Source organism: Caballeronia sp. GAWG2-1 (genome assembly GCF_023631405.1).
GTDB lineage: Bacteria > Pseudomonadota > Gammaproteobacteria > Burkholderiales > Burkholderiaceae > Caballeronia.
Genome location: NZ_JALQDD010000006.1, coordinates 1 through 115,343 on the forward strand (window position 1 = coordinate 1; position 115,343 = coordinate 115,343).

88 protein-coding genes and 5 pseudogenes (1 of these 93 running past the window's edge) are annotated in these 115,343 nt (G+C 62.3%); 53 read left to right on the plus strand and 40 right to left on the minus strand.

Annotated elements, in window-relative coordinates:
- Positions 1–93: 93 nt before the first annotated feature.
- Together moaC and NCR98_RS33455 are read right to left on the minus strand one after the other, a co-directional pair.
- Positions 94–570: a cyclic pyranopterin monophosphate synthase MoaC gene (gene moaC, locus NCR98_RS02480; protein ID WP_244827139.1), complete on the minus strand. Its 477-nt coding sequence runs from the start codon at positions 568–570 to the stop codon at positions 94–96.
- 346 nt (positions 571–916) lie between these two features.
- Positions 917–1,393, minus strand: a complete 477-nt coding sequence (locus NCR98_RS33455; RefSeq protein WP_350029498.1) for a pentapeptide repeat-containing protein — start codon at positions 1,391–1,393, stop codon at positions 917–919.
- A gap of 116 nt (positions 1,394–1,509) precedes the next feature.
- Between NCR98_RS33455 and NCR98_RS02490 the strand changes: the two are divergent.
- Positions 1,510–4,140: pseudogene (locus NCR98_RS02490) on the plus strand (M48 family metalloprotease); the annotation flags it as partial.
- Positions 4,141–4,219: 79 nt separating this feature from the next.
- On the opposite strand, the gene NCR98_RS02495 reads toward NCR98_RS02490, so the two are convergent.
- From NCR98_RS02495 to NCR98_RS02520, 6 genes are all read right to left on the minus strand, one after another.
- A complete protein-coding gene (locus tag NCR98_RS02495; protein ID WP_250525432.1) occupies positions 4,220–4,816 on the minus strand; it encodes a DUF2946 family protein in 597 nt (198 codons plus the stop codon).
- Positions 4,809–5,891, minus strand: coding sequence for a YheT family hydrolase (locus NCR98_RS02500; protein ID WP_250463311.1), 1,083 nt, complete (start codon positions 5,889–5,891; stop codon positions 4,809–4,811). Before NCR98_RS02500 ends, NCR98_RS02495 begins: the two co-directional genes overlap by 8 nt.
- Before the next feature lie 55 nt (positions 5,892–5,946).
- Positions 5,947–6,390, minus strand: a complete 444-nt coding sequence (locus tag NCR98_RS02505; protein ID WP_250525433.1) for a nuclear transport factor 2 family protein — start codon at positions 6,388–6,390, stop codon at positions 5,947–5,949.
- Positions 6,391–6,570: 180 nt separating this feature from the next.
- On the minus strand, positions 6,571–7,647 hold the full coding sequence (gene waaF, locus NCR98_RS02510; RefSeq protein WP_244827143.1) for a lipopolysaccharide heptosyltransferase II: 1,077 nt from the start codon (positions 7,645–7,647) through the stop codon (positions 6,571–6,573).
- 168 nt (positions 7,648–7,815) lie between these two features.
- Positions 7,816–8,010 (minus strand): zinc-finger domain-containing protein, encoded by a 195-nt coding sequence (locus NCR98_RS02515; protein WP_244827144.1) that lies wholly within the window; start codon positions 8,008–8,010, stop codon positions 7,816–7,818.
- Between the two features lie 78 nt (positions 8,011–8,088).
- Positions 8,089–9,009, minus strand: coding sequence for a branched-chain amino acid transaminase (locus tag NCR98_RS02520; RefSeq protein WP_250525434.1), 921 nt, complete (start codon positions 9,007–9,009; stop codon positions 8,089–8,091).
- Positions 9,010–9,676: 667 nt separating this feature from the next.
- Between NCR98_RS02520 and NCR98_RS02525 the strand changes: the two genes are divergently transcribed.
- The 6 genes from NCR98_RS02525 to NCR98_RS02550 all read left to right on the plus strand — a co-directional run bounded on the left by NCR98_RS02525 (position 9,677) and on the right by NCR98_RS02550 (position 16,734).
- Entirely contained in the window at positions 9,677–10,867 is a 1,191-nt protein-coding gene (locus NCR98_RS02525) for a phosphoglycerate kinase (protein ID WP_250525435.1), read from the plus strand.
- A 343-nt stretch (positions 10,868–11,210) separates the two neighbouring features.
- Positions 11,211–12,719, plus strand: a complete 1,509-nt coding sequence (pyk, locus tag NCR98_RS02530; protein WP_370652122.1) for a pyruvate kinase — start codon at positions 11,211–11,213, stop codon at positions 12,717–12,719.
- A 181-nt stretch (positions 12,720–12,900) separates the two neighbouring features.
- Positions 12,901–13,791 (plus strand): phosphoribosylaminoimidazolesuccinocarboxamide synthase, encoded by an 891-nt coding sequence (locus tag NCR98_RS02535; protein WP_250525436.1) that lies wholly within the window; start codon positions 12,901–12,903, stop codon positions 13,789–13,791.
- Between the two features lie 72 nt (positions 13,792–13,863).
- Positions 13,864–14,385 carry a 5-(carboxyamino)imidazole ribonucleotide mutase gene (purE, locus tag NCR98_RS02540; protein WP_244827148.1) on the plus strand — a complete coding sequence of 174 codons (522 nt, stop codon included), beginning with the start codon at positions 13,864–13,866 and terminating at the stop codon, positions 14,383–14,385.
- A 102-nt stretch (positions 14,386–14,487) separates the two neighbouring features.
- Positions 14,488–15,675 (plus strand): 5-(carboxyamino)imidazole ribonucleotide synthase, encoded by a 1,188-nt coding sequence (locus NCR98_RS02545; protein ID WP_250525437.1) that lies wholly within the window; start codon positions 14,488–14,490, stop codon positions 15,673–15,675.
- A 21-nt stretch (positions 15,676–15,696) separates the two neighbouring features.
- Complete coding sequence (locus tag NCR98_RS02550; RefSeq protein ID WP_250525438.1) at positions 15,697–16,734, plus strand: L-threonylcarbamoyladenylate synthase; 1,038 nt, start codon at positions 15,697–15,699, stop codon at positions 16,732–16,734.
- A 105-nt stretch (positions 16,735–16,839) separates the two neighbouring features.
- Here the strand turns inward: NCR98_RS02550 and NCR98_RS02555 are convergent, their stop codons facing one another.
- Together NCR98_RS02555 and dacB are read right to left on the minus strand one after the other, a co-directional pair.
- Entirely contained in the window at positions 16,840–17,949 is a 1,110-nt protein-coding gene (locus NCR98_RS02555; protein WP_250463320.1) for an SGNH/GDSL hydrolase family protein, read from the minus strand.
- 299 nt (positions 17,950–18,248) lie between these two features.
- Positions 18,249–19,856, minus strand: coding sequence for a D-alanyl-D-alanine carboxypeptidase/D-alanyl-D-alanine endopeptidase (gene dacB, locus NCR98_RS02560; RefSeq protein ID WP_250525631.1), 1,608 nt, complete (start codon positions 19,854–19,856; stop codon positions 18,249–18,251).
- A 284-nt stretch (positions 19,857–20,140) separates the two neighbouring features.
- Here dacB and NCR98_RS02565 point away from each other — a divergent pair, with 284 nt between their 5' ends.
- The 9 genes and pseudogenes from NCR98_RS02565 to NCR98_RS02595 all read left to right on the plus strand — a co-directional run bounded on the left by NCR98_RS02565 (position 20,141) and on the right by NCR98_RS02595 (position 28,392).
- Positions 20,141–20,803, plus strand: coding sequence for a response regulator (locus NCR98_RS02565; protein WP_244827152.1), 663 nt, complete (start codon positions 20,141–20,143; stop codon positions 20,801–20,803).
- Positions 20,803–22,104 carry an ATP-binding protein gene (locus NCR98_RS02570; RefSeq protein WP_250525439.1) on the plus strand — a complete coding sequence of 434 codons (1,302 nt, stop codon included), beginning with the start codon at positions 20,803–20,805 and terminating at the stop codon, positions 22,102–22,104. Before NCR98_RS02565 ends, NCR98_RS02570 begins: the two co-directional genes overlap by 1 nt.
- Positions 22,105–22,963: 859 nt before the next feature.
- Positions 22,964–23,590 (plus strand): annotated as a pseudogene (locus tag NCR98_RS33635) (hypothetical protein); the annotation flags it as partial.
- Between the two features lie 252 nt (positions 23,591–23,842).
- Positions 23,843–23,927 (plus strand): annotated as a pseudogene (locus NCR98_RS33640) (hypothetical protein); the annotation flags it as partial.
- 92 nt (positions 23,928–24,019) lie between these two features.
- Positions 24,020–24,463, plus strand: a pseudogene (locus NCR98_RS33645) (YadA family autotransporter adhesin); the annotation flags it as partial.
- Between the two features lie 190 nt (positions 24,464–24,653).
- Positions 24,654–26,171, plus strand: a complete 1,518-nt coding sequence (locus NCR98_RS02580) for a DegQ family serine endoprotease (RefSeq protein ID WP_250525632.1) — start codon at positions 24,654–24,656, stop codon at positions 26,169–26,171.
- 331 nt (positions 26,172–26,502) lie between these two features.
- Complete coding sequence (locus NCR98_RS02585; RefSeq protein ID WP_250525441.1) at positions 26,503–26,985, plus strand: peptidase associated/transthyretin-like domain-containing protein; 483 nt, start codon at positions 26,503–26,505, stop codon at positions 26,983–26,985.
- A 151-nt stretch (positions 26,986–27,136) separates the two neighbouring features.
- Positions 27,137–27,514: a DUF427 domain-containing protein gene (locus NCR98_RS02590; RefSeq protein WP_250491846.1), complete on the plus strand. Its 378-nt coding sequence runs from the start codon at positions 27,137–27,139 to the stop codon at positions 27,512–27,514.
- Between the two features lie 86 nt (positions 27,515–27,600).
- Entirely contained in the window at positions 27,601–28,392 is a 792-nt protein-coding gene (locus NCR98_RS02595) for an SRPBCC family protein (RefSeq protein WP_250525442.1), read from the plus strand.
- Here the strand turns inward: NCR98_RS02595 and NCR98_RS02600 are convergent.
- On the minus strand, positions 28,339–29,055 hold the full coding sequence (locus NCR98_RS02600; protein WP_250525443.1) for a TetR family transcriptional regulator: 717 nt from the start codon (positions 29,053–29,055) through the stop codon (positions 28,339–28,341). The two genes, NCR98_RS02595 and NCR98_RS02600, sit on opposite strands and share 54 nt — an antisense overlap.
- A 453-nt stretch (positions 29,056–29,508) precedes the next feature.
- On the opposite strand from NCR98_RS02600, the gene NCR98_RS02605 reads away from it, so the two are divergent.
- The 6 genes from NCR98_RS02605 to NCR98_RS02630 all read left to right on the plus strand — a co-directional run bounded on the left by NCR98_RS02605 (position 29,509) and on the right by NCR98_RS02630 (position 42,001).
- Entirely contained in the window at positions 29,509–30,828 is a 1,320-nt protein-coding gene (locus NCR98_RS02605; RefSeq protein ID WP_244827160.1) for an efflux RND transporter periplasmic adaptor subunit, read from the plus strand.
- Between the two features lie 18 nt (positions 30,829–30,846).
- The gene (locus NCR98_RS02610) at positions 30,847–34,035 is read left to right on the plus strand and encodes an efflux RND transporter permease subunit (protein WP_244827161.1); all 3,189 of its coding nucleotides are present in this window, start codon (positions 30,847–30,849) and stop codon (positions 34,033–34,035) included.
- A gap of 1 nt (position 34,036) precedes the next feature.
- Positions 34,037–35,560, plus strand: coding sequence for an efflux transporter outer membrane subunit (locus NCR98_RS02615; protein ID WP_250525444.1), 1,524 nt, complete (start codon positions 34,037–34,039; stop codon positions 35,558–35,560).
- Between the two features lie 515 nt (positions 35,561–36,075).
- Positions 36,076–37,290: an efflux RND transporter periplasmic adaptor subunit gene (locus tag NCR98_RS02620; RefSeq protein WP_250525445.1), complete on the plus strand. Its 1,215-nt coding sequence runs from the start codon at positions 36,076–36,078 to the stop codon at positions 37,288–37,290.
- Between the two features lie 18 nt (positions 37,291–37,308).
- On the plus strand, positions 37,309–40,527 hold the full coding sequence (locus NCR98_RS02625; RefSeq protein ID WP_250525446.1) for an efflux RND transporter permease subunit: 3,219 nt from the start codon (positions 37,309–37,311) through the stop codon (positions 40,525–40,527).
- 1 nt (position 40,528) lies between these two features.
- Positions 40,529–42,001, plus strand: a complete 1,473-nt coding sequence (locus NCR98_RS02630) for an efflux transporter outer membrane subunit (RefSeq protein WP_250525447.1) — start codon at positions 40,529–40,531, stop codon at positions 41,999–42,001.
- Positions 42,002–42,097: 96 nt separating this feature from the next.
- Here the strand turns inward: NCR98_RS02630 and NCR98_RS02635 are convergent, their stop codons facing one another.
- Positions 42,098–43,474, minus strand: a complete 1,377-nt coding sequence (locus tag NCR98_RS02635; protein ID WP_250525448.1) for a nucleobase:cation symporter-2 family protein — start codon at positions 43,472–43,474, stop codon at positions 42,098–42,100.
- Between the two features lie 335 nt (positions 43,475–43,809).
- Here NCR98_RS02635 and NCR98_RS02640 point away from each other — a divergent pair, with 335 nt between their 5' ends.
- From NCR98_RS02640 to fghA, 4 genes are all read left to right on the plus strand, one after another.
- The gene (locus NCR98_RS02640) at positions 43,810–45,222 is read left to right on the plus strand and encodes a xylulokinase (RefSeq protein WP_250525449.1); all 1,413 of its coding nucleotides are present in this window, start codon (positions 43,810–43,812) and stop codon (positions 45,220–45,222) included.
- 176 nt (positions 45,223–45,398) lie between these two features.
- On the plus strand, positions 45,399–46,613 hold the full coding sequence (locus NCR98_RS02645; protein WP_250525450.1) for an AGE family epimerase/isomerase: 1,215 nt from the start codon (positions 45,399–45,401) through the stop codon (positions 46,611–46,613).
- Between the two features lie 32 nt (positions 46,614–46,645).
- Positions 46,646–47,752 (plus strand): S-(hydroxymethyl)glutathione dehydrogenase/class III alcohol dehydrogenase, encoded by a 1,107-nt coding sequence (locus NCR98_RS02650; RefSeq protein WP_244827166.1) that lies wholly within the window; start codon positions 46,646–46,648, stop codon positions 47,750–47,752.
- 14 nt (positions 47,753–47,766) lie between these two features.
- A complete protein-coding gene (fghA, locus tag NCR98_RS02655; protein ID WP_250463361.1) occupies positions 47,767–48,618 on the plus strand; it encodes an S-formylglutathione hydrolase in 852 nt (283 codons plus the stop codon).
- Here the strand turns inward: fghA and NCR98_RS02660 are convergent.
- Positions 48,594–48,872 carry a hypothetical protein gene (locus tag NCR98_RS02660; protein ID WP_250525451.1) on the minus strand — a complete coding sequence of 93 codons (279 nt, stop codon included), beginning with the start codon at positions 48,870–48,872 and terminating at the stop codon, positions 48,594–48,596. The genes fghA and NCR98_RS02660 overlap by 25 nt on opposite strands.
- 397 nt (positions 48,873–49,269) lie before the next feature.
- Between NCR98_RS02660 and NCR98_RS02665 the strand changes: the two genes are divergently transcribed.
- The 9 genes and pseudogenes from NCR98_RS02665 to NCR98_RS02705 all read left to right on the plus strand — a co-directional run.
- Positions 49,270–51,621 carry a type VI secretion system Vgr family protein gene (locus tag NCR98_RS02665; RefSeq protein ID WP_250525452.1) on the plus strand — a complete coding sequence of 784 codons (2,352 nt, stop codon included), beginning with the start codon at positions 49,270–49,272 and terminating at the stop codon, positions 51,619–51,621.
- 3 nt (positions 51,622–51,624) lie between these two features.
- Positions 51,625–53,913 carry a M23 family metallopeptidase gene (locus NCR98_RS02670; RefSeq protein WP_250525453.1) on the plus strand — a complete coding sequence of 763 codons (2,289 nt, stop codon included), beginning with the start codon at positions 51,625–51,627 and terminating at the stop codon, positions 53,911–53,913.
- A gap of 5 nt (positions 53,914–53,918) precedes the next feature.
- Entirely contained in the window at positions 53,919–54,545 is a 627-nt protein-coding gene (locus NCR98_RS02675) for a hypothetical protein (RefSeq protein ID WP_250525454.1), read from the plus strand.
- Positions 54,546–54,774: 229 nt separating this feature from the next.
- Positions 54,775–55,239, plus strand: a complete 465-nt coding sequence (locus tag NCR98_RS02680) for a hypothetical protein (RefSeq protein WP_250525455.1) — start codon at positions 54,775–54,777, stop codon at positions 55,237–55,239.
- 110 nt (positions 55,240–55,349) lie between these two features.
- Complete coding sequence (locus tag NCR98_RS02685) at positions 55,350–55,610, plus strand: PAAR domain-containing protein (protein WP_250463372.1); 261 nt, start codon at positions 55,350–55,352, stop codon at positions 55,608–55,610.
- A 3-nt stretch (positions 55,611–55,613) separates the two neighbouring features.
- Entirely contained in the window at positions 55,614–56,936 is a 1,323-nt protein-coding gene (locus tag NCR98_RS02690; RefSeq protein ID WP_250525456.1) for a KPHS_23130 family T6SS system protein, read from the plus strand.
- Entirely contained in the window at positions 56,893–60,450 is a 3,558-nt protein-coding gene (locus NCR98_RS02695; protein ID WP_250525457.1) for an ImcF-related family protein, read from the plus strand. The genes NCR98_RS02690 and NCR98_RS02695 overlap by 44 nt, the downstream gene beginning before the upstream one ends.
- Positions 60,451–60,464: 14 nt before the next feature.
- Positions 60,465–62,324, plus strand: a complete 1,860-nt coding sequence (gene tssF, locus NCR98_RS02700) for a type VI secretion system baseplate subunit TssF (RefSeq protein ID WP_250525458.1) — start codon at positions 60,465–60,467, stop codon at positions 62,322–62,324.
- Positions 62,288–62,872: pseudogene (locus NCR98_RS02705) on the plus strand (type VI secretion system baseplate subunit TssG); the annotation flags it as partial. The gene tssF and the pseudogene NCR98_RS02705, both read left to right, overlap by 37 nt.
- A 341-nt stretch (positions 62,873–63,213) precedes the next feature.
- Here NCR98_RS02705 and NCR98_RS02710 read toward each other — a convergent pair.
- The 4 genes from NCR98_RS02710 to NCR98_RS02725 form a co-directional block, all read right to left on the minus strand.
- Positions 63,214–63,996, minus strand: coding sequence for a metal ABC transporter permease (locus NCR98_RS02710; RefSeq protein ID WP_244827172.1), 783 nt, complete (start codon positions 63,994–63,996; stop codon positions 63,214–63,216).
- Positions 63,989–64,900, minus strand: a complete 912-nt coding sequence (locus NCR98_RS02715; RefSeq protein WP_250508622.1) for a metal ABC transporter ATP-binding protein — start codon at positions 64,898–64,900, stop codon at positions 63,989–63,991. Before NCR98_RS02715 ends, NCR98_RS02710 begins: the two co-directional genes overlap by 8 nt.
- Positions 64,897–65,778, minus strand: coding sequence for a metal ABC transporter solute-binding protein (locus NCR98_RS02720; RefSeq protein ID WP_250525459.1), 882 nt, complete (start codon positions 65,776–65,778; stop codon positions 64,897–64,899). Before NCR98_RS02720 ends, NCR98_RS02715 begins: the two co-directional genes overlap by 4 nt.
- 76 nt (positions 65,779–65,854) lie before the next feature.
- Complete coding sequence (locus NCR98_RS02725; protein WP_244827174.1) at positions 65,855–66,313, minus strand: Fur family transcriptional regulator; 459 nt, start codon at positions 66,311–66,313, stop codon at positions 65,855–65,857.
- 116 nt (positions 66,314–66,429) lie between these two features.
- Between NCR98_RS02725 and NCR98_RS02730 the strand changes: the two genes are divergently transcribed.
- The 6 genes from NCR98_RS02730 to NCR98_RS02755 all read left to right on the plus strand — a co-directional run bounded on the left by NCR98_RS02730 (position 66,430) and on the right by NCR98_RS02755 (position 72,391).
- Complete coding sequence (locus NCR98_RS02730) at positions 66,430–67,020, plus strand: hypothetical protein (RefSeq protein ID WP_250525460.1); 591 nt, start codon at positions 66,430–66,432, stop codon at positions 67,018–67,020.
- Positions 67,021–67,250: 230 nt separating this feature from the next.
- Positions 67,251–68,612, plus strand: a complete 1,362-nt coding sequence (locus NCR98_RS02735) for an ABC transporter substrate-binding protein (protein WP_244827176.1) — start codon at positions 67,251–67,253, stop codon at positions 68,610–68,612.
- A 74-nt stretch (positions 68,613–68,686) separates the two neighbouring features.
- A complete protein-coding gene (locus NCR98_RS02740; RefSeq protein ID WP_244827177.1) occupies positions 68,687–69,622 on the plus strand; it encodes a carbohydrate ABC transporter permease in 936 nt (311 codons plus the stop codon).
- Entirely contained in the window at positions 69,619–70,470 is an 852-nt protein-coding gene (locus tag NCR98_RS02745) for a carbohydrate ABC transporter permease (protein ID WP_250525461.1), read from the plus strand. Before NCR98_RS02740 ends, NCR98_RS02745 begins: the two co-directional genes overlap by 4 nt.
- Positions 70,471–70,525: 55 nt before the next feature.
- On the plus strand, positions 70,526–71,194 hold the full coding sequence (locus tag NCR98_RS02750) for an HAD family hydrolase (protein ID WP_244827969.1): 669 nt from the start codon (positions 70,526–70,528) through the stop codon (positions 71,192–71,194).
- 48 nt (positions 71,195–71,242) lie between these two features.
- Complete coding sequence (locus tag NCR98_RS02755; protein ID WP_244827179.1) at positions 71,243–72,391, plus strand: ABC transporter ATP-binding protein; 1,149 nt, start codon at positions 71,243–71,245, stop codon at positions 72,389–72,391.
- A 55-nt stretch (positions 72,392–72,446) separates the two neighbouring features.
- On the opposite strand, the gene NCR98_RS02760 is transcribed toward NCR98_RS02755, so the two are convergent.
- From NCR98_RS02760 to dalD, 3 genes are all read right to left on the minus strand, one after another.
- Positions 72,447–73,394: a sugar-binding transcriptional regulator gene (locus NCR98_RS02760; protein WP_250491869.1), complete on the minus strand. Its 948-nt coding sequence runs from the start codon at positions 73,392–73,394 to the stop codon at positions 72,447–72,449.
- 206 nt (positions 73,395–73,600) lie between these two features.
- On the minus strand, positions 73,601–75,082 hold the full coding sequence (gene xylB, locus NCR98_RS02765; RefSeq protein ID WP_250525462.1) for a xylulokinase: 1,482 nt from the start codon (positions 75,080–75,082) through the stop codon (positions 73,601–73,603).
- Positions 75,083–75,190: 108 nt separating this feature from the next.
- Complete coding sequence (dalD, locus tag NCR98_RS02770) at positions 75,191–76,570, minus strand: D-arabinitol 4-dehydrogenase (RefSeq protein ID WP_250525463.1); 1,380 nt, start codon at positions 76,568–76,570, stop codon at positions 75,191–75,193.
- 335 nt (positions 76,571–76,905) lie between these two features.
- On the opposite strand from dalD, the gene NCR98_RS02775 reads away from it, so the two are divergent.
- Positions 76,906–78,453: an FGGY-family carbohydrate kinase gene (locus tag NCR98_RS02775; protein ID WP_250525464.1), complete on the plus strand. Its 1,548-nt coding sequence runs from the start codon at positions 76,906–76,908 to the stop codon at positions 78,451–78,453.
- Here NCR98_RS02775 and NCR98_RS02780 read toward each other — a convergent pair.
- On the minus strand, positions 78,450–79,271 hold the full coding sequence (locus tag NCR98_RS02780) for an EAL domain-containing protein (protein WP_244827185.1): 822 nt from the start codon (positions 79,269–79,271) through the stop codon (positions 78,450–78,452). The two genes, NCR98_RS02775 and NCR98_RS02780, sit on opposite strands and share 4 nt — an antisense overlap.
- Positions 79,272–79,473: 202 nt before the next feature.
- Here NCR98_RS02780 and hmgA point away from each other — a divergent pair, with 202 nt between their 5' ends.
- Genes hmgA through NCR98_RS02795 form a run of 3 tightly spaced genes read left to right on the plus strand, consistent with a single transcriptional unit; the run spans position 79,474 to position 83,443 of the window.
- Complete coding sequence (gene hmgA, locus NCR98_RS02785; protein ID WP_250525465.1) at positions 79,474–80,811, plus strand: homogentisate 1,2-dioxygenase; 1,338 nt, start codon at positions 79,474–79,476, stop codon at positions 80,809–80,811.
- Positions 80,808–82,106: a fumarylacetoacetase gene (gene fahA / locus NCR98_RS02790; RefSeq protein ID WP_250525466.1), complete on the plus strand. Its 1,299-nt coding sequence runs from the start codon at positions 80,808–80,810 to the stop codon at positions 82,104–82,106. Before hmgA ends, fahA begins: the two co-directional genes overlap by 4 nt.
- 2 nt (positions 82,107–82,108) lie before the next feature.
- Positions 82,109–83,443 carry an MFS transporter gene (locus NCR98_RS02795; protein WP_250525467.1) on the plus strand — a complete coding sequence of 445 codons (1,335 nt, stop codon included), beginning with the start codon at positions 82,109–82,111 and terminating at the stop codon, positions 83,441–83,443.
- Positions 83,444–83,644: 201 nt separating this feature from the next.
- Here NCR98_RS02795 and NCR98_RS02800 read toward each other — a convergent pair whose 3' ends face one another.
- Together NCR98_RS02800 and NCR98_RS02805 are read right to left on the minus strand one after the other, a co-directional pair.
- A complete protein-coding gene (locus tag NCR98_RS02800; protein WP_244827188.1) occupies positions 83,645–84,817 on the minus strand; it encodes an MFS transporter in 1,173 nt (390 codons plus the stop codon).
- 52 nt (positions 84,818–84,869) lie between these two features.
- A complete protein-coding gene (locus tag NCR98_RS02805; protein ID WP_250463404.1) occupies positions 84,870–86,042 on the minus strand; it encodes an MFS transporter in 1,173 nt (390 codons plus the stop codon).
- A gap of 313 nt (positions 86,043–86,355) precedes the next feature.
- Here NCR98_RS02805 and NCR98_RS02810 point away from each other — a divergent pair, with 313 nt between their 5' ends.
- Positions 86,356–86,796, plus strand: a complete 441-nt coding sequence (locus NCR98_RS02810) for a hypothetical protein (protein WP_250491877.1) — start codon at positions 86,356–86,358, stop codon at positions 86,794–86,796.
- Between the two features lies 1 nt (position 86,797).
- Here the strand turns inward: NCR98_RS02810 and pdeM are convergent, their stop codons facing one another.
- The 4 genes from pdeM to NCR98_RS02830 are packed head-to-tail and all read right to left on the minus strand — an operon-like array spanning position 86,798 to position 93,017.
- Positions 86,798–87,460, minus strand: a complete 663-nt coding sequence (pdeM, locus tag NCR98_RS02815) for a ligase-associated DNA damage response endonuclease PdeM (protein ID WP_250525468.1) — start codon at positions 87,458–87,460, stop codon at positions 86,798–86,800.
- Between the two features lie 7 nt (positions 87,461–87,467).
- Positions 87,468–90,245 (minus strand): ligase-associated DNA damage response DEXH box helicase, encoded by a 2,778-nt coding sequence (locus tag NCR98_RS02820; RefSeq protein WP_250525469.1) that lies wholly within the window; start codon positions 90,243–90,245, stop codon positions 87,468–87,470.
- Between the two features lie 22 nt (positions 90,246–90,267).
- A complete protein-coding gene (locus NCR98_RS02825) occupies positions 90,268–91,923 on the minus strand; it encodes an ATP-dependent DNA ligase (protein ID WP_250525470.1) in 1,656 nt (551 codons plus the stop codon).
- Entirely contained in the window at positions 91,920–93,017 is a 1,098-nt protein-coding gene (locus NCR98_RS02830) for a ligase-associated DNA damage response exonuclease (RefSeq protein ID WP_250525471.1), read from the minus strand. Before NCR98_RS02830 ends, NCR98_RS02825 begins: the two co-directional genes overlap by 4 nt.
- A 171-nt stretch (positions 93,018–93,188) precedes the next feature.
- Here NCR98_RS02830 and NCR98_RS02835 point away from each other — a divergent pair, with 171 nt between their 5' ends.
- Positions 93,189–93,686 carry a plasmid fertility inhibition factor family protein gene (locus NCR98_RS02835; protein ID WP_244827195.1) on the plus strand — a complete coding sequence of 166 codons (498 nt, stop codon included), beginning with the start codon at positions 93,189–93,191 and terminating at the stop codon, positions 93,684–93,686.
- A 9-nt stretch (positions 93,687–93,695) separates the two neighbouring features.
- Here the strand turns inward: NCR98_RS02835 and NCR98_RS02840 are convergent, their stop codons facing one another.
- Together NCR98_RS02840 and NCR98_RS02845 are read right to left on the minus strand one after the other, a co-directional pair.
- Positions 93,696–94,715 (minus strand): 2-hydroxyacid dehydrogenase, encoded by a 1,020-nt coding sequence (locus NCR98_RS02840; RefSeq protein WP_250463414.1) that lies wholly within the window; start codon positions 94,713–94,715, stop codon positions 93,696–93,698.
- A 62-nt stretch (positions 94,716–94,777) separates the two neighbouring features.
- The gene (locus NCR98_RS02845) at positions 94,778–95,788 is read right to left on the minus strand and encodes a LysR family transcriptional regulator (RefSeq protein ID WP_250491978.1); all 1,011 of its coding nucleotides are present in this window, start codon (positions 95,786–95,788) and stop codon (positions 94,778–94,780) included.
- Positions 95,789–96,268: 480 nt separating this feature from the next.
- Here NCR98_RS02845 and aspT (NCR98_RS02850) point away from each other — a divergent pair, with 480 nt between their 5' ends.
- From aspT (NCR98_RS02850) to NCR98_RS02860, 3 genes are read left to right on the plus strand one after another with little or no spacing between them, the layout of a single operon-like run.
- Positions 96,269–97,951, plus strand: coding sequence for an aspartate-alanine antiporter (gene aspT, locus NCR98_RS02850; protein WP_250508637.1), 1,683 nt, complete (start codon positions 96,269–96,271; stop codon positions 97,949–97,951).
- 13 nt (positions 97,952–97,964) lie between these two features.
- Positions 97,965–99,662, plus strand: a complete 1,698-nt coding sequence (gene aspT, locus NCR98_RS02855) for an aspartate-alanine antiporter (protein WP_250525472.1) — start codon at positions 97,965–97,967, stop codon at positions 99,660–99,662.
- A 57-nt stretch (positions 99,663–99,719) separates the two neighbouring features.
- Entirely contained in the window at positions 99,720–100,565 is an 846-nt protein-coding gene (locus NCR98_RS02860) for an aldo/keto reductase (RefSeq protein ID WP_250525473.1), read from the plus strand.
- Positions 100,566–100,593: 28 nt separating this feature from the next.
- On the opposite strand, the gene NCR98_RS02865 is transcribed toward NCR98_RS02860, so the two are convergent.
- The 10 genes from NCR98_RS02865 to NCR98_RS02910 form a co-directional block, all read right to left on the minus strand.
- On the minus strand, positions 100,594–101,001 hold the full coding sequence (locus tag NCR98_RS02865; RefSeq protein WP_250525474.1) for a hypothetical protein: 408 nt from the start codon (positions 100,999–101,001) through the stop codon (positions 100,594–100,596).
- Positions 101,002–101,077: 76 nt separating this feature from the next.
- On the minus strand, positions 101,078–103,165 hold the full coding sequence (locus tag NCR98_RS02870; protein WP_250463430.1) for an ABC transporter ATP-binding protein: 2,088 nt from the start codon (positions 103,163–103,165) through the stop codon (positions 101,078–101,080).
- Positions 103,162–104,019 carry an ABC transporter permease gene (locus NCR98_RS02875; RefSeq protein ID WP_250463432.1) on the minus strand — a complete coding sequence of 286 codons (858 nt, stop codon included), beginning with the start codon at positions 104,017–104,019 and terminating at the stop codon, positions 103,162–103,164. Before NCR98_RS02875 ends, NCR98_RS02870 begins: the two co-directional genes overlap by 4 nt.
- Positions 104,016–105,047 carry an ABC transporter permease gene (locus NCR98_RS02880; RefSeq protein ID WP_244827203.1) on the minus strand — a complete coding sequence of 344 codons (1,032 nt, stop codon included), beginning with the start codon at positions 105,045–105,047 and terminating at the stop codon, positions 104,016–104,018. Before NCR98_RS02880 ends, NCR98_RS02875 begins: the two co-directional genes overlap by 4 nt.
- 15 nt (positions 105,048–105,062) lie before the next feature.
- Positions 105,063–106,733 carry an ABC transporter substrate-binding protein gene (locus NCR98_RS02885; protein ID WP_250508642.1) on the minus strand — a complete coding sequence of 557 codons (1,671 nt, stop codon included), beginning with the start codon at positions 106,731–106,733 and terminating at the stop codon, positions 105,063–105,065.
- Between the two features lie 115 nt (positions 106,734–106,848).
- Positions 106,849–107,328 carry a cupin domain-containing protein gene (locus NCR98_RS02890; protein WP_244827205.1) on the minus strand — a complete coding sequence of 160 codons (480 nt, stop codon included), beginning with the start codon at positions 107,326–107,328 and terminating at the stop codon, positions 106,849–106,851.
- A 127-nt stretch (positions 107,329–107,455) separates the two neighbouring features.
- Complete coding sequence (gene fusA / locus NCR98_RS02895; protein ID WP_250463444.1) at positions 107,456–109,561, minus strand: elongation factor G; 2,106 nt, start codon at positions 109,559–109,561, stop codon at positions 107,456–107,458.
- A gap of 259 nt (positions 109,562–109,820) precedes the next feature.
- A complete protein-coding gene (locus NCR98_RS02900; protein ID WP_502799716.1) occupies positions 109,821–110,363 on the minus strand; it encodes a DUF192 domain-containing protein in 543 nt (180 codons plus the stop codon).
- 235 nt (positions 110,364–110,598) lie between these two features.
- Entirely contained in the window at positions 110,599–110,802 is a 204-nt protein-coding gene (locus tag NCR98_RS02905) for a hypothetical protein (protein WP_244827208.1), read from the minus strand.
- Positions 110,803–111,160: 358 nt separating this feature from the next.
- Entirely contained in the window at positions 111,161–111,733 is a 573-nt protein-coding gene (locus tag NCR98_RS02910; protein ID WP_244827971.1) for a pseudouridine synthase, read from the minus strand.
- 238 nt (positions 111,734–111,971) lie between these two features.
- Here NCR98_RS02910 and icd point away from each other — a divergent pair, with 238 nt between their 5' ends.
- Positions 111,972–113,228 (plus strand): NADP-dependent isocitrate dehydrogenase, encoded by a 1,257-nt coding sequence (gene icd / locus NCR98_RS02915; RefSeq protein ID WP_250525475.1) that lies wholly within the window; start codon positions 111,972–111,974, stop codon positions 113,226–113,228.
- 160 nt (positions 113,229–113,388) lie between these two features.
- Here icd and NCR98_RS02920 read toward each other — a convergent pair whose 3' ends face one another.
- Positions 113,389–113,595, minus strand: coding sequence for a cold-shock protein (locus NCR98_RS02920; protein ID WP_244827210.1), 207 nt, complete (start codon positions 113,593–113,595; stop codon positions 113,389–113,391).
- A gap of 522 nt (positions 113,596–114,117) precedes the next feature.
- On the opposite strand from NCR98_RS02920, the gene clpS reads away from it, so the two are divergent.
- Both clpS and clpA read left to right on the plus strand, forming a co-directional pair.
- On the plus strand, positions 114,118–114,432 hold the full coding sequence (gene clpS / locus NCR98_RS02925) for an ATP-dependent Clp protease adapter ClpS (RefSeq protein ID WP_244827211.1): 315 nt from the start codon (positions 114,118–114,120) through the stop codon (positions 114,430–114,432).
- Positions 114,429–115,343 carry the start of an ATP-dependent Clp protease ATP-binding subunit ClpA gene (gene clpA / locus NCR98_RS02930; RefSeq protein WP_244827212.1) on the plus strand. Its footprint extends 1,389 nt past the window's final position, so the window shows 915 of its 2,304 coding nt (coding positions 1–915); it begins with the start codon at positions 114,429–114,431; its stop codon lies off the right edge, out of view. Before clpS ends, clpA begins: the two co-directional genes overlap by 4 nt.

The window sequence follows — 115,343 nt, forward strand, 5'->3', positions numbered from 1 at the left end:
CCTGTTTGGAGAGCGTTTTACCAACGCACGCGGGTGACTCCGCTAACCGCCTCGCACACAAAAATGCGGACAGGTTCGCTCCGGGCGCGAGGACTACGTCGCCACCCAATCCCCCGACTTCCCGCCATGCTTCTCCAGCACCTTCACATTGTTGATCGTCATGCCGCGATCCACCGCCTTGCACATGTCGTAGATCGTCAGCAAGCCGATCTGCACGGCGGTGAGCGCTTCCATTTCCACGCCGGTGCGCCCGACCGTTTCCACACGCACTTCGCAGTGCACGCCAGGTAGCGTTTCGTCGATGCTGAAATCCACCGCCACGCGCGTCAGCGCAAGCGGATGACACAGCGGAATCAGGTCGGCCGTGCGCTTCGCGCCCTGAATAGCGGCGATGCGCGCCACGCCCAGCACGTCGCCTTTTTTCGCGCGGCCTTCGCGGATCAGCGCCAGCGTGCCATCGAGCATGGCGATGGAACCGCGCGCGACGGCGATGCGGCGTGTCTCGCCCTTGTCGCCGACATCGACCATGTGCGCCTCGCCTGCGGCATCGAAATGTGTGAGTCCGGACATAGCCTCTCCTTCGAACGGGCGCTCATCATACCAGCGCGATACGGCGTCTTCGGTCCGATTCAATCCACCGCCGAGCGCCGAACACTTGATACGATAAGCCCGTTTTCGTCATCAAGCTGACCGGCGCGCCGACGCCGGTTTCGCGCCATGAATCTGACACGTTCGAGCCGTGCGCTCATTTTCGTGCTGTGCCTGAGTCTCGCCATGCCGCCCTTTGCGTTGGCGCAGGTAGGTGCGTCCGTGGCTCGCGCGGATGATTCGGCAAAGGTGGGCGCGAGGGGCGCTGCAAACGCGACCGCCGCGAACGTGACCGCGACCGCCGCAAACGCGACCGCCGCAAATGCGATTACCGCAAATGCGACCACCGCAAATGCGGCCACCGCAAACGCGATCGCCGCAAACGCGATCGCTGCAAACGCGACCACCGCAAACGCGACCACCGCAAACGCGACCAACGCAAATGCGACCACCGCAAATGCGATCGCCGCAAATGCGATCGCCGCAAACGCGATCGCCGCAAACGCGACCACCGCAAACGCGACCACCGCAATCGCGACCAACGCAAATGCGACCACCGCAAATGCGACCGCCGCAAACGCGACCAACGCAAACGCGACCAACGCAAACGCGACCACCGCAAACGCCGGCACCTCAAACGCGCCCACCGCCACCGCGCCCACCGCAAACGCGCCCACCACAACCGCGCCCACCGCAACCGCGCCCACCGCAAACGCGCCCACCGCCACCGCGCCCACCGCAACCGCGCCCACCACAACCGCGCCCACCACAACCGCGCCCACCACAACCGCAACCGCAACGGCAACTACGCCCAAGGCAACCGCGACCACCACCACCGTCCCCGCCTCACCCCCCGCCAACCTGGCCGACGGCGTCTTCGGCGTCTACGGCGGCGCCGAAAGCCGCTTCGCCAATCGGCCTGGCGAAATGAGCGGCCTGCGTGCGCCCTTGTCCTCGGTGCAGCTTCCCGATCTCGGCGATGGCTCCGACGGCACGCTTTCACCGCAAGCCGAACGCACGCTCGGCGAACGGATGATGCGCGAAGTCCGCGCCGACCCCGACTATCTCGACGACTGGCTGATGCGCGATTACCTCGATTCCATCGCCACCAAGCTCTCCGCCGCCGCCGCGACGCAGTACCTCGGTGGCTATCGGCCGGACTTCGACCTGTTCGCCGTGCGCGATCCGCAAATCAACGCGTTCTCGATGCCCGGCGGTTTCATCGGCGTGAACACGGGGCTGATTTCCGCGACGCAGACCGAGTCGGAACTGGCGTCGGTCATCGGTCATGAGATGGGGCACGTGCTGCAGCGGCACATCGCGCGCATGATCGGCGCGCAGAAAAAGAGCGGCTATGCCGCGCTCGCTGCCATGCTCGCCGGCTTGCTCGCTGGCGTGATGGCGCGCAGCGGCGATCTCGGCATGGGTATCGCGATGGGCGGGCAGGCGTTCGCCGTCGACAATCAGCTCAAATTTTCGCGCGCGGCGGAACACGAAGCGGACCGCGTCGGCTTTCAGATGCTCGCCGCCGCCGGCTACGATCCCTACGCGATGACCGCGTTTTTCGCGCGTCTGGACCGCCTGACGATGTCCGACAACGGCGTGCCGCCTTATGCGCGCACGCATCCGCTGACCGTCGAGCGCATCGCCGATATGGAGGATCGTGCGCGGCGCGTGCCGTATCGCCAGCCGCGTCAGTCGCCCGAATACGCGTTCGTGCGGGCGCGCGCGCGGGTGTTGCAGGTCAATTATGCGAGTGATTATCGCGAGGTCGCGAGCCGGCTGAAGACCGAGATCAGCGATCAGACCGCGCTCAATCCGGCGGCGAACTGGTATGGCGTCGCGCTCGCGCAGTCGCTGCTCGGCGATTACGACGCCGCCAACGATGCGCTCGCGAAGTCGCGCCGTCTGTTCGAAGGCGAGGAGGCGAATGCGGCGGTGGCATCGGCGCAGGCGCGGCAGGAGTTGAAGAGTATCGGCGGCGCGGATGCGGCTAGCGGCGCACGGGGTTTGAAGGCGCAGCGTGGGACGGCATCGTCGGCGAAGGCGGCTGCTTCCGTCGATGCCGGGTTGAATCTCGCTGCCGACGGCGTGAGATCCGCACAGACGAGGCATGCGCCTGCCGTCACCGATGCAAGGACGAATGGCGTCGCGTTATCGGAAGGCATGTCTTCGCTGCTCGGCAGTAGTGCGCACGATGTGCTGAGCTTTTCGGGGAGCGGCAATCGCGCGAGTAATCCGAACAATCCGCTCAACGTAAAGAGCGCGGCCAACACAGGCGGCGCGACGCTGGCGGACGGCGGGAACGGCGGGAACGGCGGGAACGGCTCGAACGGCACGAACGGCACGAACGGCACGAACGGCACGAACGGCACGAACGGCACGAACGGCACGAACGGCACGAACGGCACGAACGGCACGAACGGCACGAACGGCACGAACGGCGGGAACGGCGGGAACGGCGGAAACGGCGGGAACGGCGGGAACGGCGGAAACGGCGGAAACGGCGGGAACGGCGGGAACAATTCGCTCAACGTCAAGAACGCGGTCAGCACAGGCGGCGCGACGCTGGCGAACGGCACGAGCAGCACGAACAACGCAAACAGCGCAAACAACGCAAACAACGCAAACAACGCGAACGGCGCGAACGGCGCGAACGGCGCGAACGGCGCGAACAGCGCGAACAGCGCAAACAGCGCAAACAGCGCGAACGGCGCGAACGGCGCGAACGGCGGGCACGGCACGAACAATTCGCTCAACGTTAAGAATGCGGTCAGCACAGGCGGCGCAACGCTGGCGAACGGCACTAACAGCGCAAACAACACAAACAACCCAAACGCAAAAACCCCGAAAACCGCAAACGTCTCAACCGCAGAGAAAGATTCGTCGAGCCACCAAAACAACCCATCCGAGACGAATCGCGCGGGCGCTACGACAACCACCGACGTGAACAGCACCTCCCGCCGCACGACCGCATCCAACACCCCGACCTCGAAGAACACGATCCCGCTTCCGCCGGTCCACGTCACGAGCACCTCGATCCCGCGCCAGAGCCCACAACTCGCCGCGCCACCGCAGCCGCCAGCGCCCGCAACGTCCCGCAGCACGCCTAGCCTCGACGTGCTAGCCGCTGATATCGCCCGCCGCGCCGGCCGTAACGACGACGCCATCCGCCTCGCGGAAATAGCGCAGAAGCGCTGGCCGGACTCGCACGCGGCGATCGATATCCATCTGCAAGCCTTGCTGTCGGCGCACCGCTACGCCGATGCCCAATCGCTCGCGCGCCAGGAAACGCGCGCCGACCCGTTACGCCCCGACTGGTGGCTCTATCTCGCGCAGGCGAGCGCGGGCCTCAACGACCCGCTGAGCCAGCATCAGGCGATGGCCGAGAAATTCGCGCTCGACGGCGCATGGCCATCCGCGATTCGGCAGCTAAAGGAAGCGCGCGACCTGAAAACCGCGAGTTTCTACGATCTCTCGACGATCTCCGCGCGTCTGCGCGATTTCGAAACGCGCTACAAGGAGGAGCGCGAGGAGGAGAAAAACAGCTGAACGGCGGCGGGCTACGGGTAGCTCTAAGCGAGCGCCCGACCTTGGCCACGACCGTACACGATCCGTGCGCCGATAACCTCTAACCCTGCACGCCAATAGCCCGCGCAGCCGGACTCGCGACAAAGCCAAAACGCGCTCCGACATCCGTCCGTCTGATCGTCTGCAAGGGAAGATCAATGCCGCCGCGCCAATGAAACACGCCACCGTGCTCGGGCGAGGCAGCCTCATCCAGCGAAGCATGATCCGCCAGCACCTCCAGATCATGATCGTGCAAGGCGGCCACGCGAGCCGGCGAGGAAGCATCGGCGAACAACACACCGCCTTCATCGTCGATCCACGCCTGTTCCGGCTCGAACGCCGCGCCCGCCTGATCGGTCAGCTGCAACGAACCATCCGCCGATACATCGAGCCGCACGATCCACGGCGTATAAGCCAACTCCACATACACGCGCTGCGGACCGTTCTGGAAGAACCACTGACCCTCGTCGTCGCGCTCGTAATTGCGGTTGATGAAGCCGATCAGCGCCTCATGCCGGATGGGACCGCCGAGTTCGCCCGCGGCTTGCGCGGCATCGTCGCGCATGCGCCACTGGCCGCGTCGGTCGAGCAGAAGCCAGCCCGTGCAATGCGGCACGTTCGGCCATTTGGCAAGCGCCTGCCTGACGATGTCATCCATGAGCGACGAAGTTCTCCAGATAGCCGAACACACGCTGCGACAACCAGTCGATCCGCCCTGGAAACGGCCCCGTCATGAAGCCGACATGTCCGCCGTGGTTCGGCTGATCGAGCGTGACACGCGACGACACTTCCGCCTGCGACGGCAACGCGAACTCGGGCAGGAAAGGATCGTTACGCGCGTTCAGGATAAGCGCTGGCGCCGCGATGCGGTTCAGATGCGCGCGCGTGGTCGCGGTCGACCAATAGTGGTTGGTATCGCGAAAGCCGTGCAGCGGCGCGGTCACGACGTTGTCGAACTCGTACAGCGTGCGCGCGGCGAGTACGGCGTCGCGGTCGTAAAGGCCGGGAAACTGTCCGAGCTTCGCAAGCGCCTTGCGCTTGAGCGACTTCAAAAAGCTGCGTGTGTAGATCATGCCGAAGCCTTGCGAGATCGCTGCGCCGCCCGCGTGAACATCGAGCGGAGCGGAGATGGCGGCCGCCGCGCTGATGATCGACGAAGCCTCGGCGCCGCGGTCGCACAGCCAGTGCAGCAGCACATTGCCGCCCAGCGAGACGCCCGCCGCCACGATCGGCCCCGCGTGATTGGCGCGCAGGCGTCGCAGAATCCAGTCGACTTCGGCGCTGTCGGCGAGATGGTAAAACCGCGGCAGCAGATTGAGCGCTCCGCTACACGTGCGAAAGTGCGGCACGACGCCGTGCCAGCCGCGCGCTTGAGCGGCGGCCATCATCGTGCGGGCGTAGTGGGAGTCCGAACTGCCTTCGAGGCCGTGAAACAGCACGAAGAGCGGGGCGTCGGCGGGTGCTTCGTCGGCTACCCAGTCGAGATCGATGAAGTCGCCATCCGGCGTGGTCCAGCGTTCGCGCCGGTATTGCACCGCCGGCTTGCGCGCGAAGAGCGCCGGCACGATGGTCTGCGCGTGGCTCGTCGGCAGCCAGCGCGGCGCGTTGTAGAGCCAGTCCGCAACCGGCGCGCCGAGCGTTCGCCCGGCTGCCTGCACGCTTTCCTTAAGCGCCGCTGCGGGCCCCGTATCCACAAATGACGAATCGTGTTTCAACAAAGGATCGCGCTTCATGGCCACTCCCCGACATACGTCTTCTTAGTGCTGCTCTGCAACCGGGCCGCGTTTTTTAGTGCAGCGGCCCCTGACCGTGGCGCATCTTGACCGCGAACTGGCCGGCTGTTTCCATCGGCATCTCGCTCGCGTGAATGTGCGCGATTTTCCATTCGCCGCGTTCGTGGACCATCACGTAAGTCGTGAACACCATGCGCGGCGCCATCGTTCCCGCTGGCTGATGCGCCTCCGCGATCGCATACACGACGGTGCCGAGACTGTCGTACACGCGGATATCGAGCGGCTCGATGGTCACCGCCTGCGCTTCGAACTGCTTGCCGATCCCGGCGCGGATGCTCGGCAGACCATGCAGATGCGTGCCGTCCGCGCAGATGCACGTGGCGAATTCCTCGTCGATCCACAACGACATCACACTGTCGATGCTGGCGTCCGCGACAGCCTGGTAATAAGCGTTGAGGGTGTCGGCTGCGGCTTCGAAGAGGCGGGCGAAACGTGGCATGGCTCGTGGGTCTCAGGCTTTCGTTACGGCGCGCGCCCGTAGTGCCGGACTAGCGCCGCATCGGTCATTGGTCAAAGCATGCCCCCGTTCGGAGGCATTCGCGTGTGAGCGCCCGCACACTTGGGTCGATGCCGTCGGAGAACCGCTAGCGGATGTCGCAGCGGATCAATCTTCGAGATATCAACGATGCGCGAGCAGCATGCCGCGCAAGTCGCCGAAAACCTGTTCGGCGGAAAGTTCGCGAAGGCAGTTCAGATGGCCGAGCGGACACTCGCGGGCAAAGCACGGACTGCATTCAAGATGCAGCCATTGTACCTTTGCGAGATCGGACAAGGGCGGCGTGTGGCGCGGGTCGGTCGAGCCGTACACCGCGACGAGCGGCCGTCGCATGGCCGCCGCGACGTGCATGAGGCCGGAATCGTTGGTGACCACCGCGCTCGCTCGCGCGATCAACGCGCATGCTTCGCCGAGCGATGTCTGGCCGCACAGGTTGCGCACATTCGGTGCGCGGGCGGCGATGGCATCGGCGACGGCGGAATCTTTATTCGATCCCAGCGCGATGATCCGCGCATACGGAAACGACTGCGCGACGAACTGCGCCAGCGACGCAAAATGCTCCGGCGGCCAGCGCTTGGCGGGACCATACTCCGCGCCGGGACAAAACACGACGAGCGGCGTGCGCGTATCGAGATTGAAGCGCGCCGACACGCGCGCGGACTCGTTCGGATCGTTTTCCAGGCGCGGCACGGGCAGCGTTGGCGCGGGATTTTCGATGCCTTCGGGCTGCGGTTGCGCGAACTTGTCGACGAACGGCAGCTTCGCGCCCGGCGCATAAGCGAGCGCGGCGTAGTGCACGGTCATCGGCGGACGCTCGGTCTTTGGCGGATTGGCATGCCGCACGTTGAGCAGACCGTAACGGCTTTCGCCCTTGTAACCGATGCGCAGCCGGATGCCCGCCATCCAGGGCAGCAGCGCGGATTTCGCGGAATTGGGCAGCACGTAGGCGGCGTCGTAGCCGACATCGCGCAGGTCGCTCGCCAGTTGCCAGCGGCGCAGCAGTTGCAGCTTGCCGTGAGCGAGGTCGGTGGCGTAGACGTCGTGGATTTCCGGCATGCGTTCGAGCACGGGCGCGACCCACGAGGGCGCGACGGCATCGATCACGATGCGCGGATGCAGCTTTCTCAACAGCGTGAAAAGCGGCTGCGCCATGAGTGCGTCACCGATCCAGTTCGGTGCTATTACCAGCGCGCGGCGCATCAGTCGTTTTCCGATCTCAAAATATACGCGGCTCGCGGCTTATGGCGAGTCGTCGGTTGATGTGGGTGAGAGGCTTGAGCGCGCAATGTGTGATTGCGATTCGCGCATTGGACGAAGGCCGAAGCGGGCACGAGGCGTGGCTTCGGCCTTCCGTAAGAGGGCGGCTGCTCAATGCCCCTTGATGACTTCGCCGTCTTTCAGCTTGTAGCGCGTGCCGCAATACGGGCAACGCGCTTCGCCGTGCGTGATGTCGATAAACACGCGCGGATGCGTGCTCCAGCGCTGCATCTTCGGATTCGGACAGAACGCGGGCAGGTCCTTGGCCGACAGTTCAACCAGCGGCATTTCCTTCAGGTCGCTCATTGCAATCTCTTTTGAATGACTTTTGTTGCGTGCGGGGACACGGCGGGACGCTTGAAACCTCGCCCGCCGCAGCTTGCATTAAAGCTTGGCGAGCCAGCTTGCGTACTTCTCGTTCTTGCCGCCGACCACGTCGAAGAATGCGCTTTGCAGCTTCTCCGTGACGGGACCGCGCGCGCCCGAGCCAATGGTGCGGTTGTCGAGTTCGCGAATGGGCGTGACTTCGGCGGCGGTGCCGGTGAAGAACGCTTCGTCGCAGGTGTAGACCTCGTCGCGCGTGATGCGCTTTTCGATCACCGGAATGCCGAAGTCGCGCGCCAGCGTGATGACCGTGTCGCGCGTGATGCCGTCGAGGCACGAAGCCAGGTCCGGCGTGTACAGCTTGCCGTTGTTGACGAGGAAGAAGTTCTCGCCGGAGCCTTCGGAGACATAGCCGTCCACGTCGAGCAGAAGGGCTTCGTCGTAGCCGTCGGTGATGGCTTCCTGATTCGCGAGGATGGAGTTCACATACCAGCCGGAGGCCTTGGCGCGCACCATCGACACGTTGACGTGATGGCGCGTGAACGACGAGGTCTTGACGCGAATACCCTTCGCGATGCCGTCTTCGCCCAAATACGCGCCCCACGGCCACGCAGCAATGGCCACGTGAATGGTGTTGCCCTTGGCCGACACGCCGAGCTTTTCCGAGCCGACCCAGATGATCGGGCGGATATAGCAGGATTCAAGCTTGTTCTCGCGCACGACTTCGAGCTGCGCGGCTTCGATGGTGGCCTGGTCGAACGGCACTTCCATCTGAAAGATCTTGGCCGAGTTGAACAGACGCTTGGTGTGTTCCTTCAGGCGGAAAATGGCCGTGCCTTGTGACGTCTTGTATGCGCGCACGCCTTCGAACACGCCCATGCCGTAGTGCAAGGTATGGGTCAGAACGTGGATATTGGCGTCACGCCAGTCGACCAGCTTGCCATCCATCCAGATCTTGCCGTCGCGGTCGGCCATTGACATACGGTTCTCCTAGCTGTCTCGTTCAGTGAATGCGGGGCTTGGCGCCTTAGTTCGGCATGAGTGCGGCGCTGGCCGAAAGGCGGCGAAAGACCGTTATTTTAGCGTGATTTCGCGACGGAACCGATCTCGAAGCGGCTTTCACGACGCTATAATTTCCCTTTCGCCGCCAAGTTGCCGGCAAAGTTTCCTTTCGTCGCGGTATTGCGCGCGGATTACGCGCGGGATCGAAACCAGCGTGGAGCCAGCGCCCGGCGCATCGGTTGGAAGCGGCCAAATACGCGTCATCATGGATTGGCCGCTAAAAGCATCCGGTGCTATCGGTTAAAATGCTGGTCTTTCCTGTTGCATCAAGCGAGGTCGAGAGTGTGTCCGGCAGTCACCGCGCAACGGTTCCCAAGCTCACCGCCTCAACGGAGCGCGCCCGGCATGTGCTTGTACTTGAGCGCCGCCGCCTGTCTGTTCCTTCGATCTCCTGCTTTCCCGGTTCCTCGTATTGCCTGTTTTGCCCGTGCGTTCGGCCCGCTCGCGCGGCCTTCGCCTCCGGCGTGATCCGCGTGTCGTTGCCACGGCTAAATGAAGTCCTCGAAGTCACGCGGCCACCCCACGAACCGGCCGGCACAAGCCGGTCTTCCTCGCCCGAACCGCTTTTTTACCTACGTTGACTCCCATGACGAAAGTATTGCGTTTCACCGACCTCATCTCCGAAGGCAAAGTCTCCGGCAAGCGTGTGTTCATCCGCGCGGATCTGAACGTGCCGCAAGACGATGCCGGCAACATCACCGAAGACACGCGCGTGCGCGCCTCGGTGCCGGCCATCGAGGCCGCGCTCGATGCGGGCGCTGCCGTAATGGTCACGTCCCATCTGGGCCGCCCGACCGAAGGCCAGTTCAAGCCGGAAGACTCGCTCGCGCCCGTCGCGAAGCGTCTGTCCGAATTGCTCGGCCGCGACGTGCCGCTCGTCGCGAACTGGGTCGATGGCGTCGAGGTTCAGCCGGGCAACGTCGTGCTGCTCGAAAATTGCCGCTGCAACAAGGGCGAGAAGAAGAACGACGACGGCCTCGCGCAAAAGCTCGCGAAACTCTGCGACATCTATGTGAACGACGCCTTCGGCACCGCGCATCGCGCGGAAGCAACCACGCACGGCATCGCGAAGTACGCGCCGGTCGCGTGCGCGGGCCCGCTGCTCGCCGCCGAACTCGATGCGCTCGGCAAGGCGCTCGGCAACCCGAAGCGTCCGCTCGTCGCCATCGTCGCCGGGTCGAAGGTTTCGACCAAGCTGACCATTCTGAAGTCGCTGGCGGAGAAGGTGGATCAACTGATCGTCGGCGGCGGTATCGCCAACACGTTCATGCTGGCCTCGGGCCTGAAAATCGGCAAGTCGCTCGCCGAAGCCGATCTCGTCGACGAAGCGAAGGAAATCATCGATCAGGCGCGCACGCGCGGCGCATCCGTGCCTATTCCGAGCGATGTCGTCACCGCGAAGGAATTCGCCGCGACCGCGAAAGCCGAAACCAAGCCCGTCGCGGATGTGTCCGACGACGACCTGATCCTCGATATTGGTCCGGACACCGCGAAGGCGCTCGCCGCGCAACTGGAAACGGCGGGCACGATCGTATGGAACGGCCCCGTCGGCGTGTTCGAGTTCGACCAGTTCGGCAACGGCACGAAGACGCTCGCGCAGGCCATTGCCAGTTCGTCGGCATTCTCAATCGCGGGCGGCGGCGACACGCTCGCGGCCATCGCGAAGTACAACATTCACGACAAGGTGAGCTACATCTCGACCGGCGGCGGCGCGTTCCTCGAATTCCTGGAAGGCAAGACGCTGCCCGCGGTCGAAGTGCTCGAGTCGCGGGCTTAAGGTCTTGACGACCCGAGGAAATCCGGCGAAGGCAGGCAAGAAGGGCGCGCAGGAAGCCGGCGGCGCGCAAAAAGACGGAATCAGAAACGTAGTGGCGGGCGGGGCATCGGGCGACGAGCTCGACGCCGCCGCGCTCGCGGCGCGGGCCATTGCCGAAGCGGCTCAGAACACCGAGCCGTCGTCCGGCGAAGCCCGCGCGCAGAATCAGCAACCGAGGCAGAACGAAGACGCGGCATCGCCGGCACCAACGGCGGCGCCCGTCATCATCGGCGGTTTGCCCGCTCATGCAATCAAGCAAATCGATAAAGCGACGCCGGCACGATCCGGCGCGCGCGCGCAACCGGTGAGCAACACCTCACCGTCGGCGCAACGTGCTCGCAGCGTCACGGGCGGTCCTACAGAGACGAGGAATTCCATGCATCGCGCTACCAAAATTGTTGCCACCATCGGTCCGGCATCGAGCAGTCCCGAGATCCTGCTGCAGATGATGCAAGCGGGGCTCGACGTCGTTCGCTTCAACTTTTCGCACGGCACCGCCGACGATCATCGCCAGCGCGCCGAATGGGTGCGCGAGGCCGCGCGCCAGACGGGCCGCGAAGTCGCCATCATGGCCGACCTGCAAGGCCCGAAAATTCGCGTCGGCAAGTTCGAGAACAACAAGACGATGCTCGTCGCGGGCAACAGTTTCGTGCTCGACGCCAATTGCGAACTCGGCAACAACGAGCGCTGCGGACTCGACTACAAAGACCTGCCGCGCGATTTGCGCGCCGGCGACGTGCTCCTGCTGAACGACGGCCTGATTGTCCTCGACGTCACGCGCGTGATCGGCGAAGAGATTCACACGGTCGTGAAGGTCGGCGGCGAGTTGTCGAACAACAAGGGCATCAACCGGCAGGGCGGCGGACTCACGGCGCCGGCGCTGACCGAGAAGGACATGGAGGACATCAAGACGGCGATGTCGCTCGGCGCGGATTTCGTCGCGGTGTCGTTCCCGAAAAACGCGACGGACATGGAAATGGCGCGTCAACTCGCGAACATCGCGGGCGCGCCTTACGGCATCAAGCCGAAGATGATCGCGAAGATCGAGCGCGCCGAAGCCATTCCGGCGCTGCAAGGCATTCTGGATGCGTCGGACGGCATCATGGTCGCGCGCGGCGATCTCGCGGTGGAGGTGGGCAACGCGGCCGTGCCCGCGCTGCAAAAGCGCATGATCCGCATGGGGCGCGAGTCGAACAAGCTCGTCATCACCGCCACGCAGATGATGGAATCCATGATCCACGCGCCCGTGCCGACCCGCGCGGAAGTGTCGGACGTGGCCAACGCCGTGCTCGACGGCACCGACGCCGTGATGCTTTCCGCCGAAACCGCGGCGGGCAAGTATCCGGTGACGACCATCGAGACGATGGCCGCCATTTGCGTCGAAGCCGAGAAGTCGGAAGAGTCGCAACTAGACCGCGATTTCCTCGACCGCACGTTCACGCGCATCGACCAGTCCATCGCCATGGGCGCGCTGTTCACGGCGTTCCATCTCGGCGCGAAGGCGGTCGTGGCGCTGACCGAATCCGGTTCGACCGCGCTGTGGATGTCGCGTCACTGGACGCATGTGCCGATCTTCGCGCTCACGCCGCGCGTGGCGAGCGAGCGCACGATGTCGCTGTATCGAAACGTCACGCCGTTGCATCTCGATACCAACATGGACCGCGACGACGCGCTCAATCAGGCGCTGGAAGTGGTCGTGTCGAAGGGATACGCGGCGCGCGGCGACATGGTCGTGCTCACCGTCGGTGAGCCGATGGGCGCGGCGGGCGGCACCAACACGCTGAAGATCGTGCGCGTCGGCGATCATTTCTGAGCGCGCGTAGAGCGAAAAAACGCTTTCGGATGAGCGCGAATTCAGCCTGATCCGAGCCAGGCGTTATTTGTAAAGTAAAATCAACGGGTTCCGGCGACGGGACCCGTTCCCATTTCTTTTCGCCGCTCACGGCAACTTGAGCGGCGGTCAACATTTCTCCGTACCTCTTCGGACCATGACGATGTCCACGCTATACGAATCCACGATCAAATCGCTGCCGCTGCTCGGCCGCGGCAAGGTTCGCGACAACTATGCCGTCGGTCAGGACAAGCTCCTGATCGTTACGACCGACCGCCTCTCCGCATTCGACGTCGTCATGGGCGAGCCGATTCCGAACAAGGGCCGAGTGCTCAATCAGATGGCCGACTTCTGGTTCGAGAAGCTCGGTCATATCGTGCCGAATCACAATACGGGTATCGATCCGGCGAGCGTCGTCGCGCTGGACGAGGTGGCGCAGGTGACGGGCCGCGCGGTCGTGGTGAAGCGGCTCGAACCGATTTTGGTGGAAGCGGTCGTGCGCGGCTATCTCGCGGGCAGCGGCTGGAAGGACTATCAAGCGACGGGCGCGGTCTGCGGCGTGGAATTGCCGCCCGGCCTGCAAAACGCGCAGAAGTTGCCCGAGCCCATTTTCACGCCCGCCGCGAAGGCCGAAATGGGCCATCACGACGAGAACATCACGTACGACGACATGGAACGGCGCATCGGCACCGAACTGTCGGCCACCATCCGCCGCATTTCCATTCAGTTGTACAAGGAAGCCGCCGAGTATGCGGCGACGCGCGGCATCATCATCGCGGATACCAAGTTCGAGTTCGGCCTCGACAACAAGGGCGAGCTGTTTCTGATGGACGAAGTGCTCACCGCCGACTCCTCGCGCTTCTGGCCGGCCGACGGCTATCAGGTCGGCACGAACCCGCCGTCGTTCGACAAGCAGTTCGTGCGCGACTGGCTCGAAACGCAGCCGTGGAAGAAGGAACCGCCCGCGCCGAAACTGCCCGACGAAGTCGTCGCCAAGACCGCCGAGAAGTATCAGGAAGCGTTGCAGCGCCTGACCGGGCAGACGCTCGCGTAACACCCGTATCGCGCGCGGTCATTTGGAAGAGATGACGGCGCGCCCGAACCAACGCCCAAGGAAAGCAGCTAAATGAGCGAAGTACAGACCGGAGCGCATTCGCACGATGCGCCGCTCGTCGGCGTGTTGATGGGTTCCAGCTCCGACTGGGACGTCATGAAGCACGCCGTCGCGATCTTGCAGGAATTCGGCGTGCCTTATGAAGCGAAGGTGGTGTCCGCGCATCGCATGCCGGACGAGATGTTCGGTTATGCCGAAAGCGCGCGCGCGCGCGGCGTGCAGGCGATCATCGCGGGCGCGGGCGGCGCGGCGCATCTGCCGGGCATGCTGGCCGCCAAGACCACGGTGCCGGTGCTCGGCGTGCCGGTGGCGAGCAAGTATCTGAAGGGCGTGGATTCGCTGCATTCCATCGTGCAGATGCCCAAGGGCGTGCCGGTCGCGACCTTCGCCATCGGCGAGGCGGGCGCGGCGAACGCGGCGCTCTTCGCGGTGTCCATTCTGAGCGTGACCAATGCGCGTTACGCCGAAGCGCTGGCCGCGTTCCGTGTGAAGCAGAACCAGGCCGCGCGCGATATGGCGCTGCCTCCGCTCTGAAGCGTTGAAACGTCGAAGCATTGAAGTGCGATGCCGCGCGCCCCTTTGCGCGGCGTCTGGAAATCAAACCAGCAAATCAGTCCCGGCAAGCCCCAGCCCACGATGAACCCAAACAAATCCCCGAACTCACCCATCCTGCCCGGCGCGTGGCTCGGCATGGTCGGCGGCGGCCAGCTCGGCCGCATGTTCTGCTTTGCCGCGCAGTCGATGGGCTACCGCGTCGCCGTGCTCGATCCTGACCAGACAAGTCCGGCGGGCGCGGTCGCTGATCGTCACATCCGCGCCGGTTACGAAGACAAAGCCGCGCTCACCGAACTCGGCCGCTTGTGCGCGGCGGTTTCCACGGAGTTCGAGAACGTGCCGTCGGCAAGTCTCGAATTTCTCGCTTCGTGCACGTTCGTGAGCCCGGCGGCGAGTTGCGTGGCAATTGCGCAGGATCGCGTCGCGGAGAAGCGGTTCATCGCCGAGTCGGGCGTGCCGGTCGCGCCGCACGTGGTGATTGAATCGCCGGAAGCGCTCGCGGCGTTGTCGGACGAGAAGATCGCGGCGGTGCTGCCCGGCATTCTCAAGACCGCGCGCCTTGGCTATGACGGCAAGGGACAGGTGAGCGTGCGCAACGTGCAGGAAGTGCGGAACGCGTATGGCTCGCTTTCGGGCGTGCCGTGCGTGCTCGAAAAACGCATGCCGTTGAAGTACGAAGTGTCCGTGCTGATCGCGCGTGGCGGCGACGGCAAGTCGGCCGTGTTCCCGCTTGCGCAGAATTCGCATGTCGGCGGCATTCTGGCAAAGACCGTCGTGCCCGCGCCCGATGCGCCCGCCGCGCTCGTCGCGCAGGCGCAGGATTCGGCGTTGACCATCGCGGCGAAGCTGGGCTATGTCGGCGTGTTGTGCGTCGAATTCTTCGTGCTGGAAGACGGAACGCTCATCGCCAATGAAATGGCGCCGCGTCCGCACAATTCCGGCCATTACACGGTCGATGCCTGCGCCACGAGCCAGTTCGAACAGCAAGTCCGCGCGATGACCGGCATGCCGCTCGGCGATACGCGCCAGCATTCACCAGCCGCAATGCTGAATCTGCTCGGCGATATCTGGTTCAACGGCGACAAGCAACGCGCTCCCGCCTGGACCGACGTCGTGGCAATGCCGGCTGCGCGCCTGCATCTGTACGGCAAGGAAGAAGCGCGCCATGGCCGCAAGATGGGCCACATCAACTTCACGGCGGCGACGCTGGAAGAGGCGCGCACGGCGGCGCGCGACTGTGCGCGCATGCTGCATATCGCGCTCGATTGAAAGACTTGAAGCAGTAAGGCAATGACCATCATCCATCCGAGCGCCGCGCAGATCGACGAAGCAGCGGCCCTGCTCGACGCAGGCGAACTCGTCGCGTTTCCGACTGAAACGGTCTACGGCCTCGGCGGCGATGCCGAGAATCCCGAAGCCATCGCGCGCATCTATGCCGCGAAGGGCAGGCCGGCGAATCATCCGGTGATTGTGCATCTCGCGCCCGAAGCCGATCCAGGCTATTGGGTAAGCGCGTTGCCGGCGGACGCACAAAAGCTCATCGACGCCTTCTGGCCCGGACCCTTGACGCTCATCCTCGAGCGCGCGGAGCGTATTCCGGCGGCGGTGAGCGGCGGGCAGGATTCGGTGGGCATTCGTTGCCCTTCGCATCCGGTGGCGCAGCGGCTGTTGTCGGCCTTTCACGTTTTACGCAGCGGAACGGGCAAGCAAGGCGGCGTGGCGGGGCCTTCGGCGAATCGCTTCGGACACGTAAGTCCGACGAGCGCACAACATGTTCGCGATGAATTCGGCGCGAGCGTTCATGTGCTCGATGGCGGGACGGCGCAAGTGGGAATCGAATCGACGATTCTGGATTTGTCGCGCGGCTTTCCCGCTTTGTTGCGGCCGGGACACGTGAGTCCGCGGCAGATCGCGGATGTGATCGGCGTCGCGCCGAGATTGCCGGATGGAACGGATGCCACCGCGCCGCGCGCCTCGGGCACGCTGAAGGCGCATTACGCGCCGAGGACGCCGCTCGCGTTGCTGCCTTTCGCGGCGATCGAACCGATCCTCGTTGCGGCCCGTGCCAATGCGCGCGACAAGAAAATCGCGCTGGTGGCGCGTGCGTCGAGCGCAGGCGATTGGGCGCGCGATTCCGGCGTGCACTTCGTGGCTGCACCTGAAGACCCGCAGAGTTACGCGCGGGAGTTGTATGGCTTGCTGCGGGCGCTGGATCGGGCGAATGTCGAACGCATTCTCATCGAGAAGCTGCCGGAATCGGTCGAGTGGATCGCGGTGAATGACCGGCTGGGAAGAGCGGCGGCGGCGTTCGAAGGGGAAGGCGCTTAGCTCGCTCATGTTCGCTTCGACAGCGACGCGAAGGATTGTCCACGGCAAAAAGAAACCGCCCGGAAGACCATCTCCGGGCGGCTCGCCGACTTCCAATAAACCGGACTACTTACCCAACCCCGCCGCCGCGACCTTCTGCTCCGCCGTCTGCGCATACAGCGCATGCAGATGCGTCGTCGGGTGCACGGTGTCCGCGTACATATAAAGTTGATCCGCGTTGGCCACCGTGTAGTTTTGCGGCGAGCAGAAAAGCGAAGTGGCGAACGCTTGCGGATTCGGCTCGCCGAAAGCCGCTGCTGCCGCGGCCATCGCCTGCAGATTGCACGCCGTGCCGGTATTCGACACCGTGAATCCGAACTGCCCGAAGTTGGCCGTGATATTGGCGAGCGCCGGCACGATATCCAGGTAAATCACCTTCGACATCAGGCCCGATTGCGTCAACGCGGCGGCAAGCGCCTGATTGAAGCCAAGCGATGCCTGCGTCAGCAGCGCCTTGACGGCCGCGTTGCTCATCATGCCCTGCGGCGTGGTGCCGATATCCGGCACGTTCGACACCAGCACATGCGTTGCGCCATGCTGCAGCACCGAGCCGATGACGCCCGCCAGATCGATCGCCGATTGCACGATGGCGGTGGTCGCCTGCGCTGGCGTCATCTGTCCTGCCTGCACGGCCGTGAGGTTGTACAGAATATCGTTCGCGCCGCCATTGACGATGACGAGCTGATTCGAATTGAAGCTACCGTGCGACGCCAGATAGTTCGTCACCTGTTGCGCCACCGGCACCGTCAGCGCGCCCGTGTAATTGGCCGGATCGGTCGTCGCATGACTCACGCCAATAGGATTGGTCACGCGCGATCCGCCCTGCGCGTAGCCGAGCCCCGATTGCGCCTGGGGCGGCGTGCCGAAGCCACCGGTCATCGCGGGCGTGAGCGTGTCGCCGTAGTATTGCGCGACATCCTGAACCCACACCTGACCGGGATTCGTCGTGAAGCGGCCGCCGCCGAAGTTGGCGGCCGCCACCGGCGCGTAGGTGCCGACGTCGGAGAGGCTATCGCCGAAAGAGACGACTTGCAGTTTGACACCGCCCGGCGGCAACGAATTGTTGTTGTCGTCGCCACCGCCGCCGCACGCGGCAATCAGGGCGAAAGCGGCGCTCGCCGTGGCGATTCGGGCGTAGCGCACCAGGGCGGCGCGCGTCGAGAGTTGCTTCTTCATGGACCTCGTCTCCAATTTTCGGTGTTATGTGTTTGAATCCGCAGCGCGTGTGCCTTGTGTTGGCCCGCGTGTCTGTCTGCGTTTCGTCCGGCGTGCGCCTCGATACGCGCGTGCGCTCGAACGAATTGTGCATCACGAAGGTGGTCGAGTCATCCTTCCGTCATGCGTGCCCGACAGCGTACACGGCGCGCGTGCAGGCGCGGGCGGTCTTCGTAGAAGAAATCTTCGGTCCGCCTTGCCGGGCGCGGGTTTGGCTCAATTGCGTCGCGCCTGCCTCCTATGCTTGGCGCAACGCGCGTTCAGTCTTCGATGCCCGGCTTGCGCGCGCCTTCGTACACCCATTCGAGGAGCGCGTCGTGCGCGGCGCGTGCTCCCTCGGCGCGCGGATCGTTGATGAAGCTCACCACGACATAACTCTCGCCATTGGCCGCGCCGACGTAGCCCGCGATCGCCCGGACATCGCGCAAGGTGCCGGTCTTGATGTGCGCATTGCCGAACGCGCCCGCGTTGGTCAGGCGGTTGCGCATGGTGCCGTCCACGCCGGCAATGGGCAGCGATTCGACGAACACTTGCGCGACCGGACTCGCGTTCGCCGCTTGCAGAAGGTCGGCGAGCGAGAGCGCGGAGATGGTTTCGTCGCGCGAGAGTCCGGAGCCGTTGTCGAGCACGAGACCGGTCATTGGCAGGGCGCTTTTCTTGAGAAACGTCTGGATGGCCTGCGAGGATTTGGCGGTCGTCGCGGGCGGTTTTAGTTGCGCCGCGCCGATGGTCAGAAACAGATTTCGCGCCATCACGTTGTTACTGAACTTGTTGATGTCGCGCACGATATCCGACAGCACCGGGCTGCGATGCGTGCCGACGAGCCGCGCCGACGAAGGCGTCGGGCCTTCGCGCGTGGCGCCCTGAAACGTGCCGCCCGCCTGCTTCCACAGCGCGAGGAAGCCGCCTGCGAAGAACGTCGAATGGTCGAGCGCGGCGACGTTGATGGTGCGCGAGCCGCAGCGCAACGGATAGTCGCCGATGAACGACGCCTGCACGAAGCCGCCCTGCGTCTGCGCCACGCTCGGCGATGCGGACGGCAACGTGCCCGCGCACGCGCCGCGCGTCACGCGTAATTCGTTGTCGATCTGCAGTTGCGCCAGTTGCGGCAATACGTCGATGGATACCTGCCCGTCCGGATTCGGCGTGAGCGTGAAGGTAAGCGACTTGAACGCGTAGAGCAGCGGATCGGGACCGACGTTGTAGGGCGCGGCATCGTCGTTATCGAACGCGGGCAGATCGCGCGTGGAGGCGTCGAAATAGCGCTTGTCGAGCACGAGCGCGCCATCGATTCCCGTGATGCCGTTCTTGCGTATCTGATCGACGAGATCGATCAGTTCTTCCGGCACGAGCTTCGGGTCGCCCGTGCCCTGAATGTAGAGATTGCCGTGCAGCACGCCTTGTGCGTCGACATCGCCATCGGCGTAGGCGGTGGTTTTCCAGCGATAGTCGGGGCCGAGCAGCGAGAGGCCCGAGTAAGTCGTGACGAGCTTCATCGTCGATGCGGGGAGCATTGGCCGGTCCGCGTTGATCGTGACGAGCGGCACGGGCTCGCCGATACGTTGCACGACTACGCTCATCGACGAAAGCGGGATGTGCGCGTGAGCGAGCGCCGCCATGACCGGTGCGGGCAGTGGCCCGGCGGGCACGCGTTCTCGTGCGGCGACGGCTTTCTCGGCTCTGGACGCCTTGCCTGCGCGTTTTGCCTTCGCGCCGCCATGCGCCGCGCGCTCGGGCGCCTGCGCTTGCGATTCGGACTTCGAGCCGCCACGCGCTTGTGCTTCGGGCATGTGAGCGATGACGGCAAAGCCGATTGCGGCGGCGAGCGCAAACGACGAACAGCGAGAAACGAGCGAGGCAAGCGGCATGGGCGTGCTTTTGGTGTTGTTAGGCGAAGCCCACACGGGCGAAAGGCTCATTGTAGACAAGCTGGCTTGCGAAAATCGTACGAATAGGGGTTTGTCGGCTGGCCAAGGGCGGCGAGCAAGCGCGCCCCTCGTCACATCGCGTGATCAAGCGTCATAGATTCCAGCACCCTGCAAGATCCATCACATCCACCCATTAAGCCTTGCTTAAGCCTGCCCGCGCCCGGCAAAGCTAGAATGGCTACGACTTTCAAAGCCGGTCTCCCCAACCACGAAGACGAGATGCCATGCGAATCCTGCTAGTCGAAGATGACCGGATGATCGCCGAAGGTGTGCGCAAGGCGCTGCGCGCGGACGGCTTCGCGGTCGACTGGGTGCAGGACGGCGAGGCCGCGCTGACGGCCGTCGGCGGCGAGCCCTACGACCTGATGCTGCTAGACCTCGGCTTGCCCAAGCGCGATGGCATCGACGTCCTCAGGACGCTGCGCGCGCGTGCGAACGCATTGCCGGTGCTGATCGTGACGGCGCGCGACGCCATCGCCGATCGCGTGAAAGGACTCGATGCCGGCGCCGACGATTACCTCGTCAAGCCCTTCGATCTCGACGAACTCGGCGCACGCATGCGGGCGCTCATCCGTCGTCACGCTGGACGCGGCGAATCGCTCGTGCGTCATGGTCAACTCACGCTCGACCCGGTCGGTCATCAGGTGACGCTCGCGGGCGCGCCCGTCGCGCTCTCGGCGCGCGAATTCGCGTTGCTCGAAGCGTTGATGGCGCGTCCGGGCGCCGTGCTCTCGAAGAGTCAACTCGAAGAGAAAATCTACGGCTGGGGCGAGGAAATCGGCAGCAATACGGTCGAGGTCTACATCCACTCGCTGCGCAAGAAGCTGGGCGCGGACCTCATTCGCAACGTGCGCGGCTTGGGCTACATGGTCGCGAAGGACGCCTGATGCGGTCCATCCGCCGGCAATTGCTCATCTGGCTGCTCGCGCTCGTGATTGTCGGCGTGGGCTTTGCCGGATGGCTCATCTACCGGCAGGCGCTCGCCGAAGCCAACGAACTCTTCGATTATCAATTGCAGCAGATCGCGGCGGCGCTGCCTTCGGAGCCGTTTTCGTCGGTGCTCACGTCGCGCAGCGAAAGCGACGAGGGCGTCGTCATCCAGATCTGGAATCGCAACGGCGTGCTGATGTACTACTCGCATCCGCGCGTGCCGCTCGCGCCGCACGCCGAACTCGGCTTCTCGACGGAAATGACGGCGCGCGGCGAGTGGCGCGTGTATAGCGCGATCGTCGGCGACAACGTCGTGCAACTCGCGCAGCCGCTTTCGATACGCAACCGCGTCGCGGCGGGCGTCGCGTGGCGCACGTTGTGGCCGCTGGTCCTGTTGCTGCCGCTGCTCGGGCTTGCGATCTGGGTGATCGTCGGACGCGGGCTTGCGCCCTTGCAGCGTGTGACGAGCGCGCTCGATACACGGCATCCCGAAGCACTCGATCCGCTTCCCAATCAACGCTTGCCGCAGGAAGTGCAGCCGGTCGTGCGGGCGCTGAACGCGCTGCTGGTGCGTTTGTCGACGGCGCTCGATACGCAAAAAGCCTTCGTCGCCGATGCCGCGCACGAGTTGCGCACGCCGCTTGCCGCCGTGCAGATTCAGGCGCAACTCGTGGCGCGCGCGCAGGACGATGCATCGCGGCGCGAGGCGTTGCTCGATTTGCACGAAGGCATCGCGCGCGCCACGCGGCTCGCGGAGCAGTTGCTTGCGCTCGCGCGCTCGGAGCCGGACGGCAAGGGCGTGGCGACGAAAGTCGATCTGGCCGCGTTGCTCGAAACGTGCGTGCGCGGTTACGTGCTCGTGGCACAGGAGCGCGGCGTGGACCTCGGCATCGAGGCAAGCGAGCCCGCCACCGTGACGGGCGACGCGGATTCATTGCGCGTGATGTTCAACAATCTCATCGATAACGCGACGAAATACACGCCGCGCGGCGGCCGCGTGGATGTCTGCCTAAAAATAAAAGATGGACATCCAGTAGTCGAAATCGCGGATTCTGGGCCGGGCATTCCAGAGGACGAACGAGAAAGAGTATTCGACCGGTTTTATCGCGTGGGCGAAAGCGTGAACCGCGCGCGTACGGATGTCGCGGGCAGCGGGCTTGGGCTTGCCATCGTGCGGCGGATTGCGGATCAGCATGGGGCGGCTGTTCACCTTGGAGCGTCCGTCGCAGGCGGACTTCGAGTCGTGGTCACGTTTTGATTCCCACACGCTGGTCCCTATCGGATCGTCATGCGCTGATGGGCGCATAGGGCGTTGGGCTGCGCTTGGCAGGCCAAACAGCGTCCGCCTTTAGGCGCCGTCGTTGTTTAAAAAGAATTCCAAATTCCGATTCTGCTCCGGTTTGTTCAAACGCGATCGCCGGAATGAAGAACAACCAAGTTAGCGATTTGAAGGAAAGCTGTAATGCGGTAACACAGGATCTTTTCAAATCCACACAATTAATTACTCGTTTCAGACCTGATTTTCTATCGGTTAGACGTAAGTCTATTGACATCGGCAGACATTAGGAGCGCGCTTATGTCTCCTGACAACAAATTGCCGTAAATTTCGTCTCACTGCAGGCGAGCTAGTTTCGATTGATCGACGTGCTTCAAGGCAGTTAAATCAACGAGATCCTTTAATGCTCGCACCCGTCAACGTGGGCTGCGCCCATTCGGTGACATTGCTCTCTTTGATTCGTTTTTTATTCGCGATCCTTTTGCTTTAAACGGATTTCTCGTGCGAAGCAGTGTTTTATCGCATTCGATTTTTACTTTTAGGTTTACTCATGAACAAAGCTCTTCGTCCCTCGAAACTGCAATCGCGCCTGATCAAAAAAGTAATGCCCGCCGCTCTCGCTGCAGGCGCTGTTGCAATTGCATTGCCGATGACGGCGTCAGCTGTTACTGCACCATTGATCGTCAATGACATGGACTTTGGTACGCCTGATCCGGGCCAGTGTCAATTTCTGTCGGGTCAAGCCGTAACAACCGTTGGCATGGAAAATTGCGGCACGTCTGCCACTGCCGGTTACAACACAGTTACCCAAACGGGCTCAGTTTCGATCGCGAATGCTTCGATGTCTGTCGGCGGTTATCAGTTTATCAATGGCGCCGATTCTAATAACAACGCGCTGACCGTTTCGAAAACGGGCGCCAATATTCAACTCAACAATGGCAAGGTAACCAATCTTGCAGCTGGCACGGCGAATACGGATTCGGTGAATTTCGGGCAGTTGAAGAACACCGCACAAAGCACGGCAAAGGCGATTGGCGGCGGTTCTGCCCTGAATAGCGACGGCACGATTTCGGCTCCCAGCTTCGCGCTGACGAACGCAAACTCGATCAATGGTACGTCTGGCGCCGCTACCGACGTCGGCACGGCTTTCGGTACGGTCGATGCAGCGTTGGGCAAGCTCAACTCGAACGTGACGCAAAACACAGCCGACATCGCGAACCTCAACACCGGACTCGCAAACGGCACACTCGGCTTGGTTCAGCAAGACCCGACGACACGCACTATCACCGTGGCAAAGTCCACGGACGGTACCGTTGTCGATATGACGGGCTCGCAGGGCGCTCGCACGGTCACGGGCGTTGCTCCTGGCGCCATTTCCGCATCGAGTCTAGATGCAATCAACGGCTCGCAGCTCTACGCTACGAACCAGAACGTGGCACAAAACACGTCCAACATTGCGCAAAACACGTCCGACATTGCGGCGCTGAATACGAACGTTGCTCAGAACACGTCTGATATCTCGTCGCTGAAAACCAACGTTGCGCAGAACTCGTCGGATATCGCGCAGAATACGAGCGACATCAGCAACATCAATCAACAGATCGCCAGCGGCAACGTCGGTCTGGTGCGTCAAGACGCAACGACGCAAAACATCACCGTTGCGAAGGACACGGGCGGCACGGTCGTCGACATGACGGGCACCGATGGCACGCGTACGGTGACCGGCGTATCGGCTGGCGCCTTGAGCGCCGACAGTACCGACGCAGTCAACGGCTCGCAGCTTTATCAAACGAACCAAAACGTTTCGAGTCTGGCGCAGCAATTGAGCAACGTCGAAGGCGCTGCTTCAACGGTCGCTTCGCAAAAGACCGACACCCCCGCTGTTGCGTCCGGCACCGACTCGACCGCCCTCGGAAATGGCTCGAAGGCAACGGGTAACAACTCCGTCGCGTTGGGTAGCGGTTCTGTCGCGGACGAAGACAACACCGTCTCGATCGGCTCGAAGGGCAACGAACGTCGCCTGACGAACGTCGCGCCGGGCATCAACGGTACCGACGGTGTCAACATGAACCAGTTGAACGCAGTTCAAAGCAACGTCGATACGGTAGCGCGTCAGGCATTTTCCGGCGTCGCCGCCGCGATGGCCATGCCGAACCTGACGCCGAGTCAGCCGGGCAAGACCGTGGTCGCAGCCGGTGTCGCGAACTACAAGGGCTACACGGCCATGGGCATTGGCGGCACCTACCGTTCGCGTGACAGCCGCTGGCTCGTCAACGCTGCAGCCTCGATCACGCCGCACGGCGACGCAGGCGTGCGCGGTCAAGTCGGCTACGAGTTCTAAGTACGCGGTTCGCGAGCGAGACCAAACCAGAAGCACGAAGCATCGATAAGGCAGTAAGCAGGGCGGCTATCCGAAAGGGTAGCCGCCCTTTTTGCATTTTACGCACCTTAAGAAAGCTTTAAGCGACACCCCGTAATCTTCGTTCATCCAATGGCGCCTTCTCAAGCGCAACCCGTCAGGAGCACACATGATGAAAGCGAAGATTCTCACACGCAGCGCCGTCGCAGCAGCGGTCGCCGTTGCCTTGTCGGCGGGCTACGTGGCCGGCCATAACAACGTGCCTGCGCCGCAGGTCATCGCGCCCGCGCAAGCCGCGCTGATGCCTGCCGAAGCCGCGGCGAAGACCGGCGTTCCCGATTTCTCCGGCCTCGTCGAAACCTATGGTCCGGCCGTGGTGAATATCAGCGCGAAGCATGTCGTGAAGCAAACGTCCGCCCGACGCGGCAACGCGAATCAAGTGCCGATGGACCCCGACGATCCGTTCTATCAGTTCTTCAAGCGCTTTTATGGCGGCGTGCCCGGCATGGGCGGCGGCGATGGCGCGGGTCCCGGCGCGGACCGTCCGAGCGAAGGGCTGGGTTCGGGTTTCATCGTCAGCAATGACGGCTACATTCTCACCAACGCGCACGTGGTCGATGGCGCGAATGTCGTCACCGTCAAGCTCACGGACAAGCGCGAATATCGGGCGAAGGTGGTTGGCGCGGACAAGCAATCGGACGTCGCGGTGCTGAAGATCGACGCGAAAGATTTGCCCACGGTGAAAATCGGCGACCCCAACGGCAGCAAGGTCGGGCAGTGGGTGGTTGCCATCGGTTCGCCGTATGGCTTCGACAACACGGTGACCTCGGGCATCATCAGCGCGAAGTCGCGCGCGCTGCCCAACGAGAATTACACGCCGTTCATCCAGACCGATGTACCGGTGAATCCGGGCAATTCGGGCGGGCCGCTCTTCAATCTGCAAGGCGAAGTCATCGGCATCAACTCGATGATCTATTCGCAGACGGGCGGTTTCCAGGGGCTTTCGTTCGCCATCCCGATCAACGAGGCGATCAAGGTAAAGGACGCGCTCATCAAAACGGGTCACGTCGATCGCGGCCGGCTCGGCGTAACGGTGCAAGGGCTGAATCAGACGCTCGCCAATTCGTTCGGCATGAAGTCGCCGCAAGGTGCGCTCGTGAGTTCGGTCGAGCAGGGCGGACCGGCAGCGAAGGCTGGCTTGCAACCTGGCGACGTGATTCTTTCGCTGAACGGCACGCAGGTGACGGATTCGACCTCGTTGCCGTCGCAAGTCGCGGGTCTTTCGCCGGGCACATCGGCGAAGGTGCAGGTGTGGCGCGACAAGAGCGCGAAGGATCTGACCGTGACGATCGGCGCGCTGAAGGACGCCAAGACCGCAAGCGCTGACGTGAAGGGCGACGACGATGGCGGCGCCGCCGCACAGGACGCGCGCCTCGGCGTCGCGGTGCGCCCGCTCACGCCGGAAGAGAAGCAGGAAAGCTCGGTGTCGCGCGGTTTGCTCGTGCAGCAATCGAACGGCGCGGCGGCGAATGCGGGTATCCAGGCAGGCGACGTGATTCTCGCGGTCAATGGCCAGCCCGTCACGACGGCGCAGCAGTTGAAGACAATGATCTCGCACGCGGGCGACAGCATCGCGCTGCTGATCCAGCGGGACAATGCGCAGATTTTCGTGCCGGTCGATCTTGGCTGATGGTGTACGTCGATGCGCGTCGTGCGGTTCGGAGTGGCGTGTTCGCGTCGCCCCAAACCGCGCTTGCGCATGCGGCATGAATGGCGCTTAGCGTCGCTGAGTCGTCCGGCGTGCTTTTCCAAACGCGCAATGGATAGCACGTTCTGCAATGGCTTTCGCATCATTCCACCAAGCGCGTTCCACCGCACGATCAACAACACCCCGCCTGAACGCGCAGGCACAAAGCATGCTCTACACCCCACTCGGTGCCCCATCGCGTGGAAAAGACGCATCGGGCGTGGCGTCGTCGGTGTGTTCGCATGCCGCGGCATCGAATAAAGGAGCCAACATAATGATGAGCAAGACCACGGGAAAACTGGCAACCGCGTTGCTGGTGACGGCGCTTTCGGCTGGAATGGCAGGCGGCGCATGGGCGCAGGCATCGAGCGCCGGCACGAGCGATACGTCGAGCGCGGGCAACGAAAACGGCGGCGGACTGCCGCAAATCGAACAGCAAGGCGATGTGTCCTTTACGTCGGGCGGCGTCGGCCTCGACGAATCGCACGCCTTGCAGCGCGAACAAGCGCATTGGCCGCTATCGCTGCGCTTTACGGGTCCAACCGCGGATTACTTGTCGGGCGTGCACGTGCGGATCGTCGGCGGCAAAGGCGGTGAAGTGCTGAGCACCGATTCCATGGGACCTTACATGCTTGTCAAGCTGCCGGCGGGCAGCTACACGGTCTACGCCAAGTACAAGGATCAGGAGAAGAAGCAGTCGGTCAATGTCTCCGGACCGGGCAAGGCAAAGGCGGCGTTTCACTGGAGCATCCAGTAACGATAATTCCCGCCGGTCCGGGCGAAATCCCGTCCACCCGGCGACCAGAGTTTGTCTCATAATGAAGCCACGGGCAGCACGCTCGTGGCTTTTTTTGGTGACGAGGCGTCCAACGCGCCTCGCAAATTCGGCAGAGGCCGGAGGGCCCACGATGAGCACGGATCTGAACGACGGGCATGAAGCGGCGCATCGGATCGAGATCGCGCCGAACGGACGGCGCTGCCGCGTGATTCACCAGGGCGTCACTTACGCCGACACGCACGAAGCCGTGACGCTTTCCGAAACGGGCGCCGACGACGTGCACTATTTCCCGCGCGCCGACGTCAACATGGCGCGCCTGCAACGCTCCATCCATACATCGGACTGTCCGTTCAAGGGGCAGGCCACGCACTACCATCTGATGACCGAGGAAGGCCCGGTCGAAAACGCCGCCTGGAGTTACGAGGCGCCGCTCGAAAGCGCGCGGCAGATCGGCGGATACCTCGCGTTTTATCCATCGCGGGTCGATCGTATCGACGTGACTTCCTAGGCAGGGCGTCGAATAAAAAGCGCCGAACTCGAGGCGCGCGAGCCGAAACGCAATAGCCAGAACGCGGTCCTTGCCCGGAGAAGCGGATGGAAGTCACCGAAGCGTTGCGCGTTCCGCTCGATCCGGCGCATGTGAAGGCGGCGTTGAGCGATCTCACGCTGTTGCGCGCGAGTCTCGATAATTGCGAGTCCTTTACGCTCACGCCAAGCGGCGAATACGTGTTGACGCTCGTCATGCCGATCGGCGCCTTGCGCGCGCGTTACGAAATTCGCGCGCACATTGCTCGTCGCAGGCGTCTGGCGCAGGCCGACGAAAGCCAAGAAATCGACGACGACACCAGCACGCTCAGTTTCAAGGCACGCGGCGAAGGCGTGGGTTCGTTGCGCGGTCAGATAGCCGTCGCGGTGAACGCGGAGGACGGCGGCGCGGACACGTGGATCGAATATACGGTCTGGGCGACGGTTTCGGGGCCGCTCGCCGCATTGCCGCCACGGCAGATTGAAAACGCACTGCACGAAGCAGCCGACGACTTTTTCGCCGAATTCTGCGAAGTCGTGCGGGCGAAATACGGTTTGCCATCGGCGCGTGCGGAACAGGAAGCCGTGCCGCGCCGGCATCTCTTCTTGCGACCGGGTTCGATGTCGGCGGCGTTCTCGCGTCGCGGCGGCGCGACCGCTCGCGCGATGGGCGGAAACTCCGTCGATGGCGCCGCGACCAATGTGCTGCGTCATCGTCTGGCCGCGCATGGCCTCGTGCGCCGTAGTCGCGATGGCGCGGGCGCACCGCGCGTGTTCGGTCTGCCCACCTGGGCGTGGCTCGCGATGCTAGTTTGTGTCGGACTCTTTGTGTTCTTCGCAGAGTACGTTGGCCTGCAATGAGGCGGGCATCGAACGCTCGGGGTAGCCGGCGTTCTTGAGCAAGGCCGGACTGCACCGCAAGGCGTCGAAGCAGGCATCGATGACGGCTTCGGAGTCGTGTTCCGGATCGACGCTTCCGGGTAGCATCAGCGAATCGTGCAGGATGCCGGTGAAAAGCCCGTGCAACAGCGTGGTGGCGCGTCGCGTGTCGAGCGCCGCCGGCAGTTGCTTCTTTTCGATGGCATTACGCAGCGCACGCTCGATGCGCTCCATGCCGTCGCGCATGTTGTTCTGATGGCGCTCGCGCACCGGTCCCATTTCCTCGACGAACTCGCACTTCAGAAACAGAATGTCGAAGACGCGGCGGCGCTGTTCATCGGCCGTGATGCTGCGCATGCACCAGATGAAGATTTCGCGGATGCGCGCAAGCGGGTCGGGCTCCTTGCCGTCGAGCGTCGCTTCCACGAGTTCGTCGAGCGGAAGAAGACTGCGGTCGAACATGGCGTTGAAGAGGTCGCCCTTGTTGGCGAAATGCCAGTAAATCGCGCCGCGCGTGACGCCCGCGGCGTGCGCGATATCCGCGAGCGTCGTTCGCGACACGCCTTTTTCGTAAAAGACGCGCTCCGCCGCGTCGAGGATGCGGTTGCGTGTCTCCTGTGCTTCTTCCTTGGTTCGTCTGACCATATTCTGCGGCCGTTGGCCGTTTGCTCCTGCCTTGCTGTTCGACCGGGCGAAGGCCGGTTGTCGAAGGTTCGTCGAACGTAATCGATTCCGTCGAGGCGATTTCGCTACGCCTTGCCGACGGACCGCTGTCTCAGTTTTTTACATTCATTCGTGAATGTATATACAATACCACCCGTCGACCGATAGCCCAAGCTGGAGAGGGCGAGTACTATCCGACCAAGCTTTCATTTCGATTGCCCGTTCTGGCCGTCCTCTTGGCCATCGGCGGCGCTTGCATAGCGCCGCGCACGGGCAGGAATACAGGCAAGCGAGCCGGCCACTGGCCGGTCGTTGCGCTCACTGGTCTCACTGCTTGGTTATTGGTCAGCGTCTTGCGACGCTTGTGCGCGGCATCGCCCGGGGAAGGCCGTCGCGCACCCAACTTCACTCTCAGTCTTAGACAGAGGTCGCTCCATGCGCGTCGAACGGGTTCCATTCCGCTTAATCACCGCCGCGACGGCTGCCGTTTTCCTGGCTGCCTGCGGACAAAAACAGTCAGCACCTCCGCCGCAAACGCCCGAAGTGGGCATCGTCACCGTGCAGCCGACCAGCGTGCCGGTCATCGCCGAATTGCCGGGCCGCACGAACGCGTTCCTGGTCGCGCAAGTGCGCGCGCGGGTGGATGGAATCGTCCTGCGCCGTGAGTTCGTCGAAGGCGCGGAAGTCAAGCAAGGTCAGCGTCTGTACAAGATCGACCCGGCGCCTTATATCGCCGCGCTGAACAACGCCAAGGCGACGCTCGCCAAGGCGCAGGCGAATGTCGCGTCGCAGAACGCCTTGACCGGGCGCTACAAGGTGCTGGTCGCGGCCAACGCGGTGAGCAAGCAGGACTACGACAACGCCGTGGCCGCGCAAGGCCAGGCCGTCGCCGATGTCGCCGCGGGCAAGGCCGCCGTCGATACCGCGCAGATCAACCTCGGCTACACCGACGTGGTCTCGCCGATCACCGGCCGCACGGGTCTGTCGCAAGTCACGCCGGGCGCGTATGTACAGGCGAGCGCGGCGACGCTGCTCACCACCGTGCAGCAGCTCGACCCGATCTACGTCGATCTGACGCAATCGAGCGTCGATGGCCTCAAGCTGCGTCGTCAGATTCAGGACGGGCGTTTGCAGACTCAGGGAATCCACGCGGCGAAGGTGTCGCTGGTGCTGGAAGACGGCCGCGTCTATCCGGAGCAGGGCAAGCTGCAGTTTTCCGATGTGAGCGTCGACCAAAGCACGGGTTCGGTCACCGTCCGCGCGATCTTCGACAACAAGGATCGCGTGCTGCTGCCGGGCATGTTCGTGCGGGCGCGTATCGAGGAAGGCACGAACGACAAGGCGCTCGTCGTGCCGCAAATCGGCATCACGCATGACCAGAAGGGCCAGCCGACCGCGCTCGTCGTCAACAAGGACGACAAGGTCGAACTGCGTCAGCTCGTCACCGGTGGCACGTTCGGCAACAACTGGGTGGTCGACAGTGGCCTGAATCCGGGCGACCGCGTGATCGTGAACGGCGTGGAAAAGGCGAAGCCCGGTATGCAAGTGAAGCCGGTCGCGGCGCAACTGCCCGCACAGCCGGCCTCGGGCGCGGCGGCCGGTCAGGCGCCAGCGGCATCCGGCGCGGGCGCGACACCCGACAACGCCAACAGCGCGAGCGGCGCCACGGGCCCGAGCGCAGCCGCGCCGGGCGCAGCTTCGGGCAACGCATCCGGCGCGCAAGCGGCGCCGGCATCGGCCGCATCGGGCGCGTAATAACAGGGAGCCTGTTTCATGGCAAAGTTTTTTATCGATCGCCCGATTTTTGCGTGGGTGATCGCGATTATCTTGATGCTGGCGGGCATGGCGTCGATCTTCACGCTGCCTATCGCGCAGTATCCGACGATCGCGCCGCCTGCCATCCAGATCAGCGCGACGTATCCGGGCGCATCCGCGAGCACGGTCGAAAACACGGTGACGCAGGTGATCGAGCAGCAGATGAGCGGCCTCGATCACTTGTTGTATCTGTCCTCGACCAGTGACGACTCGGGTACGGCCACCATCACGCTGACGTTCGCGGCGGGCACGAATCCGGACATCGCGCAGGTGCAGGTGCAGAACAAGCTGCAGCTCGCGACGCCATTGCTGCCGCAGGTCGTGCAGCAGCTCGGTACGAAGGTCACGAAGTCGAGCAGCAGCTTCTTGCTGGTGCTTGCATTCGTGTCGCAGGACGGAAGCATGAACAAGTACGACCTCGCGAATTACGTGGCGTCGAAAATTCAGGACCCGCTTTCGCGTATCGATGGTGTGGGTACGGTCACGCTGTTCGGCTCGCAGTACGCCATGCGTATCTGGCTCGATGCGACCAAGCTCACCAACTACAGTCTGACGCCGGTCGACGTGCAGACCGCCATCACCGCGCAGAACGTGCAGGTGGCGGCGGGCTCGCTCGGCGGCACGCCGGCGGTTCCGGGGCAGATGCTGCAGGCGACCATCACGCAAGCGACGCTTCTGCAAACACCCGAGCAGTTCGGCAACATTCTGCTGAAGGTGAATCAGGATGGCTCGCAGGTGCGCCTGAAGGACGTGGCGCGTATCGATCTGGGTGGCGAAAACTATAACTTCGACACCAAGTACAACGGTGCGCCGACGGCCGGTTTCGGTATCCAGCTCGCAACGGGCGCGAACGCGCTCAACACCGCGAAGCTCGTGCGCCAGAAGGTCGACGAACTGTCGAAGTACTTCCCGAACGGGCTGGTCGTGAAGTATCCGTACGACACCACGCCGTTCGTGCGGCTTTCGATCGAGGAAGTGGTCAAGACCCTGATCGAAGGTATCGTGCTGGTGTTCCTCGTGATGTATCTGTTCCTGCAGAACTTGCGGGCGACGCTCATCCCGACGATCGCCGTGCCGGTCGTGTTGCTCGGCACGTTCGCGATCATGTCGGCGGTCGGGTTCTCCATCAACGTGCTGTCGATGTTCGGCCTCGTGCTTGCCATCGGCTTGCTGGTGGACGATGCCATCGTGGTGGTGGAAAACGTCGAGCGGGTGATGTCCGAGGAGCACTTGTCTCCACGGGACGCAACCCGCAAGGCGATGGACCAGATCACGGGCGCGCTGGTGGGCGTGGCGCTCGTGCTGTCGGCGGTGTTCGTGCCGGTGGCGTTTTCGGGCGGTTCGGTCGGCGCCATTTACCGGCAGTTCTCGCTCACCATCGTGGCGGCCATGGTGCTGTCCGTGATGGTCGCGTTGGTGCTCACGCCGGCGCTGTGCGCGACGATTCTGAAGCCGCATCCGGAAGGGCATCAGCCCGAGAAGAAGGGTTTCTTCGGCTGGTTCAATCGCAACTTCAACAAGAGCCAGGACAAGTATCACAAGGGCGTGCAGCACGTGATCCGGCGCTCGGGGCGCTGGCTCATCATCTATTTGGTCGTAATCGTGGCAGTGGGCATGCTGTTCCTGCGCCTGCCGAAGTCGTTCCTTCCCGATGAAGACCAGGGCACGATGTTCGTGCTCGTGCAGGCGCCGTCCGGCTCGACGCAGGAATACACGGCCGGTGTGCTCGCCGACGTGCAGAACTATCTGCTGAACGACGAGAAGGCGATCGTCGAATCCGTCTTCACGGTGAACGGCTTTTCGTTCGCGGGTCGCGGCCAGAACTCCGGTCTCGTGTTCGTGCGGATGAAGGACTACGCGCAGCGTCAGGCGAGCAATGACAAGGTGCAGGCGCTGGTCGGCCGGATGTTCATGCACTTCGCGCCCTACAAGAACGCGATGATCTTCCCGGTCAATCCACCGTCGATTCCGGAACTCGGCACCGCGTCGGGCTTTGACTTCGAGTTGGAGGATCGCGCCGGCGTGGGGCACGCGAAGCTGATGGAAGCGCGCAACATGCTGCTCGGCATGGCGTCGAAAGACCCGGTGCTCGCGCAGGTGCGTCCGAACGGCCTGAACGACACGCCGCAGTTCAAGGTGAACATCGACCGCGAGAAGGCGAATGCGCTCGGCGTCTCCATCTCCGATATCGACCAGACTTTCTCGATCGCGTGGGCGTCGCAGTACGTGAACAACTTCCTCGACGTGGATAACCGGATCAAGAAGGTGTACGTGCAGTCCGAGCCGCGCTTCCGTATGTCGCCGGAAGACATCGGCAAGTGGTATGTGCGTAACACCTCGGGCACGATGGTGCCGTTCTCGGCCTTTGCGACCACCGACTGGATCTACGGTTCGCCGAAGCTCGAGCGCTACAACGGTATCTCGGCGGTGGAAATCCAGGGTGCGGCCGCGCCTGGCAAATCGACCGGTCAGGCCATGACGGCCATCGAAGCCATCGCGGCGAAGCTGCCGGCGGGTATTGGCTACGAATGGACGGGGCTGTCGTATCAGGAACGTCAGTCGGGTTCGCAGGCGCCTATTCTGTACGGCATCTCGATTCTCGTCGTGTTCCTGTGTCTCGCGGCGCTGTACGAAAGCTGGTCGATTCCGTTCTCGGTCATCATGGTCGTGCCGCTCGGCGTGCTCGGCGCGCTGCTAGCGGCGACGCTGCGCGGTCTGGAAAACGACGTGTTCTTCCAGGTCGGCCTGTTGACTACGGTGGGTTTGTCCGCGAAGAACGCCATTCTGATCGTCGAGTTTGCGCGCGAGTTGCGCATGCAGGGCATGTCGACGGTGGAAGCCGCGATGGAAGCGGCGCGTCTGCGGCTGCGTCCGATTCTGATGACGTCGCTCGCGTTCATTCTCGGCGTGATGCCGCTTGCCATCAGTAACGGCGCGGGTTCGGCGAGCCAGCACGCAATCGGCACCGGCGTGATCGGCGGGATGCTGACCGCGACCTTCCTTGCGATCTTCATGATCCCGATGTTCTTCGTCGTGATCAGCAAGTTCAGCAAGAGCAAGGACATGCCGGCACCGGGTTCGTCCGGCGGCGATATCGAAGGTCCGCATGGCGGCGCGCCCGCGGGCTCTGGCAAGGAAGGACATTGAAATGCTAAAACTTTCGTTGATCGCAGCCGCCGTGGCTTTCGTGGCCACGGGCTGCACCTTCGAGCCGAAGTACGACCGGCCGGCCGCGCCCGTCACGCAGACGTTCCCGGAAGGCGGCGTGTACGCCACGCAGCCGACTGCCGAAGGCGCGGCAGACAAGAGCCGCAGCGCGAGCGGGCAGACCGCGCCGGATATCGGCTGGCGCGATTTCTTCGCCGATGCGCGTCTGCAGCGTATTGTCGAACTCGCGCTCAAGAACAATCGCGATCTGCGTGTGTCGATGCTCAACGTCGATGCGGCGCGCGCGCAGTATCAGATCACGCGCGCGGGCCTCTTCCCGACGCTCGATGCGGTTGGCTCGCAAAGCAAGCAGCGCACGCCGCGCAACCTGTCGTTCTTCGATCAGACCATCTCGAACACGTATTCGGTGGGCGTGAATGCGTCGTGGGAAATCGACTTCTTCGGGCGGATTCGCAGCCTGAAGGATCAGGCGCTCGCGCAGTATTTCTCGCTCGCGGAAACGCGCAAGGCGGCGGAAATCTCGCTGGTGTCTTCGGTGGCGGACCAGTATCTGACCATGCTTGCCTACGACGATCTGCTCACCGTCACGCAGAACACGCTGAAGACGGCGCAGGAGTCGTATCGCATCACCAAGCTGCAGTTCGACAACGGTACGGGTTCGGAACTCGATCTGCGTCAGGCCGAGGGCGTGGTGCAACAGGCGCAGGCGAATCTGCAGTCGCAGGCGCGTCTGCGTGCGCAAGCGGAAAACGGTCTCGTGCTTCTCGTGGGCGAACCGTTGCCGGACGATCTGCCGGGCGGCATGCCGCTGGATGCGCAGGACTTGCTCGCCGACATTCCGGCGGGTCTGCCTTCCGACCTTCTCACGCGCCGTCCCGATATCGCGGCGGCCGAGCAGAGCTTGCTTGCGGCCAATGCGAACATCGGCGCGGCGCGGGCCGCGTTCTTTCCGCGCATTTCGTTGACGGGCAGTTTCGGTACGCTCTCGCCCACGCTTGGCGGATTGTTCAAGCCGGGTTCGGCGGCGTGGTCGTTCGCACCGCAGATCAGCGTGCCAATCTTCGAGGGCGGCACGAACGTCGCCAATCTGGATCTGGCGAACGTGCAGAAGCGCATCGAGATTGCCAACTACGAGAAGGCCATTCAGACGGCGTTCCGCGAAGTGGCCGACGGTCTCGCCGCGCGCGGCACGTACGACGAGCAGATTCGCTCCCTGCAACGCTTCGTGAGTTCGCAGAGCCGGCGGCTGGAGTTGTCGGACCTGCGCTATCGCAATGGCGTGGACAGCTATCTCGCTGTTCTGACCGCGCAGACCTCGTTGTATGACGCGCAGCAGACGCTCATCAGCGCGCGTTTGAACCGCCTGACCAACCTCGTCGATCTGTACCAGTATCTCGGCGGCGGATGGATCGAGCATTTCGGCGATGCCCCGCGTCCGGCCGACACTCCCACGGATTTCGGCTCGGCTACTCCGCCGAAGGCAGCATCCGATGCGGCGAGTTGAGGTTCGCAAGTTGCGCTCGGTAGTCACTTTCGCAAGCTGTCCGTGATGGTTGATAGTGGGATGATGCAGTGAAGAGCCCGACCTCGTGTCGGGCTTTTTTTCGTCCATGGTCCACGTCGCGGCGTGACACTGAATGTACCGGGAAAACGCGTCGCGCGATGACAGGTCGTGCCAAATTTCAGCAAATTATTACCTTTGTTTAGCGTTACTGATCGACGCGCTAACTATAATCGGCATCCTCCAACGTGCCTGCGTGCTGAAGGCATGTCAGCTTTCCTGTGCAACTGCGTGCGTATCGGCATTAATCGACGCGCAAATCAGTTGCGATTGCTGTGAATCAGCTGTGAATCGGCTGGAATCGACGAAGCGCTTCCTGGCCACAGGCTTCATGCAATGGGGAAGATTAGGTATCCCGAAAAGACGATTGGCATCGACGTTCTTTCCGTCCGTTCTCGACCGAGGACGTGCGTATCTATTCATCTATTTATCCCGGTAACCACAGAGGTCGTCGCTCCATGCGTTTCGAACGGATTCCATACCGCCTCATCTGCGCTTTGTCGGTCGTCACGCTAGCGGCCGCATGCGGTGAAAAACATCCGGACATGCCGGCGCATGCGCCCGAAGTCGGCGTCGTCATGCTTGCGCCGGTCGCGGTGCCCGTCACGAGCGAACTGCCGGGCCGCACCAGCGCTTTCATCGATGCACAAGTGCGTGCGCGCGTCGATGGCATCGTGCTGCGCCGTGAATTCACTGAAGGCAGTCTCGTCAAGGCCGGTCAGCGGCTCTACAAGATCGACCCAGCGCCGTACATCGCCAAGCTGGACAGCGCGAAAGCGTCGCTTGCGAAGGCCGAGGCGAATCTCGCATCGACCGATGCGCAAGCCGAGCGCTACAAGGTATTGGTCGCCGCGAACGCGGTGAGCAAGCAGGACTATGACAACGCTGTCGCGTCGGCCGGTCAGGCCGCCGCCGACGTGGCACAGGCTCGCGCCTCCGTGCAAACCGCACGCATCGACCTCGGCTATACCGATGTCACCTCGCCCGTGACCGGCCAGATCGGCATCTCGCAGGTCACGCCGGGCGCCTACGTGCAAGCGGCGCAGGCCACGCTCATGGCAACCGTGCAGCAGCTCGACCAGGTGTATGTCGATCTCACGCAATCCAGCCTCGACGGGCTCAAGCTGCGCCGCCAGATTCAGGAAGGGCGTCTTACCGCGTCGGGTCCGAACGCCGCGAAGGTTTCGCTGATTCTCGAAGACGGCCGCGTCTATCCCGAACAGGGCCGCCTGCAGTTTTCCGATGTGACCGTGGACCCGTCCACCGGCTCGGTAACAGTGCGCGCCGTGTTCGACAACAAGGATCGCGTGTTGTTGCCAGGCATGTTCGTGCGAGCGCGTATCGAAGAGGGCGTGAATCCGCAGGCGCTGGTCGTGCCTGTCACGGGCGTCACGCATGACCAGAAGGGCACGCCGATCGCACTGATCGTCGATACCGACGGCAAGGTCGCGCTACGCGAGCTCGTGACCTCCGGCATGGTCGGGCAGAACTGGGTCGTCGACAGCGGCGTGAAGGCGGGCGACCGGGTGATCGTCGAGGGTATCGAGAAGGTGCGTCCCGGCATGCCGGTGAAAGCGGTGACGGTTCAGTCGCCCGGGCCTTCCACGCAGCCTTCTTCCGACAATCAGGCCGCCGCTCCCGCGAAGGCTGCTTCAGCCGTTGCTGGCGCGTAGGGACGGAGGGTACGCCACATGGCCAAGTTTTTTATCGATCGCCCGATTTTCGCGTGGGTGCTTGCCATCATCCTGATGCTCGCGGGCCTCGCGTCGATCTCGACGCTGCCCGTCGCGCAATATCCGACGGTCGCGCCACCCAGCATCCAGATTACGGCGACGTATCCCGGTGCATCGGCGCAGACGGTCGAGAACACAGTCACGCAGGTGGTCGAGCAGCAGATGAACGGGCTCGACCATCTGCTCTACATTTCGTCCACCTCCGATGACTTCGGCACGGCCACCATCACGCTGACCTTCGCGGCGGGCACCAACCCCGACATCGCGCAGGTGCAGGTGCAAAACAAGCTGCAACTGGCGACACCGAACTTGCCGCAGATCGTGCAGCAACTCGGGTTGTCGGTTTCGAAGTCGAGCAACAGCTTCCTGCTCGTGCTCGCGTTCGTCTCCGAAGACGGCAGCATGAGCCGCAACGATCTCTCCAACTACGTCGCGTCGCATTTGCAGGACCCCATCAGCCGAGTCAACGGCGTGGGCACGGTGAGCCTGTTCGGCACGCAGTACGCCATGCGCGTCTGGCTAGATCCAAACAAACTCAGCAACTTCCAGCTCACACCGGTCGACGTGCAGAACGCGCTCAAGGCGCAGAACGTGCAAGTCTCGGGCGGCCAGCTAGGCGGCACGCCCGCGGTGCCCGGCCAATCGATGCAGGCCACGATCACCGAAGCCACCTTGCTGCGCACGCCCGACCAGTTCGGCAACGTGCTTCTGAAAGTGAATCAGGACGGCTCGCAGGTGCGGGTGAAGGACGTGGCGAAGGTGGGTCTCGGCGGCGAGAACTACAACTTCGAGACGCAGTACAACGGTTCTCCGGCGGCGGGCTTCGGTATCAATCTGGCGACGGGCGCGAACGCGCTGGCGACGGCGGACGCGGTGCGCGCGAAGGTACAGGAGCTGTCGAAGTACTTCCCGCCCGGTCTCGTCGTAAAGTATCCGTACGACACGACGCCGTTCGTGCGCCAGTCGATCTCCGACGTGGTGAAGACGCTCATCGAGGCCATCGTGCTGGTGTTCCTCGTGATGTATCTGTTCTTGCAGAACATCCGCGCCACGCTCATTCCGACCATCGCGGTGCCGGTGGTGCTGCTCGGCACTTTCGGCGTGATGGCGGCGGTGGGTTTTTCCATCAACACGCTATCGATGTTCGGCATCGTGCTCGCCATCGGCTTGCTGGTGGACGACGCGATCGTGGTCGTCGAAAACGTCGAGCGCGTGATGAGCGAGGAAGGGCTTTCGCCGAAGGAAGCCACGCGCAAGGCCATGGGCCAGATCACCGGCGCGCTGGTGGGCGTGGCGCTCGTGCTGTCGGCGGTGTTCGTGCCGGTGGCGTTCTCGGGCGGCTCGGTCGGGGCGATCTATCGCCAGTTCTCGCTGACCATCGTCTCGGCAATGGTGCTCTCCGTGCTGACCGCGATGATCCTCACGCCGGCCTTGTGCGCGACCATCCTGAAGCCCTTGCCGCAAGGTCACGAGGAAAAGACCACGGGTTTCTTCGGCTGGTTCAATCGGACCTTCAACAAGGGCCGCGACAAGTATCAGGTCGGCGTTGCGCGTGTGATTCGGCGCTCGGGGCGCTTCCTCGTGTTATACCTCGCGGTCATCGCGGTGGTTGGCCTCTTGTTCACCAAGCTGCCGAAAGCGTTCCTGCCCGACGAAGATCAGGGCACGATGTTCGTGCTCGTGTCCACGCCCGCCGGTTCCACGCAGGAAATGACCCAGCGCGCGCTGAACGACGTGGCCAACTATCTTTTGAAGAAAGAAAGCGGGATCGTCGAGTCCGTCTTCACGGTCAACGGCTACAGCTTCGCGGGCCGTGGCCAGAACTCCGGCCTCGTGTTCGTGCGCATGAAGGACTTCGCCAAGCGCCAGAGCGCGGACGAAAAAGTGCAGGCGCTCGTCGGCCGAACTTTCGGACAGTTCGCGGGCTATCGCAATGCGCTCGTATTTCCGGTGAATCCACCGTCGATTCCCGAACTCGGCACCGCGTCGGGCTTCGACTTCGAGCTGGAGGATCGCGGCGGCGTGGGCCACGAAAAGCTGATGGAAGCGCGCGGCATGCTGCTCGGTCTGGCCGCGAAGGATCCGTCGCTTGCGCAGGTGCGCCCGAACGGCTTGAACGATACGCCGCAGTTCAAGGTCGACATCGATCGGGAGAAGGCGCTTGCGCAGGGCGTGTCGGCGTCCGATATCGACCAGACGTTTTCGATCGCCTGGGCGTCTTCGTTCGTCAACAACTTCCTTGATGTCGACAGCCGGATCAAGAAGGTGTATCTGCAGGGCGACGCGCCGTTCCGCATGTCACCCGACAACATCAATAGCTGGTACGTGCGCAACAACGCCGGTTCGATGGTGCCGTTTTCGTCGTTCGCGACCGGCCGATGGAGTTTCGGCTCGCCAAAGCTCGAACGCTACAACGGCAATTCGTCAGTCGAAATCCAGGGCATGGCCGCGCCGGGCCGCTCCACGGGCCAAGCCATGCAGGCCATCGAAGCCATCGCCGCAAAGTTGCCGGCAGGCATTGGCTACGAATGGACGGGTTTGTCGTTCCAGCAAATTCAATCCGGTTCGCAGGCGCCGGTTCTGTACGGCATTTCGATCCTCGTGGTGTTCCTGTGTCTCGCGGCGCTCTATGAAAGCTGGTCGATCCCGTTCTCCGTGATCATGGTCGTGCCGCTCGGCGTGGTCGGCGCGTTGCTTGCCGTCACCTTGCGTGGACTCGAAAACGACGTGTACTTCCAGGTCGGTCTTTTGACCACGGTGGGACTGTCGGCGAAGAACGCCATTCTGATCGTCGAGTTCGCGCGCGACTTGCAGATCTCCGAAAAGATCGGACCGATCGAGGCCGCGCTCGAAGCCGCGCGTCTGCGTCTGCGCCCCATCCTGATGACCTCGCTCGCCTTCATTCTCGGTACCTTGCCGCTCGCAATCAGCAATGGCGCGGGCTCGGCGAGTCAGCACGCCATTGGCACCGGTGTGATCGGCGGCATGGTGACCGCGACGTTCCTCGCCATCTTCATGGTCCCGATGTTCTTCGTCGTCGTGCGCGCGCGCTTCGGCGGCGACAAGGAAGACGCGGACGCGGCGATCGCGCACTACGAACGGCAACGTGCCAATGCCTCGCACGGCGAGGGAAAGGGCAACAGCAACAGCAACGGCACGGGCAAGCAGGGACATTGAGATGCGTAGAGTTTCTTTGATTGCAGCAGCCGTGTCCGTGATCGCGACCGGCTGTACGATGGCGCCGAAATACGAGCGCCCCTTGCCGCCAGTCGCAGCGAGCTTTCCGACAGGCGGTGTGTACGAGACGCAACCGCCGGGCGCGCACAATGCAAACGGCGTGGCCGCGGCCGACACTGGCTGGCGCAATTTCTTCGTCGATGCGCGTTTGCAGCAGCTTATCGATATCGCATTGAAGAACAATCGCGATCTGCGCGTCGCCGTGCTCAACGTGCAGGCGGCGCAAGCGCAGTACCGTGTCGTGCGTTCGGAACTGTTTCCGACTATCGGCGCGCAAGCGGGCCAGTCGAAGCAGCGCACGCCGAAAGATCTGTCGTTTCTCGATCAGACGATCTCGAATCAGTATTCGGTCGGGTTGAACGGCGCGTGGGAGATCGATCTGTTCGGCCGCGTGCAAAGTCTCAGGAATCAGGCGCTCGCGAAGTATCTTGCGACGGCGTACGCACGCAAGGCAGCGGAGTTATTGCTCGTGTCCCAGGTGGCGACGCAGTATCTGCAAGTGCTGCAGGCTGACGACCTGCTTCGAGTCACGCAACAGACGCTCAAGACCGCGCGCGATTCATACGGTATCAACAAGCTCAAGTTCGATAACGGTACGGCATCGGAACTGGAACTGAGTCAGTCGCAGACCGTGGTCGAAAGCGCGGCGGCCAATTTCCAGGCGCAGGAGCGCGCACGCGCGCAAGCCGTCAATGCGCTCGTGCTGTTGCTAGGCGAGCCGATGCCCGCCGATATGACGGGCGGCATGCCGCTCGACGATCAGCACCTGTTGACCGATATTCCGGCGGGTGTGCCGTCGGATCTGCTGACGCGCCGTCCAGACATCATGGAGGCCGAGCAGAATTTATTGGCGGCGAACGCGAACATCGGCGCGGCGCGCGCGGCGTTCTTCCCGAGCATTTCGCTCACCGGCAGTTTCGGCACGCTGAGTCCGTCGCTCGGCGGGTTGTTCAAGCCGGGTTCGGCAGCGTGGAGTTTCGCGCCGACCATCACGCTGCCGATCTTCGAAGGCGGTCAGAACATGGCCAATCTCGATCTGGCAAATGTGCAGAAGAAGATCGAGATTGCGCAGTACGAGAGGGCCATTCAGTCAGCCTTCCGCGAAGTCGCCGATGGGCTCGCGGCCCGCGGCACTTACGATCAGCAAATCGCGGCGCTCACGCGCGATGTGAGCGCACAGCAACGGCGTCTCGATCTTTCGACATTGCGCTACAAGCAGGGCGTCGATAGCTATCTCGGCGTGCTCGAAGCGCAGCAGGATCTGTATTCGACACAGCAGATGCTGATCACGGCGCGCACTGAACGTTTGTCTAATCTGGTGAGCTTGTATCAGGCGCTCGGCGGCGGATGGATCGAGCATACGGGAGACATGCCGCGCGAGGCGGATGCGCCGGTTGCGGCATCGGCGGGTTGAGATCGTGCGAAACAGCGCCTGCTGTTCTTGCGCGACGTAAAAAAACGCCGCGGCTTACACCGCGGCGCTCAACGCAAGCACTACAGGAATCTGCTCTTACTGCGCTTCACTCGCATGAACCGCGTCGAACTCGTGTGCGGCCTCGCGAATCTCGCGGCGCGCATCGCGCTCCTTGCGCACGCCGTTGAACACGATATTCAGAATCACCGCCGACACCGAAGCCAGCAAGATGCCGCTGTGAAGAATCGGCTCCAGCGCATGCGGCAGTTGCGTGAAGAACTTCGGTGCGACCACCGGCACCATGCCCATACCCACGCTCACCGCGACGATGAACAGGTTGTGATGGTTCGTCGAGAAGTCCACGCGCGACAGCGTCTTGATGCCGTTCGCCGCGACCATGCCGAACATCACGATGCCCGCGCCGCCAAGCACGAACGGCGGCACCGATGCAACGACCTGCGCCATCTTCGGAAAGAGGCCGAGCACGACGAGAATCACGCCACCGGTCGCGCAGACGAAGCGGCTCTTCACGCCCGTCACTCCGATCAGCCCGACGTTTTGCGAGAACGACGTATGCGGGAACGAGTTGAAGACGCCGCCGATCAGCGTGCCGAGGCCATCGACACGCAGGCCGCGCACGAGCGCTTTCTGATCCACCGGACGATCGACGAGATCGCCGACCGCGAGAAACATGCCGGTCGACTCGATGAAGGTCACGAACATGACGATGACCATGGTCGCCACCGACAGCGCGTCGAAGTGCGGCAAGCCGAAGTGGAACGGCAGCACGACGCCGACCCACGGGGCGTGCGCGACGCCGTCCATGTTGACGCGGCCGAGCATGGCGGCGATCACGAAGCCCGCGACAATGCCGAGCAACACCGAAATATTGGCGATGAAGCCGCGCGCGAACTTGTTGATGAGCAGAATCAGCGAAAGCACGACGAGCGACAGCAGCAGATAAACGGGATTGCCGTAGTCGGGATTGCCCACACCGCCCGCCGCCCAGTTGATGCCCACGCCCATCAGGGACAAGCCGATCACCGCGATCACCGTGCCGACCACGACTGGCGGGAAGAAACGCAGGAGTTTGCCGATCATCGGCGCGAGCACGATGCCGATCACGCCGGCCGCGATGGTCGAGCCGAACACATCGAGAATGCCGAGCGAAGGATTGGTGCCGATGGCGACCATCGGGCCGACGGCGGCGAAAGTACAACCCATGATGACCGGCAAGCGGATGCCAAAGATCCAGAGACCGAGCGTCTGGATCAGCGTGGCGACGCCGCATGAAAACAGATCGGCGCTGATGAGGAACGCGATCTGATCCTTGGACAGATTCATCGCGGCGCCGAGAATCAGCGGCACCGCAACCGCGCCCGCGTACATCACGAGAACGTGCTGGATGCCAAGTGTCAGTAACTGTCCTGTCGGCAAACGCTCGTCCACCGGATGCACCTTGTTCGAAGCCATGTCTCTCTCCTTGTATGCCTTGGCATTTGTGTGGCCTCCACGGTAAGTGCATCAAAATGCGCGAACAAGACCACGGGACGCTATACGCCGCGTTCGCACGCCGATATATATTTAGCGCGCCCGGATCGTTTGCGTTTCGCGGAAGTCCTTGCTACAAGGGGTTTGGCGGTTATCGCAGCAGAACCGTCGTGTGACGAAAGGCCGCCATCTTCGTGTGCTCGTTATGATGTTCATGGCGGCGCGCGTATAGTCCGTTTTTCATGCTCGTCGCGTATTGGCGGGGTTAACCCGCGATTTACGCGTTTTCCCTTACTCCTTCCGAAGCACGAAATCCCATGCGTTTCTTAGGCATCGATCTCGGTACGGGTTCGCTGAAACTGGCCATCATCGATGAACGCGGCCACGAGGTCGCCATGACGAGCCGTGCCTATTCGGTCACGAGCGCACATCCCGGCTGGGCTGAAACTTCCGTCGATACCTGGTACGCCGCGCTCGCCGATGCCGCCGCGCATCTTCCTGTCGACGAACGTCAGGCGGTGCGCGCGATCGGCTTCTCCGGTCAGATGCATGGCGTCGTTCCCGCCGATGCCAACGGCCGCGCGTTGCGCCCCGCGATGCTCTGGCCGGACACGCGCGCGAGCCATCTGCTCGATGCGTGGTCCGAGCCGCAGCAAAACCCCGTCGCGCCGGGCATGGCCGGTCCGCTGTTGCGCTGGCTCGTCGCGCATGAAAGCACGCTTGTCCCGCAGATGCGCTGGGCATTGCAGCCGAAGGACTGGCTGCGCGCGCGTCTGGGCGGCGCGTTCGTGACGGATGCATCGGATGCATGCGCCACGGCGCTCGCCGCGCCATCGGGCGAATGGGACGATGCGCTCATCGACAAGCTGGGTTTGCAGCGCGCGTGGTTCGCACCGCTCGCGGCATCGCATGCAACGGCGGGCACGTTGTCGGCGGCAGCGGCGGCGGAACTGGGCCTGCGCGCGGGCATTCCGCTCGCCGTCGGCGCGGGCGATACGCCATGCGCCGCGCTCGGCAGCGGCCTCACCGCCGACGGCGACGCGCTTCTCACCACGGGCACCGGCGGCCAGATCATCGTGATGTGCGACGCCGCGCCCGCACCCGTGCACGGACTGCATACGTATCGCGCGGCGAGCGGCGCGTGGTATCGCATGGCGGCCATGCAGAACGTGGGCGTCGCGCTCGAAGCGGTGCGCGGCTGGCTTGGTTATGCATCGTGGCCGGCCGCTTACGACGACGCTTTCGCCGCCGACCCGAGCGCCTCCGTCACCTTCCTGCCGTACCTGAGCGGCGAGCGCTCGCCGTGGATGAACCCGGCAGCGCGCGGCGGCTGGCTCGGTCTCGGTCTCAACGATTCGCGCGGCACGTTGATGCGCGCCGCCTTCGAAGGCGTGACGTTCGCATTGCGTGCGGGACTCGATGCCATCAGACAGCACGGCACGCCGCTGACTTCGTTGCGGCTTGCGGGCGGCGGTTCCATCGATGCACGCTGGCGTCAATTGCTCGCGGATTCCCTGCAAGCCGAACTCCATGCCGTCGATTGCCCGAACGCGGCAACGCGCGGTGCGGCGATGCTCGGCGGCATCGCGGCGGGGCACTTTCGTATCGACGAGATTCACGCGCTCGCGCCATCCGCGACACGGGTCGCGATTCCGCAAACGAACCCCGCACTCGATACGCGGTATGCGCGCTTCATCGATCTGTACCAGCGCGCGCATGACTGGTTTTGAGCGTGGGCGCTCGGGGCATCGGCTACGCAAAGTGCCATGTCTAGAGCGAACCCACGCCGACCCCGCGCCGCGTTTTTCTTTTACCGCTTAAACTTTGCGCTCGACCGAAGTTCGCGCCGTCCGGTTCATGAAGAACCGCTTCATATGAGCTGCCCCTGACCACATCGAAATCAGCCATGTCCGCATCCGCACCGTCGCAACCCGCTTTCCGCTCGCGCGAATTCCTGCTCGATCACGCGCTGCACACGATGATCTTCTATCACCCGCACTGTCTCGATCCGAACGGCGGGTTCTATCACTACTACAAGAACAACGGCACGATCTACGACCGCAAGTCGCGGCATCTCGTGTCGAGCACGCGCTTCGTCTTCAACTACGCGATGGCGCACAAGCACTTCGGCCTCGACGAATACCGCGGCGGCGTGAAGCACGGCATCGACTATCTGCGCGAGTTTCACTACAACCCGCAAACGGGCAGCTACGCGTGGACGCTCTCCGGCCGCGACGTCACCGATGCGACGAATAATTGTTATGGCCTTGCGTTCGTCGTGCTTGCGTATGCGAAGGCGATCGAAGCGGGTTTCGACGAAGCACGCGCCTATCTCGACGAAACCTGGCAACTGATGGAGACGCACTTTTGGGACGCCGCCCACGGCTTGTACAAGGACGAAGCGAGCGCCGACTGGAAGGTGTCGGACTATCGCGGCCAGAACGCCAACATGCACACGTGCGAAGCGTTTCTCGCCGCCTTCGAGGCGACCGGCGAAGCGCGCTATCTCGACCGCGCGGCGCTCCTCGCCGACAACATGGTGAACCGTCAGGCAGCGCTTGCGGGCGGGCTCGTGTGGGAGCACTACAAGCCGGACTGGTCTGTCGACTGGGATTACAACAAGGGCGATCGCAGCAACATCTTCAGGCCTTGGGGTTTTCAGCCGGGACATCAGACCGAATGGGCGAAGCTGCTGATGATTCTCGACCGGCATCGTCCGGAAGCGTGGCATGTCACGCGTGCGCGTGAGCTTTTCGATCGCGCGATGGAACTGTCATGGGACGACGAGCACGGCGGCATGGTCTACGGCTTCGATCCCGACGGCAAGTTCTACGACGAGGACAAGTACTTCTGGGTGCAGGCGGAATCGTTCGCGGCCGCGGCCTTGCTCGCGGATCGCGCCGAACGCGATGGCGACAGCGCCGCCGCGACGCGCTACTGGAACGATTACGACCGTTTGTGGACCTATAGCTGGGCGCATTTCGTCGATCACAAGTACGGCGCGTGGTATCGCATCCTCACGCGCGATAACCGCCAGTACAACGACGAGAAAAGCCCCGCCGGCAAGACCGACTATCACACGATGGGCGCATGCTACGAAGCGCTGAACGTGATCCGCTAATTCCTATCAAACGACATCAGGAGCCTTGAACGATGAAGACCAAAGCAGCAATCGCATGGGAAGCAGGCAAGCCGCTCACCATCGAGGAAGTCGATCTCGAAGGCCCGCGCGCGGGCGAAGTGCTGATCGAAGTGAAAGCGACGGGCATTTGCCACACCGACTACTACACGCTCTCGGGCGCCGACCCCGAAGGCCTGTTCCCCGCGATTCTCGGCCACGAAGGCGCAGGCGTGATCGTGGATGTCGGGCCGGGCGTCGGCACGCTGAAGAAGGGCGACCACGTCATTCCGCTCTATACGCCGGAATGCCGTCAGTGCAAATTCTGCCTCTCGCGCAAGACCAATCTCTGTCAGGCAATTCGCGCGACGCAGGGCAAGGGCTTGATGCCCGATGCGACCTCGCGCTTTTCCATCGACGGCAAGCCGCTCTTTCACTACATGGGCACGTCGACGTTTTCGAACTACATCGTGGTGCCGGAGATCGCCGTCGCAAAGGTTCGTGAGGACGCGCCTTTTGACAAGATTTGCTACATCGGCTGCGGCGTGACGACCGGCGTGGGCGCGGTCGTGTATTCGGCGAAGGTCGAAGCGGGCGCGAACGTCGTCGTGTTCGGGCTGGGCGGCATCGGCCTGAACGTGATCCAGGGCGCGAAGATGGTGGGCGCGGACAAGATTATCGGTGTCGATATCAATCCGGGGCGCGTGGAGCTTGCGAAGAAGTTCGGCATGACCCACTTCATCAACCCGAACGAAGTGGAGAACGTGGTCGACCATATCGTGCAACTCACCGATGGCGGCGCGGACTATTCCTTCGAATGCGTGGGCAATGTGAAGCTGATGCGTCAGGCGCTCGAATGCACGCACAAGGGCTGGGGACAGTCGTTCATCATCGGCGTGGCGGCGGCGGGGCAGGAGATCAGCACGCGGCCGTTCCAGCTCGTGACCGGGCGCGAATGGAAGGGCTCGGCATTCGGCGGCGCGCGTGGACGCACGGATGTGCCGAAGATCGTCGATTGGTACATGGAAGGCAAGATCAATATCGACGATCTGATTACGCACCATTTGCCGCTTGAACGTATTAACGAAGGCTTCGACCTGATGAAGAAGGGCGAATCCATTCGTTCCGTCGTGATCTATTGAGAGAGGATGCAGCCATGCTCGAACTCGTCGAAGAACACCGTTGTTTCGATGGCGTGCAGCGTATTTACCGGCATCAGTCGGACGTGATTGGCCTGCCGATGCGCTTTTCGGTTTTTCTGCCCGCGCAGGCTGCCCATTCGCGCGTGCCGGCGTTGTTTTATCTTGCCGGCCTGACTTGTACCGAAGAGACGTTTCCCATCAAGGGCGGTGCGCAACGTTACGCTGCCGAGCATGGCATTGCATTGATTTCGCCGGATACGAGCCCGCGAGGAGCGGGTATTCCGGGCGAATCCGATGCGTGGGATTTTGGCGTTGGCGCGGGTTTTTATGTCGATGCGACGGTGGCGCCATGGGCCGAGCGGTATCGGATGTATTCGTATGTGACGCAGGAGTTGCGTGAGCTGGTTTTGCGAGAGCTGCCGTTGCGCGAGGACCGGATTGGCATCTTCGGGCATTCGATGGGTGGGCATGGTGCGCTCGTGCTCGCGTTGCGTAATCCTGATCTTTATCGCTCGGTGTCGGCGTTTGCGCCAATTGCCGCGCCGTCTTTGTGTCCCTGGGGCGTTAAGGCTTTCTCCGGATATCTTGGTGATAATCGCGAAGCGTGGAAGCTATACGATGCCAGCGAACTCGTTATTGGCGATGCGGCTTCGCGTTTCGATGGCGGGATCTTGATCGATCAAGGACTTGCGGATCAGTTTCTCGACGGGCAGCTTTTTCCGGATGTTTTCGAGCGGAATGCTCGGGAGGCGGGGCATCGAGGGGTCGTCTTGCGTAAGCACGATGGGTACGATCATGGGTACTTTTTTATTTCCACGTTCGTGGGGGAGCATGTTGCGCATCATGCGCGGGTTTTGTGTAAGTGATTTTTTTGGGTTTCGGCTGGCTTTGGTTTTTGTATCTGGTTAGGGCGCTTTTTTTCTTTGGGGAAGTTGCTCTGGTTTCTTGCGGTTCTTTGCAGTAGCCGCCTGCCCGGCGGAGGGGTTACTTTATTTTCTGCTGCAAAGAAAGTAACCAAAGAAAGCAGCTTTGGAACCGGCTTCTGAAGCACAACTGGTTCCTCGCTATTTCCCACAAACCCTTTGAGCACTTCCCATTGCTCGCGCTCGTGGTTAATCAATTATTAGGTATGCGGCGTTTTTGACTGCGCTGTGTAGTGGTCTAATGAATCCGGACGCTGATTTAGGCGAGAATGGTCGCCATGAAGAGGTGTCTGATGAGCAAGCAACGACGTACGTTTCCCCGGAGTTCAAACAGCAAGCCGCCGGTCTGGTGTGGTGCGGACCAATATCGGTAAGCGTGGCCCAGGCATCGAATGTCGCATCGGACAAGTCCGAATGTTGACCTGAACCGTTCCAGCACACACGCATATAACTTCTTGAATCTGCGGAATATTCAGCGGTTCCTACAGAATCCCGCGCAGTTCATTGCCTAATGGCAGCGATTTATTGCGTCACAATGGCCCGTGGTCGAAAAAGTAATTTCGTCGTCCTTTCGAACACGAGGCAACGCAAGACATGGCTGCAACCGATTTTCTGACGGCGATCAAAGATCGCAACGCATGGCTTTCCCAGCACCTCTCATTGACTGTCGCAGGACTTAAGGTCCCGGTTCGTCCGCTGGAATACACCATCACGGAAGCGATGAACGAGTTGTTCGAACTCGATATCCTCATCTATTCCGACGATCAGACGCTCGATGGCGTCCACTTTCTCGGCAAGAACGTGTCCTTCGTCGTCGAGGAGCGCGCGGCGCTGAAGTACCTCGACACCGCATCGCGTCACGCGCGGACCTTGCACGGCGTAGTCCGTGAATTCACGCACCAGAGTTCAAGCAACGATGGTGCGCAATTCCGTCTGAAGATCGCACCACGTGTGTCCTTACTCGATCTGACGAAGACGTCAAACGTCTTTTTACAGAAGACGCTCAAGGACATTTTCTACGAGCTATTGGTCGATCGTGAACATCTCTTTCCGCATGATATCGAGTTGAATTTTGAGGGCGTCGATCAGCGCTACGATCAACTGCTGATGCACGAGGAAAGTGTTCTTGAATTTTTCCGACGTCAGTGCTTACGGCATGGGCTGTATTGGTACTTCAGGCACGCTCCGCTCGACAGTAAAACCCATCGCGATACGCTCGTGGTGGATAACCGTGCGAACGGTTACATGCGTTCGATCGACGTGCCCTACATCCGTCCCAATGGTCTGGACGGCGAGTTTCACGAAGCGCTGCTGAGCATCAAGCGCAGGCAGACGCTGCTGCCTGAAAGCGTCGAGTTGCGCGATCACAACTATCGGACGCCCAATGCGCCGGTGTCCGCGATCGCGTATGTGGATCGAGGCGACAAAACGCTCCATGGCCAAATCAATCGGAGCAGCGAGCATTTCCATACTCCGGAAGAGGCGCAGGCGCTCACCAAAGTTCGTGCGCAGGACATTGCTTCGAAGCAGGTCATCCACACTGGCACGACGAACATCGCCGGGCTGTATCCGGGCTGGGTGCTGACGACCACCAACCACAAGTTGCCGAAAGCGCCTTATGGTCTGGTGATCGTCAAGCTCAAGACGACGGGTTCGCTCTCCAAGCCGGTTCTGAACGAATTCGAAGCCACGCCTGCGGACAAGATATGGCGGCCCGAGTACGTCCCCGAGCGCGACTGGAAATGGATGAACGGCTCGATCATCGCGACGATCGAATCGAGCGCCGAGGGTAGCCCCTATGCGGATTTAGACGCGCATGGCCGGTATCTGGTCAGGTTTCACTTCCATCGTGGCGCGGGCAAGTCGGGATCGAACAGCATGCGGCTGCGGCTGATGACGCCGTCCGCATCGCGCGAGGGTGGGTTTCATGCGCCCTTGCTACCCGGAACGGAAGTCAGAATTTTCTTCACAAATTCCGATATCGACAGGCCCTATATAGGATTCGCCGCCTTCGACTATTCACACACGAATCACGTTCACGGGCTTGAGGGCTGGAACTCGCGTTCGGTGTGGCGCTCGGCGCTGCTCGCCAACAAGGTGCGCTTCGAGGACTTCAAAGGCCGCGAAGGCGTGAAGCTGGCGACGATCTATCAGAAGTCGTCGGTGAGCATGGGCTATCTGGTGGATGACCAGAAGCAGCTTCGCGGTGAAGGCGTCGAAATTCACACGCAGGGCCACGCGACCATTCACGGATCGAAGGGGCTGTTCTTTTCTGCGGATGCGTTGTCGAGTCCGAATGCGCCGCATCTGGAGATGAACGCCGCGCTGAAGGAACTGCAATCGGCTTTGACGCGCGTCACGTCGCTGGTTCAGGCGACGACGCAGGCGAAGGCCGAGCCTGCTGATCGTGATACGCAGGCAAGCTTGATGGACAAGCTCGATCAACTCAAAAGCGCTGGCCTGCTCGCGAGCGCGCCGGGCGGCATGGCCTTCGTGACGCCGCGCTCGGTGCAGCAGGCGGCGGGCGACAACGTGATCGTCAATGCGGGCAAGCACGTCGATATCAGTGCGGTGAGGCGCTTCACCGTCGCTGCGGGCGAATTGATTTCGCTGTGCGCGCAGAAGCTGGGCATGAAGCTGTTCGCAAAAGGCCCGGTGGATATTCAGGCTCACGACAGCACGCTGAACCTTTATGCCGACCAGCAATTGCACGTCTCCAGCGCCAACGCGGATGTGCTCGTCAACGGCAAAACCAAGGCCGTCCTCGCCTGCGGCGGCGCGGCGATCAAGATCGAGAACGGCAGCATCGAATTGGTCTGTCCGGGGGATTTCAAGATCAAGGCGGCGTCGTTCACGTTTGAGGGGCCGCAGAACGCCGATACGCCGCTGCCCAAGTTGCCCGAGAGCGATTTCAAACTGACTAACCACTATCCGCTTACGCGCTGATTCATGATCATTAGCCCTCCGTTTCTTCCTGCAAAAGGCTTGATTGCAGCCAACGCTGCGGCCAATCCGCCCATCCTCGACCTGATGATGGACGAGGTGGACCAGTACGAACTCGCGCACGGCATCTACCCAGTGGCATTCGATCGTCGCTGGCACGGCGGCGTGCACCTAATGCCGTCGCTGCAAAATGAGCCGGTTCGCGCAATTGCCGACGGCGACGTAGTGGCCTACCGTGTGTGCCAAAAGGCCTACGATGGCGGCGGTGGACGGCTCGACAGCAACGCGGGCTTCGTGCTGCTCAAGCACACGACAGAGACCGGGGAAGGCCGTACGCTGACGTTCTATTCGTTGTACGTGCACCTGCTGGATCTGAATAGTTATAACTCCATCGGCGCAGACGGCAAGCGACTTCCGGAATTCTTGCGATCGCCGACGCCGGGCGGCGACGCCGCTCCATCGCCCGCGCAAAAAGGTGTAAATCTCAAAGTGCGAAGAAAGGATGTGCTGGGCTGGGTAGGTGCGTGCCACGGCCAACAGCATCTGCACTTCGAGATATTCATGACCAAGGCGGACTTTCACGCTTACTTTGGCCGCACACAGCTTGGCAAGCCGGCACCGAGTATGGCGACAGACAACGATTGCTGGGGGCACTGCTATTTGTTGATTCCCGCGGGCACCTCCTTTCGCGCGTTACCGCCGGGTGCCGATTCGCACAACAAGCTCAATGGCATTGCCTTCGATGCGTTGCAGGCGGATCGAAACGCAGAGCAGTTGTTTGTGGAGATGTTCATTCACAAGGGCAGCAAGTACACGAACGTATGGGCCGTGTCGGGTGAGAGCCGAACGTTGCTCACGCTTACGCCTGTGAAAGAGTCCGACTACGAATACGACATGTACAAGCGGGCAACGGCGCTATATCCCGCCTGCCCGAGCGATGGCTATGAGTTGCTTCGGTTTGGACGGATTCTCTCGCCATCGCCGACGCTCGCGGCGGCAACGGGCGCCGATCCGCGCGCGACCTGGATGCGGGTGACGTTTGCGGCCGGGCGGGAAGGTTATGTCGACGTAAGCCCTGAAGCCATTTTGAAACTGTCCGACGCAGACTTCTCCGTGCTCGCAGGCTGGCAGAAGATCAGCGAAGGCAACACGCCGTTCAGCACCGACGGGCTGTGCGATATCGATGCGCTCAAGAAAATCCTTAAGGACACGAAAGAGCATCAGACTGCGCAGGACGCCGCGTTGAAAGAGGAGTGGAAGAAGGAAGATGTGCTCGCGACCTACGTGAAGTCGAACAGGGCAGTTCGCGAGCAGCTACGCAGTTTCGTGTGCGAAGCGCCGAGTGAATGGGACAGTTCGAACAACGAAGATCGTTATCGCAAGCTTAAGGATGAGGGCGAGTTCTATCACGGCGATGAGGCAGGCTATGCTGCTTTCATTAAGCTGTTGAAGTCGTTCCAGTTCTGGGATAAAACCAATTTTGCCGCTGGCGAGAAGCTTTGGTTTTTTCATCCGCTGGCGTTTGTTCGGCTCTTTAGGAAATGTGGGTGGCTGAGCAAAGATGAATCAGCGCACTGCGTTCGAAAAACGATACGGGAAAACGGAAAGGAAGTTGTCGCGATTTCGCGCGAGACGATGATTCGTCGGCTTAGCATCGCTACCGAGAAACGACCAGCTAATCTGCATCCAGCTTTTCATCAGGCGATGCGAAAATATGGCCTTTCGTCAAGCAGTCTGCGTCTTGCTCATTTGTTCGGGCAACTGACTGCAGAGACTGGTCGTCTTGAGTTTATGGTTGAAGGAGACGGAGGTGATCCAAAATATTTTTCGAAATATGAGCCAAATACTCCTCAGGGAGATAGGCTCGGAAATATACTTGTAGGTGACGGTGCAAGGTTTAAAGGGCGCGGACTGATTCAATTGACGGGTAGGCCAAACTATGCGGATTATGGAGCATATCGTCATAAAACTTATATTACTGATGATTCAGCTGACTCGATTCTAACCAACGCGTACAACACGTGTGATGCTTCAGGTTGGTATTGGGCCCAAAAACAACGATTCAAACTTGTTTTGGATGCCACCACTCGCAAACAAAAATTTGTGCCTCTGGGGAAGCCATCCATCAATTACTGGGCAGATCAAGGTTCGACTCAAAAGGATATTGAGCAGGTCACAAAATGTATAAACCCTGCAGGACTACACCTTGACTGGCGAACCCAAGGATTCTTCTCCGCGTTTTATCAACTAAACGATGAAACATTGCCTAGTAACGACTTCAAACCAGTGGAGTGAAAAATATGAAGAACTTCTTTTTTTGGGGCGTTTTCTTAGCGCTTTTGGGTTCTGTTATTCCCAGCAGTGCGTACGCCGTTGCGGAACATCGAGTTGTAAGAGATTACTGTCACGTTTCGTTTGTCGAGCCTGCATTCCTCGATTATATCGAGCTTCCGGATGATGAATATCCAGGAGACATAGTGTGCTATCTACCGTTCGTTTTCAACGGCAAGCTTAAGCAAAGTCGAGCTGGCCTACCAGGATCGGTGCAGGATTGGCGCGCGCTTACGGATTTTGTCATCGCAATCGAGCGACTTCCAGTGGCTCAGGCGTTGAGAAAAGTCACATCTTCTGATGGAGCCGCGCAAGGTGGAATTTTCACGTTAGCAGCAAAGAAAAAAGTCGACTTGAAAACAGGTGTCCTGTACTTGTTGTCTTATACGCCTACTAAATTCGGGACAAATACGACCAGCTTTGAAACTCAAGCACTTACAGTATTCGTGCTTGGGAATGAAAGGTATTCAATTACTTTTTACGGGTATTCCTTAAAGAAAGATCAAGGTCGTGACATGCGGCTGCGTGCTTATCGAGATCTTTTCTCATCATTTAGTTTTCTCTCAGATGGCCAACACTCGGGTTATCACGAATGAACACGACAAATTAACTCAGCAACTAAATAGAGAAAGATAACTTACAGAGCATTTTCTTTGCAACCTTATGTGTACAGCGGAATAGAAAAATCTAAGGACGGACGGCACCTATCCAATTTACCTGCTGCTGCTAACGGATGACGGTTCGGATACAACTGAATCAGTAGGAAGAAATCCACCGAATCCAAAAATGCGGTTATCGCTAATATGCTGAGGCCGGAGCAAATTTATGAAGGTGTTAAAAATCGTTATATTTGGGCTCTGGCTGATTGCAGCAGGGGCTGCATCTGCTAGTAATTCCCGACTTGTTTTTTCACCGGTCGCCGGGGTAGATGCCGTAGTTGAGATGAAGGGCAAAGACTTAAAGTGGAAAACTGATCGGCATGGTCTGATTCTCCAAGGAGATGTTAGTATTGATACTGAAAAAGTGATTCATTTTGCTGTGGATAGCTACGATTTCAGTGGGAGAAAGGGGTTTTCGGTATGGTATCTTGATGACGGGATGGGTACGTTTACTATTCATCGAGTATTTACATTTTCACGACTAAATAACGGATTTGTCGAAAGATTTCCTCGGTGTGGTGACGAATTCTTGAATCTGCGGATAGACAGGCAAAAGCGTCATTTGATAAGCACCTATTTCGCGCATAATGTACCTAGATCGTGCGTTACTAGGTTAGTGATCGAAAAATGATGATTGAGGATTAGTGTCGGCGGTCGTTTAAATTCATCAACTTTTTGGCAAATCGGCTAACGGACACGTTTTCAATGGTCGTGCAATGCCAGTAGATTACATTTCGCCTAATGAAATCCCCCATCCGCTACGGCGACAAACTTGAGCACGGCGGCGAAGTCACAAGCGGCTCGCCATTCAGCACGTTCATGGGCCGCGCGCTCGCGCGCCGCGACGACAGCGCCCAATGCGACCTCCACGGTCAAACCACGATTGCCGAGGGCGACGAACGGTTCCCCGATCGCGACGGCAAGCCCTACGCGATGCAGGATCATCGCTGCGCGTGCGGCTGTCGCCTTATCTCATCCTTGCAGAACGTGAACTTCGCGTAAAACATGCCGGTTGATCTGTCCGACATCGGTGAGCCTTATCCGTATCCGGCACATGGCCCGCGCCTGCTGCCGTGGCTCGGTATCTGGCTTGCGTGCTGCGCGGTTGGCGTGCCGCTTATCCTGTTGATGTGGCCATCGAGTGAATCCGCGAGCGGCGCTGCGTTCTGGGTCGCTGTGATTGGCGGCCCGCATGCGGTGTTTCTCGGCCTGTTGTGCTTCGCGCGCATCGCATATGAAGCGACGTGGCACTACGCGCACAACTGCAACACAGCGCGCGCCGCGCGGCTCGCTGGGCGTCTGCGCATCGCGCAAAAGCCCTTGCAGGTATTGGGCGTGGGTTACTGCGTGCCATCCGTGACGTCCAAGTTGAGCGCAATCGTCACCATGACGACGCCGCTGTTCAAATCGCAAATGCCACGCAGCGGAGCGGGGCTCGTCGTTCACAACCGCTTCGACGACGAAGCGTGGTCTGAAGAGCCGCAGCCCGAGCCCGAGGACAATGAGGACCAGGCGAACGAAGAGCATGATCAAGCATGCGAAGCCGTACCAAAAATCGCCACCGTCGTACTGAAGCTCGTCGATGCACTCGCGCCGCTGATTCCGGCGCTGCAAGCGCTCGCGCAATATGGTCCGCAATACGCACCGCTCGCGCGCGTGCTGGCGCATCCCGACGAAATGGACCTGCGCACACAGCAAGCGCGCGATGCGTTGCGCATCGCAGGCGCGCCCGCACTCGAATGCGCGGCTGAGCCAGCGCCGCACAATCTGATGCTGGCCGACGCTTGGCTCGACTCGCGCGAGCGTCGCGCGTTGTTGATTCTGGCCTTCGCCTGGCATGACGCCGATCCGCCCGCCAACAGCAGCGAAGCGGCTGTTGCGGTGCTGCTGAGTCCGGGCTTCTATCAACTTCCCGAGCCGATACGTGTGCTTGCGACCTTACACCGCCCGGTCGAGGAACTGGCCGGCGTCGAGTCGCTGCGCGATCTCATTTGCAACACAACGATATGGGGCAAGGCCGAACCTCAGACCATCACACGTGCGTGGCTCACGCGTCTCGAGCGCAATCACGACAGCACGCTACTCGATACGCTCAAACAAGCCTCTTTCACCGGCATCGCCACCCGCGAATCGCATGGCCGTCTGGATCGCGTATTGGGCGATGCAGGCGCAGCAAACGCATGGCTTTCCATCGCAGCCGCGATCGAATCGCGTTTGGCAGGCCCACACCTGATTGTCGATCGCTTGCAGTCTGCCATTCTCTACGTCAACACGAATTCTTTGCATGACCACACCGAGTACGCCGGGCAACAACCTGAAAGCGCTTGAATCGAAAGCTTCCACATCACTATCGTCTGGTTTCCTTATCATTTGGGGCGTCGCGCTGGGCGCTTTCCTGATCGCTGCGCTGTTGGGCGCGCTCGCATGGTGGGGACGTGCCGACATCACCGGTCTCACGTCGCTGGAAATGCGCATTTCTGCGTTGCTCAGGATCGTTCTTGTGCTTGCGGTCGTGTTGGTTGTGCACGCGGGGGCGCTGTGGCTCGGTCTGTACAGGAAGTTCGCGCGATGGATCGGCGATATCGGTGAAAGTGGCGAAGCGACGCGTTCCGCGAAAGCGCAGAAGCGCGATCCTCGTCTGCAATTGCTGTGCGACGAACTGCGCGTCTCGATCGGATGGCGCTGGCGAAGCGCGATGCCGTGGCTCATGCTCACGGGCGAAGAAGCGCTCGTCGATGAAGTCGCGCCCGGTCTCAAGCAATCGGCCGTACTGCGGGTGGGCGATACGATCCTCGTGCATGCCGCGCCCGATGGCATCGACCCTGAAACGTGGCGCACTCAGCTTCGCCGTTTGCGCCGCGCGCGCCCGGTAGATGCCGTCATTCCCGTGATGCAGGCCAGCGAAGCGCTGCCGGTGAATGAGGAGCGGCCCCGTGCGCTCTCGAATCTGGCGCGTGAGTTGGGCTGGGCAGCCCCGGTGACGTTGCTGCACACGGTGAGCGTACGCGGCGAGCGCCCTGACGAATTTCATGCGCTGGGCGCATTCATTCCGACGCCGTTGAACGCGGATACGCAAGCATCGACCAACTTGTTGACGCACGAACTGAGCGTGATCGAAAAGGCGGCAGCGGACGTTGGCGTGGCGCTATTGGGCAACGCGAAGCCGGTTTGGTATCTGGCCGAAATATCGCAGTATCTCGATGTGCGGCGCGAGCAAATCGTGAGCGCATGGCAAACGTTATGTGCATCGAAGTGGCGTCGTGCATCGCTCGCGGGCGTTATGTTTGCGCCGGTCTATGCGACGCCCGCCGTTCCGACGCCAATTCCTGCACACGAGGAAGATGTTGCGCAGGAAGTGGCCGAACGGATTGCGAACAAGACGACAGTGCCGCGTGAGCAACCGCGCGCGCTGCTGCCAATCTGGCGTGAAATCGGCGCACGCGTCGATCCGCGCAAAGGACGGCGTATCGGCTTTTATTGGCCGAACGCGCTGGCGGCTCTGGTGATGATCGGCGCCATCGCCTGGTGCGCGGCGATGACGATCTCGTTCATCGGCAACCGCTCCCTCGTTCAGGATGCGCGCAGTACGGTCGATGCGGCGCTCGCCGTTCAACCGAACACCTCTGCCGCTTTACGCAGGCAACTCGACCTTCAACAGCAAATCGAGAAGCTCGAATACCGCCAGCAGCACGGTGCACCGTGGTATCTGCGCGCGGGCCTGAATCGCAATGACGAATTGTTGGCCGCACTCTGGCAACCGTATTCGACGATCGCCGCACGAAACCTGCGCGATCCGATTGGACGTCACCTCGAAGCATCGCTCACGCAGTTATCGCAAGCCCGCGCCGACGCTTTGCCTAACGCCGACGAGCAACAACGCGATTACGACGCGCTTAAAGCCTATCTGATGCTCGCTGACCCGAAGCACGCCGATGCCGCGTTCCTGTCCAGGCAACTCCCAAGCGCATGGCCCGCAAACCCAGACATGCGCACCGGCGAGTGGCTCGATCTCTCGCAGCGCCTCGCCTCCTTCTATGCCAATCATCTCCGCGCGCATCCCGAATGGCGTCTCAGCGGATCAAGCGATCTCGTCGGCATGGCGCGTAACACGCTGGTCAACCAGATCGGTCTGCAAAACTCCGATGACACGCTCTATCAATCCGTGATCGCGCAGGTGAAAGGCAAGTACGCGGATATGACCTTGCCGACACTGCTCAACGGCGCGGACGCGCGCGGCCTGTTCGCATCGGCGCAGACGGTTCCCGGCGTCTATACGCGCGCCGCGTGGGACGGGATTGTGAGCGATGCCATCGACAAGGCCGCGAAGGAAGGCCGCGTCAGCGCCGATTGGGTGCTCGCCGATGCACGCGCCGCACGTGTGCCCGGTGCGGCGCTCGAAGCGCAGCAGGACATGGAGGAAGTGCGCCTGCGCCTGCGGGCGCGCTACTTCTCCGAATACGCCGCCGCGTGGCAGTCGATGCTCAACAGCATCCAGTGGCAGCCTGCCACGAACTTGAGTGCAGCGATCAGCCAGCTTACGCGCCTGACCGATGCGCAGACATCACCGTTGATCGCGCTGATGAAGTCGGTCGAATATCAGGCCGGAGCGGGCCGTCCGTCGCAGGCGCTGACCGACACGCTGGTGCGCAAGGCTCAGGACATGATCGGTACAAAGACGAACAACCCGAGCGAACCGATCGTCAATCCACTCGACAAACTCTTCGGCCCGCTGCTCGCGCTGATGGGCGATGACGTGATGACAGGCGCCAAAGCCAACGGCAAATCCGGCAGCAGAAACGCTGCCGACTTCAGCGGCGTCAGCCTCGCGCACTTTCTGACAGTCGCCACCACCATGCGCCTAAAGCTGCAACAGATCGCCACCGGCGCGGATGCGCAGGCGATGGCGCGTCAAATGGCGCAGGCCGTGTTTCAGGGCAAGCTCTCCGAAGTCACGCAGGCGCGGGACGATGCCGCACTCACCGCCGCGAGCCTCGGCTCGCAATGGTCGGGCTTCGGTGACGCGCTGTTCGCTCGTCCGCTCGATGTGGCATGGCAAACGATCCTGCAACCCGCCGCGGCCAGTCTGAACGACCTGTGGCGCTCGGCAGTGGCCGCACCGTTCGCCAGTTCATTCGACGGCCATTACCCGTTCGCCGACACGGACGCCGACGCGTCCTTCGTCGAAATTGGCCGCTACATCAAGCCCGATACGGGGCTGATCTCGCGCTTCGTGACGACGCAACTCGCCGGTATCTTGCAGCAGCAAGGCAACGCATGGGTCCCGAACGACCTCGCCCCGCAAGCGCTGCAGTTCGATCCCGAGTTCCTGTCGGCGCTGCGCCAATTAGCGACGCTGGGCGCGCAACTCTACACGCAGGGCGATGCGAACTATCGGTTCCAGCTTATGCCGCATCCGACGCCTGAGGTAACGCGCAATGTGCTGACGATCGATGGCACGAAGATCGAGTACTTCAACCAGTTGGAGCAGTACACGTCGATCGTGTGGCCGAGCAACGGTCAGAATGGGCGCACGACGCTGACGTGGGAATCGGATACGGCGGGCACGCGCATCGCGTTCCAGGCGAATGGTGACTGGGCGCTGTTGCGTCTGCTTGGCACCGCCAAAGTAAAGCCGCTCGACAGCACAAGCTACGCGTTGACCTTCAATCAGGACAGCGGCTTTCCGCTTCACTACGACCTGAAGGCACAGGTCGGCGCGGGACCGCTTGATCTGCTCAAGCTGCGCGGTTTCAAGATGCCGCAGCGCGTGTTTATCGTCGGCAAGGGCGGCGTGGTCGCAGGAACGCCCGTGCTGCCGCCGCTGCCACCCGAGTTGCAGTAACCCGTTTGAACAGAATGAAGCACGACACCACCAGCGGCATCGAACCCGACTTCCCGCCATCTCGCCAGGATCAGGACCCAGTTCTGCGCTACTACGAAGCCGAGATGCGCTATCTGCGCGAGTCGGGCCGCGAGTTCGCGCGCGCTCATCCCGACCGCGCCCGCATGCTCAATCTCGATCGCGTCGGTGACCGCGATCCGTACGTCGAACGCTTATACGAAGGCTTCGCGTTCCTCACCGGCCGCTTGCAGCAGAAACTCGACGACGAACTCCCCGAACTGACCGAAGGACTCGTGAGCCTGCTATGGCCGCATTACCTGCGCATGATCCCGTCGCTGTCGATCGTCGAATTGATCCCGCGTATGGAGAAACACGAGCGCACCGAACAAGTGCCCGCAGGCGTAACGGTCCGATCCAAACCGATTCCGGTGACCCGAGACGCATCGGACGGTATTACACAGAAGAACGTCCAATGCCTGTATCGCACGACGCAGCCGGTGGACTTGCACCCCGTGCGTCTGGAGCAGGCGGGACCGGGCGTGCGTCACGATGGCCGCTCGATCATCCGGCTCGCCTTCAGACTCGATGCCGCCGCCAAGCGCAACGAAACCGACCTCTCGCGCCTGCGCCTGCACCTGAGCGCCGATCAGCCCGTCGCGTTCGCCATGCACCTCGCGCTCACGCGACACGTGCATGCGATCGACTGGCGTATCCCTGAAGTGCGCGATGGCGAAGCTCTACCGCTCGATGGCGTGACGATCGAACCGGCTGGCTTCTCGCCCGAAGAACGCCTTTGGCCCAAGTCCGACGCGGCGTTCGCGGGCTATCAACTGCTGCTCGAATACTTCACGTTCCGCGAAAAATTCCTGTTCGTCGATATCTGCGGTCTCGACGTGAACGAGCTGCCGGAACGCTCCACGCATTTCGAACTGGAAATCGTGCTGAAAGAAACCTATCCGCACGACATGCGCTTCAGCAAAGACAACGTGCGGCTGTTCTGCACGCCGGTCATCAATCTGTTCGAACTGGACGCCGAACCGCTCGTGATCGACCATCATGAAACGGAATACCGCGTGATTCCGGCGAGCCATCAGGGCGAGCACATCGAAACCTATTCCGTCGATGGCGTGGTCGGCTTCGATCACGTCACAGCGCAAAGTTTTGAATACGTGCCGTTCTCGAACTTCCGTCATCGCGGCGGCATGATGCGGCACGAGTCGCCCGAGCGCTATTTCCATACGCGCGTGCGCCCCGGCATGGACGGCCTGCATGAGACGTGGCTGATCTTCGGCGGCAACGCATGGGAGTCGATGGAGGACTTGCCGGAAGAAAGCGTGTCACTGCGCGTGACCGGCACGAATGGCCTGTTGCCGCGCAAGGGCCTGCGTGAAGCACGCATCGACGAAATGGTGGGCGGCGCAGCAGAGCTTGTCGGCGTGAGAAACCTCGTCGCGCCGACGATGCCGCTGTACCCGCCGACCGGCGATCGCTTCCAGTGGCGCGTGCTGTCACACCTCGCGCCCAACTTCCTGTCGATGATGAATGCCGAAGTGTTGCGCGGTGCGCTGGCGCTTTACGACTGGACCAATGACGAACTCAATCGCAGGCGGCTGGCGGGCATTCTGTGGGTATCGGAGACGCTGCTCGAAGAGGTGTCGGGCGGGGCCGTAGAGCGTGGCGTGTTGATCGAAGTGACGATCGATTCGCAGGCGTTCTCGGGTGACGGCGATGTGATGTTGTTCGGCGAACTGCTGCATCGGTTCTTCGAGCTTTACGCGGAGATCAACCTGTTCACGAAGCTCGAGGTCATCAGTCTGCCGACGCAGAAGCGCGTCGAATGGCCGCGCGGCAAGACGTGGCGCTCGCCACTATGAAACCGCGCGATCTGCCCGATATGCAACAGTCGATCGAACCGCTTATCGCGGCTTTGCTCGCACATGCGCCGGCGATGAGCTTCACGCAACTGTGCCGATCGCTTGAAGCAAGCCACCCCGAGATGGCAAACGGCTTTGGCTTTTGCGAGCGAGACACGCACGAGCATGAGCCGGTGCGCTTTGGCTCGCATCCTTGCATGGGTTTCCCTGCGGGCGAGATCGCGCGTGTCGAACTCGATGACTCTAGCGATGGCCCGTACGCTGTTCCATTGCCGCCCGTCGTTCGCACGACTTTCATGGGTCTGTACGGTGTCGATGCCGCGATGCCGAGCCATTACCTCGACGATATCGCGCAACGCGAAGAAGGACACGAAGCGGTCGAAGCGTTCCTCGATCAGTTCCATCACCGATTCGTGACGCTGCTGTATCGCACATGGAAGAAGTATCGCTATACCGAAACCTTCCGTTACGGCGGAGCCGATACCCATTCGCAAAACCTGCTCTGTCTTGCGGGTTTCGGTTGGGGCAACAAGCCCGCGCGCGCCGGTGAGCGACGGTGTTGGACGGGATGTTGGACGGAAAAAGCCGGATTTTCCTTGTAAATTCCTATCCATGAGGGGTTCAGCCTCAAACCCGTCTTTGCTTTGCAAAGAAAGTAACCCCCCGCCGGGGAGGCGACTACTAAACCAAAACGCAAGATAGCGGCCCAACTTCTCAACCGCGCCGAATAAGGAATGCAACCCGCTAAGCGGTTCGGAAGCTGCTTTCTTTGGTAACTTTTTGCAGCCGCAAAGAAAGCTACTCCGGCAGGAGACGGCTACTAAACCAAAACGCAAGACAACGACAAAACCCAAACCCACCGCGCCCGCAAAAGCAGCAAAAAACCTTCTCAACCCTTCCTCAACAAACTAACCCCATAAACCAAAGCCGCGAGCATCGTAATCCAGAAACTGGTAGGCCAATCCGTGTAATAGGCAAGCGTCAACCCCACCCAAGCCTGCGCGAGCGCAAAAAGACCAGCCAACACCAACCCCGACGACAACCGCGTCGTCAAATTCTGCGCAGCGGCAGCCGGCCCGACCATCAACGCAAAAACGAGCAACACTCCGACGATCTGCGTACAAGCCGCCACGGCCAACGCGGTAATCGCAAGAAACAACGTCGACACGAGCCGCAGCGAAACCCCTTTCGCCTCCGCCAGCTCCGGCTGCAGCGAAGCAAACAACAGCGGCCGCATGATCACCGCCAACGCGCCCAGACTCACGACCGCAAGCCCCGCCAGCACGATCAACACGCTGTGACTCACGCCCAGCACATTGCCGAACAAGAGAGCCGTAGCCTGCGTCGCATAAGCCGTGAAGAAGTGCAGAAACAACAAACCGAAGCCAAGCGATAGCGACAAAATCACGCCAATCGCCACGTCACGTCCCGCGAGCTTCTCGCCGAGCGCGCCCATGCCGACGCCCGCCGCAAGTGTGACGCCAATCATCCCCCAAAGCGGCGGCAGGCCGATCAACACGGCGCCCGTTGCGCCCGTGAAGCCGACATGCGACAACGCGTGACCCGCGAACGTCTGCCCGCGCAGCACCAGAAAATAGCCGACGATCCCCGACAGCACCGCGACGATCCCCGACGCCGCGAATGCGTTGACCATGAAGTCGTATTCAAACATTGTGCGTATGCTTTCCCTTCGTGTCGTGACCGTGCGCATGCGCGTGGCCATGACCGTGATCGTGCTCATGCTCGTGCCCATGAGCATGTTCGTCGCCTTCTTCGTGCGCATGATCGAGCTTGTCGATCTCCACATCGCCCGACATCACGAAGATGCGGCCGTTCACGCGCATCACGTCGATCGGCGAGCCATACAGCTTCGACAACACCGGCTTCGAGATGACTTCATCGACCGTGCCGAGCGCCGCGCGTCCATTGCCGAGATACAGCACGCGGTCGAGCGAGTTGAGCAGCGGATTGAGTTCATGCGCCGAGAACAACACGGTGATGTTCAATTCGCGCTGCACACGCCGCACGAGTTCGACCACGCTCGTCTGATGCCGCGGGTCCAGACTGATGAGCGGTTCATCGAGCAAGAGAAGGCGCGGATCGCCGAGCAGACATTGCGCAAGCAGCAAGCGCTGCCGCTCGCCTCCCGACAACTCGGACAGCGGCCGCCCGGCGAGCTGCACCGCGCCGACGAGATCGAGCACGCGCTCGACATCCGCGCGAATGCGGGCATTGCGATGCGGCACGCCCCAGTGATGTCCGTCCGCCGCCATCGCGACGAAATCGCGGCCCAACACTCGCCGGCCCGCAAGCCCGCTGCGAATCTGCGGCATATAGCCAATGGTCGGATTGCCGCGCACCACCGCCGCGCCGTTCACGCGAATCGATCCGCCGGCGAGCGGCACGAGGCCGAGCAGCGCGCGCATGAGCGTGGTCTTGCCCGCGCCGTTCGGCCCGAGCACGCCGATGAATTCGCCCGTGTGGACGGTGAAACTTGCGTCGTCGAGGATCGTGCGGCCGCCGAGTTCCAGCGTCACGCGATCGACTTCGAGCGCGGGTCCCGAGTGAACGCTCATCTTTGCCATCCTTGCAAGGCGCCCGATAACGAATCGAGCTGAATCAGCATCCATTGCTGATAGGTCTTGTTGGCAGGCAACGTCTCCGTCACGCTGACGCTAGGCAAATGCGCGTCCTTCGCCACGTTGAGCAGGCGTTTCGTGAGCGCGCCCGTCGCCTGGCTGTTGTAGATGAGCACGTGCACGCGCCGCTCGCTCAGATCCTTTTCGAAAGCGGCGATATCGGCGGGACTCGGCTCGGTCTCGTTCATCTCGGCCATCTGGAAGCGCTGATTGCGCATCTCGAAGCCGATGGCATCGGCCATATAGCCGAACACCGGCTCGGTGGCCGTCACTGGCACGCCTTTGAAGTGTGCGCGCAATTGCGCGACGCTGGCATCGATCGGCTTGAGCGAATTCAGGAAGGTCGCGAGGCGCGCGTCGTAATCGCTCTTGTGGGACGGGTCCGCGCTCACGAGATACTGGCTCACCGCTTTTGCGACGGCGGGCATGGTCGCCGGGTCGTACCAGAGATGCGGATTGTCGCCGGACTTCTTGCCGACAAGCTGCGCCGCGACGATTATCGTGCGCGTGTCGTTCTTTCTCGATGCCGCGAGCAGTTTGTCCATCCATGGATCGTAGTCCGCGCCGTTGTAGACGACCAGCGCCGCGTGCTGAAGCGCACGCGCGGTCTTCGGGCTGGCTTCGAAGAGATGCGGATCTTCATCCGGATTGCTGAGGATGCTCGTCACCTGCACGTGATCGCCGCCGAGCTGGCGGATCACATCGCCATAGAAGTTTTCAGCCGCCACGACGGGCACGCGCGTGGCTTGCGCGAAAGCTCCCTGGCAAAAGCCGAATGCGGCGACGAGGCAGGTGAGGACATGCGCGAGTTTCATCGGGTTCCTTGAGTCGTTGAAGGGCGTGCCGGCGCGGTGCGGCAGGGGCAAGGTTCGTGGCTCGAACGACGTGCGCTCAGGCGTGGCGGTGCTTCTTCTGGCAATCGCTGCACAGTCCGCTCAATTCGACGACCTGATGCCGTACTTCGAAGCCATGCGCAGGCGGCGTGGCCGAAAGCGACGAAGCCAGATCGCGGCCCTGTATTTCGAGCGTGTTGCCGCAGTCGTCGCAGATAAGGAACTGGCTTTCGTGCGGCTTGCCCGCATCGCAGCAGGCGACGAACGCGTTCTTCGATTCGATGCGATGCACGAAGCCGTTCTCGACCAGGAAGTCGAGCGCGCGATAAACAGTGGTGGGCGGCACGCGCGCGCCGCGCTTCGGCTCCATTGCGTCGATGAGGTCGTAGGCGCCGATCGGCTTGTGCGCCTTCAGCACGAGTTCGTACACGTGCCGGCGCAAGGGTGTGAGCGCGACGCCGCGCTCGATGGCCAGCGCTTCCGCGCGAGCGAGCATGGTTTCGACGGATGCGGTCATGTTGAGGCTCGGTGTCCGGGTTTGATGCATGACACGGCGTTCATGTCGAATGCCGAATCGGAGAATTCCGAGATGATATAACGTATCAGCGTCGAGTGCACCTTTAGGAACGACCGTTGCTCGGAGCAGCGACTGGCGCGGCTTTCCGCCGCGGACGCAATTGCGCGTCGCACCATCGAAACTGGTTTTCCCGCCTTGACACTTCTCTACACAACGCCGATCATTCGACCACACAAAGAGCAATTGATCGAAGCCAGAGCGTTCGCTCACTTCGAACCAAAAAAATCTCGGAGATGTCGGTGAGATTGAGCGACAAGGTGGCGATCATCACGGTTGCCACGAGTGGGATGGGCGAAGCGGTGGCGCGGTCTTTTCTTGAAGAAGGCGCGAAGCTCTTGGTCGATGACGAGAGCGAACTCCGTCGGCGCTCCGAAGACGCTGGCGAACGCGTGCATGTGTTCGAGCGCATCGTCGCCAAGACCGTCGAGCGTTCCGGCGGTATCGACGTTCCTTTCAGTCACGCGGCGCTCATCGACATGCACCCAATCCTCGGCAAATCGCGGGATATCCACGGCCATGTCTTCGCGGTCAACGACATCATGGCCCGCAAGCTCAGCGTCGAAAAGCGGCAAGCGGACGAGTTGACGGCCCTTGCAGCGCGAGGCGCACCGTCTATAGTGAAACGGCACGATGAGCACGCAAGGTAGGGCGCAAGACCAAAGAAGGCAGCGAAAGGTAAGAGGCGATACCGCAGCGAAGATTCAAAAGAAAACCCGAAGCAAAACCGGAATCCACGCGATATCCATCGCGCATCCCTGAGGCAGCAGGCAGCGGCACACCGGCGCTTGCGAGACAGGCACCGACGGCATCGAAGACATCGCCGCACGGCCTGTTTCCCGCATGGCGCCCATGCCAACAAAAAAGGAGACGCACCACAATGAAACGCATCCACACTATCGTTCGGACAGAGCCGCGTGCACAGCTTGCCGTGACCGGCGTCGTCGCATCGCTCATCGCGGCAAGCGCGGCCTTCGTGCCGCCTGCGCAAGCAGCGACCACCATCACGGTGGCCACGCTCAACAACCCGGACATGATCGAGCTGAAGAAGCTCTCGCCCGCGTTCGAGAAGGCCAATCCGGACATCCAGCTGAAGTGGGTGATTCTCGAGGAAAACGTGCTGCGTCAGCGCGCCACCACCGACATCACGACCAACAGCGGCCAGTTCGACGTGCTCACCATCGGCACGTACGAAGCGCCGCAGTGGGGCAAGCGTGGCTGGCTCACGCCGATGGCCAATCTGCCCGCGAACTACGATCTCGACGACGTGGTGAAAACCGCCCGCGACGGTCTCTCGTACAACGGCCAGCTCTATGCGCTGCCGTTCTACGTCGAAAGCTCGATGACCTATTACCGTAAGGATCTGTTCGACGCGGCCGGCCTCAAGATGCCCGATCAGCCGACCTACGATCAAATCAAGCAATTCGCCGACAAGCTGACCGACAAGGCCAAGGGCCAATACGGCATCTGCCTGCGCGGCAAGGCAGGCTGGGGCGAGAACATGGCCTTCGTTTCGACGGTGGTGAACACCTTCGGCGGCCGCTGGTTCGACGAACAATGGAAGGCGCAGCTCGATTCGCCCGAATGGCACAAGGCCGTGTCGTTCTATGCGGACTTGCTCAAGGCCGACGGCCCTCCGGGAGCGAGCTCCAACGGCTTCAACGAAAACCTCACGCTGATGTCCTCGGGCAAGTGCGCAATGTGGATCGACGCGACGGTTGCCGCCGGCATGCTCTACAACAAGGCGCAGTCGCAGGTCTCGGACAAGATCGGCTTTGCCGCCGCGCCGATCGCCGTGACGCCGAAGGGCTCGCACTGGCTGTGGTCGTGGTCGCTCGCGATCCCGAAGACGTCGAAGCAGCAGGACGCCGCGAAGAAGTTCGCCGCGTGGGCCACGTCGAAGGAATATATAGAAATGGTCGGCAAGGACGAGGGCTGGGCCTCGGTGCCGCCGGGCACGCGCAAGTCCACCTACGCGCGCCCCGAGTACAAACAGGCCGCGCCGTTCGGCGACTTCGTGCTGGCGGCGATCGAAAGCGCCAATCCGAACGATGCGTCGCTCAAGAAGGTGCCGTATAGCGGCATCCAGTTCGTGGGCATCCCCGAGTTCCAGTCGTTCGGCACGGTAGTCGGTCAGTCGATCGCCGGCGTTGTCGCGAATCAGGGCAGCGTCGATAGCGCGCTCAAGGCCGCCAACGCGGCAGCCGATCGCGCAGTGAAACAGGCGGGCTATCAGAAGTAAGTCACGTAGTTCGCAGGCCGCGCGTCTTCGCCCTCCGAAGATGCGCGGCCGGTCAATCATCGAGAGGTGTCACGATGAGTCAACTGAATCCCCCTATCTCCGACCACTACCAGGAGTCCGCGGCCGAGCGCGACAAGAAGCGCGCGAAGTCGGTGCGCTGGCTGATCACGCCCTCGACCGGTCTCCTGTTCTTGTGGATGGCGATCCCGCTCGCGATGACGATCTGGTTTTCGTTCTCGCGCTACAACCTGCTCAATCCCGATGTTAAGGGTTTCGCGGGCTTCGATAACTACGAGTTCCTCGCCACCGACCCGGCGTTCGGCCCGTCCATTGGCCATACGCTGACCCTGATCGGCTCGACGCTCGGCATCACGGTGATCGGCGGCGTGCTGCTCGCCGTGCTGTTCGACCGCAAATTCATCGGGCAGGGCATTGCGCGGCTTCTGGTGATTGCGCCGTTCTTCGTCATGCCGACGGTGTCCGCGCTGATCTGGAAGAACATGATCCTGCACCCGGTGTATGGCCTGGTCGCCTCGCTGATGCGTTCCATGGGCATGCAGCCGATCGACTGGTTCGCCGACTACCCGCTCTTCGCGGTCATCATGATCGTGTCGTGGCAATGGCTGCCGTTCGCGTTCCTGATTCTCTTCACGGCGATCCAGTCGCTCGATCAGGAGCAGAAGGAAGCGGCGCGCATCGACGGCGCGGGTCCGTTCGCCATGTTCTTCTTCATCACGCTGCCGCACTTGCGTCGCGCAATCGCCGTCGTCGTGATGATGGAAACCATCTTCCTGCTGTCGATCTTCGCTGAAATCTATACGACCACCGGCGGCGGTCCGGGCACCGCGACCACCAACCTGTCGTATCTCATCTATGCGCTCGGTCTGCAGCAGTTCGATGTCGGTCTCGCATCGGCGGGCGGCATCCTCGCGGTGATCCTCGCGAACGTGGTTGCGTTCTTCCTCGTGAGAATGCTCGCGAAGAACCTCAAAGGGGAGTACGAGTCATGAGCACTCAACCGGTTTCCACCAGGCCGCCCGTGCCCGTGTTCGAACATGTGAAGCGCATCGCGCCCGGCATTGTTGCGTGGATCGTTTCGATCCTGTTGTTCTTCCCCATCTTCTGGATGACGATCACCGCGTTCAAGACCGAGCAGCAGGCATACTCGTCGTCGCTTTTCTTCACGCCGACGCTCGACAGCTTCCGCGAGGTCTTTGCGCGCAGCAACTACTGGGGCTTCGCGCTCAACTCGGTGCTGATCTCGCTGGGCGTCACGGTGATCTGCCTGTTGCTCGCCGTGCCCTGCGCCTACGCGATGGCGTTCTTCCCCACGAAGAAGACGCAGAAAGTGCTGCTGTGGATGCTCTCCACGAAGATGATGCCGTCGGTCGGCGTGCTGGTGCCGATCTATCTGTTGTGGAAGAACACGGGCCTGCTCGATACGGTGTCGGGTCTCATCATCGTGTACACGCTGATCAATTTGCCGATTGCCGTGTGGATGGCGTTCACTTACTTCAACGAAGTGCCGCGCGACATTCTCGAAGCGGGACGCATAGACGGCGCGACGACGTGGCAGGAGATAGTCTATCTGCTCATGCCGATGTCGCTGCCGGGACTGGCATCGACCGGTCTCCTGCTCGTGATCCTCTCTTGGAACGAGGCGTTCTGGAGCATCAACCTGTCGAGCTCGAACGCGGCGCCGCTTACCGTGTTCATCGCGTCGTATTCGAGTCCGGAAGGTTTGTTCTGGGCCAAGCTTTCGGCGGCGTCGCTGCTTGCCGTCGCGCCGATTCTCATCGTCGGCTGGCTCTCGCAGAAGCAACTGGTGCGCGGCCTGACCTTCGGCGCGGTGAAGTGAGGCGTACCCAGTGAACCTGACACCTTCCAGAGAAGCCGCGCTCGCAGATCGACTGATGATCTGCGACTGCGACGGCGTGCTCATCGACAGCGAAGCCGTGGCGGCGCGCATGCTCGTCACGGAATTGCAGACGCTGTGGCCAGGCGTCGATATCGAACCCGTGGTGATGCCGCTGCTCGGCTTGCGCATCGAAGCCGTGCTCGCGAGCGCGGCGGACACCGTGAACCGCACGCTCACGCAGGATCAGATCATGTCGATCCGCCGCGCGGTCGAAGCGGCGGCGGTAGAAGCGCCGCCGGTCGCGGGCATCGCCGAGGCGCTTGCCGCCGTGCCGCTCACCAAGGCATGCGCGAGCAACAGCTTCGCGGCTTACGTGGATACCGTCCTGAATCGCACGGGCCTCGTGCAGTTTTTCGGCGACAGGCGCTTCACGGCGGACATGGTGGCGAACCCGAAGCCTGCGCCCGACGTGTATTTAGCGGCGGCGCGCGCGTTGAAGGTCGACCCGTTGCGCTGCCTCGTGGTGGAGGACAGCGTGACCGGCGTGACGGCGGCGCGCGCGGCGGGCATGCAGGTGCTGGGGTTCATCGGCGGAGGACATGCGACGGAAGGACAGATCGGCGCGTTGAAGCGCGCGGGCGCGGAAGTCGTCTTCGACGACATGGCGCGCTTGCCCGCACTCGTCGAACAATGGCTGCAGCATGCGACCTTCGAGACGCCTTGAAAAGAGGCTCGGCTAAGCGTCGCAAACAAAGAAACATGGAGACGGATCATGGCTAGTCTGACACTGCGTAACATCAACAAGCGATATGAAGACACCGAGGTGATGAAGAGTGTCAACCTCGATATCAACGACGGCGAGTTCGTCGTGTTCGTCGGACCGTCGGGCTGTGGCAAGTCCACGCTGATGCGCATGATCGCGGGGCTGGAGGAGATCAGCGGCGGCGATCTGTCGATCGACGGCGTGCGCGTGAACGAATTGCCGCCCGCGAAGCGCGGCATTGCGATGGTGTTTCAGTCGTACGCGCTTTATCCGCACATGACGCTCTACGACAACATGGCGTTCGGACTCAAGCTCGCGGGCGAGAAGAAGCCCGCGATCGATGCGGCCGTGAAGAACGCCGCGAAGATCTTGCATATCGATCACTTGCTGGACCGCAAGCCGAAGCAGTTGTCGGGCGGGCAGCGCCAGCGCGTGGCGATTGGCCGCGCGATCACGCGCAAGCCGAAAGTGTTTCTCTTCGACGAACCGCTTTCCAATCTCGACGCCGCGTTGCGCGTGAAGATGCGCCTGGAATTCGCGCGCCTGCACGACGATCTCAAGACGACGATGATCTACGTGACCCACGATCAGGTCGAAGCAATGACGCTGGCGGACAAGATCGTGGTGCTCTCGGCGGGCAATATCGAGCAGGTCGGCACGCCCAACACGCTGTATCACGCGCCGGCCAACAAGTTCGTGGCGGGTTTTATCGGCTCGCCGAAGATGAACTTTCTCTCGGGCACGGTCGAGCGCATTCAGGACGATGGCGTGCTCGTGAAGTATTCCACCGGCGAGACGCAACTGGCCGGCGTGCTGCCAGGCAATGCCAAGCCCGGCGATGCGGTGACTATCGGCATTCGTCCGGAAGCGTTACAGCCGAACGTTTCGGAATACGGCGTGTCCGCTTCGACGATGACCGTGGAAACGTTAGGCGACGCGGCTTATCTGTACGCGGAGACATCGGTGGCGCCGGACGGCTTGATCTCGCGGATTCCGCCCTTGGAGAAGCACACGCGGGGCGAGAAGCTGAAGGTGGGCGCGTCGCCGGAACACTGCCATTTGTTCAACGCGGACGGCATCGCGTTCAGGCGGCACGTGGTGGAAGCTTATCTCGTGGAGCATCCGGAATTGGCTGTGCCGAGCGTGGCGCGGGCTTGATCTCCGCAGTGGCGCCGGTGTCTCGCGTGGACGCCGGCGTCATGGGACGAGCGATTCAAGCCGCCAGCGCCGCGCGCGCGCAAAGCTCATCCGTCACCAATCCCGACAACCACTTCCCCTTCAACGCCGCGACCAGCGCCGCGCGCTTGCGCTCGCCGCCGGCAAAGCCGATGGTCGGCCGTTTCGGCGGCGAATCGATCCTGAGGCTCGTCGCACGCGCGCCGGTTTTCGAATCGACGCGCGCTCCGTTCGCATCGATCGGCAGGCCGAGCAGTTCCGCCACCGCGCCCGCTTTCATCAACTCGTGGACTTCGGCGTTCGAGATGAACCCGTCCTCGTGCAGCGGACAATTGATGCCCACATTGCCGATGCCGACGAAAGCCACGTCCGCTTTCTGCGCGAGCGCATCCACGATCCGATAAAGACGGTGATTGCACCATTGCGCGCGCTCGGCTTCGCTATCGGCCATGAGCGGCGCGGGCAGCATGAAGTGTTTGCCGCCGGTCTTTTCGGAGAGCTGCTGCGCGACGTCGTAGCGATTGGACGAACCATCGTGCGCAATCGCGCCGACGAGCGACACCAGCCGATGCTGCGGCCGCTCCAGTTGCCCGATCTGCGCGACCACCGCCTTGAGCGTGCGCCCGCTGCTGATGGAGACGACGAGCGGTTTCTCATCGACGAGATAGCGTTCCATCACCTGCGCGCCTGCTACCGCGAGCTTGCGGTCCACTTGCTCGTTGCTGTCGCCGTCGATGGGCACCACTTCGCACATCGCGAGTCCGTAGCGGTCGCTGAGTTGCTTCGCAAGCGAAAGGCAATCGGCGATCTGATGATCGACTCGCACGCGAATCAGGTTCTTTTCGACCGCGAAGGCGACGAGCCGCTGCGCGACAGGTCGCGAGATTTGCAGTTTTTCGGCGATCTCATTCTGAGTATTGCCCGCGACGTAGTAGAGCCACGCGGCGCGCGTCGCCAGATCGAGTTTTTCGTTGGGCTTGGGCACGGTCGTTGAATTGAGTCTGCTTCAGTTGTAGTTCTTTTTATAGCGCGCGGCGCGGTTTATCGTCGGAAACCATCGCCGAATATTTACCCGCACGACCGAAACGCTGCGTTCAGGCCAAGCAAGGCGGCCAATGAATGCCGTTTGGAAAACGAAACAGCCGGCTGCCCGCTTAACGGCAACAGCCGGCTTTCGAACGTCTCTCGGCGTCAGGCTAGTCGCGGACGCGCCGGATCGAACAACGGCCGCACGTGCTGATACAGCTCGCGATAGCCCTTGAGCCGCTGGCGCAACGCCGCGTGGCGCTCGGCATTCGGCGTGAACTCCTGTTTGATGGCAGGTTTGGTCAGCACCGTCGCCGGATCGCCGCCCGCCGCGAGCCAGCCGAGCCGCGCCGCGCCGAGCGCCGCGCCCGTCTCGCCGCCGCCGTGCGTGCGCGTGGGCGTATCGAGCGCATCGGCGAACATTTGGCCCCAGTACGCACTGCGCGCGCCGCCGCCAAGCAGCGACAAGGCATGCGCTTCCGTGCCCGCGGATTGCAAGGCGTCGAGACCATCGGTCAGGGCGAGCGTCACGCCTTCCAGCACCGAATAGCCGAGCAAGGCGCGATCGGTGGCGTGCGTCATGCCGAAGAACACGCCCTGCGCGTAAGGGTCGTTGTGCGGCGTGCGCTCGCCGCTCAAATACGGCAGGAACAAAGGCGCGGTCGATAAGGCATCGGCGGGCAGCGCCTCGATTTCCGCAAGCAGCGTGGGCTCGTCGGTGGACGTGAGCTTGCATACCCAGCGCAGGCAACTCGCCGCCGACAACACCACGCTCATTTGATGCCAGCGGTCCGGAATGGCGTGACAAAACGCATGCACCGCCGATGCCGGATTGGGCCTGAAGCGATCGCCCACCACGCACAACACGCCCGACGTGCCGAGCGAGAGGAAGCCATCGCCGGGTTCGGTTGCGCCGATTCCCACCGCGCTCGCCGCATTGTCGCCGCCGCCTGCCGCAACGATGACGCCATCGGGCAAGGCGAGTTCACGTGCGAGTTCCGGACGCAAGGTGCCCGAAGGCTCGCTGCCTTCGGCAAGCTTCGGCATCTGCTGCCGCGTCATGCTGCACGCGGCGAGCAGTTCGTCCGACCAGTCGCGTCGCGCGACATCGAGCCAAAGCGTGCCGGCGGCATCGGATGGATCGGACACCTTCGTGCCCGTGAGATGCATGCGCAGATAATCCTTCGGCAACAGCACGCAAGCCGTCTGCCGGAAGATTTCCGGCTCGTTGTGCGCGACCCAGAGCAGCTTGGGCGCGGTGAAACCGGGCATCGCCAGATTACCGGCGATCTCGTGCAGATTCGGCGCGCGCTCGTAAAGCTCGGCGCACTCCTTGTCGCTGCGCATGTCGTTCCAGAGGATGGCCGGGCGCAGCACGCGATCGCTCGAATCGAGCAGCACCGCGCCATGCATCTGCCCGGACAGGCCGATGCCGCGCACTTGCGCGAACTCTTTCGGAAACTTGTCGCGCAAGGCGAAGAGGGCGGCGCGCGTGCCTGCCCACCAGTCGAGCGGATTTTGTTCGGACCAGCGCGGTTTCGGGCGCGACACCGTAAAAGGCGTGCCCGCCGTGCCGATTACACTGCCGTCGCTTGCGAGCAGCAGCACTTTCACTTCGGAGGTGCCGAGGTCGATACCTAAATACATGAACGGACCTTTGTCGAAGCCAGGCGCGAAGCCCGGCAGAAAACCGGAGGCGCTAATGTAACGCCGTGCGCCTCAATGCGCCATGAGCACAACACCCAAGCGAGCCAATCAAGGCCGGTTCTTGAGCCACGCATCGACGCGCCCGATTGCCGCGCGCAGCACGCGCTCCAGGCTCTCGGTCTGCGCCATGCTGCCCCAGAGCAGCTTGTCGCCGGCGAAGGCCTTGATCGGATCGTCGGCCGTGAAATAGCCATGCGCGACGGCGGGGTCCATCACGCCATCCTGATAGGTATAAGGCAGCTTGCCTTCGTGCCAGCGTTCGAGGAAGCGAAAGAAGAGCGCGGGCAGAATCGCGGTCGAGTCGGGATCGACGTTGCGCTCGAAACATTCCGCGAGCGTCGGCGCGATAAAGCCCGGCAGCTTCGAGAAGCCATCGGCGGCGACGCGCTGATTCGTGTCCTTGATATACGGATTGCTGAAGCGGTCGAGCACGACATCGCGATACTTCGCCAGATCGATCGGGCTAGGCGTGAGGCACGGGATGACGTCGTCGGTGACATAGGCTTCGGCGAGGGCGCGAATCTCCAGGTCCTGCGTGCCTTCGTGAATGTACTGCAGGCCGACGAGCGTTCCCGCCCACGCAATGCAGCTATGACTCGCGTTGAGAATGCGGATCTTCGCCTCTTCGTACGGCAGCACGGACTCGACCATCTCCGCGCCAACCTTCTCCCAAGCGGGCCTTCCCGCGATGAAGTGATCCTCGATCACCCACTGAATGAACTTCTCGCCCATGATCGGCGCGCGGTCGTCGAAACCCGTCGCGGCTTTCACGCGCTCCGCGACATCGGGTGTCGGACGCGGCGTGATGCGGTCGACCATCGCGTTCGGGCACGAGGTGTTGGCGATCATCCAGTCGCGCAATTTCGTTTCGCCGCGCAGTTCGAGGAATTCGAGCATGCCCGCCTTGAAGCGGTCGCCGTTGCTGCGCAGGTTGTCGCAGTTCTGCAGCGACAGCTTGCCCGCGTCGTTCTTCATGCGGGCGTCGAGAATGGCGGCAATGGCACCGTAGATGGTGGTCTTCGCGCCTTTCAGGTCGGCGGCGAGATCGACGTTGCCGGTTTCGAGCTTGTCGTGTTCGTCGAGGTAATAGCCGCCTTCGGTGACGGTGAACGATACGATCTTGCATTCGGGCGCGCTGCCCGCCGCGATGAGCCCGTCGAGATCGGCGGTCCAGGGAATCACGCGGCGGATGGAGCGCACCGTTTCGTAGTCGCGCTCGCCTTGCGGCGTGACGGTTTCGAGCGTGTACTCACCGTTTTGCGCGGCGAGCGCATCGAGCACGGCGTTCATGTCGCCGCGAATGTTGCCCACGGCGAGCGACCAGCTCGCATCGCCCGATTCGATCAGCCGGCTCAAGTACCACGCCTGATGCGCGCGATGAAAAGACCCCGCGCCGATGTGCAGGATCACATTGTTTTCGCTCGTCATGTCTCGCTTCCTTTGATTGGATGTGCGCCCGTTCTTCGCGGACGACCGTTTGCGTTTGCGACGCCTTGCGCTCACAATTTACGCAGCCGTGGTGAGCATTTGCTCTTTGGTTGATCGAATGATCGTATTAGGCATCGCGAAAGTCAAGGCGCGGTGCCGCATGCAGCCGCGCGCGGCAGCGGCGCTTAAGCGCCGGACGTAGCCCAGCGCGCCGTTACAGGACGAATCGGGAATAACCCGGATAGTCAGCACGGCCGGCGTTGAACGAAGGTCTGCATCAACCATAGGCAAAGACGCGGCAAACCACACAGAAAGATACGAGTCGGAGACAAAGCATGGATTACGTGATCGGCATAGACATCGGCACGCAGAGCACGAAGGCGCTCCTCGTCGATACGACTGGCGCAATCATCGCGCAACATTCGAGCGCCTATCATCCGGATACACCGAAGCCGCTCTGGGCGGAACAATGGCCGTCCGTCTGGTTCGATGCCGTGACCGAAGCCTTGAGCGGCTGCGTCGCGAAAGCGCGCGCGAAGGGCGTCGCGGCCGATCAGATCAAGTCGGTCTGCGTGAGCAGTCTCTACGGCGGCTCGGGCATTCCCGTCGACGACGACATGGAAGCGCTTTACCCGTGCCTCATCTGGATGGATCGCCGCGCGACCGCGCAAGTCGAATGGGTGCGGCAGAACGTGGATATGGCGCGCATCGAGGCGATCACCGGCAACGGCGTCGACAGCTACTACGGCTTCACGAAAATTCTGTGGATGCGCGAGCAGCAGCCGGAAGTCTGGAAGAAGACGCGCTATTTCCTGCCGCCGAACGCGTTTATCATCCAGCGCCTCACGGGCGAACTCGCGATCGATCACAGCTCGGCGGGCAATATCGGCGGCGTGTACGACATCGGCCGCCGCGCGTGGTCGGAAGAAGCGCTCGACATGCTCGGCATTCCCGTGTCGATGATGCCCGCGCGGCTCGTCGAGTCGTCGGAGATCGTGGGCGGGCTGTTGCCGCAGTGGGCGGACAAGCTCGGGCTTGCGGCGGGCACACCGATCGTCGCGGGCGGCGTCGATGCGGCCGTCGCCACTTTCGCGGCGGGCGTGACGCGCGCGGGTCACCATGTCGCGATGATCGGCACGAGCATGTGCTGGGGCTACATCAACCAGAGCGTCGATGCGCAACACGGTCTCGTCTCCATGCCGCACGTCTACAACGGCAAGCGCGATCTCTACGTGTTCGGTGGCGCGAGCACGGCGGGCGCATGCGTCGCGTGGTATCGCGATCAGTTCTGTCAGGCCGAGATCGCGGCGGCCAAGCAAATACCCGATGGCGATCCGCATCGGCTGCTCGAAGATGCGGCGGCCAAGGTCGCGGCGGGTTCGGACGGCGTCGTGTTCCTGCCTTATCTGATGGGCGAGCGCAGCCCCGTCTGGGATGCCCACGCGAGCGGCACGTTCGTGGGCTTGAATCTCTTTCACACGCGCGCGACGCTCTATCGCGCGGTGCTCGAAGGCGTCGCGTTTGCGTTGAAGCACAACATGGAAGCAGGGCGGCGCGGCGCGCAATCGCTGGATGACAAGCTGATCGTGGTCGGCGGCGCGGCGCATTCTGACCTTTGGATGCAGATCATCGCGGATGTAACGGGTTATCCCGTGCAATCCATCGAACAGGAAGTCGAAGCGGCGATGGGCGCGGCCTTGCTCGCGGCGCTCGGTGCCAATCTCATCTCACGCGAAACGGCGGAAGGCGGCTGGGTCACGCTCGTGGATCGCGCAGAGCCGGACGAAGCACGGCAACGCGTTTATAGAGACCGCTTCGGCGTCTATCTCGATCTGTATCCGGCGCTGAAGCCGCTGATGCATCGCCTGCGCAGCGACAGCTAACGCAATTCTCCGGGATGCGCGTCGAACACCGGCCCTTGCACGAAGTGCACGTCGTATTGTTCGAGCGCATTGAACTGCGCGGCATCGGCGACATTGCTGAAGATGAGCGGAATGCGCAGCCTGTGCGCATACGCCACCAGATGCTTGACCACGGAATCGCGCAAGGCGGCGCGCGCATCCATCTTGATGAAGTCGAGCCGCGCCATGTCCGATACCGCCATGATCTGCCCGGCATTGGGCAGATTGCCCGCTACCTTGAAACCGTAGCGCTGATAGCTTTTGATGAGGTAGCCGAGAAACGTCTTGTGCGCGACGGCCGCCGCCGGCAATTCGATCACGATGCGTCCGGGATTCACGCCGAACTCCAGCAATACCGACGAGAAGTGCAGACCGTGGTCGTACTTCACGCTCTTCAATAACCGCTCATGCACGCGCAAAAACAGCAGACCGGGCTTTTGCGCGCCGAAGAAATTGAACGCATGCAGCGCGCGCGATAACCGGTCGAGCGCGACGAGTTCGCGGTCGTTGTCCAGTTGGCCAAAGGGATCGTGCGGAGTATCGCCTTCGATCAGCGTCTGCGCCTGCACGCCGAGTTCGTCGCCGAAACGCTCCGCGCTCTCGGGCGACGCGCTCAACACCTGCGGAAAGCTATGCGTGCCGACATCGAAGATCGGCTCATACGCGCTTGCAATACGCAACTCGCCATAGTTCGCGACCGCTTGTCCCGCGTGCTCGCCTTCGCCCAGCACGATATGCGCGCCGAGAAACGGATGCGCCTTGGCGCGGTTGACGAGTTCTGTCACGGACGGGGTGATCATGGCGCGTTCGGCGTTAAGGCTTCCAATGTGGGACGAATTCCGTCGATGGTACCAGCGCATGGCGCCGTGGCTTGCGCCAAATTCACATATTCATATGCGGGTGGGATAAGCCACGCTCAGGGTTTACGACAAATTTCACTAAACGTAATTGGTTTTACCATTCGTAAATACTATGCGATGGCACTCATCGAGGATCACGACCATGCCGACGTTCGACACGCATACCGACGCTAGCGCGCACTATCAGTCGGGTTTCGCCAACGACTTCGCGACCGAAGCGTTGCCGGGCGCGCTGCCCATCGGCCGCAACTCGCCGCAGCGCGCGGCCTACGGTCTTTATGCGGAGCAGCTTTCCGGCACGGCTTTTACCGCGCCGCGCGCGCATAACCGGCGCTCGTGGCTGTACCGCATCCGGCCGGCGGCGGTGCATCGGCCGTTCGTGCAATTGACTGGCGATGCCTCGCGCGCGCGGCTCGTCGCCAATTTCGCCGATGTGCCGCCCACGCCGCCGAACCAGTTGCGTTGGGACCCGCTGCCGATGCCCGCCGCGCCGACCGATTTCATCGACGGCTGGGTGACGATGGCCGGCAACGGCGCCGCCGAATCCATGAGCGGCTGCGCGATTCATTTGTACGCGGCAAACCGTTCGATGCACGAGCGCTTCTTCTACAGCGCGGACGGCGAATTGCTGATCGTGCCGCAAGCAGGGCGGCTCGCGATCTGGACCGAACTCGGCAAGCTCGATATCGCGCCGTTCGAGATCGCGGTGATTCCGCGCGGCGTGCGCTTTGCCGTGGCGCTGCCGGATGGCGAAGCGCGCGGCTATATCTGCGAGAACTTCGGCGCGTTGCTGCAGCTGCCCGATCTCGGGCCTATCGGTTCGAACGGGCTCGCCAATCCGCGTGATTTCCTCACGCCGCACGCGGCTTATGAGGACCGCGAAGGCGCGTTCGAACTCATCGCCAAGATGAACGGCGTGCTGTGGCGCGCGGATATCGGCCATTCGCCGCTCGACGTGGTCGCGTGGCACGGCAACTACGCGCCCTACAAATACGACCTGCGCCACTTCAACGCCATCGGTTCGATCAGCTTCGATCATCCCGATCCGTCCATCTTTCTCGTGCTGCAATCGCCGATCGATACGCCGGGCGTCGATAGCATCGACTTCGTGATTTTTCCGCCGCGCTGGCTCGCCGCCGAGGACACGTTCCGGCCGCCCTGGTTCCATCGCAATGTGGCGAGCGAATTCATGGGCCTCGTGCATGGTGTCTACGACGCGAAGGCCGAGGGCTTCCTGCCGGGCGGCGCGAGTCTGCACAACTGCATGTCGGGACACGGGCCGGACGCGGATACCTTCGAAAAGGCATCGAGAAGCGATACCTCGAAGCCCGCGAAGGTCGGCGACACACTCGCCTTCATGTTCGAGACGCGCACGCTCATCAAGCCGACGCAGTTCGCGCTCGAAACCGCGCAATTGCAGGCGCATTACTACGAGTGCTGGCAAGGGCTCACGAAACACTTCAACCCGGAGCAACGATGAACGACGCGCTTCACGCGACGCGTGCGCCGCAACTCAAGAGCTGGCTCGACTCCGCCAACGATCCGGCGAGCGACTTTCCGATCCAGAACCTGCCGTTTGGCATCTTCAGCGACCCGGTGAATCCGCGGCCGCGCGCGGGTGTGGCTATCGGCGACTGGATCGTGGACCTGGCGGCGCTCGAAGAAGCGCGTCTCGTCGATGGTCACGGCACCTTCAACGCGCCGCGTCTGAACGACTTCATCGCGCTCGGACGCGATACGTGGCGCGCGGTGCGCAGCGCGCTCAGCGGCCTGCTGCAAGAGGGCGCATCCACGCTGCGCGACGATTCCGCGTTGCGCCGCCGCACGCTCGTTCCGCGCGCCGATGCAACGCTCCATCTGCCCGTCGAGATTCCCGGCTACACGGACTTCTATTCCTCGAAGGAACACGCGACCAACGTCGGCTCGATGTTCCGCGATCCGAAGAATGCGCTGCTGCCGAACTGGTCCGAGATGCCGATCGGCTATAACGGACGCGCGTCGTCGGTGGTGGTGAGCGGCACGCCGGTGCGCCGCCCGAACGGCCAGTTGAAAGCGCCCAACGAAGAGCGGCCGGTGTTCGGCGCATGCCGCAAGCTGGATATCGAGCTGGAGACGGGTTTCATCATCGGGCGCGGTAATGCGCTCGGCGAACCGATTGCCTGCGCGGATGCGGAGTCGCATATCTTCGGCATGGTGCTGCTCAACGACTGGAGCGCGCGCGACATCCAGCAATGGGAATACGTGCCGCTCGGACCGTTCAACGCGAAAGGGTTCGCGACCACCATTTCGCCGTGGATCGTCACGCTCGACGCGCTCGAACCCTTCCGCACCGCGACGCCCGTGCAGGAGCCGCAACCGCTCGCGTATCTGCGGCATGAGGGCGAGCACGCGTTCGACATCGACCTGGAAGTGACGCTGAGGCCGGAAGGCGCGAGCCGCGCCACGACCATCTCGCGCACCAATTTCAGGCTGATGTACTGGTCGATGGCGCAGCAGCTTACGCATCACACGGCATCGGGCTGCAATACGCGCGTGGGCGATCTCATGGGCTCCGGCACCATCAGTGGCGCGACGCCGCAATCGTGCGGCAGTTTGCTCGAAAGCACGTGGAACGGACAACGGCCGTTGAGCCTTGTCGAAGGCGGCGAGCGCGCGTTCCTTCAGGACGGCGATGAAGTCACCTTGCGCGGATGGTGTCAGGGCGAGGGTTATCGCATTGGTTTCGGCGAGTGCGCGGGGCGCATCCTCGCGGCGCGCAATAATTTCAAGGATTGAACATGGCGAATGCGGTCGATGTGGAGAGCGCGCTTGGCCACGCGCACCGTCCCGGCTTCCAGGCGATGCTGCTCGTGTTGTGCGGACTATGCCTCGTGATCGATGGCTTCGACGCGCAAGCGATGGGTTACGTCGCGCCGGCCGTCATCGCGGACTGGCACGTGTCGAAGGCGGCGCTCGGGCCGGTTTTCAGCGCGAGTCTTTTCGGCATGCTGCTTGGCGCGCTCGGCTTGTCGGTGCTGGCGGATCGCATCGGGCGCAGGCCGGTGTTGATCGGCTCGACGTTTTTCTTCGCGTTCTCGATGATCGCAACCGCGTTCACCGACAGCTTGCCGGTGCTCACGGCCTTGCGTTTCGTGACGGGTCTTGGCCTCGGCTGCATCATGCCGAACGCAATGGCGCTCGTCGGCGAGTTTTCGACGGCCGAGCATCGCGTCAAGCGGATGATGCTCGTCTCGTGCGGCTTCACGCTCGGCGCGGCGCTGGGCGGCTTCGTGAGCGCGGCGCTGATCCCTGCTTTCGGCTGGCGTTCGGTGTTCTGGGTCGGCGGCCTGGTGCCTTTGTTGCTCGCGGTATGGATGGTCATCGCGCTGCCTGAATCGCTGCAATTTCTCGTGCTGAAGGGCCGCGAGGCGCGCGCCCGCGACTGGCTCGCGAAGTTCGATCCGTCGCTTGCCATCGATGCCTCGACGCGGCTCGTCGTCCGCGAAAAAGCGAGTTCGGGCGCGCCGGTCGCCGAACTGTTCCGCGCGGGCCGCGGGCCGGTCACGCTGATCTTGTGGGCGATCAGCTTCATGAATCTCATCGATCTGTACTTCCTGTCGAACTGGCTGCCGACCGTCATGCGCGATGCGGGATACTCGCCGGGCATGGCCGTGCTGGTCGGCACGCTGTTGCAGACGGGCGGCGTGGTAGGCACGCTCATGCTCGGCTGGTTCATCGAACGATTCGGCTTCGTGCGTGTGTTGCTGGCCTGCTTTCTCGTGGGCGCGGTGAGCGTGGGGATGATCGGCGGCGTGGCGCACGTGCAGTTCTGGCTATTCGTCGCGGTGTTTGCCGGCGGGTTCTGCATCGTCGGTGGACAGCCTGCGGTGAATGCGCTCGCGGGGCATTTTTATCCGACCTCGCTGCGGTCTACGGGCATCGGCTGGAGTCTGGGCATCGGACGCGTGGGGTCGGTGATCGGGCCGCTCGTCGGCGGACAGATGATCGCGCTCGGATGGAGCAATGCGTCGCTCTTTCATGCGGCGGCGTTGCCGGTGTTCTGCTCGGCGTTGCTGGTTGGCGTGCTGGCTTTCGTGCGGCGGGAGCAAAGTGGGGCGGCGCAGACGGCTTGATGTGATGGAGACTTGATTCTTCAAGCGAAGCCGGCGCCGGCGCATGATGTCGCGCCACGCCGCCGCGTGGCCTTCGGTCGGCACGATCCAGATGTGCAACGAAGGCCCGCGCGTAACGGCGTGTGCGCCATGCCTGCTAGGGCGACGCATCCGGTGGCGCGCTCGCAACCGGATGCGACAGAAAGACGGTGCGTTGGACGTTCAGGAAACGCAATCAGCGTCATCTGTCGAAGCGCGCTTCTCCCAAGCCGCCGCGCCCAGAAACGCCGCCGCCGCGACCACCAGCACGCCAATCAGCGCATCCGGACTCACGCGATCCATCAACGTCCCCGCGATGATCGGCCCGCCGAAACTCGCCACGCTCCACGAAGCACCGACGATAGCCGTCGCCGACACCAGCGCCGTGCCGCGAAAGCGCTCGCCGCACGCAACGATAGACAGCGTATAGACGCTGCCCGCCGCCGCGCCGGTCACGAACAGGAGCGGCCAGCACAACCACGGATACTCGACCGCCCACGGCAGCAGCGGCAGCAGCAGCGTGACTACCACGCCCGCGCCGACATGCACCTTCGTGCGCCCGATACGGTCCGCCAGCCAGCCGATGGGAAACTGCATCAAGGTATCGCCGAACAGGATGGCGGAGGCGAACAGCACGCCCACGTCCGCGCCGACGCCGTGCGAGATCGCGAAGAGCGGCATCAGCGAAAGCGCGAGCGTGTCGAAGAGCGCGAAGAAACCCGTGCCGATCACGAGCGCGGGCATGCGCGGCAACACATGCCGCCAGTCGCCAGCGGTAGCGTGTTCGTCGTGCGATGCAAGCGTGTGCGGCGTGCCGCGAATCGAGGCGAGCGCGGGCAGCGCCAGCAGAAAGATCGCGCCGCAGACGGCGAAGCGCGCCGAAGTCCAGCCGCCGATGGCGCTGACGAGCACCGGCCCCGTCATCTGAAACAGAGTGAAGTTGGTCGCGTAAATGGCGACGACGCGCCCGCGCGTGGAGTCGTCGGCGAGCTGCGTGACCCATGCTTCGCCAATGGTGAATAGCAGCATCAGCGCCGCGCCGCATAGAAAGCGCAGCACGGCCCATAGCCACAGATTCACGGTGAACTGCATTGCGATGGTCGCGAACGCTGCGACGATCACCGCCCCGACAATCGTCCCGCGTGCGCCCAGCCGACTCGCAACGCGGCTTGCGAAAGGCGCGACGGCCAGCCCGCCGCCTGCCTGCATCGCCGTCATCAGGCCGACGATGCCCGTGCCGAACCCGGCTTGCGTGAGTGCAAGCGCGGTGAGCGGAATGGTCGCGCCTAGCCCGAGGCCGACCACCGCGACACTCAGGATGAGCGCGAGAAAGTCGCGAGAAAGAATGCCCTTCATATACCGCCGTGCCGCTCGCTTCGCCGAGAACCCGTGAGGATCGGCAGCAGCCTCAAGCGGCCTGCCCGAACGCAACGCGCCGCGCACGCTTGTCGAGCGTCGCGGAAAGCAGCGTGAGCGCAAAGGCGCAGCACGCCATCAGCACGCCGACCCACGGCAGCGAAGTCAGCGGCGCGCCTGCGCTGATGACGCAGCCGCCCAGCCACGCGCCCGTGGCGTTGCCCAGATTGAACGCGCCCTGGTTGAGCGTGGAGGCGAGATTGGGCGCATCGCTCGCGCGGTTCACTATCAGGATCTGCAGAGGCGGCACGATCGCGAACGCGAGCACGCCCCACAGGAAGATGGTGATCATCGCCGAGACCGGTTCGTGCATGGCGCCCGCGAAAATCGTGAGGATCACGACGATCGACAGGAGAAACGTCAGCAGCGAGCGCAACAGCTTCCAGTCGGCGAGCTTGCCGCCAAGCGTGCTGCCGACCGTGAGGCCGAGGCCGAACAACAGCAGCACGTAAGTCACGGCGTGCGGCGTGAAGCCGGTGACATCCTCGAGAATCGGCGTGATGTAGGTAAAGACCGAGAACAGGCTCGCCGAAGCCAGCACGCTGATGCCGAGCACCATCAGCACCTGCGGGTTCTTGAGCACGTCGAATTCGCGCAGGATGCTGGTCTCGCGCATCTCGATGTGCTTCGGCAGGCAAACCGCGAGCGCGCCCGCCGCGGCGAGGCCGATCAAGGTCACGACCCAGAAGGTCGCGCGCCAGCCGGCCGCTTGGCCGAGCGCGGTGCCGAGCGGCACGCCGAGCACGTTGGCGAGCGTGAGGCCGGTGAACATCAGCGCGATGGCCTGCGCGCGGCGGTTCGGCGCGACCAGATCGGCGGCGACCACCGAGCCGATGCCAAAGAAAGCGCCATGACAGAACGCGGTGACGATACGCGCGCCCATCAGCACCCAGTAATTCGGCGCGAGCGCGCAAAGCGTATTGCCGACGATAAACACGCCGATCAGCCCCATGAGCGCCTTCTTGCGCGGCATCTTCGCCGTGACGACGGCAAGAATCGGCGCGCCGATGGTCACGCCGAGCGCATAGCCCGAAACGAGCATGCCTGCCGCCGGAATCGATACCGCGAGATCGCGCGCGACATTGGGCAGCAGGCCCATGATGACGAATTCTGTCGTGCCGATGCCGAACGCGGCGATGGCGAGAGCGAGAAGGGGCAGAGGCATGGCGGAGGGTGCGAGTGCGGTGTGTCGCGCGGCGCGCGTCGTCGGAATGAGCGGCGCGAATGTCGGCGAGTGAAGGCTCGGATTCTACCGAAAGGTCATTTTTGATGCTGGTGGAAACCCTTAGTCTGCTCGGCCCGGACAATGCACTCCCGCGAACGGATATTTTGACGAATGCCGCCTCGTCGACGGAGTTTTACCCGCACGGCAGCTAGTTGACGTCAGATGTTTCTAGTAATGTTCTGACAGGACGCCATTGCTTGCGCGAGCGAAGTTCTGGGCGAGTGTTGGAAAAACGCAGCATCCACTGATTGACATGTCCCAACTCAAAAGTTTTTTCGGCGCCGCCTTTGCTGCCGCGCTGCTCGTCTCGGTTCACGCGCAGGCGCAAAGCAGCGCCACCGGACCCATTGCCACGTCGGCGGGCGCGCTCAATTTTCTGCGCGACGAATCGGGCTTCGCCGCCGTGCTCGGAACCGATACCTTCGACCGCTTCGACGCCAAGCGCGTCGTGCATTTCGACCAGACGGGCGCATCCGACACGCTCACGCGCTCGCTCGTGCAGACCGACGTCGGTCCCGTGCTTTACGACTTTCGTCACAAGCCGCCGCTCGTGCAGCGCATCGGCAAGAGGCTCGTCGTCAAACGCGTGTTCTGGCAAGGCGAGGAAGTCGTCATGCAGACGTCGTCCGGCTGGTACGGCTATCAGCGCGGGACATTGATCAAGCTGCAATCGTCGACGTCGACGTATCACTGACTCAGTTGCGCACGTTGAAGACGCGTTCGCCCGCCACGACATAAACCGCTTCGCCGCGCACGTCGCCGTTGACCTCGAAACCGCCAGTGAACGCGCCGAACGCGGGCAGCACGCCCGAGCGTTGGCCGAAGCGAAAGCACGGCAGCCGCACGCTGTCGGCACGCGTCGCGAGCCGGTAAACAGGGTGTTCATGTCCGGCGAGCGCGTAGGCATCGTCCACGGTTTGCGGATGATGACAAAGCGCCCACGGTCCCAGCCGATACGGCTCCTTCACGAGTTCCACGCCGAACGCTTCGGGCAGCGCGCCCGCGTGCTTGTCGTGATTGCCTTCGACCAGCACGAGCCGCATTTGCCGATGCCGCATGCGCCACGCATGTAGCGCCGTGAGCGTTTCATCGGCATGCGACTCGCGAGCATGGAGCAGATCGCCGAGAAACACGATTGCTTCAGGTTTATGCGTGGCGACGAGCGTATCGAGCCGCATCAGGCTTTCCGCCGTCGTGCCGACTGGCACTGGAATGCCGCGCGCGCGAAACACGGCGTCCTTGCCGAAGTGGGCGTCGGCGATGAAGAGCGTCATCAGAATGGGTTCGAAGGCCGCGCGCTCCGCCGAAAGCAGGAGCGCGTGACCGTTCACGTCGACCGTCAGTGCTTCAATTGCCATTTGCATCCTATGCTTGCGCTGCTTTTTCCAGATCGGCAAGCATACGCTCCACGCGGTCCGACAGCTTTTCGGTACTCACCTTTTCACGCAGACGCGCGATGATCAGCGGAAACGCAAAGGGCGTCGGCTTCTTCGGATGCGTGAGCGCGAGACGGCTTTCGCTCATGCGTTGCAGCGCGGCGCGGATGCGGCCGAGTTCGAGTTCCTGCAACATGACTTCTTGATCGGCTTGCGTGAGCAGCAGATTGCCGCTGTCGTGCTTGCGGAACACTTCGTAGAAAAGCCCGCTCGACGCCTGCAATTGCCGCGCGCTTTTCTGCTGCCCCGGATGCCCTTGATAAATCAGCCCCGACACGCGCGCAATTTCCCGGAAGCGCCGCGCCGACAATTCCGAGGCATTGAGGCTCGCGAGAATGTCGTGCTCGAGATTTTCCGCCGAGAAAAGCCCTTCCTCGATGAGCGTCTCCCAGTCGAATGGCCGCGCCGACAGCAGTTCGAAGCCGTAATCGTTCATCGAAATGGAAAAGGTGCTGGGCTGATCGCGCGCGACGCGCCAGCCGATGAGCGAGCCCAGGCCGATGTGCGCCATGCGCCCGGCGAATGGATAACAAAAGAAATGATGTCCTTCGCGCGACCGCACGCTTTCGACGACCAGGACGCCCGGTCCCGGCAGTGCGGACCATTTCGCCTGCAAGTCGAGCAGCGGTTGCACGGCGCGCATTTCGGGTTCGTCGTAGATGCCGTCGTTGGCGCGCGCGAGCATGACGAGCGCGGCCTCGGAGAGTTCGGACGAGAGCGGCATCTTGCTGCCGGCCCATTGCGGCATCGCGCCGCGCGAGGAGGTCGCGCGTTTCACGTAGGCGGTCATGTCGCGCACGCGCACGAGTTCGAGCGCGCGGCCGCCGAAGGTGAAGACATCGCCCGGTTTCAGGCGCGAGATGAACGATTCTTCCATCGCGCCGATCCGTCCGCCCGTCATGTAGGCCACGCTGATGGTCGCATTGGCGACGATGGTCCCGACATTATTCCGATGCCTGCGCACGAGGTCCTCGCGCGGCACGCGATACACGCCGTCGTCGCCATGAACGACGCGGTGATAGTCCGGATACGCCGAAAGCGAAGTGCCGCCGCGTTCGACGAAGGCGAGCGCCCAGTCGAATTCGGCCTGCGTGAGATCGCGATACGCATACGCCGTGCGTACTTCGTCGAACATGTCGGCGGGCGTGAAGCCGCCGCCTATCGCCACGGTCACGAGATGCTGCACGAGGACATCGAGCGGCTTGAGCGGCATGTCTCGTCCTTCGATACGCCGCTCGCCGATGGCCCAGCGCGCCGCGGCCGCCTCCACGAGTTCGAGCGCATGCGTCGGCACGATGGTCACGCGCGACACACGCCCCGGCGCGTGTCCCGAACGTCCGGCGCGCTGCATGAGACGCGCGACGCCTTTGGGCGAGCCGATCTGAAACACGCGATCCACCGGCAGAAAATCGACGCCGAGATCGAGACTCGACGTGCAGACGACGGCTTTCAGTTGCCCGTTCTTCAGACCGAGTTCGACCCAGTCGCGCACTTCCTTGTCGAGCGAACCGTGATGCAGCGCGATGAGTCCGGCCCACTCCGGCTTCAACTCCAGAAGCGCGCGATACCAGATCTCGGATTGCGAGCGGGTATTGGTGAAGACGAGCGAGCTTTGCGCGTGCTCGATTTCATCGGCGACGGGTCCGACCTGGCGCACGCCGAGATGGCCGCCCCACGGAAAGCGCTCGATGGTCTCGGGAATCAGCGTGTCGACGACGAGCGTTTTCGGCTGCGCGCCGCGCACGATGACGCGTGGCGTGCGCACGGGATGCAGCAGCGCGTCGTGCGCGAGCGCGAGATTGCCGAGCGTGGCGGAGAGACCCCAGATCTGCACCTCGGGACGCCAGCGCGCGAGGCGGGCGAACGCGAGTTGCGTCTGCGTACCGCGTTTGTTGCCGAGCAGTTCATGCCATTCGTCGACCACGACGAGCCGCACGTGCGCGAGTTCTTCGCGCGCGTTGGAGCGCGTGAGCATGAGCGTGAGGCTTTCCGGCGTGGTGACGAGCGCGGAAGGCATGCGGCGGTTCTGACGCGAGCGTTCCGTGGATGACGTATCGCCCGTGCGCAAGCCGACGGTCCACGGCACCGAGAGCGCCGTCACCGCCGTTTGCAAGGCGCGGGCGGAATCGGCGGCGAGGGCGCGCATCGGCGTGATCCATAGCACGGTGAGCGGCGCGGGGAGGGGCGTTTTGTCAGTGATGGTGGCAACGCGGTCGGCGGTCTTTGCGGTGGATTGCGCGCTGTCCTCAGGGTCCGCAACGGCAAGCGCGCGGCCTTTCTCGTCGAGCCGGGAATTGCCGGCGGTTTTGCCTTTACGCTTCGCGCCCGCTTTGGGCTTCGGCGGTCCCGCGTACGCCGCAAGCGCCCCGAGCCACACGGCCCATGTTTTGCCCGCGCCTGTGGTCGCATGCAATAAGCCGCTCGCGCCTCGTTCGATCTCACGCCAGACTTCCCGCTGAAACTCGAACGGCTGCCAGCCGCGCGAATCGAACCAGCGCGTGATGCGTTCGTCCATCGGCTTCGCGGCTTCCTGCGCGTCGTATTCAAACGGCGCGGGTTTGAATAGCTCGGTGGCGGCATCGAGCTTGGCCTGCGCCGCCTGCGTGCGCGGCACGCGACGCGGACGCGGCGCACGGCGCCTGGAGCGCGCCGACGTGTCGGGCGTGTCGGGCGTATCGATACCGTCCGCATCGTCGAGTTCACTCATGCCGATGCTCCGCGCGAGCTTCTCATGCCACCGCCTCGTTCAAAAACCCCTTGAGCATGTCGAGCGTATCGGCGTCCTCGATAGTCTTGTCGGTCCGCCAGCGCAGCATGCGCGGAAAGCGCACCGCGATGCCCGATTTGTGGCGTGGACTCGCCTGAATGCCCTCGAAGCCGATCTCGAACACGAGCGTCGGCGTGACGCTGCGCACCGGACCGAATTTTTCGATGGTCGTCTTGCGCACGATTGCATCGACCTTGCGCATTTCCTCGTCGGTCAAGCCGGAATAGGCCTTGGCGAACGGCACCAGCGTGCGCACGCCGTCCGCTTCGTCCCAGACCGCGAAGGTGAAATCCGTGTAGAGGCTCGCGCGCCGGCCGTGGCCGCGCTGGGCGTAGAGCAAGACGGCGTCGATGGCGTAGGGATCGATCTTCCACTTCCACCAGGTTCCCGACGCCTTGGTGCGGCCGACGCCATACATCGACATGCGCTCTTTCAGCATGAGCCCTTCGACACCGCGCGCGCGGCTTTCGTCGCGCAAGCCGGCGAGCGTCTCCCAATTGGGCGCCACCACGAGCGGCGACACGCGCAAGACATCCACCGCGAGCGATGCCGCCAGCGCATCCAGCTTCGCACGACGCGTTTCCAAAGGCTCGGTGCGCAGGTCGCGGCCATCGGCTTCGAGCAGATCGTAGGCGAGCATCGCGGCGGGAGAATCGGCGAGCACTTTCTTCGTCAGCGACTTGCGCGTGATGCGCGGTTGCAGACGCGCGAACGGCAGCGGTGCGTCCGCGCCCGGTTCCCACGCGAGAATCTCGCCGTCGATCACGGTGCCGTCGGGCAGTGCGGCGCCGAGCGCGGCAAGCTCCGGAAACCGCTCCGTGACGAGATCCTCGCCGCGCGACCAGATCCACACGCGGCCCGCGCGCTTGACGATCTGCGCGCGAATGCCGTCCCACTTCCATTCGGCGATCCAGTCCGATGGCGCGCCGAGCGTCGCCGGATCGATTTGCAACGGATGCGCAAGAAAGAAGGGAAACGGCAAGCCGATATCGCTTTCGTGCGGGGTATCGACGTCATCGCCTTCGGCTGTCGGCGCGATCAGCCGAAGATAACGCGCCGCGCTCGGGCTTTGGCGCGAGTCGGTCCAGCCGACCATGCGTTGCGCGATGCGCTTGTGATCGACGCCCGCCACTTGCGCGAGCGCGCGCACGACGAGTTGCCGCGCGACGCCCACACGAAAACCGCCGCCGATCAGCTTGGTGAGCAGGAAGCGCTCGCCCCAGTTGAGTTCGTCCCAGTAACCGAGCAGCCGCTCACGCAACTCCGCCGGCGACACGCCACGCAAGGTCAGCACGCGCTCCTCGATCCATTGAGCAAGCCCGAGTTCCGATTCGCGCGAGGCGGGCGGGAGCACGTGCGCAATCGTCTCCGCGAGATCGCCGACGGCCTGATACGACTCCTCGAAGAGCCAATCCGGCAGACCCGCGCGTTCGCGGGCGAGTTCGGTCAAAAGGCGCGTCGGCACCGACTGGCGCGGCTTGCCGCCTGCAAGGAAGTACGACGCCCACGCCGCGTCTTCGGCCGCGGCGCCCGAGAAGTAGGCGATCAGCGCTTCGAGCTTTTCGTTCGTCGATGTGGTGGCGTCGAGCGCCGTATAGAGCGTCGCGAAGCGTTTCATTGCGGCGCGGTCTCGGCTGACGCGTCGGTCGCGGCTGGCGCAGAGACTTCGGCGGGCGCATCGGCGGCATCGGCTTCGATGGCGTCGTCGCCGTATTCGGTCGTGAACGCGCCTGCTTCGAGACCTTGCTCGGTGAGCCAGCGCACCATCGGCTCGATCTGTCCGTGCGTGACGATCACGCGTTCCGCGCCCGTCGCGCCTATCGCGAGTTGCAGGCCCGGCCAGTCCGCATGGTCGGACAACACGAAGCCGCGGTCCACGCCCTTGCGCCGCCGCGTGCCGCGCAGACGCATCCAGCCGGACGCGAAGGCATCGCTGTAATCGCCGAAGCGGCGCATCCACGTGCTGCCTTGCGCGGATGGTGGCGCGACGATCAGCGCGCCCTTGAACTCGGCCTTGTCGCGCGCGGCGATTTCACTGACGAGGCGCGTCGGCGGCAGGTCGACACCCGCATCGCGATAGGCGCGATTCAGCGGCTCGACCGCGCCATGACAGAAGATCGGCCCGATACTCCTGTCGATGCCCGCGAGCACATGCTGCGCCTTGCCGAACGAATAGCAGAAGAGCACGGAAGCGCGGCCTTCGGCGGCGTTATGCCGCCACCATGCATCGACGCCATCGAACACGGCCTTGGACGGTTCCCATCGATAGATCGGCAAGCCGAAGGTCGATTCCGTGATGAAGGTATCGCAGCGCACGGGCTCGAAGGGCGCGCAAGTCGGATCGGGCTCGACCTTGTAGTCGCCGGATGCGACCCACACGCGGCCGCCGTGCTCCACGCGCACTTGCGCCGAGCCGAGCACATGTCCGGCGGGATGCAGCGAGACCGTCACGCCATTCACGTCGATTCTCTCGCCATAAGGCAGACCTTGAACGTCGATGCCCGGAAGGCGCGACTGCAACACGCCCAGTCCCGCTTCGGCGGTGAGATAGCGCGCATGTCCGAAGCGTGCGTGGTCCGCATGCGCGTGTGTGATCACGGCGCGTTCGACCGGTCGCCACGGGTCGATATAGAAGCCGCCCGGCGGGCAAAACAGCCCTTCGGGCCGCGCGACGATCAGGTCGGAAGAGGAGTCCACGAGACGTTGAGGCATGCAGCTTGCCAATAGTGTTCGATTCCGACCACAAAAGCACGCCACGTGCCCGTCATGGTGCTTTCACGATTAACCGCTAGGGTGTAAAAGTTTAACTGACTCATCTATCGCCGCTTCATCTCGCGATACGCGCGCACGGGGCGCGCGCCGCTCGTCTTTTTGGTGCCGAACATGGATACGATCGTAGCGCCGACCGCCGCAGAAGCGGTCTGGATCGTCAGGCTGCAAGGCCATCCTCAGTACGACTTCGTGCGCCTGAAACGGGTCTTCAACGACCCGGGTTCCCGCCATCAGGTCGTACTCGTCGATGTCAGGAAACTGCTCGAATGCGCCAATCGCGACGACACCGACTACGTGCTCAAGGCCGTCACCGACTGGCACGCGGGCAAGGTACGCGGTATCCGCGAGTTTCTCGACCCGGACAATCCGCGTGTGCCGGAGATGCCTTACGTGACCATCAGCGTGCGCCGCTCGTCGGGTTTTCTCGGCTTGCTGGGCGTGCATCGTGAGGGTGTGATCGCGTTTCGCAACGGGCAGCATCGCGCGCGCTATCTGGCTCATGCGGGCGCGCTTTGCATGCCGGTGGAAGTGCACGAGCGCGAAGCGGCCATGCTGCTTGCCATGTGCGCCGCGCCCGGCGAAGCGAGCGCGGAATACGGCGATATGTGATTGCGCCGGTCAGGCGGCGGGGGCATCGACCAGATTACGCGGCGTGCCGTTCGCCCATGCGATGAGGTTGCCGAGCGTGGTCGATGCAATCTCGATCAACGCCTCGCGCGTAAAAAACGCCTGATGCGCGGTAATGATGACGTTCGGAAACGTGAGCAGACGCGCGAGCACGTCGTCCTGAAGCAAGTGGTCCGAATGGTCTTCGAAGAAAAGACCGCCTTCTTCCTCGTAGACATCCAGTCCGAGATGCCCTAACTGGCCGCTCTTCAACGCGCCGATCAACGCATTGCTTTCCACGAGCCCGCCGCGTCCGGTATTGATGAGCATGGCGCCGCGCTTCATGCTTGCGAGCGCGGGTTCGTCGATCATGTGATAGGTCGCGGGCAGGAGCGGACAGTGCAGCGAGACGACATCGGAGTTCGCGAGCAGTTCGTCCAGAGCGACATAGCGCGCGCCGCGTTCGAGCAGGTCCGTGGCGGGCGGTCCTGGATCGTAGGCGAGCACCTGCATGCCGAAGCCCGCCATGATCTTGCCGAACGTGCGCCCGATGATACCCGTGCCGACCACGCCGACGGTCTTGCCATACAGATCGAAGCCGAGCAGGCCGTTGAGCGAGAAATCGCCTTCGCGCGTGCGCGCCACCGCGCGATGCAGCCGGCGATTGAGCGTGAGGATCATGCCGGCCGCGTGTTCCGCCACCGCATGCGGCGAATACGCGGGAACGCGCGTGACGGCGATGCCAAGGCGCTTGGCCGCATGCAGATCGACATGATTGAAGCCCGCCGAGCGCAATGCGACCAGACGCGTGCCGCCTGCGTGGAGCTTTTCGAGTACGGCGGCGTCGACGAGATCGTTGACGAACGGGCAGACGGCCGTGAAACCTTGCGCAAGGATGGCCGTCTGCGCGTCGAGATGAGCTTCGCGAAAATCGAGCTCGACGCCGAACGATTCGTTAGCCTGACAAAACGTATCGGCGTCGTACTGACGGCTGCTGAAGAGAATGAGGCGATGGGAATGGGCGCTCGACATGTTTCGTCACAGGCAAGAATCGACGCGTACCGGCCTGTGAGATAAGCCGCACGCCTTTGGGGTTAGTGGTGGGTCGCCGAGGTGACGGCAGGCGTCACGCCTGCGCCCGGTGCGGGCTTAAAGGCGGGGGGCGTCGGCCGATAGATTTCATCTGGCTTGGACGATGCCGAGGTCACTTCCTGAGTGAGCCTTTCAAGCGCGTAGTCGATGAAAAAGCGCGTCTTGGCAGGCAGATATTGACGTCCCGGATAGACGATCGACACTTTCATCTCCGGGTCGTCGATGGTGTACTCAGGCAAGAGCCGCACGAGCGTGCCGTCTGCGATATCTCGGTTGACGATGCCTTCGGGCAGGATCGAAAAGCCCATGTCACGCATCGTCGCGAGGCGCACCATCAGCGCACTGTTGACCGAGTAGACGGGAGCGAGGGCAACTTGGTCCGCTGCTCCATGGCGGTGCCGGAAATGCCAGGAAGAGCTTCGTATCTCGCTGGGTAGCCCAACGGACGGCATGGACTGTAGATCGGTTGGCGTGGCGGGCGTGCCGTGTTCAGCGAGATACGCGGGCGTGGCAACGGGCACGAGCGCGTTATTGCCGACGGGACGTTCCACGAGCGCGGTGCTCGACACCATGAACGCGGTGACGATTCCCACGTCATAGCCGTCTTCGACGAGATCGACGTGACGTTCGGCGAGCGTCAGGCGCACATTGACTTTCGGATAAAGCTTTCTGAATCCGTCGATTAACGGAGTAAGGGTTAGGAGTGAAAGCGCGCTCGATGCCACCACGCGCAAAGTGCCGCTAGGTTCGCCTTCGGTATGGGTAACTGCCGACTCAAGATGATCCAGTTCTTCCAGCAGAGCCCGACAGCCTTCGAGATAGCGTGTGCCGGCTTCCGTGAGAGAAAGATTTCGCGTGGTCCGGTTAATCAAACGCGTTCGCAAATGCGCTTCGAGCATGGCAATTGCCCGTGTCACCAAGGCATTTGAGACGTCTAGTTGCTGGGCGGCTCGTCTGAAGCTTTCGGTATCGGCTACCCGAACGAAAACTCGCATTGCATGGATCTGATTCATTGTGCAGCCCTCAGGTTGTACAGCGATGGAGTGAGTTAGGCGCATCCAAAGATACGGCCGTTCACTTTTGTTGACCCTCGTTTTGTTCTTTAAACGGATAATGTTGACAGGACGAAAGAAATGCAATATTTAATTTTTTAAGGTAAATAGAGTAATTGCGCACATGACGGGTTTTATTTCGGTTTTTCGTAGATGCACGGACTTGATGGTTGATTTTTATACGAATCTGCTCCTGAAGGTGCGATATCGCACGGAACCGCGCTTATGCTTGCCAGCAAAGCGATAACGAAGTCGTATGAAGTATTGTGTGGATACTAAAAAGCAGCATTTTAATTAACCGTGAGATTAGTAGCGGGTTTATGTTAGGAAACGTATCTCCGCTTTGCTGAATTGGATAAAATCCAATCGGGATTTTCCCGGCTTGAGAGCTAATAAATAAGCCCGAGGTTTTGTCGACAATCAACCGGATCTACACCAACCATGCTGTGGACTCTGTTAAAGGCGCAACCGGAAATAGCTCTCTTCGCGAGTCTCGCGATCGGTTTTTTTATTGGGTCTTTCAAACTCGGGCCGATTCAGCTGGGCGGCGTTTGCGGCACGCTTATCGTCGCGCTGATTCTCGGGCAAAGCGGCGCGCGAATTTCCCCCGATCTGAAAAATATCGCTTTCGCGCTTTTTATCTTTGCGCTCGGATTCACGGGCGGCCCGCAGTTTTTCGCGAATGTCGGACGCGGCTGGCGCTACGGCATCCTCTCACTCGTGGAAGTCGTGGTGGTGGTGGCGCTCGTGCTCCTGAGCGTGCGCCTGCTCAGGCTCGATCCAGGCACGGCGGCGGGACTTCTGGCCGGCGGCGCCACCGAATCGGCCGTGATCGGCACGGCGTCCGAGGCCATCGGGCGGCTTGGGCTTCCGGCCGCGGAAATCGCGCGCTTGCAGGCGAATATCGTGACCGCGTACAGCGTGAGCTACCTGTTCGGGCTCGTCACGATCGTGCTCTTTTCGAGCCAGTTCGCGCCGCTCATCCTGCGCGTTAATCTGCGCGATGAAGCCGAGCGCGTGTGGCGCAAGCTCGGTGGCGACGGCGCGCTGTCCGAAGGGCAGACGCTTGCCGCGCCGCCTCTCGCCGGACGCGAACTGAAAGTGACGGCGGGCGCGGGCCAGTCCATCGGCGATCTTGAAAAGCGCTTCGGCAACAACATCAGCGTGCAGCGCGTGTTGCGCGACCGCTCGGTCATCAAGGCGCAGCCGTCGGTCATCCTGAAGGCGAACGACCGCGTGATGGTCGGCGGCCGCCGCGAGGCGATCGTCGAGGCACTGCCCGCCATCGGCGAGGAGGTGTTCGGCGGCGGCGTCTCGGATGTCTACGTCGAGAAAGTCGACGTCATGCTCACAGCGCGCGCGCTGCACGGCCTCACGCTTGCCCAGGCGCGCGCCCGCGCCGCGCCGGGCGAAGGGCGCGGCGTCTTCGTCGCGGCCGTGACCCGACTGGACAGCACCATTCCCGCGTTGCCCGGCACGCAACTGCATCGCGGCGATGTGCTGACGCTCGTCGGCAATAAGGAAGATGTCGCGCGCGGCGCGTCGAAGCTCGGCTACATCATCCGCGCGACCCAAAAAACCGACTTCGTGTATCTCGGGCTCGGCGTGATCGCGGGCATCGCGATTGGGCGGTTTTCTGCGCGTGTCGGCGGCATCGACATCACGCTCGGCACGGGCGGCGGTTGTCTTCTCGCGGGTCTTCTATTCGGCTGGATTCGTTCGCGCTATCCGGTGATCGGCTCGTTGCCATCCGCCGCCGCGCAGATTCTCAAGGACTTCGGGCTGTGCACCTTCATCGCGGCGGTGGGCTTGTCGGCGGGCGCGGACGCGCTGCGGCTGATTCGCGAATTCGGCATCGCGTTGCCGCTTGCGGGCATCGTCATCACGCTGGGGCCCGCGCTCGCATCGCTTTTCATCGGCAGGATGCTGCTCAAGCTCGAAGTGCCGATGCTGCTCGGCGCGATCGCCGGCCAGCAGTGCAGCACGCCCGCCATCAGCGCGCTCGTCGGCGTGACGGGCAACGCGACGCCCGTGATCGGCTACACCATCACCTATGCGATCTCGAACGTGCTGCTGCCGCTGCTCGGGCCGCTCGTCGTCGGGCTGGCGAGCAAGCTCGGCTGAAGGGGACATCGACATGGAATGGCTGCACCTCGTTTTTCAGAAGTCGCCCGAAACGGCGCTCTTTCTTTCGCTCGCGGCGGGTTATCTCATCGGCCAGGTCAACTTCGGCAAGTTCCAGCTGGGCGGCGTGGGCGGCTCGCTGCTCGCGGCGGTGGCGATCAGCCAGATCGGCGTGCAAATCGACAATGGCGTGAAGGCGGTGATGTTCGCCGTGTTCATCTATGCGGTCGGCTACGACTCCGGGCCGCAGTTCTTCAACTCGCTCAATCGCAAGACGCTGCGCGAAATCGCGATGGCCGTGTTTCTGGCTGTCTCCGCGCTCGTCACGGTGATCGTCTGCGCGAAGGTCTTCGGATTGAACAAGGGACTCGCGGCCGGACTCGCGGGCGGGGCGCTGACGCAATCGGCGATCATCGGCACGGCGGGCGACGCGATCGCGCGGCTCGGCTTGCCGGCCGCCGAAGCGAAGGCGCTCCAGTCCGATGTCGCCATTGCCTATGCCGTGACTTACGTCTTCGGCTCGCTCGGCGCGATCATCGTCTGCGTGAACGTCCTGCCGAAGTTCATGGGACAGAGCCTGAAGGAAGCATCCGTCGACGCCGAGCGGCAGCTTGCGGGCGGCGGCGCATCCGGGCCCGCGGCGGGCCAGGTTTCCGCGTTGCCCGCGCTCGTCGGGCGGGCATTTCGCGTGACGGCGGCAAGCGGCGCGGCGGGCCGCACGGTGGCCGACCTCGAAATGGCCGAAGCGGACATGATCACCATCGAGCGCATCCGGCGCGGCGGCAAGGCGCTCGAAGCGCGCCCCGACGTCATGCTCGCGGCAGGCGATATCGTGCTCGTCGTCGGACGGCGCGAAGTAATGGTGAGCGCGGCGGCGCAACTCGGCGAGGAAGTCGCGGACACCGACGGCATCAGCGTCGTCATGCAGAAGCGTCAGGGCGTGTTCACCAAGCGCGGCATGAACCACACGACGATCGCCGCGCTGCGCGCGACCGTGGATCGCGACATGCGGCACGGCGTCTATATCCAGGAGATTTCGCGCGCCGGTTCGCCTATGCCCGTGTTGCCGGAGACGCGCCTCGAACATGGCGATGTGATCACCGTCTACGGTTCGCCGCAAGACACGAAGCGCGCCGTCGATGCCGCCGGTTACGAGCTTCCCTTTACCGACAAGACCGACTTCATCTACATGGGCGTGGGTATCGTGCTGGGACTGCTGATCGGGCTGATCGTGGTGCGCGTGGGCGGCATACCGATCACGCTCGGCTCGGGCGGCGGCTGTCTGCTCACGGGCCTTCTGTTCGGCTGGATGCGCGGCAAGCATCCGATGTATGGCGTCATGCCGCCCGCCGCATCGCAATTGCTGAAGGACTTCGGGCTGGCTGCGTTCGTCGCGGTGGTCGGCCTGAACTCGGGCTTGCAGGCGGTCGTGACGGTGAAGCAAAGCGGCGTGACCATCTTTCTGCTCGGCGTATTCGTCACGCTGTTTCCGCTTCTTCTCACGATGCTGTTCGGCCGATATGTCCTGCGCTACGACAACGCGGCGGTTTTCGCGGGCGCGCTGTCGGGGTCGCGCAGTGCGAATCCGGCGTTCGGCGGCGTGCTCGACAAGGCGGAAAGCCCGGTGCCGACGGCTGCGTTCGCCGTCACCTACGCGCTTGCGAACGTGCTTCTGACCTTGCTCGGGCCGCTCGTCGTCGGACTGGTCTAGCGAAGACCTGGAGTGCTCCTTGCGACATAATTGGCCTTCAGCACAAGGAGGCTTTCCATGGCGTACACACTGCCAACCGTCACGTTGCCGAACGGCGAAACCATTCCAAAGCTCGGCCAGGGAACCTGGGAGATGGGCGAACGCCCGAACACCCGCCAGACCGAGATCGCCGCATTGCGTGAGGGCGTGGAACTCGGCATGACGCTCATCGATACCGCCGAAATGTACGGCGATGGCGAAAGCGAAAAGCTGATCGCCGAAGCGCTCGGCGACCGGCGCGAGGACTTGTTCATCGTCAGCAAGGTGTATCCGCATAACGGCAATGAACGCGGCGTGCAGAGCGCGTGCGAGCGCAGCCTGAAGCGGCTGGCGACGGACCGCATCGATCTTTACTTGCTGCACTGGCGCGGCGGCGAGGATCTGGAAGGCGTGATCGCAGGCTTCGAAAAGCTCAGGCGCGATGGCAAGATTCGCCACTGGGGCGTGAGCAACTTCGACACCGACGACATGGAAGAACTTTTTTCGCTCGATCACGGCGATGCCTGCGCAACCGATCAGATTCTCTATAACGTCGCGCGTCGTGGACCGGAATTCGACCTGCTGCCGTGGTTGCGCGAGCGCCGCATTCCGGCGATGGCGTATAGCCCCGTCGATCACGCGCGTCTACCGAAGGGCGGGGCGCTGGAGAAGATCGCGGCGGCGCGCGGTGTTTCGGCGTTTCAGGTCGCGCTCGCGTGGGTACTGCAACAGCCGCAAGTCTTCGCGATTCCTAAAGCCGCGGATATTGCGCATATCCGCGAGAATCGCGCGGCGCTCGACCTTGCGTTGTCGGCGGATGAACTGGCGGATATCGATCAGCAGTTCAAGCCGCCAAAAGCGAAGCGCGGGTTGGAGATGCTTTGAGCGGGCTCAAGTGCAAAGCACGTGCAAGTCACGTGCAAGCGTGATGCAAATGCACCGACCCCAGCACCGCCACTTCAGCCGGCGTGCGCTTGAGATCAGCTTCGTTCACCTGTTTCGCATCGGTGAGGAAGTCATCGACGATCGATGACACCGACGTATCCGTCAGGCACAGCGACACGCGCTTGGTGTCGCCATCCTGCAGCGACGCGCGTTGCGACAGGAACAGCACGCCGTACTGATAACCCCGCACGATGCCGCGCACGGCGCCCACGCACTGACCTTGCGCGGTGTTGTCGCCCTTCTGGGCGCATTGCTGCGCGAGCGAATAAGCAGTGAAGCTCTGGTCGATGGCGGCAGGCGCCGCCGTCTGCGCGTGAGCGGCGGCCGAACCGAAGGAACAAGCTGCGGCGAGAGCGAGCGAGAGAGTGGGTTTCATCGATTGAATCCTCGTTGTTTTGAGAGTGAACCGATGAGAGGCGCAAACACGCACTTTGGTTCCGGGCGCGCGGCGCTTAAGTCACCTTTTCGGGACTTTGCAGCGCGCGCAGCTCCTCGACCGGAATATGACAGTGAATGGCATGACCGTGCCCCGCATCGCGGCAAGGCGGAGCCTTGCGTTCGCAGATGTCGCCGATCTTGCGCGGACAGCGCGTGTGGAACACGCATCCCGAAGGCGGATTCGCCGCGCTCGGCAACTCGCCCGACAAGCGAATGCGCTCGTTTTGCACGGGCGCGCTTTCGAGCGCGGGCACCGACGAGAGCAATGCTTCGGTGTACGGATGCTGCGGCCCCGTGAAGACATCCGCCGCGCGGCCGATCTCCATGATGCGCCCGAGATACAGCACCGCAATCCGATCCGACAAATAGCGCACGACGTGCAGATCGTGCGAGATAAACACGTAGCTCACACGCCGTTCGCGCTGCAAGTCCGCCAGCAGATTGAGGATGGCGGCCTGCACGGAGACATCGAGCGCGGAAGTCGGCTCGTCGCAGACGACGACGCGCGGATCGCCCGCAAAAGCACGCGCGATCGCCACGCGTTGCTTCAACCCGCCCGACAACTGGCGCGTGCGCGAGCCGAGATAGCGCTCCGGCAGACGCACGGCTTCGGTCAGCGATTGCAGGCGCTTTTCCTTCGCTTCGCCACGCAGCGACGCGAGTTTCGACAGCGAACGCGCAATCAGCCGGCGCACCGAATGCGCGCGATTGAGCGCCGAATCCGGGTTCTGGAACACGATCTGCAGCGACTTCACCTGCTCGTCGCTGCGCCGCGTGACGCGTTCGGGCAGATGCTGGCCGTCGAGTTCGAGCGTCGCGCCCTTGTCCGGCGAGACGAGGCCCAGCAGCAGCTTGGCGAGCGTGGTCTTGCCGCTGCCCGATTCGCCGACGAGTCCGAGCGTTTCGCCTTGCACGAGGTCGAGCGAGACATCGTGAACGGCGCGCACTTCTTCATCGCCGACATGGAAGGTTTTGGACAGGTTGCGTGCGGTGAGCGCGAGCGTCGGTTGCGCTCGATGATCGAGTGGAGGCGCGGCGGGCGTTTCGTCGGTCGAACGCGGCAGCGTTTCCGCGCGTTCGTGATAGTGACAGCGCGCCATCTGATCGCCGTGCGCCGCACTCATCCGATATGGCGGCGGCGCTTCCTTGAGACACCGTTCGTCGGCGAGCTTGCAGCGCGCGGCGAAGATGCACCCTTGCGTCACCGATCCCGGCAGCGGCAACGAACCGGGAATGGTGTCGAGCCGGCCGTTTTCCTTGCTGCGGCCACTCGTCGGCAGACAGCGCAACAGGCCCACGGTGTATGGATGGCGCGGCTTTGCGAAGACATCGGCGGTTGCGCCTTCCTCGACGAGCTTGCCCGCATACAGCACGCCGACGCGCTCGCACATGCGCCCGATCACCGCGAGATTGTGGCTGATGAACAGCACGGCGGTGCCGAGTTCCTCACGCAATTGCGCAATGAGATCGAGCACTTCAGCTTCGACGGTGGCATCGAGACCGGTGGTGGGTTCATCGAGAATCAGCAGTTCGGGATTGCAGGCAAGCGCCATGGCGATCACCACGCGCTGCTGCATGCCGCCCGACAGTTGATGCGGGTAGCTTTCCATCACCCGTTCGGGCGATGCAATACGCACACGCCGCAGCATCTCCACCGTGCGCTCGAGCGCGTCGCTTTCAGAAGCGCCCGAAGCCTCGAAGGCTTCGGACACCTGCCGCGCGACGGTCAGCGACGGATTCAACGCGCGCCCCGGGTCCTGATAGACCATGGAGACGGCATCGGCGCGCATTTCGCGCAGGGCGTCGGCGGACAGCGCGGAGACATCGCGCCCGGCTATCGAGATGCGGCCCGACTTTACGCGGCCGTTCTTCGGCAAGTAGCGCAGCACCGCGAGCGCCGCCGTCGACTTGCCGCAGCCGGATTCGCCGACGAGTCCGTACGCTTCGCCACGCCGCACGCGCAAGGAGACGTCCTGCAGCACTTCGCGCTCGCGTCCGCGCGAACGGTAGGCCACCGTCAGTCCGACGATGGTGAGCGCGTCGGTCGCTTCGCCCTTGGCGGCGCCGAATGTGGGAAATGCCGATGGCGGCGGTCCGTTCATCGGTCGAGCACTCCTTGCACGGCATCCGCGACGAGGTTGACAGCGACGACGAGCGAGGCAATGGCGGCGGCATCGAACACGACCGTCCACCACGCGCCGCCCGCCATCAGCGTATAGCTTTCGGACAACGCGAGTCCCCAGTCGGCGGACGGCGGCTGAATGCCGAATCCCAGGAACGAGAGCGTCGCGACCGCGAAGATCGCGTAGCCGAGCCGCACGGTGGCTTCGACGATGATTGGCGGCAGCACGTTCGGAAGAATCTCCGCGAACATGATGTAAAGCGCGTTCTCGCCGCGCAACTGCGCCGCCATCACGTAGTCGAGATGGCGTTCGCCCAGCACGGCGGCGCGTACCGTGCGCGCGGTGATCGGCGCGAAGGTCAGGCCGATCACGATGATCACCGTCGTGTTGCTCGCGCCCACGGCGGCCAGCGCCAGCAGCGCGACGATGACGAGCGGCAGCGCGAGAAGAGCGTCGATAGCGCGGCCGACGACGGCATCGACCCAGCCGTCGAAGTAGCCGACCACGAGGCCGATGGCCGTGCCCGCCGCCGTGCCGATGAGTGTCGCCAGCGGCGCGATGGTGAGAATGTCGCGCGACCCGACGATCACGCGCGCGAACACGTCGCGGCCGAGCTGATCGGTGCCGAACCAGTGATCGCCGGAAGGCGGCGCGAGCGAGTTCAAGGGATCGGAAGCGTAGGGATCGATCGGCACGGCATGCTGACCGAACAAGGCGCACAGCACCCAGAAGAGCAGGATCGACACGCCGACGACGAAGGTCGCCGAGCGCGACAGCGCGAAAAGCGCCTCGAAGCGCTTCGGTTTGACGGGGGCGAGGGCTTGCGTGCTCATCGCCCGTCTCCCGACGAATCCGCCGTGCGCAGACGCGGATTCAGCACGACGTAAAGCGCATCCGCGATCAGATTCGCCGCCGTGTAGATCACGCCGATGCTGAGTACGCCTGCTTCGAGCATCGGGAAGTCCTTGGCCTTCGCCGCGTTGTAGATCAGCGAGCCGATGCCCTGATAGTGGAAGAGCGTCTCCACGACGACCAGCCCGCCGATCATGTAGCCGAGCTGCGTCGCGGCAACCGTCACGGTTGGCAGAAGCGCATTGCGCAGCACGTGCCGCCAGATCACGATACGGCGCGGCAAGCCCTTGAGGATCGCGGTGCGCGTGTAGTCGGCATCGAGCGCTTCGACGGTGCCCGCGCGCGCCATCCGCGCGATATAGCCGAAGAACACGAAGACGAGTGGCAACACCGGCAAAATCAGATGCTGCAATTGCGTGAGAATGCCGGCATCGGCGCTGGCGCTTGCTTCTATCGGCAGCCATTGCAGCCACACGCCGAAGATGAGGATCAGCACGATGGACGAGACGAATTCCGGCACGACCGTCAACGTGAGTCCGCCAATGCTGATGATCCGGTCGATCCAGCGCCCCGCGTGCAGCGCCGCATACACGCCGCCTGCAATGCCGAGCGGCACCACGACGATGAACGCCAGCGCACCGAGCTTCGCCGAATTCCACAGCGCCTCGCCGATAAACGGTGCAACCGGCGCGCGAAACGCATACGACTCGCCCATGTCGCCGCGCAGGAAATGCGTGATCCACGCCGAATATTGCGTGAGAAGCGGCCGGTCCACGCCGAGCTGATGATTCAGCGCGGCGACAGCGCGCGCATCCGCGAGCGGGCCGAGAATGGCGCGGCCGACATCGCCCGGCAGCAACTGGCCGCCGGCGAAGACGATCATCGACAAGAGCCAGAGCGTGACGAGCGCAAGCAGCACGCGCACGCCGACGAAGCGCAACACGCGGCGTGCTTTCGCGCCGCCGTTGCGCGCCGGCCCGATGCGGGTCGAGGGCGTGATCGTGCTCATCCTCGCGAACCTCCTTTAAGCCGCCGACACCGTCGCCCGGTCGAACCACATCTGCGAAATCGCATTGAAGCGCACGCCCGAAACATTGGCGCGCGTGACGATCAGCTGGTCGTAGAAGTACGGGATGATCACGGGCGTTTCATCGAGCAACAGACGCTGAATGTCGCCCGACACTTTCTTCTGCGATGCCACGTCGAGCGAGGCCACGAACTGCGCGACGAGTTTGTCGTAAGCGGGATTCTTGAAGTGCGCCGCGTTCCAGGTGCCGTCGCTCGTGAGCGGCGCGTTGAGGAACACGTTCGGCACGCCGCGATGCCCGTAGTCCGTGATGCCGAGCGGCGAATCCAGCCAGTCCGACTTGCCGAACGTGCCCGAGCCGTAATACAGATCCTGACTTTCGACCTTCAGCGTGATGCGGATGCCCACGGCCTTGGCCGCGTTCTGCACGACGACCGCGAGGTCAGGAATTTCCATGTACTTTTCGGTCGTGAGCGTGATGTCGAAGCCGTTCGCCACGCCTGCCTCGCCGAGCAGTTGCTTGGCCTTCGCAACATCGAGATGGCGCTGCGGCACGGAAAGATCGCTCGACGGAAACACGGGCGCAAACGGGCTGTCGTTGCCGACGGTCGCGCGGCCCTTGAACAACCCTTTCACGATGACTTCGCGATTGATCGCCAGCGCCAGCGCCTGGCGCACGCGCTTGTCCTTGAACGGGCCGGTGTCGCAGCGCATGTGAATCTGCCGATGCGAGCTCGACTTCGCGCCCAGCACCTTGAACTGCGAGTTGCTCAGGATCGAGACGCCGCCTTGCACGGTGAAGTCGCCCATGACGTCGGCCTGGCGGCCTTGCATGGCGAGAAGCTGCGCCTGATGGTCCGCATAGAACGAGAAGTTCACGCGGTCCGGCAGCGCTTTCGCGCCCCAGTAGTCGAGATTGCGCACGAACGACGCGCCCACTTTCGGCGTGTACTTTTCGAGCTTGAACGCGCCCGTGCCCATGAAGGTCTTCTCGTACGAACCCGTGAAATTCGCCGGGAGAATGACGGCGTTGTAGTTGTCGGACGAAACGTAGTAGGGGAAATTGCCGTTGGGCGCGTCCAGATGAAACTCTACGGTGTGATCGTCGATGGCCTTCGCGGAATCCTTCGACAGCACGCCTTTCAGAACCGAGAGCGCGGCCGAACCGGCGTTCGGATCGGCCAGGCGGTTGAAGGTCGCGGCCACGTCCTTGGCGGTCATGGTCTGGCCGTCGTGGAACTTCACGTTCTGGCGCAGTTTGAAAGTCCAGACATCGCCCTTCGCATTCGACGACCACGACAGCGCGAGCGCGGGATTGAGCGCGAGCTTTTCGCTGTCGTCGTCGATCAGGAATTCGCCGGTTTGATTGATCAGCGCGAGACCCGAGGCATCGGTGACGGTGAGCGGATCGACGGCGCCCGCGGGCGTCAGATGCGCCACGCGAATCGTGCCGCCCGGCTTGGCCGCGGCCTGAGCGCGAGCGTTCGTCGCGCCGAGTCCAAGCAAGCCGCCAGCCGAAAGCGCGATACCCAGCACGCTCGCATGACGCAATAACTCGCGGCGCGTAAGCCGGCCTGCCTTGAATTCGTCGATCGCATGATTACCCAGGTCGCCCGCATGAGTGCGCGCTGCGTCGAGGTGATGTGCGTCGGTCGAGGATTTCTTCATCGGTGGTCGTTCCGTATGCGGGTTGTCGTTATGCGTTCGGCCACGCGAAAAGCGTTGCCGCGTCGTTTCGAGGAAGCAAGGAACGGGCCGCATGCCAAGGCGTGCGGCCGGTATGTCAATGATCGTGCGGATGCTTGTGGATCGGGTCGACCCAGAAGACTTCCTCGGGCGCTTCCACGGCATCGATATTCAGGTTCACGACGACGGCTTCGTTGTCGCTGCGCACGAGCACGCATTCGAGCGGATCGTCGGTGCTCGCGTTGATTTCCTGATGCGGCACGTAAGGCGGCACGAAGATGAAGTCGCCCGGACCGGCTTCGGCGGTGAATTCGAGGTGTTCGCCCCAGCGCATGCGCGCCTGTCCGCGCACGACGTAGATCACGCTTTCGAGCGCGCCATGATGATGCGCGCCGGTCTTGGCATTCGGGTGGATCGTGACCGTGCCCGCCCAGATTTTCTGCGCACCGACGCGCGCCGCATTGATCGCGGCCGCGCGGTTCATGCCCGGCGTCTGCGCGGTGTTGGTGTCGAGCTGGTCGCCCTTGATGACCTTGACGCCGTGCTCGCGCCAATCGGTGTGATGTGCGTCGCTCATAGTGGTCGTGATGGTCGTGGTGATCGCGTCGGGTTTGTCGTTTTGGTCTGCGGATAAAAAAAGTCCGTTGCCGCCACCAACAACGCGCGAGCAACGGACTTCCGATATTACACGTCTTAAGCGGCGATCATTTTCCTTTGGAATTGATGATCGCTTCGGACACGTTGGACGGCGTCTCGGTGTAGTGCTTGAACTCCATCGTGTAGGTCGCGCGGCCTTGCGTGAGCGAACGCAGCGAAGTGGAGTAGCCGAACATCTCGGCCAGCGGCACCTCGGCGCGCACGATCTTGCCGCCGCCGCCCGCGATATCGTCCATGCCCTGCACGATGCCCCGACGGCTCGACAGATCGCCCATCACGTTGCCCATGAACTCCTCGGGCGTTTCCACTTCGACGGCCATGGTCGGTTCGAGCAGCACCGGCCGCGCGCGGCGCATCGCTTCCTTGAACGCGATGGAGCCTGCCATGCGGAAGGCGTTTTCGTTCGAATCGACATCGTGATAGGAACCGAAGGTCAGCGTTACTTTGGTGTCGACGACAGGATAGCCCGCCAGCACGCCTGCCTTGAGCGTTTCCTGAATGCCCTTGTCGACCGCCGGGATGTATTCGCGCGGAATCACGCCGCCCTTGATGGCATCGACGAATTCGTAGCCCTTGCCCGGGTCCGGTTCTAGCGTGATGACCGCGTGGCCGTATTGGCCGCGCCCGCCCGACTGCTTGACGAACTTGCCTTCCACGTCCGTGACCTTGTTGCGCACCGTCTCGCGATACGCCACTTGCGGTTTGCCGACCGTCGCTTCGACGCCGAACTCGCGCTTCATCCGGTCGACGAGAATTTCAAGGTGCAGTTCGCCCATGCCGGAGATGATGGTCTGACCGGATTCCTCGTCGCTCGTGACGCGGAACGACGGATCTTCCTGCGCAAGCCGGTTCAGCGCGATACCCATCTTTTCCTGGTCGGCCTTCGTCTTCGGCTCGACGGCCTGCGAGATCACCGGTTCCGGGAAGATCATCCGTTCGAGGATGATGACGTGGTTCGGATCGCAGAGCGTGTCGCCCGTGGTCGCTTCCTTGAGACCGACCGCCGCTGCGATGTCGCCCGCGCGCACTTCCTTGATTTCCTTGCGCTCGTTGGCGTGCATCTGCAGGATACGGCCGAGGCGTTCCTTCTTTTCCTTCACCGGGTTGTAGACCGTATCGCCGGAATTCACGACGCCCGAATACGTGCGGAAGAAGATCAGCTGGCCGACGAACGGGTCCGTCATGATCTTGAAGGCGAGGGCGGCGAACGGCTCGTCATCGCTCGGATGGCGTTCCGCTTCCTGGTCGTCTTCCGTATGGCCAAGGATGGCGGGCACGTCCACCGGCGACGGCAGATAGTCGATCACCGCGTCGAGCATGGCCTGCACGCCCTTGTTCTTGAACGCGCTGCCGCAAAGCATCGGCACGATTTCGTTGGCGATGGTGCGTTGTCTGAGCGCCGCCTTGATTTCTTCCTCGGTCAGGCTTTCGTGGTTCTCGAGGTACTTTTCGAGCAGTTCCTCGTTGGCTTCGGCGGCGGCCTCGACCATCTTGCCGTGCCATTCGTGCGCGAGTTCCTTGAGGTTGTCGGGAATCTCCGCATAGGTGAACTTGATGCCCTGGCTGTCGTCGTCCCAGAGAATCGCCTTCATCTTCACGAGATCGACCACGCCCTGAAAGTGATCTTCCGCGCCGATGGGAATCTGAATCGGCACGGCCACGCCCTTCAGACGCTCGCCGATTTGCCGCTGCACGCGGAAAAAATCCGCGCCGACGCGGTCCATCTTGTTGACGAACGCAATGCGCGGCACCTTGTACTTGTTCGCCTGACGCCACACGGTTTCCGACTGCGGCTGCACGCCGCCGACCGAGTCGTAGACCATGCACGCGCCATCGAGCACGCGCATCGAGCGTTCGACTTCGATGGTGAAGTCGACGTGTCCCGGCGTATCGATGATATTGATACGGTGTTCAGGATAATTGCCCGCCATGCCTTTCCAGAAGGCCGTGGTTGCAGCCGACGTGATCGTGATGCCGCGCTCCTGCTCCTGTTCCATCCAGTCCATCGTGGCCGCGCCGTCGTGCACCTCGCCGATCTTGTGCGTCACGCCGGTGTAGAAAAGAATGCGCTCGGTGGTGGTGGTCTTGCCGGCGTCGATGTGAGCGCTGATGCCGATATTCCGGTAGCGCTCGATGGGAGTCTTGCGGGGCACGTGAACCTCCTTTGGAGTAGTAAGCCCTGGCGGCATGCGCATATTCCGTGCACGCCGCCACACGATTGCCGTCCGGGCTCGCAACGGCATCGCGATAATCTTTTCAGGATAGCGCGTTGGCAAGGTCTTTGCAGGAAACTCGCTGGAACGCTCCTGCGGCAATCGAAAAGGCTCGGAGACGGCCATATGCGGCCGGTATGGACGAAAAAAAGGCGCGTTCACGTGACGCGCCTCTTTATCTTTCCAGCGATTGCCGCGATTACTGTGCGGCCGGCAAGCCCGAAATCTTCGTTCCCGGCTTGATGCCTTTGGCCGTGAACCAGCCCTTGCTCATTTCGAGGGCATAAACGCCGTTGTTGCGCGGGCAATGGTTGTTCTCGGTTTCGGTTTGCATCTCGTCGATGTCGGTGACGGTGCCATCCGCGCGAATGAACGCGATCGACAGCGGGATCAGCGTGTTCTTCATCCAGAAGCAGTGGACGGCGTTTTCCTGAAACACGAAGAGCATGCCTTCGTTCGATGCAAGCTGCGTGCGATACATGAGGCCTTGCTCGCGATCGGCGTCGTTGGCGGCGACAGCGGCATCGATTACGAACATGCCGGCGGTGAGTCTTGCGCGGGGGAAATCGGAAGGCTGCTTGGCACCGGGCGGCATGGTCTGCGCTTGTGCAAGCGGCATTGCCGCAAACGGCAACAACAACGCAATAGTTAATGCTTGCACGGCGGCAAGCGCGCGGCTCGCAATGCGCGAACGCCAATTTGAATGATTCGGACCGAATGAAGACTTCAAGGCATGAAACAACGGAATCACGACGATGCTCCTTATCAAGAATCGATGCGCCGAGAATCCGGCAGGCTCACGGCAAACTCGCGAATGTTACTCGAAGCGCGTGCCATGAGGCGAGTCGATAAAACAAAAGGGCAGATGCCGTGTTGGCCATCTGCCCTTCAACGCCGTAAAGACGGCGATATTGCTCGTTATTGATTTTGCAGGTACTGCAACATCGAACTTCGCTATACCGCCTCTTACAACGAACTTACTGAGCTGCCGAAGCGGCTTCCGGTGCCGAAGCGGCAGCCTTCTTGTGCGCATGCTTCTTCGAGCTCTTGTGCGACTTGTGAGCCTTCTTTGCCGGTGCCGACGAAGCAGCAGCCGGAGCAGCAGCTTCCGGTGCCGATGCTTGTGCGAATGCAGCCGTTGCGAACAGGCCAGCGACGAGAGCAGCGATCAGTTTGTTCATTTGTGAATCCTCTAGCTTGAGTTGATTAACCAAACGACCCGGTCATGGAGTCATGTCGGTAAACGAGCCATCCACCTTTCGGTTGACAGTCGTATCGATGATTTGGTCTTCGATACAGCTGTGAGCGCTTTGACCTTTCAAATACCCTGGAGCACACAGCATATTCAATTGGTTTATCGCTCATGCCGGATAGCTTTGTTCGGCATCTGCGGTCCTTAACGCATCGCGTGAAGACTCGGTTGACGTCGTTTGAAAGAGATTTGCAAACGCGCGGCAAAAAGTTTCTCGGCGCTTTGCACGCGTGCTTACACGACACGCCATTTAAACGCACGACGTGACGCTTATCGTCGATAAAGCTTTAAGCGCGTCGCCACGGCGCACGCGCATTCACCTCGATGCATTCGCCCGGCGCGAGTCCGAGCGCGAAGATATCGAGTGCGCCGACAGCCACGCGCACGAGCCGCAACGTCGGATAGCCCACGGCTGCGGTCATGCGCCTGACCTGCCGGTTCTTGCCCTCGGTGATGGCGAGCTCGATCCACGTCGTGGGGATTGCCGCGCGATAGCGGATCGGGGGATTGCGCGGCCAGAGCGCGTCGCTATCTTCTTGGGCGACGAAGGCGCATTGGCACGGACGCGTCACGTAGTCGCCCAGATCGACGCCTTTCGCGAGATGCGCGAGCGCGGCATCGTCAGGGGCGCCTTCCACTTGCGCCCAATAACGCTTGACGAGCTTGTGACGCGGCTCGGCAATACGCGCCTGCAACGCGCCATCGTCGGTGAGTAAAAGCAGGCCTTCGCTGTCGGCGTCGAGCCGGCCCGCCGGGTACACGCCCGGCGTCTTTACCCAGTCGCCGAGCGAGGGACGCGTTTCGTGCGCGGAAAACTGGCAGATGGTGCCGAAGGGTTTATTGAGCGCGATGAGCGGCATCGGAGGAAGGCGCGGCGGAATTCGAAGCGGCATCTTAATGCATAATGAGCCGCCCCCAATCCTGACGCGAGCCGACGCAAGCGCGACGTCAGGCCTCGAACGGCGACCGGCTGTACTCGCGCGTGGTTAGAATGCTGTTCTGGCCATGCTCGCGGGCGCCGTCGACGTTCATGGTCCGCGAATCGTCCGCACTATCGCGCCAGCTTCCATTCGAGCCCGGCCTTCTTTGGAGTCGACCATGCCGTATCAGCACATCCAGGTTCCGGCGGACGGTGAAAAGATCACCGTCAACGCGGATTACTCGCTCAACGTCCCGGATCAGCCGATCATCCCGTATATCGAGGGTGACGGTACGGGCGTCGACATCACGCCGGTCATGATCAAAGTGGTCGATGCGGCGGTTGAGCGGGCCTACGGTGGCAAGCGCAAGATTCAATGGATGGAGATCTTCGCGGGCGAGAAGGCGACGCGCGTCTACGGTCCCGATGTCTGGCTGCCGGACGAAACGCTCGACGTGGTGAAGGAATACCTCGTGTCCATCAAGGGACCGCTCACGACGCCGGTGGGCGGCGGCATTCGCTCGCTCAACGTCGCGCTGCGCCAGCAGCTGGACCTCTACGTTTGTCTGCGGCCGGTGCGCTACTTCAAAGGCGTGCCTTCGCCCGTGCGCGAGCCGGAAAAGGTCGACATGGTGATCTTTCGCGAGAACTCGGAAGACATCTATGCGGGCGTCGAGTGGCCCGCCGAATCGCCGGAAGCGAAGAAGGTCATCCAATTTCTGCGCGAGGAAATGGGCGTGAAGAAGATCCGCTTTCCGGACTCGTCGGGGCTCGGCATCAAGCCGGTGTCGCGCGAGGGCACCGAGCGGCTCGTGCGCAAGGCAATCCAATACGCCATCGACAACGAGCGCCGCTCGGTTTCACTCGTGCACAAGGGCAACATCATGAAGTTCACCGAGGGCGCGTTCCGCGATTACGGCTACGCGCTCGCGCAGAAGGAGTTCGGCGCGGAACTGATCGACGGCGGCCCTTGGATGAAGGTGAAAAATCCGAAGACGGGTGGCGATATCGTCGTCAAGGACGTGATCGCGGATGCGTTCCTTCAGCAGATTCTTTTGCGCCCCGCCGAATACGACGTGATCGCCACCCTGAACTTGAACGGCGATTACATTTCCGATGCGCTCGCGGCGCAGGTCGGCGGGATCGGCATTGCGCCGGGCGCCAATATGTCGGACTCGGTTGCAATGTTCGAAGCCACTCACGGCACCGCGCCGAAGTACGCCGGCAAGGATTATGTGAATCCGGGATCGGAAATTTTGTCCGCCGAGATGATGCTGCGTCATCTCGGCTGGACCGAGGCGGCGGATCGAATCATCGTTTCAATGGAACAATCCATTCTGTCCAAACGCGTTACTTACGACTTCGCGCGTCTCATGGAAGGCGCGACGCAAGTTTCATGTTCGGGTTTCGGCGAAGTAATGATCGAGAATATGTGACTGCGCGGCCGCAACGAATCACCGGTATTTGCATTAAAACCCCAAGGGCTTAAAGTCTTTGGGGTTTTGTCTTTGGTAAAACGCGTAGAAACAGGCAATAAAAAAACCCGGCCTGGGCCGGGTTTCAAAGGCTTTGCGCTTCTTACGGTCAGTCCGCGTCTCAGACAGTGTCCTGGATGTTGGAAGCCTGCTTGCCCTTCGGTCCCTGGACGATCTCGAAGGAGACCTTCTGGCCTTCCTTGAGCGTCTTGAAACCGTTCATTTGAATCGCCGAGAAATGTGCAAACAGATCCTCGCCGCCTTCATCGGGCGTGATGAATCCGTAACCTTTCGCGTCGTTAAACCATTTGACCGTACCAGTAGACATTCGTACATCCCCTCTAACTCTCGTCGCAACCAGAGCACGCTCGAAAAGCTCGTCGGCCACCCCACTTTGTGAACCGCGTCCTCCTCACTAGCTCACCTCGGCTCTTTTTCTATTTCCGGAGGCCCCCGGAAAAAAGTGCCAGTTTGATTGTTGAATCTCTTAAATCGGGTGTCAAGGAAATTTTGAGATGGCCGTTAAGCTCGTTGTGTATGTCGCATTCGTAGGGTAATTCCTGCATTGCGTGTGCGCAGCCGCCCAAGCAAGCCATCTTGAAAAGTCGCATAATCGTCTCACTTGTGTGGTAACCCGGCGGCCCCCGGCACCCGGCGTGCAGTTTGTTTTTTTTGAAGCTGTGCGATACTGGTTTCAACGAGGTGCAAGCGGGCCGCGCTGACGTGATAAGCAGCGGCAGGATTGAATGGACGTTCCATCTGCGAGCGTTGCAGCCAGCAGTAATATCGACCGGGTGACCGGCGCTGGTGCGACGATTGCGATGAAATCGGTGTTGTTTAGAATGGGTGTATGGCGACAAATCCCAACAAGCAGGACGGAACGGTACTTGAGCGGCAGGAGCAGAAGCTCAAGCAGCCGGCGATGTACAAGGTAGTGCTGCTGAACGACGACTTCACGCCGATGGAATTCGTCGTGATGATCGTGCAGGAATACTTCAATAAGGATCGTGAGACTGCGACGCAGATCATGCTGAAGGTTCATCGCGAAGGCAGGGGAGTTTGTGGGGTCTACACGCGAGACATTGCGTCGACCAAAGTTGAGCAAGTCGTTAGCCATGCACGGCAGGCGGGTCATCCGCTGCAGTGCGTGATGGAGGAAGCATGATTGCCCAGGAACTGGAAGTCAGTCTGCACATGGCGTTTATGGAAGCACGTCAGGCGCGGCATGAGTTCATTACGGTCGAGCATCTCTTGCTCGCCCTTTTGGACAATCCGACCGCGGCTGAGGTGTTGCGTGCCTGCGCAGCCAACATTGAAGATTTGCGTCAGAACCTGCGCAATTTCATTCATGACAACACGCCGACCGTGCCCGGCACGGACGACGTCGATACTCAGCCGACGCTTGGTTTCCAGCGCGTGATTCAACGCGCGATCATGCATGTGCAATCGACCTCGAACGGCAAGAAGGAAGTGACCGGCGCGAATGTGCTCGTCGCGATCTTCGGCGAGAAGGATTCGCATGCGGTCTACTACCTGCAACAGCAGGGCGTGACGCGTCTCGATGTCGTGAATTTCATTTCGCATGGTATTGCCAAGAGCAGTAGCGGCGATGCAGCCAAGGCGAGCAGCGAGGCGAATCCGGAGTCGGAAGACGCCGCGGCGCAGAAAGAAACGCCGCTCGCACAATTCACGCAAAACCTCAACCAAAGCGCGAAGGACGGCAAGATCGATCCGCTGATCGGCCGCGAGTCCGAAGTCGAGCGCGTGGTGCAGGTGCTGTGCCGTCGCCGCAAGAACAATCCGCTGCTGGTCGGCGAAGCTGGCGTGGGTAAGACCGCGATTGCGGAAGGCCTCGCCTGGCGCATTACGCGCGGCGAAGTGCCGGACATTCTGGCCGACGCTCAGGTCTACTCGCTCGATATGGGCGCGTTGCTGGCGGGCACGAAGTATCGCGGCGATTTCGAGCAGCGTCTCAAGACGGTATTGAAGGAACTGAAAGAGCGTCCGCACGCCATTCTGTTCATCGACGAAATTCATACGCTGATCGGCGCTGGCGCGGCTTCGGGCGGTACGCTC

Excerpts from the sequence above, each read along its gene's own strand:
- moaC (WP_244827139.1), bottom strand. The coding sequence starts at position 570 with ATGTCCGGACTCACACATTTCGATGCCGCAGGCGAGGCGCACATGGTC.
- NCR98_RS02495 (WP_250525432.1), bottom strand. The coding sequence starts at position 4,816 with ATGGATGACATCGTCAGGCAGGCGCTTGCCAAATGGCCGAACGTGCCG.
- NCR98_RS02500 (WP_250463311.1), bottom strand. The coding sequence starts at position 5,891 with ATGAAGCGCGATCCTTTGTTGAAACACGATTCGTCATTTGTGGATACG.
- NCR98_RS02505 (WP_250525433.1), bottom strand. The coding sequence starts at position 6,390 with ATGCCACGTTTCGCCCGCCTCTTCGAAGCCGCAGCCGACACCCTCAAC.
- waaF (WP_244827143.1), bottom strand. The coding sequence starts at position 7,647 with ATGCGCCGCGCGCTGGTAATAGCACCGAACTGGATCGGTGACGCACTC.
- NCR98_RS02515 (WP_244827144.1), bottom strand. The coding sequence starts at position 8,010 with ATGAGCGACCTGAAGGAAATGCCGCTGGTTGAACTGTCGGCCAAGGAC.
- NCR98_RS02520 (WP_250525434.1), bottom strand. The coding sequence starts at position 9,009 with ATGTCAATGGCCGACCGCGACGGCAAGATCTGGATGGATGGCAAGCTG.
- NCR98_RS02525 (WP_250525435.1), top strand. The coding sequence starts at position 9,677 with ATGACGAAAGTATTGCGTTTCACCGACCTCATCTCCGAAGGCAAAGTC.
- NCR98_RS02535 (WP_250525436.1), top strand. The coding sequence starts at position 12,901 with ATGTCCACGCTATACGAATCCACGATCAAATCGCTGCCGCTGCTCGGC.
- purE (WP_244827148.1), top strand. The coding sequence starts at position 13,864 with ATGAGCGAAGTACAGACCGGAGCGCATTCGCACGATGCGCCGCTCGTC.
- NCR98_RS02545 (WP_250525437.1), top strand. The coding sequence starts at position 14,488 with ATGAACCCAAACAAATCCCCGAACTCACCCATCCTGCCCGGCGCGTGG.
- NCR98_RS02550 (WP_250525438.1), top strand. The coding sequence starts at position 15,697 with ATGACCATCATCCATCCGAGCGCCGCGCAGATCGACGAAGCAGCGGCC.
- NCR98_RS02555 (WP_250463320.1), bottom strand. The coding sequence starts at position 17,949 with ATGAAGAAGCAACTCTCGACGCGCGCCGCCCTGGTGCGCTACGCCCGA.
- dacB (WP_250525631.1), bottom strand. The coding sequence starts at position 19,856 with ATGCCGCTTGCCTCGCTCGTTTCTCGCTGTTCGTCGTTTGCGCTCGCC.
- NCR98_RS02565 (WP_244827152.1), top strand. The coding sequence starts at position 20,141 with ATGCGAATCCTGCTAGTCGAAGATGACCGGATGATCGCCGAAGGTGTG.
- NCR98_RS02570 (WP_250525439.1), top strand. The coding sequence starts at position 20,803 with ATGCGGTCCATCCGCCGGCAATTGCTCATCTGGCTGCTCGCGCTCGTG.
- NCR98_RS02580 (WP_250525632.1), top strand. The coding sequence starts at position 24,654 with ATGAAAGCGAAGATTCTCACACGCAGCGCCGTCGCAGCAGCGGTCGCC.
- NCR98_RS02585 (WP_250525441.1), top strand. The coding sequence starts at position 26,503 with ATGATGAGCAAGACCACGGGAAAACTGGCAACCGCGTTGCTGGTGACG.
- NCR98_RS02590 (WP_250491846.1), top strand. The coding sequence starts at position 27,137 with ATGAGCACGGATCTGAACGACGGGCATGAAGCGGCGCATCGGATCGAG.
- NCR98_RS02595 (WP_250525442.1), top strand. The coding sequence starts at position 27,601 with ATGGAAGTCACCGAAGCGTTGCGCGTTCCGCTCGATCCGGCGCATGTG.
- NCR98_RS02600 (WP_250525443.1), bottom strand. The coding sequence starts at position 29,055 with ATGGTCAGACGAACCAAGGAAGAAGCACAGGAGACACGCAACCGCATC.
- NCR98_RS02605 (WP_244827160.1), top strand. The coding sequence starts at position 29,509 with ATGCGCGTCGAACGGGTTCCATTCCGCTTAATCACCGCCGCGACGGCT.
- NCR98_RS02610 (WP_244827161.1), top strand. The coding sequence starts at position 30,847 with ATGGCAAAGTTTTTTATCGATCGCCCGATTTTTGCGTGGGTGATCGCG.
- NCR98_RS02615 (WP_250525444.1), top strand. The coding sequence starts at position 34,037 with ATGCTAAAACTTTCGTTGATCGCAGCCGCCGTGGCTTTCGTGGCCACG.
- NCR98_RS02620 (WP_250525445.1), top strand. The coding sequence starts at position 36,076 with ATGCGTTTCGAACGGATTCCATACCGCCTCATCTGCGCTTTGTCGGTC.
- NCR98_RS02625 (WP_250525446.1), top strand. The coding sequence starts at position 37,309 with ATGGCCAAGTTTTTTATCGATCGCCCGATTTTCGCGTGGGTGCTTGCC.
- NCR98_RS02630 (WP_250525447.1), top strand. The coding sequence starts at position 40,529 with ATGCGTAGAGTTTCTTTGATTGCAGCAGCCGTGTCCGTGATCGCGACC.
- NCR98_RS02635 (WP_250525448.1), bottom strand. The coding sequence starts at position 43,474 with ATGGCTTCGAACAAGGTGCATCCGGTGGACGAGCGTTTGCCGACAGGA.
- NCR98_RS02640 (WP_250525449.1), top strand. The coding sequence starts at position 43,810 with ATGCGTTTCTTAGGCATCGATCTCGGTACGGGTTCGCTGAAACTGGCC.
- NCR98_RS02645 (WP_250525450.1), top strand. The coding sequence starts at position 45,399 with ATGTCCGCATCCGCACCGTCGCAACCCGCTTTCCGCTCGCGCGAATTC.
- NCR98_RS02650 (WP_244827166.1), top strand. The coding sequence starts at position 46,646 with ATGAAGACCAAAGCAGCAATCGCATGGGAAGCAGGCAAGCCGCTCACC.
- fghA (WP_250463361.1), top strand. The coding sequence starts at position 47,767 with ATGCTCGAACTCGTCGAAGAACACCGTTGTTTCGATGGCGTGCAGCGT.
- NCR98_RS02665 (WP_250525452.1), top strand. The coding sequence starts at position 49,270 with ATGGCTGCAACCGATTTTCTGACGGCGATCAAAGATCGCAACGCATGG.
- NCR98_RS02670 (WP_250525453.1), top strand. The coding sequence starts at position 51,625 with ATGATCATTAGCCCTCCGTTTCTTCCTGCAAAAGGCTTGATTGCAGCC.
- NCR98_RS02675 (WP_250525454.1), top strand. The coding sequence starts at position 53,919 with ATGAAGAACTTCTTTTTTTGGGGCGTTTTCTTAGCGCTTTTGGGTTCT.
- NCR98_RS02680 (WP_250525455.1), top strand. The coding sequence starts at position 54,775 with ATGAAGGTGTTAAAAATCGTTATATTTGGGCTCTGGCTGATTGCAGCA.
- NCR98_RS02685 (WP_250463372.1), top strand. The coding sequence starts at position 55,350 with ATGAAATCCCCCATCCGCTACGGCGACAAACTTGAGCACGGCGGCGAA.
- NCR98_RS02690 (WP_250525456.1), top strand. The coding sequence starts at position 55,614 with ATGCCGGTTGATCTGTCCGACATCGGTGAGCCTTATCCGTATCCGGCA.
- NCR98_RS02695 (WP_250525457.1), top strand. The coding sequence starts at position 56,893 with ATGACCACACCGAGTACGCCGGGCAACAACCTGAAAGCGCTTGAATCG.
- tssF (WP_250525458.1), top strand. The coding sequence starts at position 60,465 with ATGAAGCACGACACCACCAGCGGCATCGAACCCGACTTCCCGCCATCT.
- NCR98_RS02710 (WP_244827172.1), bottom strand. The coding sequence starts at position 63,996 with ATGTTTGAATACGACTTCATGGTCAACGCATTCGCGGCGTCGGGGATC.
- NCR98_RS02715 (WP_250508622.1), bottom strand. The coding sequence starts at position 64,900 with ATGAGCGTTCACTCGGGACCCGCGCTCGAAGTCGATCGCGTGACGCTG.
- NCR98_RS02720 (WP_250525459.1), bottom strand. The coding sequence starts at position 65,778 with ATGAAACTCGCGCATGTCCTCACCTGCCTCGTCGCCGCATTCGGCTTT.
- NCR98_RS02725 (WP_244827174.1), bottom strand. The coding sequence starts at position 66,313 with ATGACCGCATCCGTCGAAACCATGCTCGCTCGCGCGGAAGCGCTGGCC.
- NCR98_RS02735 (WP_244827176.1), top strand. The coding sequence starts at position 67,251 with ATGAAACGCATCCACACTATCGTTCGGACAGAGCCGCGTGCACAGCTT.
- NCR98_RS02740 (WP_244827177.1), top strand. The coding sequence starts at position 68,687 with ATGAGTCAACTGAATCCCCCTATCTCCGACCACTACCAGGAGTCCGCG.
- NCR98_RS02745 (WP_250525461.1), top strand. The coding sequence starts at position 69,619 with ATGAGCACTCAACCGGTTTCCACCAGGCCGCCCGTGCCCGTGTTCGAA.
- NCR98_RS02750 (WP_244827969.1), top strand. The coding sequence starts at position 70,526 with ATGATCTGCGACTGCGACGGCGTGCTCATCGACAGCGAAGCCGTGGCG.
- NCR98_RS02755 (WP_244827179.1), top strand. The coding sequence starts at position 71,243 with ATGGCTAGTCTGACACTGCGTAACATCAACAAGCGATATGAAGACACC.
- xylB (WP_250525462.1), bottom strand. The coding sequence starts at position 75,082 with ATGTATTTAGGTATCGACCTCGGCACCTCCGAAGTGAAAGTGCTGCTG.
- dalD (WP_250525463.1), bottom strand. The coding sequence starts at position 76,570 with ATGACGAGCGAAAACAATGTGATCCTGCACATCGGCGCGGGGTCTTTT.
- NCR98_RS02775 (WP_250525464.1), top strand. The coding sequence starts at position 76,906 with ATGGATTACGTGATCGGCATAGACATCGGCACGCAGAGCACGAAGGCG.
- NCR98_RS02780 (WP_244827185.1), bottom strand. The coding sequence starts at position 79,271 with ATGATCACCCCGTCCGTGACAGAACTCGTCAACCGCGCCAAGGCGCAT.
- hmgA (WP_250525465.1), top strand. The coding sequence starts at position 79,474 with ATGCCGACGTTCGACACGCATACCGACGCTAGCGCGCACTATCAGTCG.
- fahA (WP_250525466.1), top strand. The coding sequence starts at position 80,808 with ATGAACGACGCGCTTCACGCGACGCGTGCGCCGCAACTCAAGAGCTGG.
- NCR98_RS02795 (WP_250525467.1), top strand. The coding sequence starts at position 82,109 with ATGGCGAATGCGGTCGATGTGGAGAGCGCGCTTGGCCACGCGCACCGT.
- NCR98_RS02800 (WP_244827188.1), bottom strand. The coding sequence starts at position 84,817 with ATGAAGGGCATTCTTTCTCGCGACTTTCTCGCGCTCATCCTGAGTGTC.
- NCR98_RS02805 (WP_250463404.1), bottom strand. The coding sequence starts at position 86,042 with ATGCCTCTGCCCCTTCTCGCTCTCGCCATCGCCGCGTTCGGCATCGGC.
- NCR98_RS02810 (WP_250491877.1), top strand. The coding sequence starts at position 86,356 with ATGTCCCAACTCAAAAGTTTTTTCGGCGCCGCCTTTGCTGCCGCGCTG.
- pdeM (WP_250525468.1), bottom strand. The coding sequence starts at position 87,460 with ATGGCAATTGAAGCACTGACGGTCGACGTGAACGGTCACGCGCTCCTG.
- NCR98_RS02820 (WP_250525469.1), bottom strand. The coding sequence starts at position 90,245 with ATGAGTGAACTCGACGATGCGGACGGTATCGATACGCCCGACACGCCC.
- NCR98_RS02825 (WP_250525470.1), bottom strand. The coding sequence starts at position 91,923 with ATGAAACGCTTCGCGACGCTCTATACGGCGCTCGACGCCACCACATCG.
- NCR98_RS02830 (WP_250525471.1), bottom strand. The coding sequence starts at position 93,017 with ATGCCTCAACGTCTCGTGGACTCCTCTTCCGACCTGATCGTCGCGCGG.
- NCR98_RS02835 (WP_244827195.1), top strand. The coding sequence starts at position 93,189 with ATGGATACGATCGTAGCGCCGACCGCCGCAGAAGCGGTCTGGATCGTC.
- NCR98_RS02840 (WP_250463414.1), bottom strand. The coding sequence starts at position 94,715 with ATGTCGAGCGCCCATTCCCATCGCCTCATTCTCTTCAGCAGCCGTCAG.
- NCR98_RS02845 (WP_250491978.1), bottom strand. The coding sequence starts at position 95,788 with ATGAATCAGATCCATGCAATGCGAGTTTTCGTTCGGGTAGCCGATACC.
- aspT (WP_250508637.1), top strand. The coding sequence starts at position 96,269 with ATGCTGTGGACTCTGTTAAAGGCGCAACCGGAAATAGCTCTCTTCGCG.
- aspT (WP_250525472.1), top strand. The coding sequence starts at position 97,965 with ATGGAATGGCTGCACCTCGTTTTTCAGAAGTCGCCCGAAACGGCGCTC.
- NCR98_RS02860 (WP_250525473.1), top strand. The coding sequence starts at position 99,720 with ATGGCGTACACACTGCCAACCGTCACGTTGCCGAACGGCGAAACCATT.
- NCR98_RS02865 (WP_250525474.1), bottom strand. The coding sequence starts at position 101,001 with ATGAAACCCACTCTCTCGCTCGCTCTCGCCGCAGCTTGTTCCTTCGGT.
- NCR98_RS02870 (WP_250463430.1), bottom strand. The coding sequence starts at position 103,165 with ATGAACGGACCGCCGCCATCGGCATTTCCCACATTCGGCGCCGCCAAG.
- NCR98_RS02875 (WP_250463432.1), bottom strand. The coding sequence starts at position 104,019 with ATGAGCACGCAAGCCCTCGCCCCCGTCAAACCGAAGCGCTTCGAGGCG.
- NCR98_RS02880 (WP_244827203.1), bottom strand. The coding sequence starts at position 105,047 with ATGAGCACGATCACGCCCTCGACCCGCATCGGGCCGGCGCGCAACGGC.
- NCR98_RS02885 (WP_250508642.1), bottom strand. The coding sequence starts at position 106,733 with ATGAAGAAATCCTCGACCGACGCACATCACCTCGACGCAGCGCGCACT.
- NCR98_RS02890 (WP_244827205.1), bottom strand. The coding sequence starts at position 107,328 with ATGAGCGACGCACATCACACCGATTGGCGCGAGCACGGCGTCAAGGTC.
- NCR98_RS02905 (WP_244827208.1), bottom strand. The coding sequence starts at position 110,802 with ATGAACAAACTGATCGCTGCTCTCGTCGCTGGCCTGTTCGCAACGGCT.
- NCR98_RS02910 (WP_244827971.1), bottom strand. The coding sequence starts at position 111,733 with ATGCCGCTCATCGCGCTCAATAAACCCTTCGGCACCATCTGCCAGTTT.
- icd (WP_250525475.1), top strand. The coding sequence starts at position 111,972 with ATGCCGTATCAGCACATCCAGGTTCCGGCGGACGGTGAAAAGATCACC.
- NCR98_RS02920 (WP_244827210.1), bottom strand. The coding sequence starts at position 113,595 with ATGTCTACTGGTACGGTCAAATGGTTTAACGACGCGAAAGGTTACGGA.
- clpS (WP_244827211.1), top strand. The coding sequence starts at position 114,118 with ATGGCGACAAATCCCAACAAGCAGGACGGAACGGTACTTGAGCGGCAG.